At 59.3% G+C, this 99,111-nt stretch carries 76 protein-coding genes, 1 tRNA gene, 1 pseudogene and 1 CRISPR repeat array; of the genes and pseudogenes, 44 read left to right on the top strand and 34 right to left on the bottom strand.

What is annotated here, in order from left to right; all coding sequences use genetic code 11:
• The 15 genes from JN12_RS13230 to JN12_RS13160 all read right to left on the bottom strand — a co-directional run.
• A partial coding sequence (locus JN12_RS13230) for a CxxxxCH/CxxCH domain c-type cytochrome (protein WP_145023486.1) occupies positions 1-1,719 on the bottom strand: 1,719 nt, incomplete at its 3' end.
• Positions 1,720-1,819: 100 nt separating this feature from the next.
• The gene (locus tag JN12_RS13225; protein ID WP_170241921.1) at positions 1,820-7,636 is read right to left on the bottom strand and encodes a CxxxxCH/CxxCH domain c-type cytochrome; all 5,817 of its coding nucleotides are present in this window, start codon (positions 7,634-7,636) and stop codon (positions 1,820-1,822) included.
• A 61-nt stretch (positions 7,637-7,697) separates the two neighbouring features.
• A complete protein-coding gene (locus tag JN12_RS13220; protein WP_145023483.1) occupies positions 7,698-8,207 on the bottom strand; it encodes a hypothetical protein in 510 nt (169 codons plus the stop codon).
• Between the two features lie 16 nt (positions 8,208-8,223).
• On the bottom strand, positions 8,224-10,941 hold the full coding sequence (locus tag JN12_RS13215) for a 6-bladed beta-propeller (protein ID WP_170241920.1): 2,718 nt from the start codon (positions 10,939-10,941) through the stop codon (positions 8,224-8,226).
• Positions 10,942-11,230: 289 nt separating this feature from the next.
• Positions 11,231-12,511, bottom strand: a complete 1,281-nt coding sequence (locus JN12_RS13210; RefSeq protein ID WP_145023478.1) for a CxxxxCH/CxxCH domain c-type cytochrome — start codon at positions 12,509-12,511, stop codon at positions 11,231-11,233.
• Positions 12,512-12,615: 104 nt separating this feature from the next.
• The gene (locus JN12_RS13205) at positions 12,616-13,092 is read right to left on the bottom strand and encodes a cytochrome C (RefSeq protein ID WP_145023476.1); all 477 of its coding nucleotides are present in this window, start codon (positions 13,090-13,092) and stop codon (positions 12,616-12,618) included.
• The gene (locus tag JN12_RS13200; RefSeq protein WP_145023474.1) at positions 13,089-14,411 is read right to left on the bottom strand and encodes a hypothetical protein; all 1,323 of its coding nucleotides are present in this window, start codon (positions 14,409-14,411) and stop codon (positions 13,089-13,091) included. Before JN12_RS13200 ends, JN12_RS13205 begins: the two co-directional genes overlap by 4 nt.
• A gap of 332 nt (positions 14,412-14,743) precedes the next feature.
• On the bottom strand, positions 14,744-15,178 hold the full coding sequence (locus JN12_RS13195; protein ID WP_145023472.1) for a CBS domain-containing protein: 435 nt from the start codon (positions 15,176-15,178) through the stop codon (positions 14,744-14,746).
• 27 nt (positions 15,179-15,205) lie between these two features.
• The gene (locus JN12_RS13190; RefSeq protein ID WP_145023470.1) at positions 15,206-15,910 is read right to left on the bottom strand and encodes an ABC transporter ATP-binding protein; all 705 of its coding nucleotides are present in this window, start codon (positions 15,908-15,910) and stop codon (positions 15,206-15,208) included.
• The gene (locus JN12_RS13185; RefSeq protein ID WP_145023467.1) at positions 15,903-16,622 is read right to left on the bottom strand and encodes an ABC transporter ATP-binding protein; all 720 of its coding nucleotides are present in this window, start codon (positions 16,620-16,622) and stop codon (positions 15,903-15,905) included. Before JN12_RS13185 ends, JN12_RS13190 begins: the two co-directional genes overlap by 8 nt.
• Positions 16,622-17,704, bottom strand: coding sequence for a branched-chain amino acid ABC transporter permease (locus JN12_RS13180; protein ID WP_145023465.1), 1,083 nt, complete (start codon positions 17,702-17,704; stop codon positions 16,622-16,624). Before JN12_RS13180 ends, JN12_RS13185 begins: the two co-directional genes overlap by 1 nt.
• Positions 17,705-17,721: 17 nt before the next feature.
• On the bottom strand, positions 17,722-18,588 hold the full coding sequence (locus JN12_RS13175; protein ID WP_145023463.1) for a branched-chain amino acid ABC transporter permease: 867 nt from the start codon (positions 18,586-18,588) through the stop codon (positions 17,722-17,724).
• 101 nt (positions 18,589-18,689) lie between these two features.
• Positions 18,690-19,850, bottom strand: a complete 1,161-nt coding sequence (locus tag JN12_RS13170; protein WP_145023461.1) for an ABC transporter substrate-binding protein — start codon at positions 19,848-19,850, stop codon at positions 18,690-18,692.
• Positions 19,851-20,115: 265 nt separating this feature from the next.
• A complete protein-coding gene (locus JN12_RS13165) occupies positions 20,116-22,290 on the bottom strand; it encodes a multicopper oxidase family protein (protein WP_145023459.1) in 2,175 nt (724 codons plus the stop codon).
• 51 nt (positions 22,291-22,341) lie between these two features.
• The gene (locus tag JN12_RS13160) at positions 22,342-23,121 is read right to left on the bottom strand and encodes a PEP-CTERM sorting domain-containing protein (RefSeq protein WP_145023457.1); all 780 of its coding nucleotides are present in this window, start codon (positions 23,119-23,121) and stop codon (positions 22,342-22,344) included.
• Between the two features lie 734 nt (positions 23,122-23,855).
• Here JN12_RS13160 and JN12_RS13155 point away from each other — a divergent pair.
• Entirely contained in the window at positions 23,856-25,694 is a 1,839-nt protein-coding gene (locus JN12_RS13155; protein WP_145023492.1) for a UbiD family decarboxylase, read from the top strand.
• 74 nt (positions 25,695-25,768) lie between these two features.
• Here the strand turns inward: JN12_RS13155 and JN12_RS13150 are convergent, their stop codons facing one another.
• Positions 25,769-26,740: an ROK family protein gene (locus JN12_RS13150; RefSeq protein WP_145023455.1), complete on the bottom strand. Its 972-nt coding sequence runs from the start codon at positions 26,738-26,740 to the stop codon at positions 25,769-25,771.
• Entirely contained in the window at positions 26,737-27,237 is a 501-nt protein-coding gene (locus JN12_RS13145) for an HIT family protein (protein ID WP_145023453.1), read from the bottom strand. The genes JN12_RS13150 and JN12_RS13145 overlap by 4 nt, the downstream gene beginning before the upstream one ends.
• Positions 27,238-27,563: 326 nt before the next feature.
• On the opposite strand from JN12_RS13145, the gene JN12_RS13140 reads away from it, so the two are divergent.
• The 11 genes and pseudogenes from JN12_RS13140 to JN12_RS21220 all read left to right on the top strand — a co-directional run bounded on the left by JN12_RS13140 (position 27,564) and on the right by JN12_RS21220 (position 38,960).
• Positions 27,564-29,822: an NADP-dependent malic enzyme gene (locus JN12_RS13140; RefSeq protein WP_145023451.1), complete on the top strand. Its 2,259-nt coding sequence runs from the start codon at positions 27,564-27,566 to the stop codon at positions 29,820-29,822.
• Between the two features lie 133 nt (positions 29,823-29,955).
• Complete coding sequence (locus JN12_RS13135; protein ID WP_145023449.1) at positions 29,956-30,468, top strand: 3'-5' exonuclease; 513 nt, start codon at positions 29,956-29,958, stop codon at positions 30,466-30,468.
• Between the two features lie 266 nt (positions 30,469-30,734).
• Positions 30,735-31,286, top strand: a complete 552-nt coding sequence (locus tag JN12_RS13130; protein ID WP_246125862.1) for a transposase — start codon at positions 30,735-30,737, stop codon at positions 31,284-31,286.
• Entirely contained in the window at positions 31,208-33,889 is a 2,682-nt protein-coding gene (cas3, locus tag JN12_RS13125; protein WP_145023445.1) for a CRISPR-associated helicase Cas3', read from the top strand. Before JN12_RS13130 ends, cas3 begins: the two co-directional genes overlap by 79 nt.
• Positions 33,886-35,274 (top strand): annotated as a pseudogene (casA, locus tag JN12_RS13120) (type I-E CRISPR-associated protein Cse1/CasA); the annotation flags it as partial. The gene cas3 and the pseudogene casA, both read left to right, overlap by 4 nt.
• Positions 35,275-35,411: 137 nt before the next feature.
• A complete protein-coding gene (gene casB / locus JN12_RS13115) occupies positions 35,412-35,933 on the top strand; it encodes a type I-E CRISPR-associated protein Cse2/CasB (RefSeq protein WP_145023441.1) in 522 nt (173 codons plus the stop codon).
• Positions 35,930-36,616, top strand: coding sequence for a type I-E CRISPR-associated protein Cas6/Cse3/CasE (cas6e, locus tag JN12_RS13110; RefSeq protein ID WP_145023438.1), 687 nt, complete (start codon positions 35,930-35,932; stop codon positions 36,614-36,616). The genes casB and cas6e overlap by 4 nt, the downstream gene beginning before the upstream one ends.
• Positions 36,617-36,650: 34 nt before the next feature.
• Positions 36,651-37,874: a type I-E CRISPR-associated protein Cas7/Cse4/CasC gene (gene cas7e, locus JN12_RS13105; protein ID WP_145023436.1), complete on the top strand. Its 1,224-nt coding sequence runs from the start codon at positions 36,651-36,653 to the stop codon at positions 37,872-37,874.
• The gene (gene cas5e / locus JN12_RS13100; RefSeq protein WP_145023434.1) at positions 37,864-38,541 is read left to right on the top strand and encodes a type I-E CRISPR-associated protein Cas5/CasD; all 678 of its coding nucleotides are present in this window, start codon (positions 37,864-37,866) and stop codon (positions 38,539-38,541) included. The genes cas7e and cas5e overlap by 11 nt, the downstream gene beginning before the upstream one ends.
• Positions 38,541-38,900 (top strand): transposase, encoded by a 360-nt coding sequence (locus JN12_RS13095; RefSeq protein ID WP_145023432.1) that lies wholly within the window; start codon positions 38,541-38,543, stop codon positions 38,898-38,900. Before cas5e ends, JN12_RS13095 begins: the two co-directional genes overlap by 1 nt.
• Positions 38,901-38,960, top strand: a complete 60-nt coding sequence (locus JN12_RS21220; protein WP_145023490.1) for a type I-E CRISPR-associated protein Cas6/Cse3/CasE — start codon at positions 38,901-38,903, stop codon at positions 38,958-38,960.
• Positions 38,961-38,989: 29 nt separating this feature from the next.
• On the opposite strand, the gene JN12_RS13085 is transcribed toward JN12_RS21220, so the two are convergent.
• Both JN12_RS13085 and JN12_RS13080 read right to left on the bottom strand, forming a co-directional pair.
• Positions 38,990-39,274, bottom strand: coding sequence for a type II toxin-antitoxin system RelE/ParE family toxin (locus JN12_RS13085; protein WP_145023430.1), 285 nt, complete (start codon positions 39,272-39,274; stop codon positions 38,990-38,992).
• Positions 39,252-39,503 carry a CopG family ribbon-helix-helix protein gene (locus JN12_RS13080; protein ID WP_145023428.1) on the bottom strand — a complete coding sequence of 84 codons (252 nt, stop codon included), beginning with the start codon at positions 39,501-39,503 and terminating at the stop codon, positions 39,252-39,254. Before JN12_RS13080 ends, JN12_RS13085 begins: the two co-directional genes overlap by 23 nt.
• Before the next feature lie 77 nt (positions 39,504-39,580).
• Here JN12_RS13080 and cas1e point away from each other — a divergent pair, with 77 nt between their 5' ends.
• From cas1e to JN12_RS13065, 3 genes are all read left to right on the top strand, one after another.
• Entirely contained in the window at positions 39,581-40,504 is a 924-nt protein-coding gene (cas1e, locus tag JN12_RS13075; protein ID WP_145023425.1) for a type I-E CRISPR-associated endonuclease Cas1e, read from the top strand.
• The gene (cas2e, locus tag JN12_RS13070) at positions 40,485-40,808 is read left to right on the top strand and encodes a type I-E CRISPR-associated endoribonuclease Cas2e (RefSeq protein WP_145023423.1); all 324 of its coding nucleotides are present in this window, start codon (positions 40,485-40,487) and stop codon (positions 40,806-40,808) included. The genes cas1e and cas2e overlap by 20 nt, the downstream gene beginning before the upstream one ends.
• A 66-nt stretch (positions 40,809-40,874) precedes the next feature.
• A CRISPR array of direct repeats spans positions 40,875-42,246; the repeat unit is 29 nt; unit sequence CTGTTCCCCGCATCCGCGGGGATGAACCG.
• A gap of 129 nt (positions 42,247-42,375) precedes the next feature.
• Positions 42,376-43,122, top strand: coding sequence for an energy transducer TonB (locus JN12_RS13065; protein WP_170241919.1), 747 nt, complete (start codon positions 42,376-42,378; stop codon positions 43,120-43,122).
• Here JN12_RS13065 and JN12_RS13060 read toward each other — a convergent pair.
• From JN12_RS13060 to JN12_RS20505, 6 genes are all read right to left on the bottom strand, one after another.
• Positions 43,115-45,088, bottom strand: coding sequence for a tetratricopeptide repeat protein (locus tag JN12_RS13060; RefSeq protein ID WP_145023419.1), 1,974 nt, complete (start codon positions 45,086-45,088; stop codon positions 43,115-43,117). The two genes, JN12_RS13065 and JN12_RS13060, sit on opposite strands and share 8 nt — an antisense overlap.
• A gap of 96 nt (positions 45,089-45,184) precedes the next feature.
• Positions 45,185-45,733 carry a gamma carbonic anhydrase family protein gene (locus JN12_RS13055; protein WP_145023417.1) on the bottom strand — a complete coding sequence of 183 codons (549 nt, stop codon included), beginning with the start codon at positions 45,731-45,733 and terminating at the stop codon, positions 45,185-45,187.
• Between the two features lie 39 nt (positions 45,734-45,772).
• Complete coding sequence (locus JN12_RS13050; RefSeq protein WP_145023415.1) at positions 45,773-47,707, bottom strand: transglutaminase family protein; 1,935 nt, start codon at positions 47,705-47,707, stop codon at positions 45,773-45,775.
• Positions 47,694-48,524: a DUF58 domain-containing protein gene (locus JN12_RS13045; protein ID WP_246125861.1), complete on the bottom strand. Its 831-nt coding sequence runs from the start codon at positions 48,522-48,524 to the stop codon at positions 47,694-47,696. The genes JN12_RS13050 and JN12_RS13045 overlap by 14 nt, the downstream gene beginning before the upstream one ends.
• Before the next feature lie 32 nt (positions 48,525-48,556).
• A complete protein-coding gene (locus tag JN12_RS13040) occupies positions 48,557-49,495 on the bottom strand; it encodes an AAA family ATPase (RefSeq protein ID WP_145023411.1) in 939 nt (312 codons plus the stop codon).
• A gap of 11 nt (positions 49,496-49,506) precedes the next feature.
• Positions 49,507-49,683, bottom strand: coding sequence for a hypothetical protein (locus tag JN12_RS20505; RefSeq protein WP_170241918.1), 177 nt, complete (start codon positions 49,681-49,683; stop codon positions 49,507-49,509).
• A 213-nt stretch (positions 49,684-49,896) separates the two neighbouring features.
• On the opposite strand from JN12_RS20505, the gene JN12_RS13035 reads away from it, so the two are divergent.
• The 9 genes from JN12_RS13035 to JN12_RS12995 all read left to right on the top strand — a co-directional run bounded on the left by JN12_RS13035 (position 49,897) and on the right by JN12_RS12995 (position 59,442).
• Entirely contained in the window at positions 49,897-50,988 is a 1,092-nt protein-coding gene (locus JN12_RS13035) for a 6-phosphofructokinase (protein ID WP_145023409.1), read from the top strand.
• 164 nt (positions 50,989-51,152) lie between these two features.
• Positions 51,153-53,144 (top strand): methyl-accepting chemotaxis protein, encoded by a 1,992-nt coding sequence (locus JN12_RS13030; RefSeq protein ID WP_145023407.1) that lies wholly within the window; start codon positions 51,153-51,155, stop codon positions 53,142-53,144.
• Between the two features lie 240 nt (positions 53,145-53,384).
• The gene (gene panB / locus JN12_RS13025; protein ID WP_145023405.1) at positions 53,385-54,188 is read left to right on the top strand and encodes a 3-methyl-2-oxobutanoate hydroxymethyltransferase; all 804 of its coding nucleotides are present in this window, start codon (positions 53,385-53,387) and stop codon (positions 54,186-54,188) included.
• 12 nt (positions 54,189-54,200) lie between these two features.
• Positions 54,201-55,052 (top strand): pantoate--beta-alanine ligase, encoded by an 852-nt coding sequence (gene panC / locus JN12_RS13020; protein WP_145023403.1) that lies wholly within the window; start codon positions 54,201-54,203, stop codon positions 55,050-55,052.
• Positions 55,053-55,148: 96 nt separating this feature from the next.
• Positions 55,149-56,825: a pyridoxal-dependent aspartate 1-decarboxylase PanP gene (gene panP, locus JN12_RS13015; RefSeq protein ID WP_145023401.1), complete on the top strand. Its 1,677-nt coding sequence runs from the start codon at positions 55,149-55,151 to the stop codon at positions 56,823-56,825.
• 321 nt (positions 56,826-57,146) lie between these two features.
• Entirely contained in the window at positions 57,147-58,385 is a 1,239-nt protein-coding gene (locus JN12_RS13010) for an amidohydrolase family protein (RefSeq protein ID WP_145023399.1), read from the top strand.
• 52 nt (positions 58,386-58,437) lie between these two features.
• The gene (gene smpB, locus JN12_RS13005) at positions 58,438-58,896 is read left to right on the top strand and encodes an SsrA-binding protein SmpB (protein WP_145023397.1); all 459 of its coding nucleotides are present in this window, start codon (positions 58,438-58,440) and stop codon (positions 58,894-58,896) included.
• A 74-nt stretch (positions 58,897-58,970) separates the two neighbouring features.
• Positions 58,971-59,056, top strand: a tRNA-Leu gene (locus JN12_RS13000).
• Between the two features lie 128 nt (positions 59,057-59,184).
• Positions 59,185-59,442: a hypothetical protein gene (locus tag JN12_RS12995; RefSeq protein WP_145023394.1), complete on the top strand. Its 258-nt coding sequence runs from the start codon at positions 59,185-59,187 to the stop codon at positions 59,440-59,442.
• Here the strand turns inward: JN12_RS12995 and JN12_RS12990 are convergent.
• Entirely contained in the window at positions 59,419-60,966 is a 1,548-nt protein-coding gene (locus tag JN12_RS12990) for a sensor histidine kinase (RefSeq protein ID WP_145023392.1), read from the bottom strand. The two genes, JN12_RS12995 and JN12_RS12990, sit on opposite strands and share 24 nt — an antisense overlap.
• 1 nt (position 60,967) lies before the next feature.
• On the bottom strand, positions 60,968-63,430 hold the full coding sequence (locus JN12_RS20645) for a PAS domain-containing protein (RefSeq protein ID WP_211360542.1): 2,463 nt from the start codon (positions 63,428-63,430) through the stop codon (positions 60,968-60,970).
• Positions 63,431-63,576: 146 nt separating this feature from the next.
• On the opposite strand from JN12_RS20645, the gene JN12_RS12970 reads away from it, so the two are divergent.
• From JN12_RS12970 to JN12_RS12960, 3 genes are read left to right on the top strand one after another with little or no spacing between them, the layout of a single operon-like run.
• Positions 63,577-64,383 carry a PP2C family protein-serine/threonine phosphatase gene (locus tag JN12_RS12970; protein ID WP_145023390.1) on the top strand — a complete coding sequence of 269 codons (807 nt, stop codon included), beginning with the start codon at positions 63,577-63,579 and terminating at the stop codon, positions 64,381-64,383.
• Between the two features lie 53 nt (positions 64,384-64,436).
• A complete protein-coding gene (locus JN12_RS12965) occupies positions 64,437-65,360 on the top strand; it encodes an ABC transporter ATP-binding protein (RefSeq protein WP_145023388.1) in 924 nt (307 codons plus the stop codon).
• A gap of 22 nt (positions 65,361-65,382) precedes the next feature.
• A complete protein-coding gene (locus JN12_RS12960; protein ID WP_145023386.1) occupies positions 65,383-66,144 on the top strand; it encodes an ABC transporter permease in 762 nt (253 codons plus the stop codon).
• A 118-nt stretch (positions 66,145-66,262) separates the two neighbouring features.
• Here the strand turns inward: JN12_RS12960 and JN12_RS12955 are convergent, their stop codons facing one another.
• From JN12_RS12955 to JN12_RS12925, 7 genes are all read right to left on the bottom strand, one after another.
• Positions 66,263-67,600 carry a sigma-54-dependent transcriptional regulator gene (locus JN12_RS12955; RefSeq protein ID WP_145023384.1) on the bottom strand — a complete coding sequence of 446 codons (1,338 nt, stop codon included), beginning with the start codon at positions 67,598-67,600 and terminating at the stop codon, positions 66,263-66,265.
• Positions 67,587-69,395, bottom strand: a complete 1,809-nt coding sequence (locus JN12_RS12950) for a sensor histidine kinase (protein WP_211360541.1) — start codon at positions 69,393-69,395, stop codon at positions 67,587-67,589. The genes JN12_RS12955 and JN12_RS12950 overlap by 14 nt, the downstream gene beginning before the upstream one ends.
• A 206-nt stretch (positions 69,396-69,601) precedes the next feature.
• Positions 69,602-70,012 (bottom strand): hypothetical protein, encoded by a 411-nt coding sequence (locus JN12_RS12945; RefSeq protein WP_145023380.1) that lies wholly within the window; start codon positions 70,010-70,012, stop codon positions 69,602-69,604.
• 8 nt (positions 70,013-70,020) lie between these two features.
• Positions 70,021-71,022, bottom strand: coding sequence for a TAXI family TRAP transporter solute-binding subunit (locus JN12_RS12940; RefSeq protein ID WP_145023378.1), 1,002 nt, complete (start codon positions 71,020-71,022; stop codon positions 70,021-70,023).
• 75 nt (positions 71,023-71,097) lie between these two features.
• Positions 71,098-73,251: a TRAP transporter permease gene (locus tag JN12_RS12935; protein ID WP_145023376.1), complete on the bottom strand. Its 2,154-nt coding sequence runs from the start codon at positions 73,249-73,251 to the stop codon at positions 71,098-71,100.
• Positions 73,252-73,355: 104 nt separating this feature from the next.
• Positions 73,356-74,255 (bottom strand): dihydrodipicolinate synthase family protein, encoded by a 900-nt coding sequence (locus tag JN12_RS12930; protein ID WP_145023374.1) that lies wholly within the window; start codon positions 74,253-74,255, stop codon positions 73,356-73,358.
• Positions 74,256-74,668: 413 nt separating this feature from the next.
• The gene (locus JN12_RS12925) at positions 74,669-75,469 is read right to left on the bottom strand and encodes an IclR family transcriptional regulator (RefSeq protein ID WP_145023372.1); all 801 of its coding nucleotides are present in this window, start codon (positions 75,467-75,469) and stop codon (positions 74,669-74,671) included.
• A gap of 367 nt (positions 75,470-75,836) precedes the next feature.
• On the opposite strand from JN12_RS12925, the gene JN12_RS12920 reads away from it, so the two are divergent.
• The 17 genes from JN12_RS12920 to JN12_RS12840 all read left to right on the top strand — a co-directional run.
• The gene (locus JN12_RS12920; protein ID WP_145023370.1) at positions 75,837-77,057 is read left to right on the top strand and encodes a CaiB/BaiF CoA transferase family protein; all 1,221 of its coding nucleotides are present in this window, start codon (positions 75,837-75,839) and stop codon (positions 77,055-77,057) included.
• A 255-nt stretch (positions 77,058-77,312) separates the two neighbouring features.
• Positions 77,313-78,470 (top strand): acyl-CoA dehydrogenase family protein, encoded by a 1,158-nt coding sequence (locus tag JN12_RS12915; protein WP_145023368.1) that lies wholly within the window; start codon positions 77,313-77,315, stop codon positions 78,468-78,470.
• Positions 78,471-78,547: 77 nt separating this feature from the next.
• A complete protein-coding gene (locus tag JN12_RS12910; RefSeq protein ID WP_145023366.1) occupies positions 78,548-80,305 on the top strand; it encodes an acyl-CoA carboxylase subunit beta in 1,758 nt (585 codons plus the stop codon).
• A gap of 91 nt (positions 80,306-80,396) precedes the next feature.
• Positions 80,397-82,475, top strand: a complete 2,079-nt coding sequence (oadA, locus tag JN12_RS12905; protein ID WP_145023364.1) for a sodium-extruding oxaloacetate decarboxylase subunit alpha — start codon at positions 80,397-80,399, stop codon at positions 82,473-82,475.
• A gap of 149 nt (positions 82,476-82,624) precedes the next feature.
• Positions 82,625-84,892 carry an NADP-dependent malic enzyme gene (locus JN12_RS12900; RefSeq protein WP_145023362.1) on the top strand — a complete coding sequence of 756 codons (2,268 nt, stop codon included), beginning with the start codon at positions 82,625-82,627 and terminating at the stop codon, positions 84,890-84,892.
• Between the two features lie 38 nt (positions 84,893-84,930).
• On the top strand, positions 84,931-85,779 hold the full coding sequence (locus JN12_RS12895) for a class I SAM-dependent methyltransferase (RefSeq protein ID WP_145023360.1): 849 nt from the start codon (positions 84,931-84,933) through the stop codon (positions 85,777-85,779).
• Between the two features lie 57 nt (positions 85,780-85,836).
• The gene (locus tag JN12_RS12890; protein ID WP_145023358.1) at positions 85,837-86,673 is read left to right on the top strand and encodes an enoyl-CoA hydratase-related protein; all 837 of its coding nucleotides are present in this window, start codon (positions 85,837-85,839) and stop codon (positions 86,671-86,673) included.
• A gap of 236 nt (positions 86,674-86,909) precedes the next feature.
• On the top strand, positions 86,910-88,085 hold the full coding sequence (locus JN12_RS12885; RefSeq protein WP_145023356.1) for a thiolase family protein: 1,176 nt from the start codon (positions 86,910-86,912) through the stop codon (positions 88,083-88,085).
• Positions 88,086-88,145: 60 nt separating this feature from the next.
• Positions 88,146-88,991, top strand: coding sequence for a 3-hydroxybutyryl-CoA dehydrogenase (locus tag JN12_RS12880; protein WP_145023354.1), 846 nt, complete (start codon positions 88,146-88,148; stop codon positions 88,989-88,991).
• Between the two features lie 83 nt (positions 88,992-89,074).
• The gene (locus tag JN12_RS12875; RefSeq protein WP_145023352.1) at positions 89,075-89,857 is read left to right on the top strand and encodes an enoyl-CoA hydratase/isomerase family protein; all 783 of its coding nucleotides are present in this window, start codon (positions 89,075-89,077) and stop codon (positions 89,855-89,857) included.
• 32 nt (positions 89,858-89,889) lie between these two features.
• A complete protein-coding gene (locus JN12_RS12870; protein WP_145023350.1) occupies positions 89,890-91,878 on the top strand; it encodes a heterodisulfide reductase-related iron-sulfur binding cluster in 1,989 nt (662 codons plus the stop codon).
• Positions 91,879-92,018: 140 nt separating this feature from the next.
• Positions 92,019-93,185, top strand: coding sequence for an ADP-forming succinate--CoA ligase subunit beta (gene sucC, locus JN12_RS12865; RefSeq protein ID WP_145023348.1), 1,167 nt, complete (start codon positions 92,019-92,021; stop codon positions 93,183-93,185).
• Positions 93,186-93,200: 15 nt separating this feature from the next.
• Positions 93,201-94,076, top strand: a complete 876-nt coding sequence (sucD, locus tag JN12_RS12860) for a succinate--CoA ligase subunit alpha (RefSeq protein ID WP_145023346.1) — start codon at positions 93,201-93,203, stop codon at positions 94,074-94,076.
• Positions 94,077-94,328: 252 nt separating this feature from the next.
• Positions 94,329-95,141 carry an electron transfer flavoprotein subunit beta/FixA family protein gene (locus JN12_RS12855; protein ID WP_145023344.1) on the top strand — a complete coding sequence of 271 codons (813 nt, stop codon included), beginning with the start codon at positions 94,329-94,331 and terminating at the stop codon, positions 95,139-95,141.
• A 29-nt stretch (positions 95,142-95,170) separates the two neighbouring features.
• On the top strand, positions 95,171-96,487 hold the full coding sequence (locus JN12_RS12850; protein WP_145023342.1) for an FAD-binding protein: 1,317 nt from the start codon (positions 95,171-95,173) through the stop codon (positions 96,485-96,487).
• A gap of 122 nt (positions 96,488-96,609) precedes the next feature.
• Complete coding sequence (locus JN12_RS12845; RefSeq protein ID WP_145023340.1) at positions 96,610-98,604, top strand: (Fe-S)-binding protein; 1,995 nt, start codon at positions 96,610-96,612, stop codon at positions 98,602-98,604.
• Positions 98,605-98,719: 115 nt separating this feature from the next.
• On the top strand, positions 98,720-99,111 hold a 392-nt coding region (locus JN12_RS12840; protein WP_211360499.1), incomplete at its 3' end, for a sodium/proton-translocating pyrophosphatase.

Below are 99,111 nucleotides of genomic sequence, written 5' to 3'. Positions count from 1 at the left end.
GAACGGTTTGCTCAGATTGACATCGGGGGTGCCGTTCAGATGCAGGCTGCCGGAGGCCGGCAAGGGGCCACCGGGCACGGAAGTCCCGGTGGTCGTGGTCTTGAAGTGGCACTTCACGCAGTCAGCCGAGCCGGTCACATGCTTGGCGTGGCTGTTTTCATAGCCTGGCCCGCTGGTATAGCCGGGTGCGCCGGTGGTGGTGTTGGTGCCATGGCAGCCGTTGCAGCCGATGCTGGCGTTCCCCCATTTTTTCGAGGAGTACGAACGGTAAGCTGCGCCTCGTTTGCCATCGCTGTGACAATACAGGCCGCTGCAGCGGGCAAAGCCGGAGCCGGACGTCTTGCCGTAGTTGGTCGATATGCTGTAGCCGTTGTATTTCGGAACGTTTTCGATAACGCCGACATTCAGCTTGATGTCGACTGACCGGTTCACGTGCAGGGCGTAGCTTTTGAGGACACCCATGCCGATATCTACCGTAGCGTTGTGGCATTTGGTGCAACTGTCCTGGTTGATGATATGCTTGGCGTGCGAGCCGGAAGTGAGCGACGGGTAGGCGTGGCAGCTCGAACAGCCGGTTGTGTCAGTCCAGGCAACGGTGTCGGTCGGCGTGAGCGACTGACCGTTGCCGTGGCAGTAAATGTTGACGCACTGGCTGCCATTCCAGGATGAAGTTGACGTCCGGATGGCTGGGTCAAAGGTGACGTCTTTGGTTTTGTTGACATGCAGGGCGTAGCTCGAAATCGTGCTGCCGTCGTTGGTCGTGTCGTAGTGGCAGTTGCTGCAGCGGAACTGGTATAACGAAGTGCTGACGTGCTTCTGGTGCTTGCCGGAAAGCGAGGTGATGGCTGCCGCGCCGTCGTGACAGGTGGTGCAGGTGGTGGTGCTCCCCCACTGAATGGCGGTGTGGCTGTACGGTCCGGTAGCTGATTGGCCGTTGCTGTGACAGTATGTCCCGCTGCAGGTGCCAAAGCTTTGCGACGCCTGTCTGCTCGGCAGGAAGTTGGCGCCACTGCCGGTGTAGCTGCCGGCAAGGGTGCCGGCAGGATCGCGGGGGGCAACGACGATGTTGCGCAAACTGGTTGCGTGGGCGAACGTGTTGGCCTCAGCGGTGTGGTCAGTGTGGCATTTCACGCACTGATTGGCGCCGGCATAGTAGAGGTTATGCCTGGTATGACTGCCGGCGTTTCCTCCGGTGTATCCCGGGCCGGTGCCGCTGGGTGGCGCTCCGTGGCACTGGCCGCAGTCGGTGGGGGATGCGAAGGTGGTACTGGACCAGACCGGGGTAGTTGTCTCAAAATGGCAGTTGACGTTGGTGCAGGTTCCCAGGATTGGATTGGAGGTCTGGTTGAAGAAGACCCCCTTGGTGCTGTAGACCCCCTTGGCCGGCGAAGGCGAGGCGTTGATGTTGCTCGACATATGGATGAAGCCGTTGCTGTGGTCTGTTTTGAAGGTGGAGCTGCCATTGTGGCACTTCTCGCAGCTTGACTGACCAGTGGTGGCATGGGTCAGGTGGCTCCCCTTGAAGCCGCCGGTGGTGACGTTGCGGTAGGCTGTGTCGATCGGGGGCATGCCGTGACAATCGCTGCAGAGTTGAGGACTGTACTGGTACTTCTGGATAGCATGGCCCACGGGCACGCCAAGAACGAAGAAGCCCGCCAGGAAGATGGTGGACAGTATAAGGGTTCTCGACAGTGCAGAGAGTGATGCTCTCCGGTTCATTTCGCGGATCCTTTCTACCAGACAGTAGCACTCGGAAAATAACGCATATAGGTACTGAAGGGAAGGGGCACAGCATGCTGTGCCCCTTTTTTATATCAGATTATCTGCTGTTGCTCCACCGTTTGGACGGCTTGAAGTGGCAGCTTACGTTGGAGCAGGAGCCGGTCCTGTTGGTGGCCTTGTCGCCGGTCAGCCTGGCGCCGGTGTACCGCTCCTGACCGAGGCTTCTTCTGTAGTCGAACTTCCGGCTGTCCTTCACGTCGATGGTGATGGCGCTGTTCGGCCGTACCGGGGTAACCATCGTGTGAGTGGCCGGATTCATGACGCCGTTGCTGTGGCAGATGGCGCAGGGTGTCCAGCCGTCGGACGCCTTGATTGTCGGGGCCAGGTGCTTGGCGATGACATGGGCGCCGCCGCCACCGGTGTAATCCTGGAACCGGCCGCTGGTGTACTGGCCCTGTTTGCGGAAGTCGACGCCTTTAACCAGATCGCGCCGTATCGGCGGGTAGCCGTGACAGGAGTCGCAGTTGTTGCTCGGCTGGAAGGCGGTCTGGGCGGTCGGACCGTTGTGGCTGTGACAGGTGGTACAGCGGGTGTCGAGATTATGCCCGTCGTTCACGTTGGATGCGGTGTAGTGGCTGAGCGATGCCGAGGTATGGCAGGCATTGCAGAGCTTGGTGCCGGCGCCGGCATAATTGCCACCGGTGGAGAAGCCGGTGAAGCTGACCGGTGCAAAGGTGAGCGGCTTGCCGGTTGTCCGGTCGGAGGTCTTGGCGACCTGATCGTGGATCATGTAGACGTTAGCGTCGCCGTGGGGATCGTGGCAGTCCCAGCAGAAGTAGCCGCCGCCACCACTGGCATGTTTTGCCCCATAGTGGGTGGAGGATATCCTGGTGAAGGCTACGCTCTTGCCCAGGAAACCGGCCGCATTCTTGCCGTGACAGGACAGGCAGGGGGCATTGCGGCCATAGGCTATGGTCGAGTAGTTGGCAAGTCGGAAGAAGTTGTTGGCCGTTGACGAATGGGGAGCCGCACTGTCATGGCAGTAGAGGCATTCATTGGTGGCGTTGGCGATGAAATTGGCGCCCGGCCGGCCAGACGTATAGGCGAAAGCTGAGCCGTGGCCGGTTGCCTTCCACTGGGTGTCGCTGATCAGGGCGAGCGTCCCGCTGTAGCCGGTAAAGTTATCGACATCGGCACCGCTGGTGACGTGGCAGGCGCGGCACCCCGGGCTCGGAGCACCCCAGGCGATGGCGGAGGCATTGTTGTTGTGGCAGGAGATATTGGTGCAGGTGCTGGCCGTGGGCGGTGTGTTGGCAACTGCCGTGAAGGTAACCGAGCCGCCGCTCTGCTGCAGGTTGTAGGCCTGGTTCACGTGGTTGGCAGGGGTGGTAATAGTATTACCCGTGGTGGTGGTGCTGTAGTGGCACTTCTCGCAGGTATACCCCATGACCACCACATGCTTGTTGTGGCTGTTGGCTTTGGGCGAACCACTTGCGTAGCTCGGACCGGTGGCGAGGCCGTCGTGGCAACTGCCGCAGTTGGTGGCCGGACCGGCTGACCAGGTGACGGCCACGTTGGGGGCTCCGAACGGGGCGGTGAAGGCGGTACCGTTACTGTGACAGTAGATGTTGGAACAGGCCGTTGCGCTGTTCACGTAGGCGCCGCCGCCCGCGTTGAGGGTTCCCCATGCCACATCCTTCACCTTGTTCAGGTGCTTGGTGGTGTCGAAGATGGTGGTGCTGTCATGGGTCGTGGCGTAGTGGCACTGGTCGCAGCCATAGGTATAGGTCGAGATATGCTTGGTATGCTTGCCGCTGACCATGGGTGAGCCGCTTGCCTGGGTGTACAGGTGGCAGGTGGAGCAGCGGGTGTTGGTTACCGAGTTTGCATTGGTGCCCCAGTTGACAATCCGGTTGCCGTTGGTTCCGGTACCGTCCGAATGGCAGTAGGTGGTGGTGCAGTTGGTGCCGGCCGTGTAGCTGAGGGTGCCGTCGGCGCCGGCGGACGTCCCGGCGGCGGTGTAGGAGCCGGTCCTGCCGGGGGTGGAATAGCCGAAGTAGACCTGGGCCGCCTGGATGGCGCTGACCGGGCCGGCGGCATGGATGGCCGGACTGCTGTGACAGGAGGAACACTGGAACTGGTATTTGGTCGTATCGCCGGTGGCATTGCCGGGGGGTGCTACATAACTGGTGGCAACCGTGGCGGTTTCCCAGTGGAGCTTATGGGCACCCGGCAGTGTGTTGCTCGCGTTGTGGCAGGAGTTGCACAGGAGCGGAGTACCGCCCCATTGGGGGGTACCGTTGGCATGGCAGTACGTGTTGCCGCAGGTCTTGGTTCCCGCAGTGTAGTGGCCGGTGTAACCGCCATAGACGGCAAAGTTGACGTCACGCTTGTTGTTCAGGTGGAGCGAAGAGTAGTTTTTCAGCTTGTTGACAACCCCCTGGTCGACGGTAAGACGGTGGCAATCGACGCAACCCCTGGTGTTGGTGATGTTGCGACCGGCAACATGCTTCTGGTGGTTGTTGGCCGTTGCGGAACCGGCCCCGCCGCTGACGTAGTTCGGCTCGCCGGCTACGCTGCTGAAGCCACCGAACGGCTTGGCATAGCCGTGGCACCCCTTGCAATCCAATGTTGCGGTTCCCATCCAGATCTTGCTGCCGGTCATGTTCCGATAGACCGGTGTGGCCTGGCCGGAACTGTGGCAGTAAGTGGTGCAACTGCCGCCGCTGTAGCCGGTCTTGTAGGCCCTGGCGCCGGTGAAGTCCTTGAAGCCGTTCACGTGACGGGTCTTGCTGGCAATGGTCCGGTCGGCGCTCACGGTTGCGGCATGGCATTCGACACAGGAGAAGTTCTGGTTGGTGCCGAGGACCGCCACGTTGTTGATGTGGGCCGAGTGCTTGTTGGTGCTGATCGGGTTGGCGCTGGCAGCGTTGTTGCCGTGGCAGAAGGTGCAGTCGGCATTGGCGGTTGCGCCCCACTGCGGATTGTTGACGTTCGTACCGTTGCCGTTACTGTGGCAGTAGCTGGTGTTGCAGGTCTGGGTTGCCGATGTGTAGGTGGCGCCGGCATTGCTGGGAATCGAGGCGTCGAACGCCACTGTACCCGAGCCGTTCAGGTGGGCTCCGGCCGGAAGGAGAACCGTATTGGTGGCATCGGCAACGGTGCTGCTGTGGCACTTGATACAGGAGAAACTGTAGCCGCTGGTGGCATCGGCATGCTTGACGTGGCTGTTGGAACCGGCAATGCCGGCACCGGAGTTGACGTGGTCGGGGAAGGCGTTGCTGGCCGCGTTGGAGGTACCGTGACAGCCGTTGCAGCTGATGCCGGTCGCATTCCAGGCGATGGTCCGGTACTGGCGGCTCCCGGCGAGGGGATTGCCGTCGCTGTGACAGTAGATGTTGGCGCAGGAACCGACCGGTGTATTGTCCGGTTTTATTGCCCCGTTGGCCCCGGTTGTGGAGGAGCCATTATAGGTGGGGCCGTAGCTGTCGAGATTGATGTTGTTGTCGAATTTGATGTTGACGCTGCCGTTGGCATGGTTGGCAGGCGTGGAGATCGTGGCGTCGTTGCTTACTGTTGCGGCGTGACATTCGGCGCAGCCGATCAGCCTTCCAACGGCCGCTGCGTTGTTGATATGGGCGCTATGGGCGTTGGTGGCGATTGGATTGCCACTGGCGGCATTGTTGCCGTGGCAGCCGGTGCAGCCGAGAGAACCGCCCCACTGGGCGCTGCCGCCGAAATGACAGGAGATGCTGGCGCAGCTCTTGGTAGCCGCTGAAAAGGCGAATGACTTGCCATTCCCCTGCATGACATCGATCACGCGGTTGGTATGGCTGCTGATGATCGCTGTGCCGGTGGTTGTGGTGGCACTGTGGCAGTTGACGCAGGATGTCGCCCCGGCAGCTGCATGTTTTTGGTGACTGTTGGCCCGGAGGGTGCCGGCACCGCCATTGGCGTAGTTCGGCTCGCCCGCCTGACTGGTGAAGGCAGGAGCAGGGTCTGAGCCATGGCAGCCATGGCAGTCAAAGGTTGCCGCGCTTTTCCAGTTGGTGACGGTCATATCCTTTTGGGTGCCCTTGCCGTCGGTGTGGCAATAGGTGGCCGAACAGACCCCGGTGGTGGTGCTATAGGTGCCGCTGCCTCCGGCCCTGGCGCCTGAAAAGTCCTTGTAGCCGTTGACGTGATTCGCTTTGTTGGCAATGGTCCTGTCATCGCTGACTGTTTTTGCGTGACAGTCGATGCAGCCGTAATTGATACCGATAACGGCGGAATTGTTCACGTGGGCAGTATGCTTGCCGGTTGCGTTCGGGGAACTGCTGGCCGCATTGCCGCCATGACAGCCAGTGCAGTCGGATGGGAAGGCGGGGCCGAACCATGCAGGCGGGGTGGTCGCAGGGATGCCATTGCCGTTACTATGGCAATAGACATTGGCGCAGGAGGATGCGGCCGTGTTGTAGGATGGCGTCATGCCGGTGGCAGCGAGGGTACCGGCCGGTGACCTGAAGACATCCTGGTAATTGCCATCCATGTGGTTGTTGCCCCGGTGGCACTGGTCGCAGGTGTAGGAATAGTTCGAACCGCCGCCGGCGTGCCGGGCGTGTTTAGACAGTGATTCGTTGCCCGTGTAGCCGGCAGCGTTACCCGAAGGTCCACCCGTTGTGGCCGTCGTCGGCGGGAAACCGTGGCAGGCGGTGCAGCCACCGGAGAACGAGCCGAACTGGCCGTCGTGCTTGTGACAGGTGGCGCAGTCGCGGGCCATGGCGAAGGTGGTGTTGTGCTGTGCCGGGTAGTTGCCGCCGGTCGGGACGATGTGACATGCCTGGCAGACACCGGTTCCCCGGCCGCTGCCGTTCACGAAGACGGTGGACAGGGCAGAGGTTGCCATGGTCAGGACAGGCTGCTTTCTGACTGCGCCGTACGGGGTGGAGATGTTCATGTAGCGGCGGACCAGGAAGCTGTTCGGTTGCGAACCGTCCCCTATGTCCACGTGGGCCGCGTGGCAGTCGGCACACTGCACATCCTGGCCGACCGGCTGCTTGTAGTTGTGACTCTTTTTGCCGGAGTGGCAGTTGGTGCAGATGTTGAGATTATCCGTAGTTCCCCTGGCAACGGCCGGCCCACGCATATCCGTGCGCAGGATGAAACCATTGCTGGAGCTTAAGGAGAGGAAGTTGGCGGCTCCGTCGACGGTGCTGCTGCGGGAATCGGTGTAGTGCACGCCGTGACAGGTGGTGCAGAGAACCTGCCCACCGGAAAGGGCGATGCGGAAGTTCAGGTCTGACGTGCTGTTGGCCGGATTGTTGTTTTCGATCGGATTTTTCAGGTTCGAGTTCGACTTGGCTGCCGAGACGAGATAGTTCACCCGGACCGGGTGGCTGCCTTTGTTTTTGTCCTGCACATCACGCGGCCTGTGGCAGTCCAGGCACATCTGGTCCTGGCTGTTGGCCATGCGGAGAAATGGCTTGCTGGTGGAGTTGTCGTGCTGGTTGTGGCAGCGGACGCAGGCAAGTTCCCCGCCGGTGCGGCCCCTCAGGTTGTGGGTGGTCATGGTCGGATAGACCGGCGGGAGTGCTCCTGCCGCCGGATTGGTGTCGGAGCCGTCCCAGCGGTGAGAGTGCTGGAAGCGTTGCTTAGGCTGAACCGATGAGTGGATGTTGAACGGGTCGGCGGCGTCGGCCGGGGTGAACGGCTTGGTGCCTGCCTTCGGGTCGCTGAGCCGGTGGCAGTTGAGGCAGGTGTTGTTGAACAGTTTCTGGCCGGTTGCTCCCAGGTCCATGTGGGAGGTGTGACACCGGACGCAGGTGTAGCCGCTGGCCGGGTCGTAATGGGGCGGGTCGACGGTTGCAGCGTTAGCCACAAAGGCCGCAATCCCCAAAAGGAAACCAGTTATGAAAATGAAGGCTGGCTTCTTCACGATTTTCCCCATGATATGCCCAAAGTTAGTGGTTCCGACAAGGTCACTCAACAGTTATCAATTACTGTAACGTTATCAACGGCAGCATATTGGGCAATGATCCGAATTGCGACGGACCCTGGACATCGAACAATGTTGGCGCAGACAGCGATAGTTGGGACACTGAAGTGCCGGACTGAAGATTACACACCAACTGGGCAAACTTCCCGAAACCGATACCTGAAACGTTGCCGGAAACATCAACTACAATGATGTCAATCTGGTTCGTACTGGCTGCATACGTACCACTCACCGGCAAGCTGCCGGCATTTTTCAATCCTTTCAGTACCGTGCTGTCAATCTGATTGGAATTGGTTGCAGTTTTTACGGAAAGACCTTGGGGCAGAGTCATCTTTACTTCAATGCCTCTGATGGGTGCAGCATGGCTGGTGCTTAGCACGGCAAAGGTGATGGTTGCCGTTGATGATGGATTTACTGGAGTCAGGCTGTCAGTACCTCCACCGCCGCCACAGCCGAACAGGCCCTGCAATGCGATGAGCGCGGCGCCTATTGTGAATAGATGTTTTTTCATAGGATAATCCAATCCTCTACCAGGGAAGTCCAATAACTTGTTCTATTATTGCGATAACGTCGGAAAGAGTTATTCTCCCGTCGGGTGTTGGCGTGTGGCCTACGACCGGTCCGACGTCAGCGTGAAGCATCTGCTCGAACTTCTTGTCAAAGGGATCGAGACCAAGGGCAATTCTAATAGCTTTCAAGGCATCTGCAATATCTACTTTGCCATCCATGTTAATATCGCCATTCCGTGTGCTAACTTCAGCTTTTGACAGAATATAGATATTGAGGGTTTCCGGGGCGGCAATGCCGGTCAGGTCGATGATGCCGTTGGTCTTGATGGTGCTGGCCAGGTACCTGCCGCTCTGGTCGATGACGTAGGGGGTGCCTCCGCTGTAACTTAGTTGCAGTGGGTTCTGCGAAACGACCGTTATCTTGGGCGGGATCGGGTCGTACACGACGGAACGGATGCTGGTCGCTGCAGTGCCGTTGCTGTCCATGGCGGTTACGGCAATGTTGTAGGTCCCTGGAACCGGGAACTGGGCGTTGACCGTGAACGTTCCATCGATATTCGTGGTAACCGTTGTCGGGACACCGTTCACCGTTGCCGTCAGGGTCGTGTCGGTGCCGACCGTGCCGGTGAAGTACATGTTTCCGTTGATGGTGCCCGTGTCACGCGCCGGAGAAGTAATGGCAATGGTTGGGGCAATGCCGCTGCTGTAGACTACCGTGGTTCCGGCGGTGGCCGTCTGACCGGTCTTTGGGTCGGTGACGGTTGCCACGATCTGGTTGAGGCCGGAGCTCATGGGGAGGGTAGCGGACCAGGTGGCGCCGCTGAGCGTGGCATTGCTGCTGGTGACCGGAATGAGTGCGCCACTGTTCCGGTCGAATCTGTTCACCGCAACCACTACGGTGGTGCCAACTGGGGCGTTACCGCTTACCGTGTAGGACGGTGACGTGACCGTGGTGCCTGTCGGGGTGTTGATACCGAGCGATGGGCTGCCCGGATCAAGGGTTATCGTCCGCGAATTGACGCCGGTCGTATTGCCGGCCTGGTCGGCTGCTACCACGGCGATGGTGTTGATACCGGGATTGAGGCTGGCAACGGTGTTGAAGAGACCGTTCACCACCGGTACGGTAAGATCGGTGCCGTTTACTGTTACGGTGACGGTCGTGGCGTTCGTATCGCTGACAAAGCCGCTGATGGTCTGGATCGGCCGGGTAACGACACTGCCATTGGGGATGCCGGCGATTCCAATGACCGGTGGAATAGTATCCAGGGTTATGTCCACGCTGGTTGCCGTGTCACTGTTCCCGGCGTTTTGGGCCACGATCATGAAGTTGTTGAGACCTTCGCCCAGGGTTACGGTCTGGCTCCAGGCCCCGCCGATCGGAACAGTGATGGCCGTGCCGCCATTGATAGTGATGCTGGCGCCTGCCGGTGCCGAACCGCTGATGGTCTGGAGGGGGACGTTGGTAATGCTCGGGAGCGCATTCACGACCAGCGGGACCGGTGGGGTGGTGCCGGAAGTCGGGATGACGTTGATGGTGACGTTCTGGGTGGAGACTGCACCGGCAACGTCACGGGCAATCACGGTGACGACGTTGACCCCTGTGGACAGGGTCACGGAACTGCTCCAGTTGCTACCGGCAAGGGATGCTGCTACGCCGTTCACGGTGACTCCCGCCACTGCTGCCGGACCATTTGGCTTCACCGTGCCGCCGATGGAGAGGCTGGTCAGGTTCGTGGCCAGCGGAAAGGCGTTGATGGTCAGCAGGGGACCTGAACCGGATGTCTGCGGTGCCGCACTGCCGCCGTCGATGCCGAAAATGGTCACATTGCCGAAGCCGTTGGCAACGACAAGTCGTTTGTTGGCGCTGTCGAAACTGTCGAACAGGGTGTCGGACGGTACCAGCAGACTACCCGCGGTGATGCCGTAATTGCCGACAAAGGAAAGGAACGTGCCGGTATTCGGGTCTATGACCTGGACGTGACTCTGGAAGGAGTCGACCACGTACATCCTGGTCGTGGAACGGTAGTCGCTGCTGTATTCGAACGCGACCGATCTGGGTGAGGTGAACCTGAGAGCTCCCGAACCATAGGAGCCGAGACTCTTTTTGAAGGTGCCGTTCAACTCGAAAAACTGGATACGGCAGTTCAAGGTGTCAACCACGGCCAGCTGATTGCCAACCCGGTCCCAGGCGATGCCGGAAGGCTGCAAAAACTGGCCCTGACCGCTTCCTTGCGTGCCGAACTCGCTGATGAACGTGCCGTTGAGGTCGAATATTTTTACGCAGTTGGCGCCGCTGTCGGTGACGAAGATCCGGTTGGCTGAATCGGCAACGACAATCCCGCTGGCAAAGGTGAACGTGCCGGTGAAATCTGCTTTTGGCGATCCGTCAGCGGCAATTCTGGTGACCGTCGTGCCGCGGCTGACGATGATGTCGCCGGCCGTGGAAATGGCAATTGCCCGGGGATTGGGTATGGTAGTGATCTTTCCGGCGAGCTTGCCGTTACGGTCGTACTTGGCGATTCCACCACTACGGGGATCGGCCACGTAGAGGTATCCATACGGGTCGCTGGTAACCCGGACAGGGGTGCTGATCCCTTGTTTTTCTGCCAGCAAGGTGGGCTTGAGGGAAATCGATGGTGCAACTGATGCCTGAATCGATGCCGGAAACAGCGATAGTGTCATGCCAGCTAAGGCGTAGGTGGTCAACTTTGTAATTTGTGCTCTCAGGCTGCACATTGTCGGTGATCTCGTGAACCTAGTGTTAGTGCTGCTTAATGGTTGTGTTGGCATTTAATTACTATTGGTATCGACTTCTACTATTAATTATAAAGCAAAAAGTTAAGGTCATCTTCAGTTTTTGAATAATGCGGCGTGGGATGATAATGATCCTCCACGTACATTTTTAATGTGCAAAAAATGTACTGAATAACAGTGAGTTGTAAATTATAATTGGTTTGTTAAGAGTGATTAATTAAGCGATAGGTTCTCCCCTCTGCTCCTGGTTTCTGGCAGAGGGGAGAAGGTGTTATGGGGTACCCCAGAATTTGGTAATGTCCGGCGCCGGATGACAGCCAAAGACAAACTGGTTGTCGGGTGGGGGTGCAGAAGGAGCACAGGTGCGGGCAGGAATTGTGTAATTCAGGTACTGCTTCATGGTTAATGACGGGTCGAGATTGAACGTTACCGAACTCAGATTGGAAAAGTGGGACGGTGCACTGCTTCTGAACAGTACTGTTTTATCGTGGCAATCGGTGCAGGCGAGACCGAGTTGCAGGTGTTTGACGTGTTGACCGGAATAGTAGCTGTTGTACTGTGGGGACTGCTTTGCGGAGCCCTGTTCGTGGCATGCCTGGCAGTTATTTTGGCTGGTCGAATCAAAGGTGCTCCCCCAGACAACGGGGGTGCCAACGGGGAGATAGTTTCTTCCACCGTGGCATTTGACGTTTGCGCAAGTCTTGTCGGCGTTGAGCGCTGCCACGCCAGTTTTTGCGTTGTACGCCGCCGAAAACTTCACCCGGGCCGCTCTGACGATGCGGGAAGAGTAGTAATGGAAGATTGTGCCGCTGCCGGCATCCAGGTGACAGGCAGAGCAGGTGACGCCGGGCAGGGCCGTATGCTTGGCATGGGAGCCGGCCATGTTCGGGTGGGCAGAGCCATTTGGCGGATTACCGTGGCAGGAGCCGCAGTTCTGAGACGCGACCGGGATCACGCCGGGCGCCAGATTCACGTGGCAGGTGGAACAGGCAGGACCCGTATCCCCCTGGAAGGTAACCCCATGGCAGAGGCTGCAGGCATTGGCCTGGTTGCCTGCGGAGTCGTGTTTCAACCAGGTCTTCGGGTGCCCCAGGTTTACGGCCTGTTGGCCGTTGTTATGGCACCCTGTGGATTCGCAGCCGTTAGGCATGGTGCTGGTGGGGATATCAAACCGATAGGCGGTGGTGCTGATCTGGCGGCCATGGCAGTCATTGCAGATGGCAAGATCCACTTTTGCCACCGGCCCATGGACGGTGCCGGTGAGGAACGGCATGGCGTGGGCGATCTGCCGGGGTGGGTGTCCATTGGCGTGACAACTTCCGGTGGAACAACCTGTTTTGGTGATCCCTCCCATGAGGTCGGCACCGTGACATTCCTTGCACTGGGCCGGATTGGTCAGGTACGCCTTGCGATGTGCGGTACGCCAATTGGCGGGATGTGTCCCCGAAACGGCGACTGCCGGGGCGTTGTCGTTCCCCTTGCCGCACCCCCAACAGAAAATAGTGATGGCTGCTATGCAGAAAAGCTTGATGTACTGAGACGCGTTACTCATCGAGTACCCCTGAAAGAGCTGGGTTATGAAAAATTTTCATATTGTAGTCAGCAGTTGTGCAAGTTTTGCACGAAAACGGTTTGTATTTTGAGCAGTTTCAAGATTCACCGCCTGTGGCAGGTCATGCACTTTTCGTTATTGGCCCGGCCGTGGCATTTGTAACAGCTGGTCGGGTCGATCTTTCCCTCGATCCGGTGCAGGGTCAGGAAGTCGCCCCGATGCGGCAGTTCCCTGTCGGGCCGGTTCCCCAGCTTGAGCGACGGTTTCAGTTCGGTCTTGCCGGCATGGCAGTCGGCACAGAACGACTGGGCATGGCAGACGCCGCAGACCTGGGCGTCCCGGCCGGCCGCGAAGCGGTGCCCTTTAACGAAGTCGGCAGTGTGGTCGAAAGTGGCGTACGGTTTGAGCGCCCCCCTCACCAGGCTCCCTTCATGGCACTCGGAACAGAAGGGGCGACCCGTGGGAAGTGCTTCCGGGTGGATCGGCGCAAAACTGGATTCCGGGGATAAGATGCTGCAGGCTGTCGTCACGAGGACTGTGGCGAGTGCGGCGGCTATGGTTATGAAAGAGCGCACGGTCATCTGCCAACGCCTCCTGTGGTAGTGGTATAGGCGAAGGTGAGGCGGAACAGCCCCTTGACCTGGTCGCCGTATTGGGGATTGGCCCCCGCACTCAGGTCTCCGGAAAGCAGCAGCCACGGTTTGAGGCGATAGCCGGAGGACGCGATAATTTCATAGGCGATCTTGCTCGTATTCAGATAGGGGAGGGGGTCGTCGTAGCGTTGGGCAATGGCATCCAGGCTGGCATAGTAGCTGCCCGGATCGTAAAGGGCGAAACCGCGGATCTCGTGGTAGGAATTGAGCCCTTTGGCAGCCGTGAGGCGGTGGTAGTCGATGCCGGTCTTGAGTTTCCCTTCCAGCAGAGACAGACGGCCGCCGAGTCCGATCCGTGTCGACGTCCCCTTGGTCTTCCGGTCGTAGTACGTGTAATCGGCTGTCAGTTCGGTGGCCGTGTTGACCGCATAGGAGGCCGATCCGCCGTATGAAGCCTCTTCGTCGGCGTCGTACGGCTTGAAGAGAAACGGGTTGCTGGCCGAGGCAAAGTATCCCTTGAACTGGTGCTGGTTGTAACTCCCCGACAGGGAGAGCCCGGCAACCGGCTTGACCGTGATGACGTAGCTGTGCTCGGCGAACTCCTTGAGCGAAAGGTTGTACAGGGAACGGCCATTCAGCTCCACCAGTCGATTCATGGTATAGAGGACATCGAAGCCGGCCTGTTCCCGGCTGTCCTTGACAAGGGTCGCGCTGTTGGTCGACTTGTCGTATTGATAGGCCGCAGCCCCGTTTTCATGGGTGAGGAAGAGCCCCAGTTCCGTGACCCCGGCGACCCGGTAGCTTAATCGTCCTCCGGCCAGGAGATCCCCCTTGTGGTCATCCACCCGGTCGGTCTTCACCGGCTTGCCGGCAAAGGCCGAGAGGGCAAACCCCTCGTACTGCTGAAACAGGTCGGAACGGGCGCTGATGCCGTCCAACTGCTCCACCACACCCCCCTCGTAGAGGTACTGGCGGCCCACCTTGACATCGGCGTTCCCTTTCGGGGACTGATAGTCCAGATAACCGTACGAGAGGGCGGCATCGGATGAATCGCGGGGAGTGCTCTGGTCTGCCCCGTCCACCCGTCCCCAGCCGTACATGTGAAACGACAGGTGGCCGTCGGCCGCTTTACCCAGATCAACGCCAAGGTACTGGGTTGCGGGCACCATGGTCTTTTTGTCAAATCCCGGCACGCTCCGTTCTTCGTAGCGGACTATGGTGGTGCCGTTCACCCCGAGATCCAGTGCCAGGAGGGGCGATGGAAAAAGCATGATGGCGGGGAGCAGTGGCAGAAGGAGCCTTTTCATGGAGAACTCCAGGTTGTTGTCGATAGTGTGTTCATTCTAAAGCCCCGCGAACCGCTGTCAACTGTGCTGCCAGCGCGGTCGCACCCTCATATCGTGCCCGTGTGGGAAATGCAACAGAAAAAATGTGCTCAGTCCGGAGATCGAGCAGCTTCCCGGCGAAAGGCGTTTCATGAACAATCGGCATGATGTGGCGAAAACAAAAGATAATTTTTTTCAACTGCGGAGTTTTTGGTAATTGAGTGCAATGGGCGTGTTGTGCAACATATCAGCCGGACCGGCAATTCTTTTGAGAACGCATTGCCGGACCGGCGCGTGGTTGTTCGGTGGGAGCTTTACTGCCGGCACACCTCCGGATTTCTGCAGATGGCGATAAGTGCCTCAAGTGCATTGGTCATGGTGAGGATGCCGACAAGGTTGTCATTGTCGTCCACAACCAGGACCCCGTTCAGTTTGTGGTTGTGCAGGAGCTGGGCCGCATCGGTCAGATCGGTATCGGGCCTGACTTTGTAGGGGGTCGGATTCATTGCCTCGGTGACCGGGGTCTTGGAGAGGATGTAGTGGACCTCCCAGGTGTCGAGAGATGTTGCCTTGGAAGGCTTGAAGTCGGCCACCATCTTTTCCGTGAGGATGCCGGCAATCCTACCCTTATCCATGACCGGCAGCCGCCGGATGTTTTTTTCTTTCATGAGATGGATCGCCTCGATGACCGTGGAGCCTTTTTCGATGGTAATGGGATTCCTGGTCATCCATTTTTCGACTTTTGTCATGGTTTCCCTCCGGAATTGGTCATGTTCTCACATTCCCAGAAATGCCTTCTTCACATGCTCGTCGTTCAGCAGCTGCTCGCCCGTGCCGGTGAGTACCACCCTGCCGGTCTCCAGGACGTAGGCCCGGTGGGCAATGCGAAGCGACTGATAGACGTTTTGTTCCACCAGGAGGATGGTGACCCCCTGGCGGTTGATTTCCCGGATGATCTCGAAGATGGTCTTCACAAAGAGCGGCGACAGCCCCAGTGACGGTTCGTCCAGCAGCAGGAGCTTCGGGTTGGCCATGAGGCCGCGGCCGATGGCGAGCATCTGCTGCTCACCGCCGGACATGGTGCCGCCGAGCTGTTTTTCCCGCTCCTTCAGGCGGGGAAACATGGTGAAGACCCGGTCAATATTGGCGTCGCGGTCACTCCGGGCGCTCTTGACATACGACCCCATGCGCAGATTTTCCCGAACGGTCATTTCCGGGAAGATCTTCCGGCCCTCCGGGACCTGGACGATCCCTTGTTCGACCACCTCGTGGGATTCGAGCCCCTGCAGGTCGTTGTCCAGGAAGGTGATGGTGCCGGACGTGGGTCTGACGAGGCGGGAGATGTTCTTCAGGGTCGTCGATTTACCGGCGCCATTGGCGCCAACCACGGTGACGATCTCCCCTTCGTGTACCTCCAGGTCGATGTCCCAGAGGACCTGCATATCTTCGTAACTGAAATTGAGCTTGTGTATCTTAAGCATGAAAATCACCTAAGTATGCGGTTACAACTTCCGGGTTGTTGACTACTTCTTCAGGGCTACCCTCTGCCAGCTTCTCCCCGGAGTTCAGGACCACGATCCGGTCGGAGATCCGCATGATCGCCTTCATGTCGTGCTCGATGACCATCTGGGTGATGCCGCTCTTCTTGATCTCCAGGATCAAGCGGATGATCTCGTCGCTTTCGGCTGGGTTCAGTCCACCCATGACCTCGTCGAGCAGCAGCAGTTCGGGCTTGGTTGCCAGGACCCGTGCCACTTCCAGTTTTTTCCGCTCGCCGATCGGGAGTCCGCCCGCCTTGAAGTTGACCTTGTGCTCCAGTCGGACCACCCGGATCTGCTCCATGGCCATCTCCCGAGCCACTTTCAGGGAGTTGGTCCGGCACAGCGCCCCGACCATGACGTTGTCCACAACCGACATCTTGGCCAGCGGCCTGACCTTCTGCCAGGTTCTGGCCATGCCGAGTTTGCAGACCTTGTCCGGGCTGAGGCCGTTCATCCGCCTCCCCTTGAAGAGGATCTCCCCCCTGGATGGCGGATAGTAGCCGGTAATGCAGTTGAAGAGGGTAGTCTTGCCGGCACCGTTGGGGCCGATGAGCCCCATGATCATTCCTTCCCCCATCTCGAAGGAGACATCGGCGTTGGCGGCCAGCCCACCGAAGAACTTGCTGACGTGCTTGATCTCCAATATGGCCATCAGGCATTCCCCCTGTTCCGCTTGGCAGCAAGGTTGTTGACGAAGCCGAGCACGCCGTCGGGCATATAGAGGATGACGATCACCACCAGGATACCGTAGATCAGGACATGGGCATGGGAGAGGTTCTCGGTGAGAAACGTGCCGAATCCCGACTCCGCTCTGACCAGCCCCGACTTAATGAGAGCTTCGGCAATGACGTTGCTGCGCAGTGCCTCGGAAAGCGGAATCAGCACCAGCGCGCCGATCACCGGTCCGTAGATGGTGCCGATGCCGCCGATGATGCAGATGAGGACGATCTGCACCGACAGGTCGAGGGCCAGGACCGTGGTCGGGTCGATGAAGCCGACGTAAATCGCGTAGAGGCTTCCGGCCAGGGAGGTGAATACCGCCGAAATGGCGAGGGCCGCGTTCTTGTAGGCGGTCAGGTTGATTCCCAGGGAGTGGGCCGCGTCCTGGTCTTCACGGATGGCCTGGAAGTAGTAGCCGAGTTTGGAGTGTTGCACCCCCCGGGAAACGGCGATGATGAGCAGCACGCAGATCAATCCGGCGTAATAGAACGGCACCTTTGAGACGAAATCGGTGAGTACGGTCCCGCCGATCTTGAACGGGGGAAGCTCGGTGGTCAGAATGCCTTCGGCACCGTTGGTGACATCCTTCAGGTTGAGGGTGGTGACCCGGAAGATCTCGGCCACGGCAATGGAGGCGAGAACGAAGTAGGGGCCCCGCAGCCGGAAGCAGATGGTGCCGATGACCAGCGCCGTTGCCAGGGCAGCAAGCATGCCGGCCCACATGCCGTACCAGGGTGGGATCTGCCTGAACTGCAACAGCATCATGGTCGTGTAGGCGCCGACCCCGAAATAGGCGGCGTGTCCCACCGAATACTGCCCCGTATACCCGCCGAGAATATTCCAGCTGGCCCCCATGATGATGCTGATGAAGATGAGGATCATCATGTGGAGGGCATAGGTGCTCTCCACCAGCCGCGGGAAGAGAAAAAGGAGGGCCACCACCGCCAGGGTGAGGACGATCCGGACCAACGAGGCCCCGCTGTTGTTTGCACGTGATTGAGGTAATATGCGCATGGATACGACTCCGCCGGCTATGCGTTGGACTTGCCCATCAGACCGGATGGCTTGAAGAGAAGGACCAGGAGGAAGAGGACGAAGACGATCACCTCTTTCCAGCCCGACCCGAGGTAGACGCCACCGATGGATTCGGCGATGCCGATGAGTATACCCCCCAGTGTCGCCCCGACAATGCTCCCCATGCCGCCCAGGACGGTGATGACGAAGGCCTTCAGGGTGAAGGTACTCCCCACCTGGGGGAAGATGTAGTAGGTGGGGGAGATCAGCGCCCCGGCAGTACCGGCCAGGGAAGCGCCGAGGCCGAAGGCGATGATGGACATCCGGTTCACGTTGATACCCATCAGCTGGGCCGCCTCCCGATCCTGGGCCGTGGCGCGGATGGCCTGGCCGGTGTCGGTCTTGAGCAGGAACCAGTAGAGGAGGGCGGTGATCGCTGCCGTGATGGCGAAGGAGATGGCCAGGGGCTGGGAGACGGAAATCCCCAGGATATCGACGCTGCCGGACGAATAAGAGGTGGTGAGAATCTTGTAGTCCGACGTGAATGCCAGCATCACGGCGTTGCTCATGATCAGCCCGAGACCGATGGTGAGGAGAATCTGGTTCTGGGGCAGGGAGTTCAGAATCCGGTTGATGAAGACCTTTTGCAGAACCCCGCCGTAGAGAAACATGAGCGGTATGGTAAAGACAATGGAAACGAACGGGTCCACACCCAACAGGGTGAACAGGAAGTAGGTGGCATACATGCCGAGCATCAGCAGGTCGCCATGGGCGAAGTTGATCACCCGCATGACGCCGAAGATGATGGTCAGGCCGATGCCGATCAGGGCGTAGACGCCGCCGATCAGGATGCCGCTGATGAGTGATTGGAGGAAGATGGTCATGGAATGGCTCCGATTGGGGTCCCCTTCGAGAAAGGGGGATTCGGGGGGATTTGCCGTGAAGAAATCCCCCCCGTCCCCCTTTTATCAACGTGGGGAGCAGACTACTTCTTCCACCCCGGGAACGGATAGATCGGTTTCTTGGAGGTGTATTTGGTCGGATACACAGTCTCGTGAACACCGTTCTGGACCTGTTCCACCAGCATCTGGTGCTTGTTCTGGTTGGTGTAGCCGTCATAGTCGCGGAAGGTCACCTCTCCCATGATGCCGTTCCAGTGGCCGGTCTTGAGTTCGTTGCGCATCTTCTCCTGATTGCCGGCTTCCTTGGCAGCGGTCTCGGCCATGATGATCATCGAGGCGTAGGCGGTGGATGCGTGATAGGTCGGCTCCTTGCCGAACTTTGCCTTGTAGCGGCTGTTGAACTCCTTGGCACCGGGCCAGTTCACGTCACCGGTCCACTGGGTGCTGGAGAAGACATAGTTGGAGATCTCTTTCTCCTTGGCGAACTGGGCAACGGAGAAGCCGGCACCGGCTCCCAGGAAGGCCTGGGGCGTGATGCCGATCTCACGGGACTGGCGCATCAGCAGGATGGCATCGGCCACGTAGGAGATCATGAAGACCAGGTCCGGTTTCTTGGATTTGATCTTGGAAAGGGTCGAGCGATAGTCGGGCGAACCCGGGGAATAAGCCTCCTCGGCCACGACGCTGATCCCTCTCTTTGTGGCAAAGGCCTTGGCAGACCTGGCTCCGGAGGTGCCGAAGTCGGTATTTTCATTGATGATGGCGATGGTCTTGGGTTTGCCGAGAGAGGTGGCCATGTCGAGCAGGATGTTGGCGTAGTCGTTGGTGGTGGCGCTTAAGCGGAAGGTCCACTTCAGGTTCTGGCGGGTGATCTCCTCTTTTGAGGCCACCGGGATGAGCAGCGGAGTCTTGTACTTTTCGGCCAGTTTGGCAACGGCGTTGGCGCATTTGGAGCTGTACGGGCCGACCACGCCGGCCACCTTGTCGCGAGTGGCCATTTTTTCAAAAGCGGCCATCGATTTTTCCGGCTTGCCGGTGTCGTCCTCCTTCACCAACTCCACGTCGATCCCCCTCTTTTTCAGATCTTCAAGGGCCAGCGTGACGCCGTTTGTCAGGTTCTCGCCGATCGGTGCCTCCGGGCCGGTTATGGAGTTAACGAAGCCTAATTTCACCTTTGCCGCCTGTGCCAATCCCGGAGTTGCGACGCATAACGACAATGCCAGTGCTGTCAACCTGTTCTTCATCGGTGTGGATCTCCTTTGTGTGGTGGTTTATTGGCTGAGGTTAATAGTAAGGTTACGATATATTATGCGAAATGCAACGGAGATGCCACTTTTAATTAAGTGTAAAACCATGTTTTTAAAATGGGTGAGGAGTGGTCATGATAAGCGGTGGCCGAAAATGATCGGATCGGTGGGGTAGGGAGAGAGGCGATAGGTATGGAAACGAAACGGGCTCCCCCGTTAGCGTCGGAGGAGCCCGTTTCAGTAACCTCAGCCGGTCGGAGACTCAGGTAATGACCATTGGCCGCATCATGTCATGCTCCTCGTGCTCCAGGATGTGGCAGTGCCAGACGTACTCTTTCCCTGGCGTTCCCAACATGGGATTGAGACTGTTCGGGACGGCAAACGGCGTTGTGGGAAGGTCGAACCTCATCAGTATCCTGGTCACTGTTCCCGGATGCATGCGGGCTGTCTCCTTCCACCCCGATTCGTTCGGGTCCGGGGGGATGGCCGGCCCGGTGAAGACGGTGGTTCCGGCCATGTACTGAGCCGCGTCGAACGGTTGGCGGTTGAGGATCTGGAAGTTCACCAGGTGCAGGTGTATCGGGTGGGTGTCGCCGGTGAGGTTGTAGATCTCCCACACCTCGGTGGTGCCTGCTGCCGGGTTCTCCGTGGAGGGATCCATGTACGCCATGCCGGCCCCGCGCACGGCGAGGGCATCGGTACCGAGCCGCTGTTGGAGGCGGCCCCAGGCATCGAAGTTCTCGTTCAGGGTCAGGCGCCGCGGCGTACCTCCCGGAGGTGTCAGGAACGGATCGATACCGAGCGACAGGTCGGTGTCTTTGGTGATCGTCAGGGGCAGGTCAGAGCCGGTCGCTGCAACAACTTTGAAGCGCATGAGTATCCTGGTGTTGGGGCCAAACCCCGGGGTCGTCAGTCCGTTGACCGGGTTTGCTGTCGTATTCCACTTCGGGAAGTAGTCGTTGCGCGGATCGCCCATAGGGAACGGAGCCGGGGCGTCCGAGTAGAGAATGATGTTTTTTCCCGAATACTTGCCGAAGTCGAGAATCAGATCGGCCCGTTCGGCCGGCGCCAGGAAGAGGCTCCCCATGGCGAGGCCGGTGACCGGATTGACGGCGAACGGAGCGTTGGTGGGGACCAGCGCCGGCTTCGGCAGGAAGCCACCTTCAGCCCCGATCTGGAGAACGGCCGGCTGGTTCTGGGCTGCATCGACAAACGGGGCGTTTGTCGGGTTGCCGAAGTTCGGGCTGAGGGGGTTTGTTTCCAGGGTGATCCCGTCCGGGCTGCCGTCGTCCACGTAGAGCTGCAGGTTCATGAATCTGGCTTGGCAGGCGTTGAGTATCCGCAGCCGGTAGCGGCGAGCTTCGACGGTTGTCTCCGGAAAGACCGTGCCGTTGACCAGCATGGTGTCGCCGAACATCTCGGGGATGCAGCTGGGGTTGGGGGGGGTGAGGCCGGTGCTGCGGCGCCACCGGTTCCGCTCGTAGAGGTGCGGGTACCAAAGGCTGCCGGGGGTCGTCGCGGACGGGTCGACGATCGATTTCCAGGTCGGGTCGAAGGTGTTGATGTTTGCCCCGACAAAGATCTTGTCCTGGAATATCAGGGGTAGTTCCTGGACCAGCTTCCCTCCCAGGACCGAGTCCTCGATGAACGGGGGCAGTCCCATGTTCCGGAGGTTTCCCTCGAAGTCGTCCCGGAGAACATAGGCAGTGGCGATCCCGGCATAGGCGTTGGTGCGGGTGATGTCGTGGGCATGGTCGTGGTACCACATCAACCGGGCGCTCTGCTGGTTGGGATAATACACCTCTCCTTGGCCCGACAGGAGCCCGGGATTCAGAATTTTGTAGAAGTTGGTACTGCCAGAGGCGATTGACGGTCCGTAGTTACCGTTCGGATCGAAGAAGGCCATGGGGCCGCCATCGCTGATCCACGGCACGAACCCACCGTGCAGGTGGGTGGATGTGCGGTTCACGCTTATCTGGGCATCGGGGAAGTAGTTGCTCTTGTCGACCGGAATGATCGGATTCGCCGGGAGTCTGTTGGTGAAGGTGATCTGAACCGGCGACCCTTTCTTTGCCACGATGATTCCGCCAAGGTGCTTCTGTGGCTGACTACCGCCGCCAAGAGGGGTGACCGGGTTGTATCCCCACAGGCTGGTCGGGCCGAGGGTCGGGCAGACGCCGCTGTCCTGGAACTGCTTGATGTCGATCGAGTAATGGGCCGCACCTGTCGCTGTTACCCCGTCCGATGCTGCCACCGGTATTTGCCCGGGGCCTACACCGCGCAGGGTGGTCTTGAAGAGGGGAATCTTGTTGGCCGGGCTCTGATAGAAGGCAAAGGCATCGTTGCGTCCGAGCCACTTCACCGGAAGTGGCAGCATGGATGCCCCCGCTGCCAGGCCGCTGATCTGCAGGAATTTACGTCTGCTTATCTTTTTCATGTCGATTCACTCCTTTCTCGAAATTATACTGATTGTTCCGACAGGCTCAGTTCATGCTTGGATTTTCTCACTGTTCCGGCGACGGTATAAAGCGCATCCCGCCAGACCGACCCCGACGAGCAGAAAGGTTCCCGGTTCCGGAACGACGTCGGTGCTGGCATAGGCGTAGACATAACCTTGATCGCCATTGGCAAAACCGGGGAGATACAGTGATTTTACAAAGTCGCCACCGGCCCGACCAGACGAGAACGCGTTGATGAAGTAGTCTTCGCTGTCCGAGGCTGAGGTTGAAAGACCTGTCCTCGTGTTGCCCAGCGTGAAGAGGACATTCCATCGTGCATGGATCGGCTCGTTTGCTCCGGTCAGGTCTTGGATGTCTTTCAGTACCGAGTACCACCCGTCGTATTGAACGGTGCCAGCGCCGTTTATGGTGAAAAACTGCTTGTACGATGCCGCAGCGTTGCCAAAAACGTTTCCGTCAGTGCCGATGAGTGTCAGGTCGGCGTTTGGGTTGGTGTTCATAACCTGGCCGATGGCATCGAATTGGTGGTTAAGGTCGTATACCGATGCCTGGGCATAGGCGAGGTTCGGAGCTGTCTGGGCGTCGATGCTGAAGGCGGTACCGTACGGGGAACTGAGGGAAGCCGAGGCGGTGGACGAGAAATTGTTGGGGTCGAGAACGACGGTGCCGGTCGTCACGGAGAGGGCGGTACCCAGATCGGCTATACTGTTGGCCTGGGTGTTGAGGTTCAGGTAGAAGGCCGAAGCCAATGACGTTTGTACCAGCAGCGCGATCCCGACCAGTACGGTTAGAATGATTTTTCTTTTCATCTTTGTATCCCCCTTTTCTGTGTTGGTTCAGCAACTTACTGGAAAATAAACATAAGTTTCTTCTGGTTTGATGCGTAACTGTTGCATGGTGCTACGTATGAGTAGTCAATTGATTTGTATTTTAGGCATAATGTGTGCCAAACTGAATGTTAAACAAATACAGCATGTTGTGTTGGTGTGGTGGTTTGGTGTAAAAGCTGTCGACATTACAATATGCTGTTTTTTATAGGTTTTGGGACAACTAGATGTATGTCTGTTAATGATGGGGCTCTGCTTCAAGCATATAGCGTGCCATTATTGTTGAGATGGCGTTGAGTGGAAATATGCGAATGATTACGAACTGAATTGTTGGTTGCTCGGAACGTGGTGGAATTCTGACGTTAAACAGGGGATGTAAAGAAAATTTACACACTGTAAATATATGTTACTGATCATTTTGGGGCAGATGGACGGACAAGGGGCGGTTTGTTTGGAGGCGATAGTGTAAAGATTTTTGAACGATATAGAAAAAATAATGTCAAATTGTGATTGCTGAGAGGTTGGTTAGCTTTTAATTGGCTGAAATGTTTATGTAAATGTCTGGTTTATTGTTTTTTTTACGCGGCGCCATGTGTAAAGAATCTCGACACTCAACAACGACTATTTAATCTTCCTGGCAGACCCTAAATATTGACGACGGCGCAAGAGTGCATTACATAATGTGCTGTCTCGATTCTGCCGGATAAAGGATGGCTATGGGGTATCGCAATCTGCGGGAATGTGTCGTTGACCTGGAACGACATGGCATGTTGACGAGGATAGAGGTTGAGGTCGACCCGAACCTGGAGGCTGGTGCGCTCCAGCGGCGGGTCTACGCGGCAGGGGGGCCGGCACTCCTTTTCACCAACGTCAAGGGGAGCAGCTTCCCGCTGCTGGGCAACCTGTTCGGCACCCTGGAGCGGACCCGCTTTCTGTTTCGCGATACCCTGGCCACCATCGATCGACTGGTGGCGCTGAAGATCAACCCGGCCGAGGCGCTGCGGCATCCTCTGCGCTACGTCTCGACCCTCCCCGCAGCCCTCTCTCTGCTGCCGAAAGCGGTGGGGCGCGGACCTATCCTGTCACACCGGACCACCATCGATCAGCTGCCGCAGGTGAAGTCGTGGCCCGATGACGGCGGTGCCTTCATCACCCTGCCGCAGGTCTATTCCGAGAGCCCGCTTGCGCCCGGTTTCCGCCGGTCGAACCTGGGGATGTACCGGGTCCAGCTCTCCGGCAACCGCTACGAGCAGGACCGGGAGATCGGCATTCACTACCAGATCCACCGCGGTATCGGTGTCCACCACGCCGAGGCCCTGGAGCGGGAGGCGCCGCTCAAGGTCGGCATCTTTGTCGGCGGACCACCGGCCATGAGCGTCGCAGCGGTTATGCCGCTGCCGGAAGGGATGCCGGAACTCTCGTTCGCCGGGCTCCTGGCCGGCCATCGCCTCCCCATGGTCTGCCGGCCAGGGGAACTCCCCATGCCGGCCGAGGCCGATTTCGTCATCACCGGCACCATCGACCTTGACAAGACCCTGCCGGAAGGGCCATTCGGCGACCACCTGGGGTACTACAGCCTGGTGCACGACTTCCCGGTGCTGCGGGTCGAGAATGTCTATCACCGGGAGGGCGCCATCTGGCCCTTCACCACCGTCGGCCGGCCGCCCCAGGAGGATACCTCGTTCGGTGCCTTCATTCATGAACTGACCGGCGGCCTTATCCCCACACTCCTTCCGGGGGTGAGAGGAGTGCACGCCGTGGATGCTGCCGGCGTCCATCCGCTGCTCCTGGCCGTCGGCAGCGAGCGGTACGTGCCGTATGCCGCGGAGCGGGAGCCGCTGGAACTGCTCACCATCGCCAACGCCATCCTGGGGCAGGGGCAGCTCTCCCTGGCCAAATACCTCCTCATCGCGGCCCACGAGGACAATCCGCCCGATCTTCACGATATCGCGGCCTTTTTCCGGCATATGCTGGAGAGGGTCGACTGGCAACGGGACCTGCACTTCCAGACCAGCACCACCATCGACACCCTGGACTACTCGGGGAGCGGTCTGAACCGCGGCTCCAAGGTGGTCATTGCCGCTGTCGGCCCGGCTCGTCGGAAGCTTGCTGCGGAACTGCCGTCGGATCTCCGGCTGCCGGAAGGCTTCGGCGCGCCGCGGGTGGTCCTTCCCGGCATCCTGGCCGTGAACGGTTCGGCCAACAGCGCAGACAGGAATGCCGCTGATCCTTTGGTGGAGGAGTTCTGCACCGTTCTTGCCGGGCAGGGGGGGCTGGCTGGATTTCCCCTGTTGCTGCTCGTGGACGATAGCGAGTTCGTTGCCAGGAGTCTCAACAACTTTCTTTGGACGGTCTTTACCCGCTCCAATCCCGCATCGGATATCTATGGGGTCAAGGCCGCCACGATGTGCAAGCACTGGGGGTGCGCCGGGCCGCTGCTGATAGACGCCCGCTGTAAACCGCACCACGCTCCGCCGCTCATCGATGATCCGGCGGTAGAAAGACGGGTTGATGCTCTGGGTGCGCCCGGTGGGCCGTTGCACGGGCTTGTTTGACGACGGGGACCGAAAAATGTCCCTTTGTTGGCCTCCTCGAACCGGCGATCTTCGCTGATCACGATTGTCTCCCTTCACAGCCCCTTTTCCCATGCCAGTGCCGCCATCCCCAGAAGTCCGGCGTCGTCCCCCAGCGTACCGGGCAGTACCCGTACCCGCTTCGTTGCCGCCGGAAAGGCGCGGGCCTTGAGTTCCGCTGCCATGGCCGGAGCGATGAAGGGGAAGCTCGCGGCCATGCCGCCGGTCAGGATAAAGGCCTCCAGGTTGAGGAGATTGACTGCCGTGGCCGCGGCCTGTCCCAGGTAGCGCCCGGCGCGGGCCAGGAGCTGCCTGGCGAGCGGGTCCCCCTGGACAGCTGCCTGGCCGACGGTTTCAGCGGTGAGCATCTCCCGGTCGGTTTCGGCGAGCATGCTTGTGGTGCCGGCATCCAGCTGCTGTCGCGCCTCGGTCAGCAAGGCACTGGCCGAGGCATACTGCTCAAGGCACCCCCGGTTGCCGCAGGGGCAGGCGATCCCCGCCGGCTCCACCGTGGTATGGCCGAATTCGCTGGCAATGCCGTCGTGTCCGGTCCAGAGAGCGCCATTCAGGATCAGGCCGCTGCCAACCCCGGTCCCCAGGGTGAACAGGAGAAATGACGAGAACGGTTGTCCGGCTCCGAAGCGGAGTTCTCCTACGGCAGCGGCATTGGCATCATTGGCGGCAACGGCCGGCAGCCCGGTGGTGGCCAGCAGCAGGTCATTGATGTTGAGACCGTCCAGAAAAGGGAGATTGACCGCCTTGTGGAGCAGTCCTGCTCCATTCACCAGTCCCGGAACCCCGGCTCCGATGGCCACAATGGCCCTGTGCCGGTGGAGCGCCTCGGTGCGCAGCTCCTCAATGGCCGATCCAAGACCATCGACGAACGCGGACAGGCCGCCTGTTACGCAGGTGGGGCGGCGTAACCGCGCAATGATCGATCCATCCCTGCTGATCAGGGCCAGTCTGAGGTTGGTTCCTCCCAGGTCGATGGCCAGTGTGACGTCTCTGGTGTCCCTGGTGGCTGTCACGGTTCAGGCCGGCGGGCCGCGGTCTGAAAGGCCGGCAGGAGGCGCTCAAAGGTGACGGTGAGGTTTTCTGGCATGATCCGTACGTCGGGGATGACGGACATGAAGTTGGTATCGCCACCCCACCGGGGCACGATGTGCAGGTGGAGATGGTCCTCGACCCCTGCCCCGGCGGCACGGCCGAGATTGATGCCGACATTGAATCCGTCGGGCCGTGCCGTTTCCTGCAGCATCCGTTTGCACAGCCCGAGGGTCCGGAAGAGATCGAGCATTTCTTCGCTCGTGAGCCCTTCGATTTCGGCGGTGTGGCGGTTGGGTGCTATCAGCAGGTGACCGTTGGTGTAAGGGTACCGGTTCAGCATCACCAGCGAGAGTCCGGTACGGTACAGGAGCAACCGTTCCGGGTCGCATTCCAGGTCGGGCGGGAGGCAGAAGATGCAGTCGGCTGACTTGTTGTTCAGGATGTATTCCATCCTCCAGGGTGCCCACAGGCGTTCCATAGGTGCAATTTCCTTTTTGGCTGGTAGACTAAAAACTTTGAATGAAAATTTGCTTAGTGATTAATGTGCCGGACCGATAACCAATTGCCGGATGGCTAAATATGAGCCGTGTCATTTTCTATTAACACATCGACCGGTCTTGACAAGCGTTTTACGAATCTATTCCAATAAAATAGGTTTATATTTTATTATCAATAAACCCTTGACAGGGTGGAAGAAATGGGCATATCTTAGCCAACTTCTGCTAATGGTTGTGTTATTTGGGTAATATTGTTGGTGGGGTAGAAAGTTATTTTACTAATACTAAAAACAGGGGAGGACTATGCATGACCAAGAAAACTGATGCGCTAGAATACCATTCCATGGGGCGTAAAGGCAAGATCGAGGTTGTTGCGACCAAACCGTGCCTTACTTCCCGGGACCTCGCTTTGGCATATACGCCGGGTGTTGCCGAGCCCTGCCTGGAGATCGAGAAGAATCCCGAAGATGTCTACAAGTATACGGCCAAGGGGAACCTGGTGGCCGTTGTCTCCAATGGCACTGCCGTGCTGGGTCTCGGCAACCTGGGCGCCCTGGCCGGCAAACCGGTCATGGAAGGGAAAGGGGTTCTCTTCAAGCGCTTTGCCGACATTGACGTCTTCGACATCGAACTCGACACCGAGAACCCCGACGAGATCATCCGGGCCTGTCAGCTCCTGCAGCCGACCTTCGGTGGTATCAACCTGGAGGACATCAAGGCACCGGAGTGTTTCTACATTGAGGAAGAGCTCAAGAAGACCATGAACATTCCGGTCTTTCACGACGATCAGCACGGCACGGCCATCATCTCCTCGGCTGCCCTCATCAACGCATTGGAGCTGATCGGCAAGAAGATCGAAGAGATACGGATCGTGGTGAACGGTGCCGGGGCCGCGGCCATTGCCTGCGCCAACCTGGCCATTTCCCTCGGGGTGAAGAAGGAACATCTGGTCATGTGTGACACCAAGGGGGTCATCTACCAGGGGCGCAGCGAGGGGATGAACAAGTACAAGGAGCGCTTTGCCGTCGATACCAAGTTTCGCACCCTCGAAGAGGTAGCAGAAGGGGCGGATGTCCTGTTCGGGCTCTCCTCCAAGGGGGCATTCACTCCGGAGATGGTGCGCACAATGGCCGTGAACCCGATCATCTTCGCCATGGCCAACCCCGATCCGGAGATCACCCCGGAAGAGGCCAGGGCGGTCAGGGGCGACGTTCTTGTCGCCACCGGTCGTTCCGACTATCCCAACCAGGTGAACAACGTCCTCGGTTTTCCCTTCATCTTCCGTGGTGCCCTTGATGTTCGGGCCACCTCCATCAACGAGGAGATGAAAAAGGCAGCGGTCTATGCCCTGGCCGAACTGGCCCGGGATGAGTGTCCGGATTCGGTCTGCCGCGCCTATGGCAATGTCAAATTCTCATTCGGCCGTGACTATATCATCCCCAAGCCGTTCGATCCCCGCGCCCTGCTCAGAGTGGCCCCTGCCGTTGCCAAGGCGGCGATGGAGACCGGGGTGGCCCGCCAACCGATCGAGGACATGGACAAGTATGTCGAGCACCTGGAGGCATTGCAGGGAAAGGCCAAGGAAACCCTGCGGCTCTTGATCAACAAGGCCAAGTGCGATCCGAAGCGGATCGTCTTTCCGGAAGGGGACAACGAAAAGATCCTGAGGGCGGTGCATGTTCTCATGGAAGAAGGGATCGCCCAGCCGATCCTCATCGGGAACCAGGAGAAGATCTCGGCCAAGATGGAGGAGCTGGGACTCGACTTCAACGGCAACGTACCGATCATCGATCCGGCTACCTATGAGAAGTCCGACGCATACGCCGACGAACTCTTCCGGCTGCGGCAGCGCAAAGGGCTTACCCAATCGGAGGCCAGGCGGTTGATGACCCGCAAGTCCCGTACCCATTTCGGCTGCATGATGGTGCGCCAGGGTGATGCTGATGCGCTGCTCGCCGGTATTGACACCCACTACCCCGAGACCATCCGCCCGGCCCTTGAGGTGATCGGCAAACAGTGCGGACTCTCCGGCGTGCACGGCCTCTACATGATGGTCTTCAAGAAGGGGATCTACTTCCTGGGCGACACTACGGTCAGCATCGACCCGACCGCCGAGGAACTGGCCGAAACCGCCATCCTTGCTGCGGAAAAGGCGAGGTTGCTGGACATCGAACCAACGGTTGCCATGCTTTCCTTCTCGAACTTCGGTTCGGCCAACCATCCGCTGGCCAAGAAGGTGAGGCGGGCCGTGGAGATCGTCAAGGAAAAGGCTCCGGGCCTGATCGTTGACGGGGAGATGCAGTCGGACACCGCCGTGGTTACGGAGATCCTGCAGAAGAGCTTCCCGTTCGCGTCACTGAAAGAGGCTGCCAATGTCCTCATCTTCCCTGACCTGAACTCCGGCAACATCTGCTACAAGCTCCTGCACCACCTGGGTGGCGCCGAGGCGATCGGTCCGATCCTGATGGGTATGAACAAGCCGGTGCACGTCCTGCAGCGGGGCGACGATGTGAGTGATATTGTCAACATGGCGGCCATCGCCGTGGTGGATGCCCAGAATTCGTGAGCAATTCTTTGCAGTAACGTTACCTGAACGAGGGGGCCTGTCCGGCCCCCTTTTTTTGTATCCTGTCTGATACGATAGGGTGTGTGCGGTCGCCCCGGTTGCGCTCGGCAAGACGGGAGAGAAGGAGCAGCAAATGGAGCGTATCGTGGTGGTGGACGTGGAGACTACCGGTCTGTCGATGAGGCGAGGGGGGCGGGTCATAGAGGTCGGCGCCGTAGTCATCGAAGACGGCACTATCGTGGCCGAACTGGCCACCCTGATCAGCACCGGCGCGCCGATAAGCTACGGTGCATTCCGGGTGCACGGCATTTCGGAAGAGATGCTTATCGGCAAACCCGGCCCGGAAGAGGTCTGGCCCGAGTTTCTTGCGTTCGTCGGGAGTGCGGCCCTGGTGGCCCACAATGCCAGCTTCGACAGTGCCTTTGTCCGCCACGAACTTCACCTTCTCGGACATCGGCTCCCCAACTGCTGGCACTGCACCGTGCGCCTTGCCCGTAAAAAACTCCCCCATATCCCCAATCACCGGCTGGATACGGTCTACCGCCACCTGTTCGGCCAGTTTCCGGCGGGGACACAGAGGCACAGGGCGCTGGACGACGCCCGGATGACGGCGCAGGTGTGGCTGGAGTTGACCAATAGGGCGTAGGGGTGGGGCTACCCCGCCCCGCATCCGGATTGTGATTGTTAAATTAAGTGTGACTTATTTTGTCGCTGGTTTGTGGTAGTCTATCCGGCAATGGTTTGTGGGGGGAGGGAAGGGGATGTCTTGATGGCTCCCTCCTTTGTGAAAGCCGGATGGAGGGGGGGCGGTGTTGGGAGAAGGGGGAACGGAATGAACTATGCCCTGACGTTCATCACCGTCGGTCGATCCGGCTGCAGGATTATGATTATTCTGCGGGCGGTGCTTATTTCGTGACGGTCTGCGTGCAGGGGCGGGAATGCCTGTTCGGGGCCGTGGTTGATGGGATGATGTGCTTGAATCCGGCGGGGGCTGTCGTTCGGGCTGTGTGGGAAAAGCTGCCGGAACGTTTTCCGAATGTGGCATTGGATGGATACGTGGTCATGGCGAACCATTTTCACGGGATCATCATGCTGATTGGTTGTAGGGGCGATCCTTGTGATCGCCCATGCTTTTCGGACGAATGCACGGTTCGCAAGACGGGCGAACACAAGGTTCGCCCCTACGGTACGGCGACGGGGTCTGTAGGACGTATCGTCCAGGCATTCAAATCCATGACCACAAACGCCTACGTGCATGGGGTGAACGAATATGGTTGGCCGTTGTTTTCGGGCCGGTTGTGGCAGCGCAATTATTATGAACGGGTCATCCGCGACGACGGTGAATTGGCGGGTATCCGGGAATATATTGCCGATAACCCTGCCAAGTGGGCCGACGACGAGGAAAACCCGGATGTTGTGTCGGGACGCTGCTTGCCGCGCCCGCACTTTGTCATTGGCTTGTGATACTGTCTCGCAACGGTTTGTGGGGGATGGGTGGAGGGGAGATGATGACTCACTTTTGGGCGAAGACCATTACAGACGGGAAGCCGGGCATCTCCGTCTACGACCACATGATAAATGTCGGCTGCGTGGCACAATGTATCGCGGAATCGTCGCCGGAACTTCTCGAACGTTTAAACCTGTTGGCTTCGATGGTTGGCGCTCTAGCCGCTCTCCATGATCTCGGCAAGATCTCACCAGGCTTCCAGCGCAAATGTGAGGCTTGGCTTGCAGAAAACGGTCTGGCGACTATTGCCCGTAACGGCTGTTGGGACACAGGGACAGAACCTGATCACGGCAAGGTTTCACACTCAGCGGTACAGGAGTTTCTGGTTCAGAAGGGCGTCGCCAGAGGCATCGCAAAGTATGTGGCCGCAGCGCTTGGTGCCCATCATGGTCGGCTGAAATATCTCCCCACTGATCGCGGCATAAGGCCGGACAAACAGATCACCGACACCCGCAGTGGTATTGATTGGAACGTCGAACGCTTCCAGAATGCCCAAAGAATTTGGGACTACTTCAAGGCGACGGACCGCTTTGAAGCCTTAAGCGGTGAATCGCCAGCAATCTGGTGGCTTGCCGGTCTTACGTCCGTTGCCGATTGGATCGGCTCTGACGAACGATTCTTTTCCCCTGATCCCAGGACTGCGGATGAAGATATTGCCACTATTGCCCGTCATGCCCTTGACAGCATAGGCCTTATCGCTCCGGTGCTGAAAACGGGGCTGTCGTTCAAGGAAATATTCGGCTTCTTGCCGAACGATATGCAGGCAAGGACGCTGGCAACGATTACCGGCCCAGGTGTCTATGTGATCGAGGCGCCGATGGGGATGGGCAAGACCGAGGCTGCGCTTGGCGCTGCCTATCAATTGATGGCAGACGGAAAAGCACGCGGTATCTACTTTGCCTTGCCGACGCAGGCGACCAGTAACCGGATACATCTGCGTATGAACGAATTCCTTGAACGCATTGCCCCCGAATCGGGCCGGAGTCGGCTTATTCACGGCAATTCGTGGCTGTTGCAGCATGACCAGGATTTCAGCCCGGCATCAAACGGCAGGCAGGAAAAATCGACGGATGACGCACGGAACGGGAGAGACTGGTTTGCATCGGCCAAACGGGCGTTTCTTGCTGCCTTTGGTGTCGGAACCGTTGATCAGGCCCTGCTCGGCGTTGTTGCGGCCAAGCATTTCTTCGTTCGGCACTTCGCCCTTGCCGGTAAGGTGGTGATTCTCGACGAGGTTCATTCCTATGACATCTACACCGGAACCCTCATCGACAAGCTCATTTCCACCCTCGAAGGGCTCGGTTGTACCGTAATCATCCTCTCAGCCACACTCACAGGCAAGCGGCGCGGGCAGATTGTCTCAACTCACGCCAACGAGATTGAAAACGCGGATCAACCATATCCGCTTATCTCGGGCCGAACAGAAGGAGCGTCTCTCGATCCGGTTGAGGCAACTCCGCCAGTTTCGCGGAAAATACAGGTGGCTTTCACAACTGCCGAAAACGCCGTCGAAGAGGCGATAGCGATAGCCCGCAAGGGTGGGGCCGTGCTCTGGATCTGCAACACTGTCGGCGCGGCCCAGAAGCAGTTCCAACAGCTTAAGAAGTTGGTTGCCGGTGAATTCCCCCTTGGGTTGCTGCATTCGCGATTTCCCTATTGGCGGCGGGAGTCGCTTGAAAAGGAATGGATGGAGCGTTTCGGCAAAGATGGGGAGACCAGATGCGGTTCCATCCTCGTATCCACTCAGGTGGTGGAGCAAAGCGTTGATCTCGATGCCGATCTCCTGATTACCGAACTGGCACCAACCGATATGCTGCTGCAACGACTCGGGCGGCTTTGGCGGCATGAGCGGGGAAACAGACCGGCAAATGCACCGCGTATCTGCATCATCGAGGAAGAGAAGCCTCTTGATGAACTGCGCCGGATGCCGCCAAAAGCGATTATCGAGGCATTTGGCGGCAAGGCAAAAGTGTACGCCCCATTTGTTCTGCTCCGCTCTCTTGAAGTCTGGCAGGCGCAGACAGAAGGGGTAACGATCCCGTCCCGGATACGGCAGTTGATCGAACTGACGTACGAGGATCGAGATGATGAACCGGATGCATGGTTCCAACTATACAACGAGTGGTACGGCACGGATTCGGCGAAGAGGATGAAAGCTCAGATGAGCAGCAATATCTGGCAACCCCCTCTTGATGATCAGGAAGGCGTTCAGACCCGTCTGAATGAGCTGCAGACGGTGTCGATGGTGCTTTGTCGCAGCATGACCAAGCAGGATGCATTCTTTGTTGACGCTACTCAGGCGGAACTTGGCGGCGATACGTTCCGGTTTGCCACGGCCAAGGCTGTCCACAGAAATCTGGTAAAGGTTCCGGCGCACCATTTCGAGCGGGTGGAGCCGTGTCCGGAGTTTACGGAATACATCTACGAGAGCCACTGCGTCGGTATTGTCGGCGATGATGGGCGCGTAGCGGCCAAAGGGCTGAAGGATGGAATCAGGCTGTTTTATTCGGATGAGATGGGGCTTTTTGTCGAGAAGACTTCAGGAAAGGAGGGGGTATGAATGTTGCCTTTGACCCGTGGATACCGGTTGTAAGCTCCTCGGGCAGACGAGAACTGGCAAGTTTGTGCAGCGTGCTTGCCGAAGGGGAGAAATACGCCGATCTGGCGGTACGCCCGCACGAGCGGGTCGCCTTGATGCGACTGTTTCTCTGCGTTGCCCATGCCGCGCTGGATGGACCGAAGAATTATGACGAATGGTGCGAGGTGCCGAAGCGTTTGCCGGAAGCGGCGCGAACGTACTTGACGGAGTGGAAGGATTCGTTTGAGTTGTTCCACCCGACGAAGCCGTGGTTGCAGGTGGCGAATTTGAAACCTGCCAAGGAGAATGATGAAAAGTCGTTTACACCTCTCGCAAAGCTCGATTTTTCATTGGCGAGCGGCTCAAACTCTACTCTCTTTGATCATGAGGGGGCTAATAACTCAGATAGGTTATTTGATTTGACTCAGTTGGTGCTTGGGCTGATCTCGATTCAGAATTTTTCAACCTGCGGGTTGCTATCTCGGCCTTTGTGGAATGGAGTTGCCACCCCGGATTCTGCCAAAGATGCACCTTGCATAACCTCTTCGATGTATCACGTATTTCTTGTCGGAAAAGATGTTGCGGAAACGGTTTGTATAAACCTATGTGATTTTGAAGAGTTGTCTTTTTTTATGAGCGGATCGCCCGGCGAAAATTGGCTCGGTCGCCCTGTGTGGGAACAAATGCCGATGAACGTAACAGATGCAAAGTCTGGCGAAACATTTTTGGGACGGTTGACACCCCTCTCAAGAGCAATTCGTTTTTTAGAGGGTGGCACTAAAATGCTGTACGGAGAGGCGCTTCGATATGCCACATATCCCGACTTCCCACAGGAATTCAATACGTCGGTAGCGATCAGGAAAATGAAGAATAAACAAGAACGGTTTTTGGTTGGGGCAAGGCTGAATATTCGCCCTTGGCGGCAATTGGATGCGATTTTACAGTACAACCTTTCGGGCGGAACCATTTCACATGCCCTGAACTTGAACCATCTGGAAGGAGAGGCCATCGACATATGGGTCGGAGCATTGGTCAGAAACCCTGGTAAGCAGGATATTCTGGACTCTGTTGAGTCGAGGTTTCACATCTCAAGACAATTCCGCACTGAGACTGGATGTGCGACCTACGCCAGTGAGGTGCAAACGGCACAAAGCGTGGCGAATCTGTTGGATACGGCGGTATATCTTTATCGGCTGGAACTTGATCCAAGCGATGGTAAGGGGCTTGGTTCGACGGCTACAAGCCATTATTGGACAACGGTCGAAAGTAATCTCCAACTTCTCATGAATCATATCGAAGCCATTGGTTCCAATGATGCTATCCCAACAAAGCAAATGTGGCGGAGCAAACTCTATGCTGCTGCTCGCGAAGCCTATCGCATAGCCTGCGGACAGGAAACGCCACGGCAGATGAAAGCGTTCGCCAAGGGGTGGCAGAAACTGACTTCTGCGAAGGATGAACCGGAATCGGAGAGTAATGACAATGAAACCAGGGAGGAGAACCCATGAGCAGCCTTCTCGAACGACTCCGCAAGAACAAGGATGACCGGGGCATGATGGCCAATCTCCGGTGCATTCTTGTGGAGAACAAGAAGCATCGTGCATGGCCGGTGCTGAATCGCCTCGGAGTGCCTATCACAGAGGATGTCCCGGCTTTTGTTGCCGGTCTTTTTGCCACTCATCCCGAGGGCGATTCGGAAACTGTCAAGAATTTTGGCGATACCTGCAAGCAGATTGAGCGGGCGCGAGGCGAGGAAGTATCGGAGCTCAGTGGCAATGCCGACAGCTCCAAGAAAAAGAATCTAACGCCGACCGAACGGCGATTTCAGTATCTGCTCGCGGCAGACAAGAGCGAAGTCCCGGAACGGGTCATGAGAATGGTGCTCATGGCAAAATCTCAGGGAGTGTCGGTCAATTACGAAAAGTTGTTGCATGATCTGAAGTATTGGGGTGAGCGGACTAAAACCGAGTGGGCCGCCTCATTCTGGACACCGGGAAACGAGCCTGTTGACGGGGAGGCCGTATGAACTGGCTGGCGCGATTGGATGTGGAGGCGGAAACTGCCCGCGCTGAGGGGATCTTCGACAGTTACGCCTGGCACAAGAAGCTCTGGGACTGTTTCCCGAATGCCCCTGATGCGCAGCGGGATTTTCTGACCAGGATTGATCCGTTGGAGGGAGCGTTCAGGTTGTGGGTCTTGTCCGGGACAAAACCGGTTTGTCCCCGGTGGTGCTCCACTGACGGCTTTGATCTCAAACAGATTGCCGAAACGTTTCTGTCACATCGGTTTTATGCCTTCGACGTGCGGGCGAATCCGGTAAGGGCGCTTGTACAGCGGGATGAAAGTGGTCAGCCGCTGCTGGGGGAAAACGGCAGGCGGAAACGCGGCAAGCGTGTGCCATTGGTTAAGTCGGACGAATTGCGGGCATGGCTTGTTCGTAAGGGAGAGGTCCGCTGTCGGGATAATGAGACCGGAGATGATGTGCCCGGAGGATTTCGTATCGTGGAAGAAAAGCCGCTTGAAATCAGCCCGATGGTGGAAAGTCATTTCCGCAAAAAGGGAGAGAGTGCATATCACGGCGGTGTCCAGTTTCGCGGGACTCTGGAAATCACCGATAGAGCACGATTTATAGAAACCTATCAGTCAGGCATCGGCAGCGCCAAGGGATTTGGTTTCGGCCTGCTGCTGCTTGCTCCAATCAACCTATAAGTGAATCAACATATACCAAGAGGAGATACGACCAATGAAACATCTGGAACTGCACATCATTCAATCCGTACCCGTTGCTTGTCTTAACCGTGACGATCTCAATTCCCCCAAGACCGCTATATTTGGCGGCGTCCAGCGGGCGCGAGTATCTAGTCAGTCGTGGAAGCGGGCGATCCGGGAGATGGCGAAGGAGATTGCTAATGAAGAAAAGTCAGACTTGTTTAGCGGTGATCGTACTCGCCGGATGGTTTACACGTTATCGACACGTCTCGTAGAAAGAGGAATCTTTTCAAAGGTTGCTACCGCAATCGCTGAACAGGTGGCGGATGTTATTGAAACCTTGGATTCAAAAGTTGACTCCGAAGGTTACAAGAAAATCAAGACCATTATGTTCTTCTCAAAAGCTGAATACGACGCGATTGCTGACGCAATAGCAACCTCTGATGAAGTTAAGAATTCTGTCGAAGCTCTGGAAAAGGCTGCTACCGACGGGAATGACAAGGACAAAGAGAAGGTTTTGAAAGCGATGGGGAAAATTTTGGAAAAAGGTGCAATTTCCAAAGTGATCAAGTCGGCGCAGTTGAAAGATGCGGCAGATATAGCGCTTTTCGGGAGAATGGTTGCCAATGACCCATCATTGAAGGTTGACGGCGCAGCTATGTTTGCGCACATCCTTTCAACGCACAAGGCTGATAACGAGATTGATTTTTTTGCCGCTGTAGATGATCTGAATAAAGATGAAGCTGGTGCGGGGATGACCAGCACGTTGGAGTTTAATTCTGCCACGTACTATCGATTTGCCGCTCTAAATCTTGATGAGCTGGCAAAAGACGACCACTTGGGAGATGTCGTGGAAGATGGGAAAACTGTACGTTCCACCGAGACTCGAAAGCAGGTTGTAAAGACATTCTTAAAGGCGACTATTCAAGCAATTCCAAGTGCACGAAAAACGACCATGAATGGTAACACGCTTCCGGTGTATGTGCTTGGTATTGTACGGGAGAAAGGACATCCTATCCAATTGGTCAATGCATTTGAAAGTCCTGTACGACCTTCAATGAAGGGGTTTGCGGTTGAATCGATAAATCGGATGAATCTTGAATATGCTGATCTTAAGGAAACTTGGGGAATTGATTCTGCTTTTGCTAAAGCTGTTGTGAAAAGTGGCCTGAAGGAACAGGTAAAAGAAAACCTTGGGAAGATAGAGACTTGTTCATTTGATGTACTGATAGACGGGATGGTGGCCCATGTCATCTGACAAATCCTTTCTGGCCCTGCGGCTGGAAGGGCCGCTCCAGTCGTGGGGATTCGACAGCCAATACAACCGCCGCAACACCGGTCTCATGCCGACCAAGAGCGCCATTGCCGGTATGTGCTGCGCCGCGCTCGGCCTGTCGCGCGGCAGTGCCGGTGAGCAGGAGTTTCTGGCCTCTTTTGTCAAGATGAGCATGACCGCAATCGCCATCCCCAGAAATGGTGTGAAAAAGGAATTGCCGGTCAGACGGTTGCAGGACTATCACACCGTTCAGAACACGAGGACTGCCGAGGGAAAAAACAAAGATTGCCACATCACCCATCGTCAGTATCTGACGGATGCTTCCTTTGGCGTTTTGCTTGAGGGTGATGCATCGTTGCTTAAGCAGGTTGCCGATGCCCTGGAAAATCCGGTGTGGGGCGTCTGGTTGGGACGAAAGACCTGTATCCCTACAGCCCCGGTCCTAGCCGGTTTACGGGATAGTCGTGAAGAAGCGTTGCGACTTCTCATCGGGGGAAGAGCGCTCGAAACCTTTACCAGGCAGGAGGAGGTGGAAAGCTTTGCCGATGGCCGGGATAGTCTCCCCGATATGCCGGTGTCGTTTGCCACGGAGCGGCGATCATTTTCACCGAGAAGGGTGCGAACGAGGCAGGCGGGGGAGATAGGTTGATGCTGGTGCGTCGGGTGTACGTTCACGGGATCATCGTTGTTACGGACCGTAGGGGCGAACCTTGTGTTCGCCATGAAACGATTGTCATTGAGAAGCCGGGCGATCACAAGGATCGCCCCTACGGGACATGTGACAATTCATTGGGGCGGATTGTCCAGGCCTTTAAGTCATTGACCACTGTCGAATATGCTCATGGCGTTACGGATCACAATTGGCCACCGTTCCCCGGCCGGCTGTGGCAGCGTAACTATTACGAGCGGGTCATCCGCGACGAGGCGGAACTCTCCGCCGTTCGGGACTACATTCATTCCAATCCTGCGAATTGGGCGGATGATGAGGAACATCCCGATCATGCGTGAATCGGCATCGGCCCGGCCAAGGCATTCGGTTGCGGGTTGTTGTCGTTGGCGCGGGGGTGAGAACCAGCCGGGCGCAGCAAGCGGCGCCCCTACAGCCTATTGGGCCATTTGCGGGATGTGTGGTAAACGCGAAGGATAATGATGGTTGAGCCGGTGACTCGATACGGAACGATAAAAGGAAGGCCGGGAATGACAAGCTCCCGCGTGTCTGGAACCCTGCCCGGCCGTCCCATGTCGGTGAACCCGGAAAGTGATTCGACAGCCGCGATGATCTTTAATACCGTTTCAGCAGCTGCGGTGGGGTTGTCCTGCGAGATGTACGCCTCAACGCTGTAGAGGTCACGACGCGCCCTACTTGTCCATTTGACGTGCAAGGCGGGTTTCCCATTCCAGCTTGATATCTTCGTGGGCGATCAGGTTGCCGGAATCAACCTCGTGAATGGCATCTTTGATTCCCTGGATTTGCCACTCTTCGACGGAGAGCATCTCCTCGACAGCGGCTGATACGAGAGATGATCTGCTCCGGTGGGTGGCTTTGGCGAGACGGTCCAGGCGGATTTTAACCGGCTCCGGCAGCTTGACGGTAACTGAAGCGCTTTTCATCGTCATCTCCTTTGGTGGTAAAACTATAACAGAAATGAACTGTCCAGGTACTAATTTCTTAGCGGGAGACAATTGTCATGACCGAACCGATCCTCCCTCCCTTGAAGCCGCTCCCGATCAAGGACCGCATCTCCGTGGTCTATGTGGAGCGTGGCAATCTGGATGTCATCGACGGCTCTTTTGTGGTCGTTGACAAAAACGGCGTCCGCACCCACATCCCCATCGGCTCGGTGGCCTGCCTGATGCTGGAGCCGGGGGCGCGGGTTTCCCACTCTGCCGTGGTGCTGGCGGCTCGGGTCGGGTGTCTGCTGGTCTGGATCGGGGAGGCCGGGGTGCGGCTCTATGCCGCCGGTCAGCCGGGCGGGGCACGGTCCGACCGGCTCCTCTACCAGGCAAAGCTGGCGCTTGACGATACCGCAAGGTTGAAGGTAGTGCGGAAGATGTATGCGCTCCGTTTCAGGGAAGAGCCGCCGGAACGGCGCAGCGTGGAGCAGTTGCGCGGTATCGAGGGGGTACGGGTGCGCAAGATGTACGAACTGCTGGCCCGGCAATACGGTGTCGAATGGAAACGCCGCAACTACGACCATACCGAATGGGAGAGCGGCGATATTCCCAACCGTTGTCTTTCCTCGGCTACCGCCTGCATTTACGGTATCTGCGAGGCGGCGATCCTTGCTGCCGGCTACGCTCCGGCGGTGGGGTTCATCCATACCGGCAAGCCCCAGTCGTTCGTCTACGACATTGCCGATATCTTCAAGTTCGAGACGGTGGTACCGGTGGCTTTCAAAATTGCGGCCAGGAAACCGGGCAATCCGGAGCGGGAAGTCAGGCTTGCCTGCCGGGATGCCTTTCGGCAAAGCAAGCTGCTGGACAAGATCATACCGACAATAGAAGAAGTGCTTGCCGCCGGAGGAGTGGAGAGGCTCGAGGCCCATGAGGAAGCAGTGGAGATAGCCATACCGAACAAGGAGGGGATTGGCGATGTTGGTCATCGTGGTTGAGAACGTGCCGCCTCGTCTGCGTGGGCGTCTTGGGTTGTGGTTGGTGGAGGTGCGGGCCGGGGTGTATGTGGGGGATGTCTCGCGGCGGGTGCGGGAGATGATCTGGGACAATCTGGAAAAGGGGATAGATGACGGTAATGCGGTCATGGCCTGGACGTCGAATAACGAGTCGGGGTTCGATTTTCTTACCTTGGGGCAAAACCGGAGGATTCCGGTTGAGATGGACGGGATAAAGCTGGTATCGTTCCTGCCGGAAAACGGCAAATGTGTGGATGATGACGTGCCGGTAAGCGGTACGAAATAAGGGTGAAAATTCGGTAGAATTTGGGACTTTGAAAATTGAATGAATTTTCAAAGAGATAGAAGAAGTCTGTTCCCCGCATCCGCGGGGATGAACCGAAGGAGGCCGTCGCAGAAAAGGACGAAAGCCCCTGTTCCCCGCATCCGCGGGGATGAACCGTCGAATACAAGAGCTACGTCAGCGGGGAAAACCTGTTCCCCGCATCCGCGGGGATGAACCGTTGGCGCGGTAAAGTAGCTACGTGGGCGGTCCCTGTTCCCCGCATCCGCGGGGATGAACCGTCGCCAGCTTGGAGGAGCGGAAAACCCCTACCCTGTTCCCCGCATCCGCGGGGATGAACCTTATCCACAGGCAATCCGGCCGGCTTAGAGCCTCTGTTCCCCGCATCCGCGGGGATGAACCGCAGCTTGGCATTCCGGTGGCGGCGGTCGATGCCTGTTCCCCGCATCCGCGGGGATGAACCGTCGTCGGACCTGATCGGCATTACGCCCGTGATCTGTTCCCCGCATCCGCGGGGATGAACCTTGCTTGCCCGCCCCGTTGTATCTCGCCACCGCCTGTTCCCCGCATCCGCGGGGATGAACCGACCCGTGGGGCGTGGCATGACTTTTTCTGGAACTGTTCCCCGCATCCGCGGGGATGAACCGTGGCCGAAGACAAGGATATACGTTTGAGTGGTCTGTTCCCCGCATCCGCGGGGATGAACCGTGTCAGCAGGGTTGACCGTTGATAGCCGCTCCCTGTTCCCCGCATCCGCGGGGATGAACCGTAGCCGGTCCGATCCCACTTGTCACGGTAGAGCTGTTCCCCGCATCCGCGGGGATGAACCGTAACTGGAATCGTTACTTCTTGGAAGTAATAACTGTTCCCCGCATCCGCGGGGATGAACCGTCGGCGCGGTAAAGTATGCCCGCGGGCGGTCCCTGTTCCCCGCATCCGCGGGGATGAACCGAAACATGTGCAAAATGCGAAGATTGAATTTAACTGTTCCCCGCATCCGCGGGGATGAACCGCATTATCAATTGGAGTATGCAGCCGATGAGATCTGTTCCCCGCATCCGCGGGGATGAACCGTGGTAACGGTGCTCCGCTGATGGAGAAGGCTGCTGTTCCCCGCATCCGCGGGGATGAACCGACACCAGCGAGATGCCGCATATCGAGTATCCGCTGTTCCCCGCATCCGCGGGGATGAACCGGTGTCAGCCTGTTTCTTGAGGAATTTATCAACCTGTTCCCCGCATCCGCGGGGATGAACCGGAGCATGTGAGTGTGCTGGACGGGCGTGGGAAACTGTTCCCCGTATCCGCGGGGATGAACCGATTACGGTATGGCGGACGAGCGATATTGAGGCCTGTTCCCCGCATCCGCGGGGATGAACCGGGCAGGGAACGCTTGCCGGTGCGAAAGAGCGACTGTTCCCCGCATCCGCGGGGATGAACCGGCGTTGAAGTCGTCCAGCCTTGCGCCGTTGATCTGTTCCCCGCATCTGTGGGGCAATTTGCCTGCAGGAGGCTGGTGGTTTGCCTCTCAATGATTGCAAATTCCACCTCCTTGGTCCACAATGCACCCCATGCTAGAACTCCAACTCACCGACAAACCTTCCGAAATCCGTCCTGCCCCTACCCGTGAACGCCTTGCCAGGATGCTCGTCATCTCCCTTGCCGTGCACCTGGCAGTCTTTTCTGTTGTACTTCTGGCCCCGCAAGGGGGCGGCGATGGCCGTACCGTGGCCTTTGTCGATCTGACCATGCCGGAAGCCACCCCCGGGGCCGCTCCCACTGCTCCGCCACAACCGGTGCCGACGCCGCAGCCCTTGGCTGAACTCGGAGAGAAACCTGCGCCGGATGCCGACGAGCCTTCGGCCAAGAAGGCGGAAGCGGTCACCGAGCCGGCAAAGGCACAGCCTGTTGCCACCGGTGGTACCTCAATCAGCCTTGGGATCGGGAGGGGATACTTCGGGAGTCTTGGAGAGGGTGAAACCCTTCGGGATGAGATCCGCGAATACTACTTCGAGATGGTGAAGCAGATCAACGACAGGTGGTGGCAGCGCCCGGAAGCCGACGACAGCAGGGTGGGGATGGTGATGGTGATGATCGTAGTGGCCCGTGATGGCAAGGTGGTCAACTGCCAGCTGATGCGCGGCTCCGGCAGGCAGCAGTATGATCAGGCGGTGCTGGCCGCGGTTCAGGCGTCATCGCCCCTGCCCCCGCTGCCGGCCGCGTTCGCCGGTGATTTTTTCCAGGCACCTTTGCGGGTAATACCGCCTCTGAGCCTGATGCGTATTGGCGAAGGATTAAAAGGGGTGGGATTCAGGTAAGATCGTCGTCGAGATCGTCGAGAGAGAGGGTGACGTACCCTTCATTGCCTCTGGTCCCGCCCAGTGCGGCAAGCTTTTGCGCGGTTTGCCGGAAGCGGCTGTTGACGACGGCAATCTCTTTGAAGAGAGTCACGGCCTCATCACTGTTGCCGCTCCCTTCATACAGCAGGGCAAGTTCGTATTTGAGGGTGAGCAGTTCGTCGCGGCTCAGTCCCCGGATTCCCATGCCGGTTTTGAGCACGGCCATGGCCTTGTCGGTATCGCCCTTTTCCCGGTAACAGAGACCCTGCAGGACCAGTGAATCCACCTTGCGCTCCGTCGACTTGGAGGCCACCCTGAACTCGGCGATTGCCTCGTCGAAAAGCCCCATCTCCTTGAAAGCGATCCCCAGGTTGTAATGGGATTCAGCGTCATCCTGTCCCAACTGTTCGTCCACGCCCCGCCTGATGGCCGAGATCTCACCCTCGGCTTCGGCCGACTCTCCGAAATCGAACGATAGATCTTCGAGTTCGCCTGCCAGCGCTTCGCCAAGATCAGCTGCGAAATCTTCCTCTGCCCGTGGTACGTCCCGTTGCAATTGGAGCTGGGCTTCCGACTCATCCCATGGGGCATCGTCGGGTAGTTCGCCAAGTTCAACCTCTACTTCTACCAGGGTGTCTGCGGAGCCCAGCAACGGCGCTTCGGCTTCGCCGGACGTTTCCAACCACTCAGTTGGCTGCTGTTCCTGATCTGCCGAAAGCGACGGTTCTTCTCCGGCGAGGGGGGACAGGTCGAGTTCGACCTCCCAATCGGCAGCGGGTGTCTCTTCGGATGCTGCTACCGGTTCCGCCAGGACCTCGGGTTCCGTGGGACAAAGGGGTTCCGATTCTGTGAAGCCAGCGGAAGGCCCGCCGGTCGCCGCTGCGAGCTCCTCCCTTTCCGCTGCACGTTGTCTGGTGCTTTCCGCCAGATCGGGAAATCCACATGCCTCCACTGCCCGGGTGAATTCGGCAAGGAGTGCGGGGTCGGATGGTATCTTGGCAAAAAGCGCTTCTACCAAGCCGGCAAGAGCTTCAGTCGCTTCCGCTGCACGCAACGTCGGGCCATGTTCTGCCAACAGAGCGCAGGCGCTTTCCCAGGAGCCGTCATCGATGGCGGCCCGGATCAGCCGTTCGCGCGGGGCCGGCAAGGACGGCAGGGCGTCGATGCATTCACGGCAGGACTGCAGATAGGGCGTTCGGTCACTTCCTTGGCCAAGGATCTCCAGGAGAAGGAGCCACGCCTCCTGGTTGCCCGGTTCGCGGGCAAGGAGATCCCGGAGGATGGCTGCCCCGCCCCGGTCATCTCCTGCTTCCCGTTGGCGTCCGGCAACGTTCAACAGGAGGTCAGGCTGGTTCGGGAAAAGGGTGCGGGCCCGCTCCCGCACCGAGCCGAGGGCCACCGTATCGTTTCGCTTGCACAGCGTAAGGGCCAGGGTCGAGAAATTTTCATACGCCACCTCGGATTTCCCGGCCCGGAAGGCAGCCTCGCAATACTTGAGCAGAATCTGTGGATTTCGGGGGTCGACGACCAGCATCGCCTCCAGCACACCGAGGGCTCTGCCGGCTTCGCCGGCCTTCTCGAAAAGCTTCAGGGCCGAGGCATATTCGGCAATGGCATTGCCGGTCAGCCCCTGTTTTTCGTTCAGTGAGCCGAGGTTGAGGGCTATGTCGGGATTGTCGGGGGTGAGTTTCTGAATCTGCTTGTAGACGGCAATGGCCTTCAGGTAGTGGGCACCGTTGGCATAATTCCTGGCAACGGTCGTGTATTCTTCGATAGCCTGCTCTTTCCGATTGGAGCGGATCAGAAGGTCGGCAATGCGCTGCCGGATGCCAAGATTGGCCGGTTCGAGCGAGAGGAGCTGTTCATACTCCTTGATAGCCCGGTCGAACTGTCCCTTGGCGATAAATCTTTGAGCGCTCTCCTGGAGTTTGTCTTTTTGGGTCACGGACAGGCTCGTACGGAGGGGGATTTGATATGCCGGAATCCCCGAACTGGTTGGGAATGATTTGCGTGTGTAACGTAATGGAAAGACGGCAGGCTGTCAAGGGATTCGGGTCGGTTCCCCGTCCTCCAGGAACTCCCGTGAATACGCGACGTAGTTGCCGGCCGAGCGCTCCAGCCAGGCCCGTTCATCCGGATTCAGGTCCCGCTTGTATTGAGCCGGTGCCCCGACCCAGAGGGTGTGCGGAGGAATGACCGTCCCCTCGGTTACCAGTGCCCGTGCCCCCACCAGTGCCCCGGTGCCGACGACTACCTTGTCCATGACGATGGCCTGCATGCCGATAAAGGCGCCGTCCTCGATGGTGCAGCCGTGCAGGGTGACACTGTGGCCAACGGTTACGTTGTTGCCGATGACGAGGGGCGCCCCCGGATCGTCGGCATGTTTCCGGTGGGTCACGTGCAGCATGGTCAGGTCCTGGATGTTGGTCCTGCTGCCGATTCTGATATGATTGACATCCCCCCGGACCACGACGTTATACCAGATGCTGCTTTCGGGGCCGATGGTGACGTCGCCGATGATGACGGCCGTTTCGGCAATGAATGCGGTCGGGTCGATGGCTGGCGCGATACCCTTGAATCGCTTGATCATGGGGTTCTCCTTCGACGTGAATGGTGGTAACAGCCACCATTAATCACACTCCTCGTTACTCTGCAACCCCTTTTTTCGTCTGCCGATCTGTCGGCAGAGCTGTCGCAGGCGTGATGCTTCCCGGCGGTTTAACCGGCGGCCCTGGAAGACGATGGCGCCGTAGCGCTCCACCAGTTCGCACAGGGCCGGGTCGTTGAACTCTCCGGCTAGGGCATGGAGCCCGGTGTCCGGGGTCGGGACGATACCGTAGACCCGCCGGACCCGGGCTAGGACCTTGCGCACCAGGCGTTCCTCGCGGCTGGTCCGGTACTGCCTCGTGAGAAACGGCATCAGGAGCAGTGTCGCTCCTGACAAAAGCACCGGCCAGATCCATCTGCCCGGACCGGTGAGACGAAGGCCACGCGACATGGTGACCAGACGGTTGGCCGTGGAGAATTGCCGCTCCAGGTCGTAGTTGATGACCGTCACGTTCCAGTAGTAGCTGCCGGTGTCCAGGATCAGGGCGATCCGTTTCAGGAACCCCGGGGGAGGAGCGATCCGTGCCTGGGTGAAGTTGACCGCCCAGCGGCTCGGGTCAACGGTCACCCAGCCGCGTCCCTCGATGAACAGCTCCACCCAGACGTGCGCCCGGTCCTCGGTTACCACGTAGTATTGGCCGAGGTCGTTGTAGGTGCCTCCCAGATAACCGCCCACCAGCCGGGCCGGTACCCCTGCCTGCCGCAGGAGCAGGGCGCAGGAGGTGGCAAAGAACTCGCAGTGCCCCGTTCGCTTTTCAAAGAGGAAGAGATCCAGGGCAGTCGGCCCGGTGGGGAGTCCGGTGGTGCCGTAGCTGATCTTTTGCTGCCTGAAGAACTGCTCCACCAGTGCCAGGGCGTGCTCGTCCCCGGTTGCCTCACGAGCGATCCGCCTGCCGGTTTCTTTGAGCCGTGGGGGCAGGGCAGGGGGGAGCTGGCGATAGAACGTCCGGTCGATGCCCCGGGGCACCGCAACCGCATCCAGCAGGACCGACGTGACGCTGTAGCGGAGTGTTCCCCGGCCGGCTGCGGCGGGGCGGAAGACCAGGTCCGGCGAGGCCTGCACCCGCATGCCGGTCAGTTGCCGTGGGATATTCAGGGTCGGCAGGACCGGGGAGCGTATCCCTTCGAGGTAGATCTCCTGGGTAATGCTTCCCGGTGCCGGGATGGCCGGCATTTCCGGTGGCGGGGACTTGCGTACCCAGGCGGTGCCGTCGAAGCTGTTCAGTACGATGCCGCGCCAGTAGAGCCGTTCGGGGTCCTGTGCCGGCATGGCGGCCCGGAAGGCGACTACCCGGTTTTCGGCGATGGTGGCGCTCGAACCGGGGGCGATATGCTCGCTGAGCCCCGTGGTCGCTCCGGCTGATGCGCCGGCCAGGGCGTTCCAGAGCGGGAACTGGGTCCTGGGGAGGATGAGGAAGAACAGGGCCATGAGCGGTGCCGTGGCCAGGGGCAGTACCAGGGCCGAGGCAATGAGGGTGCGGAGCTGACCGGGGCCGAACGCGGTATCGGATGCCGTGTCGGCCACGGTCAGGAACACCAGGGAGACGGCTGCCAGGATCAGCTGGAGCACCAGGCAGACCAGGAATGTGGCATCGAGGCTGAAGAGGGAGGAGGCGGCCAGACAGAAGATGGCCAGGGCAATGATCTGCAGATGGTGCCGCGCCGATCGCGGGGTGGCCAGGCGTACGGCCAGGAGCAGTGCCAGCAGGTTGGCGGCCGGTGCCACCAGGTTGGTCGGGCTCACCCTGATTGCATAGAGGAAAAAGATGATGATGGCGAGCGGGGTTGCCATGCGGCCGGGAATGGGCTTTCCCCATCGGTGCGCATAGAGTCCCCAGACAAGGGCGAAGGGGACGAGAACCATGGGCAGGCGATCGAGCCACGGCGCGAGCGGGATGAAGCCCAGGAGGGCGACACCGGCAATCAGGAACTGGAGGATGGTCTCAATCCGTACCATAGAGCGCCAGCTCCCGTAGTAGCCGTAAACGATGGGCCTGGTCCGCTGCCGGTGGGATCACCCTGTGGGGCAGCGTCAGGCCGATGGGGCGGTGTGCCCGTATCAGTCGATTCACCAGGTAGACGGCTCGGCCGAGGATCTCCTCCCTGGTTTCGACCGGGAGTTGTTTCAGATCGAGCGTGAGCGGATCGGCGCCGGTGGCGGCGAATTCCTTCACCTTCAGGCTCCCGTGACGGGCGGAAAGGCGCCAGTGGATCAGCTTGAGCGGTTCCCGGCCGCTGTAGTCGCCGATCCGCTCAAGGTCGCCGTTTGAGCCGCGGCTGGCGGTCCGGTGCTCGCCGCGGTACCCCTGTTCGTCGCCGCTGCTCGGGAGTGGGTACTTGATTGGTGCGGGAAAGACCAGGTACGGGGTCATGAGTGGGACCGGCCGGGAACGGACAAAGAAGCCGACCGGGAAGCGAGAAGCCAACTGCAGGTGGTCGATGCTCCCCTTGCCGCGTGCCGGAAAGACGAGCGGGATGGCGAGCCGGGACGTAGCGTGCCGGGGAAGGGCCAGCAGGGTCCCGGTGCCGGACATGACCGATACCCTGAGGATAAACGAGGGGAGGAGCAGGCGTCGGCTGGTCAGGTCCAGGGTGGCGGTACAGGGGGTGGCGCAATAGATCTCCCGGGGGAGCGTGAGGCGTGCCTCGATGCCGCGGATGTTCAGCCATCCCAGAACGCCGCTGGTGGCCATGAAGCCGAGCATGGCGGAGACGATCAGAAAGAGGAGGTTGTTGCCGGTATTGACGGCGGCAAACCCCAGCAGTAAGGTCATTGCGACGAAAAAACCGCCCGCACGGGTTATGGCTATGACCGGGGAACCGGTATGGTGGCGACGATTGCGCGTAGTAACTGCTCCTTGTCAGGGTTTTCCAGCTCTCCCCCGAGTACCAGGCGGTGGGCCGAAACCGGCACCACCATCTCCTGCACGTCTTCCGGGATGACGAACTCCCTTCCCGCCAGGTAGGCCCGGACCTTGGCCGCTTCGGCCAGGTTGATGGCGCCGCGGGTGGAGATGCCGGTCTGCACCTGCGGGTGCTCGCGGGTGGCGGCAACGACACGGTAAATGTAGTCTACCACGGTTGGGGCAATGGTGATGCCGGCCACGGCTGCCCGGGCTGCCAGGATCTCGGCGGCCGTGACCATGGTGGGGATGTGGCGCAGGGTTTCCCTGATGCTGCCGGATTGAATGATCTCCTTTTCCACGTCCGGCGGGGGGTACCCCATGCCGGTTCTCACCAGGAACCGGTCCATCTGGGATTCGGGCAGCGGATAGGTGCCGACCTGTTCGGTCGGATTCTGGGTGGCAATGACCAGGAACGGTTCGGGCAGGGGGTAGGTGGTCCCTTCCACGGTTACCTGCCGTTCCTCCATCGCCTCCAGGAGGGCACTCTGGGTCTTGGGCATGGCCCGGTTCACCTCGTCGATCAAAAGGATATGGCTGAAGATCGGACCTCTGACAAAGGTGAACGCGCTGGTTTCCCGGTTGAACACCGACAGGCCGGTGATATCGGAGGGGAGGAGGTCGCTGGTGCACTGAATCCTGCCAAAGGTGAGCCCCAGGGCGTTGGCCAGGGCCAGAGCCATGGTGGTCTTGCCGAGGCCGGGGATATCTTCCAACAGGATATGACCGCCGCTCAGGAGTGCCACCATGGCGAGGCGCAAGGGCCGCTCCTTGCCATGGAGGTGCTTCCGGGTCAGCTGCTGAATGGCCTGCAGGAGTTCATGTCGTCCGGAGAGGGGCATTGGTACCTCGTTTACGCTTCCGTCTTGAAGCGGGCAAGCTTCTGCCGGAGTAATTCGGCTTCGGCGTCGAGCCGTTCCATGGTCGAATCCGGATCTGTGGTATCGGTGATGGCGGCAATGGAGCTCGATATCTGCTGCGTGGCGGCCGATGCGATCAGGGCAACAACTTTGTGATGACTGCCGGTCACGTTCCTTACCCCAGTGAGGTGATTAAACATTTTAAACATACCCGAGACCTTGCCGGATCGCAAGTAACGGGCGTTGCAGATCAGGTCATAGGCGTTATAGTAAATCGGTCGATCCGCGTGTGGATTCTAAAGTTTGAAAGGGGGATGGTCGACAGGTGAATAGACGGTCTCGGCAATGTGTGATGAGCGTTAATGGAATATTCCGGAGGGGATATGGGCAAGAGGATTGGCATACTGACGGGCGGGGGGGATTGCCCCGGTCTCAATGCCGTCATCAGGGCGGTGGTCAAGGGGGCGACCATCCGTTACGGCTGGGAGGTGGTCGGGATCGAGGACGGTTTTGACGGTCTGCTCAGTCCTGCCGAAAAGTGTCGTCCCCTTTGTCCGGAAACGGTCAGGGGAATCCTCCCCCGGGGGGGGACGATTCTCGGTTCCACGAACCGGGGTAACCCCTTTTCCCACCCGGTGGAACGGAATGGCAGGACAGAGGTGGTGGACATCTCCGACCGGGTGGTGGAAAATATCCGTTTGCTGGGTATCGACGCCCTGGTAGTGGTTGGCGGCGACGGCTCACTCAATATCGGCCTGCAACTGGCCAGGAAAGGGGTGAAGATAGTCGCCGTTCCCAAGACAATCGATAACGATCTGATGGAGACCGACGTTACCTTCGGCTACAATACCGCCCTGGAGACGGCAACGGATGCCCTGGACAAGCTCCATTCCACGGCGGAAAGCCATCATCGGGTAATGATTCTGGAGGTGATGGGACGCTATGCCGGTTGGATTGCGCTGGAGTCCGGGATTTCCGGTGGCGCGGATGTCATTTTGATTCCCGAGATACCGTTCCGTATACCTGACATCTGCCGCTCAATTGATGAACGACGACAGCGGGGGAGCCGTTTCAGCATTGTGGTGGCTGCGGAAGGGGCGTATCCGAAAAAGGGGTCGCGGGTAGTGAAGGTCCCCGGCAGAGAAGGGGGAGCGGTGGAACGCCTCGGCGGAATCGGCGATTACGTGGCCCGAGAGATCGCTTCCTGCCTGGAGATGGATACCAGGGTGACAGTTTTGGGCCACCTGCAGCGGGGGGGCTCACCCTCGACCTTTGATCGTTGTCTCGGCAGCATGTTCGGCGTCAAGGCCGTCGAACTGATCGCTCAAGGTGACTTCGGCCAAATGGCCTGTCTCAAAGGGCGGGAAATCCGCTCGGTTGCCATTGAAAAGGCTGTCCGCCGGCTCAAGCTGGTCAATCCGCACGGGCAGATGGTGCGCTACGCCGAGCAGTTGGGGATCATGTTGGGGCGTTAGTGGTACTGATTTTTGATGCGGGTCGGAATTGTAACCGGCTGATTGACAAGATCTACCGGCTGACATAGAGTACATCAATTGGGTTTTTTTCATAACCGGCCAGATGGCCGGGTGTGAGGCGGCAGAGACGCTGGCAGCCGTTCAAAAAAGCGGAGGGTGTTCCTTTGAAGAGCGATTCGGTTAGTGTAAATCATAAGTTCCTCTATGCCATCCTGGGGATCGTCCTTGGAGTCGGCGCGCCGGTGGCATGGACGGTAATCCGTTTGATCTTCTTCTATGATTCGTCCCTGCCTATTTATGGGCAGATTATTTCCGATTTTACGAAGAACGCTTACAACGTTGTCCTGTATAGCTACATGGGGGTCGGGACCGCTGTCGTGATGGGGGTCTTGGGGTATTTTATCGGTAAGGCGAGCGACGAACTGACGATCAGGGCCAGCGAGCTGGACACTCTTCACCGCGAGGTCGCGACCCAGAAGGAACTGTTCGAAAACCGCTACCGGGTGCTCGACAATAACATTAAAAACTTTCACCTGATCAGCAGCAAGATCCAGAAATCGGTTGACCTTGACGAGGTGCTGTATCTCTGCGCCGAGGGACTGCATGACGTCCTTGGCTATGAACGGGTGAATATCTTCATGGCGGACAAGGAGCGGTCATCACTCTCCTTTGTCACGGCCACCGGGAGTGATGACTTCGACATCCGGGGGGTGAGCATCCCGCTGGATGCACGCAGCGGCGTGCTTTTCAAGTGCTTCCAGGACAAACGAATCTATCTGGTGGACGATATAGCGACAATGTCGGAAGAGTTTCAGATGCAGCCTCCATGCCGTGACATAGCGCCGCTTCGCTCGTCGAGTTTTGTCGTCTGTCCAATAGTCGTGAAAGGGGAGTCGGTTGGTATCTTCGGCATAGACAACAAGTTCAGCCATCGCCGTTTGAATGACACCGACGTTGACACAATCAAGCTTTTTGCCGATCAGGTGGCTTCGGCCATCAATAAGATCAACCTCCTCATGGCCATCGACACCCTTATTCGTGAACTGGACCGCTCTTTTTCGGAAATCCTCAAGACCCAGCCCGACTGCATCCGCCATATCTTCAACATGAAAGCTGCGGTCGATTCGGTTAACGAGAATTCGTCCCATATAGCAGAGGCTGCAGAGGGAGTCATGCGTTCGGTTGAGGAGACCAGCACCGCGACCGGAGAAATCTACCAGGCCATCGAGCAGGTGACCCATAATCTCGATGGCCTGACGGAAACGTCATACAAGGCTGCGGCAGCCATGGAGGAGATCAACGCATCTCTCAAGAATGTCGAGCAGAATACAGCTGTTTCCCATCATCTCTCCCGCCAGGTCAAGGAGCGGGCAGACGAAGGGCGGAGGGTCGTTGATGAGACGGTAAAGGCCCTGGCCGATATACAGCATGCCGTCGACCTCTCCTATAACGGGATCAAGCGGCTGAGCGAAAACAGCAGCCGGATCGAGAGCATAGTCAACGTCATCAACGATATTACCAAGCGGACCAACCTCCTGGCACTGAATGCGTCCATAATTGCTGCCCAGGCCGGTGAGTACGGCAAGAGCTTCGGTGTCGTGGCGGATGAAATCCGCAACCTCTCCCTCCAAACCGGCCTGTCGACCGGTGAAATCACCGACATCATCGACGAGATCATGACCGAATCCAAGAATGCCTCCAGTAACATCACACTGACCAAGGATCTGGTACAAAAAGGGGTTCATCACGGCAGCGAAACCGGAGCAGCCCTGCAGGCCATCATCGACAGTGCCTCAGAGGCGATGGAGATGACCGAAGAGATCAAGATGGCAACCGAGGAGCAGGCGACGAGCGTGCAGTTGGTCACCCAGTCCATGGAAGACGTGAGTTCCATGACCTCGCAACTGTTCAACGTCTCCAAGGAACAGGCGAACTCCGCCAGAAACATCGCCCTGGCCGTGGATAACATCAAGTTGATGGTTCAGGGGGTGGTGGCTGCCACTGCCCGCCAGGTGGAAAGTGGTACCGAGAGCAAGCGGACCGTGGACGCGGTGGGGGGCGTGGTGGATAATATCTTTACCAGCCTGGAGAAGCGCCAGCAGGAAGGGGCCACGGTGGTGAAGGAACTGGAGATGATCCGGAAGGTTTCCGTGTAGAATAAAAGTGTAGACAACCGTTGTTTTATCGTGATAGTTAATGTCCATCGCGTGACAGGGCCTGCTACGTAAGAGTGGAGCCACAACTGCACGGATGGACATACACTACATACCGCCTGGATTTCGTGATGAAGCCGGGACGGAAAAGTCACCACGACAACTTCGCGGGTTACCCGTGTCAGGTCATAAGGCGTCTTTCCGTTCGGGAAGGCGCCTATACCATTTTGGGGAGCAGGTAACGTGAATAAACGAACGACGGTTCTTGATATTCAGAAGATGAAGGCGGACGGCGAGAAGATCTCCGTCCTCACCTGCTATGACTACCCAACGGCCCGGATCATGGATCACTGCGGCATCGACGTGATGCTGATCGGTGATTCATTGGGCGTCGTAGTATCGGGTTACGAGAATACCCTGCCGGTCACCATGGAGGAGATGATCTACCATACGCGGGCCGTGGTACGGGCTGAACCGAAGGCCCTGGTGGTTGCCGATATGCCGTTTCTTTCCTATCAGACCGACCTGCGCGAGGCCCGCATCAATGCCGGTCGCCTGATCAAGGACGGCGGGGCCGCAGCGGTCAAGATCGAGGGGGGCGCCAATATGGCCGAGACCATCCGGGCCATCGTGGCCATGGATATTCCGGTCATGGCCCACATCGGACTTACCCCGCAGTCGATTCACCGGATGGGCGGCTATCGGGTCCAGGGTAAAAAAGAGGAGCAGGCCAGCCGGCTCCTGGAGGATGCCGTGGCGGTTCAGGAGGCCGGTGCCTTTGCCGTGGTTCTGGAGGGGATACCCCAGAAACTCGGCCAGCGCATCACCAACGAGCTCACCATCCCCACCATCGGCATCGGTGCCGGTCCCCACTGTGACGGCCAGGTGCTGGTCATCCACGATATTCTGGGGCTCTGCGAGAAATATTCCCCCAAGTTCGTCAAACGGTACGCCGATGCCCAGGCCCTGATAGCCGGCGCGGTTCAGAACTACATCGCCGAGGTGAAGGGTGGGACGTTCCCCGGCGAAGAACATTCATTCAACTGAGAAACCTGAGTTATGCAGATCATCGAATCAGTCGGTCAGATGCAGGAGATGGCCCTGGCGGTACGGCGGGCAGGAGAAGAGATCGCCCTGGTGCCGACCATGGGGTATCTCCATGATGGCCATGCCTCCCTGATGCGGGCCGGGCGGGGCAAGGGAGAACTGCTGGTTGCCAGCATCTTCGTCAACCCGACCCAGTTCGGTCGCGGCGAGGATCTTTCCACCTATCCCCGGGACCTGGCGCGTGACACCAGGATCGCCGAGGCCGCCGGAGTGGACCTCCTCTTTCTCCCTTCGGCCGAGGATATCTACCCGCCGGGATTCCAGACCTACGTGAACGTGGAAGAGATCAGTCTTCCCCTCTGTGGCGCCAGCCGGCCCGGACATTTTCGGGGAGTGACCACCGTGGTCTGCAAGCTGTTCAACATCGTCCAGCCGACGGTCGCGTTTTTCGGCAAAAAGGATTTCCAGCAACTGGCGGTGATCAGGCAGATGGTCATCGATCTGAACATGCCGGTGACAATTGTCGGGATGCCGATTATCCGGGAGCCGGACGGTCTGGCAATGAGTTCCCGGAACGCCTACCTCTCACCCGACGAGCGGCTAAAGGCCCTCTGCCTCAGCAGGGGGCTGGGCGCGGTCCGCACGGCCTATCGGGCCGGCGAAAGGAACGTGGCCACGTTGCGGCAACTGGTCATCGCAGCCATTGAGGCCGAGCAGACCCCGGTGATCGATTATGTGGAATTTCGCCATGGGACAACCCTGCAGGAGGTCGCCATTGCCGATGATCAGACCCTGCTGGCCCTGGCGGTGAAGATAGGAACCACCAGACTGATCGACAACTGCGTGCTTGGCGAGGATGACTGATTTTTCAGAAAGGTTCGTCCCCGAGATCCGTGCTTTCTTACGTATACGTCCGCCAGTCGGTCACTCGACGACCACTAACCCGAAGGTTAAACGACCATGCCAAAAAATCGTGACGTAGCCCGCGCCAATCTGGAAAACCTTTACCGGATCTTTACCGTGCCGGAAGCGCCCGACTCGACCCTCGGCGCTATCGACCAGGCGATTACCGGCGATGTCACCGGCTTTTTGCAGACCCATATCGTTGCCATTGAACGCAACCTCGAAGAGATCGAAGCAGATTTCTCCTCCTTCACCATCCCTGAAGAACCGACCTACGTCTCCGAATATACCGAATTCGTCAAGGAGAACCTCGTCGCCCAGTCGGTCCATACCGCTGCCCCCGGCTTTGTCGGTCACATGACCTCGGCGCTCCCCTACTTCATGCTTCCCATGGCGCGCCTCATGACCGCTCTCAACCAGAATGTGGTCAAGGTGGAGACCTCCAAGGCCTTTACGCCGATGGAGCGGCAGGTTCTTGCCATGCTCCATCACCTGGTCTATCGCCGCGACGACGACTTCTATCCCCCATGGATTCACAACAGCCAGCATGCCCTGGGGGCCTTCTGCTCCGGCGGCACCATCGCCAATACCACGGCGCTGTGGGTGGCGCGAAACCGCCTCTTCGCGCCGGATGGCGCTTTCCGTGGCATTGCCCAGGAGGGGTTGGCCAGTGCTCTGAAACATCGCGGAGCTGACGGGATTGCCTTCCTCGTCTCCGAGCGCGGACACTATTCTTTCGGCAAGGTCGCCGACCTCCTCGGTCTCGGCCGGGACAACCTGCTCAAGGTGAAGACCGATGCACATAACCGCATCGATATGAAGCTCTTGAGAGAAGAATGCCGGCGCTTGCAGGACCGGAACATTCTCCCGCTGGCACTGGTCGGCATCGCCGGGACGACCGAAACCGGCAACGTCGACCCGCTGGAGGCGATGGCCGATTTCGCCCAGGAGCTCGGCTGCCATTTTCATGTCGATGCTGCCTGGGGAGGGCCGACCCTCTTTTCCGACCGTTACCGTTCCCTGCTCGCCGGTATCGAGCGGGCCGATTCGGTTACCATCGATGGGCACAAGCAGCTGTATGTGCCGATGGGGGCGGGGATGGTCGTCTTTAAAGATCCCACCGCCCTGTCGGCGATTGAACATCACGCCAATTATATTCTCCGTCTTGGTTCCAAGGACCTCGGCAGCCATACCCTTGAAGGGTCGCGACCGGGGATGTCAATGCTGGTTCATGCCGGGTTTTCGATCATCGGTCGCAAAGGGTATGAGCTCCTCATCGATATGGGGATCGAGCGGGCGCGAACCTTTGCCGACATGATCCGGCAACATCCCGATTTCGAACTGACCAGCGAACCGGAGCTGAATATCCTCACCTACCGCTACTGTCCGCTCAAAGTGCAGCAGTCCTTGGCCGGAGCAACTGCTGCGCAGCGCGCCGACATCAATGCTCTCCTTGACCAGGTCAGCCAGCTCTTGCAGAAATATCAGCGGGAAGCGGGGAAATCCTTTGTCTCCCGGACGAGGCTGGCTATGGCGCACTATGGTGAGGAACTCACCGTTCTGCGCGTCGTGCTGGCCAACCCGCTGACGACCAATGAGATTTTGGCGGCGGTCCTGGCTGAACAGTGCGAGATCGTGCAACAGCCGGAGATACAAACCTTGCTGCAGCAGGTTGAGGAACTCTGTGCCGGAATAGAGGAAGCTGTCCCTTGTCGACCAGCAGCGTCTGCGTAAGCTCTTGCCTACGTCCCTTCGGACCCAAAAGGCCTAAAGGACAGAATGCCGGTAGCCGGGGAATTTATTCCCCGGTCATCTTGGCAAAATGCCACGCTCGTCACGTACGTGACGCAGAGATATATTTGCAACAGATCCGGGGGATGAATCCCCCGGCTACCGGCGAGCGCCCCTAACGGGGCTTCAAAGCTGTGCAGCAATTTCCTGACCGGACAGCACTAATTCTTATGAAGGGCAAAGGCCGTGCGGCTTTTGCCCTTTTCTTATTGCCTGCTACAATGGAGCGAGGTGCTGATTCGAAACCAGTGAACGAGGCCAACGATGCAGATTTTTGCCGCTTCCTGCCTTCTCTCTGTTGCCAGCCCCCCGATGACCGGGGGGGCAATGGTCGTGGAAAACGGCCGCATTGCCGCTGTCGGCCCCCTTGCCGAACTGCGCAGGACCTGGCCGGGGCCGGTGCGGGATTTCCCCGGCGGGGTCATCATGCCGGGGCTGGTGAATGCCCACACCCATCTGGAACTGACCCACTTCCCTGCCTGGAAGATCCGCAAAGGGCTGCACTACATGCCGCGGACCTATGCCGACTGGATCATGCAGGTCATCAAGATCCGGCGGGGGCTGACGGCAACCGAGCTCGCCCATTCGGTTGCCGAAGGGATTGCCAAGTGTCTGGAAACCGGCACCACGACCGTGGGGGAGATCCTCTCGGAACGCTCCCTGCTGCCCCACTACACGACATCTGCCCTGGGGGGGCGGATTTTCTTCGAGGCGCTCGGTATGGAGCCGGCACGCTGTGCCCGTCTGGCCGCCGATCTGTACGAGGCGTTGACGAGTTTCCCGTCTGGCCGTCTGCTGCCGGGGATTTCTCCCCACGCCCCCCATACTGTCGTGGGGCCGTTTTTCAGCCGCTTAGCCGCTATGGGGAAGGAGTTGGGCGTCCCCCTCATGACCCACCTGGCCGAATCCCAGGAAGAGCTCCGGTTCTTTCATGATACGACCGGTGACCTGGCCGAGCAGATCTACCCCTTTGCCGGTTGGGAGGACTATCTGCCTGCCCCCCGGCATACAACGCCAACAGCGTTCCTCGATGCCCTCGAACTGCTTGATGCCAACATGACGGCAGTGCACGCGGTGCAAATCACTCCGTCAGATGCGGATATCCTTGCCCGGCGCGGAGTTGCGGTAGTTCTCTGCCCGAGGAGCAACGAGCGCCTGGCTGTCGGTACGGCGCCGGCAGCCCTGTTGAAAAAGGCCGGGATTCCCCTGGCACTTGGCACCGACTCACTGGCCAGCAACGACTCTCTCTCCCTGTGGGATGAAATGCGCTTTCTTCTCGACCGGCAGCCGCTGTTTTCACCTGCCGAGGTCCTGGCCATGGCGACGCTTGGCGGCGCCCACGCACTGAGACTGGCGCATGAAGTCGGATCGATCGAGATCGGCAAGCGGGCCGACTTCCTGGTGGTGACCGCTCCCCCGGCCGTTACCGCCGATAGCCTCTACACCGGCATCATCGGCCAGAGTCAGCTCGAACATGTGTTCTGCGCCGGGGAGGAACTTTGAGCCATCAGTAAAACGGTTGCCATTTCTTTTGCCCCTCTGCTAGTATGCGCCCATGGGCGAAAAGCTGATCTGTACAAACAAAAAGGCCTTCCACGAATATTTCATCGAAGAACGGGCCGAGGCCGGCATTGTCCTGCAGGGGACCGAGGTCAAGTCGCTGCGCATGGGAAAGGCAAACCTCGGCGATGCCTTTGCCATGGTGCGGGACGGTGAGGCCTACCTGCACAACCTGCACATCTCTCCCTACGACTTCGGCAACCGGGAGAACCACGATCCCGACCGGATGCGCAAGCTTTTGCTGCACAAGAAGGAAATCATCCGCCTCTTCAGCCAAATTCGTGAGCAGGGGTACACCCTGATTCCGCTTCGCCTCTACTTCAAGGATGGCAAGGTCAAAGTCGAGCTGGGACTGGCGAAAGGTAAGAAACTCCACGACAAGCGGGAGGATCTGAAGAAGAAGGAGCAGAAGCGTGAGGTTGCCCAGGCCTTGAAGGAGCGACACCGGGGGTAGCACTTCGTCACGGGTGGCTCTTTGGCCCTTGTCTCCACGGGCAGCGCATGCTATAAAATCCCTCCAGACGATTTGCGGGCGTGCCGGAATTGGTAGACGGACCAGACTTAGGATCTGGCGTGTCACGCACGTGGGAGTTCGAGTCTCCCCGCCCGCACCAGTAGATAAATAAAGGCTTCACGGGTTTTCCGTGGGGCCTTTTTGTTGTTCTTGGGCACAAGTCAACCCACATTTCGCGCTTGCAAAAATCTGCGGTCGATAGATAATTGTCACTTTCGGAGGTTGCGAGTGGCCAGGCGAGGTAAAAAACCCGAAGATTACGGACAGCTCGCTCTTTTCGAAGAGAAAGAGCCTGACTGGCTGAAGCCGGTCAACCAACTGGGCTACTCCATTTCCACTCAGGAGGAGGGGGTAGGTGATGCTGATGCTGCCGATTTCATCCTCGACAGGCAGGGGAATGACCTGGGTCGGCTGACAGCTCCTGATGAAGATAGTGATGACCTGGTACAGTTTGCAGAGTGGTTAGCGAGAAAGAGCGTGAGCTGACTGGTTGCTCATCCCCAGGGTGAAATAGATGGTTGCCCCGCTGCCGGGAACTCCCTCGGCCCAAACCCGACCGTTGTGGCGTTTGATGATCTGTGCCACTGTGGCCAGACCGATGCCGTGGCCTTCGAACTCTTCTGCCGAGTGCAGCCTCTGGAAGGGGGCAAACAGCATGTCCACCTTGGCCATGTCGAAACCGGCGCCGTTATCACGAACGAAATAGGCTGGCTCTCCCTGGACGACGAGCGCGCCGAATTCAATGATGGCCTTCTCGTTCCGGCCCGTGTATTTCCAGGCATTGCCCAGCAGATTTGCCAGTACGACCCTCAGCAGGGCATAGTCACCATTGCAGCAGATACCATCCTGCAGCACGAAGGTGACCACCCGTTCGGGCATTTTCCGTTTCAAGTCTTCCGCAACCGCCTTGGCCAGATTGCTGAGGTCTATCTCGGAACATTCCAGATTCTGGCGGCCCAGCCGGGAAAATTCAAGCAGCGAGCGGATGAGCTTGTTCATCTGCTGTACTTCATCGGCAATCGTCTGCAGATATCCTGCCCCCTCCTGGTCCAGTCTGTCGCCATACCGTTCGCGCAGTAACTGATTATAGCCGTTGATCACCGTCAATGGTGTGCGCAGGTCGTGGGAAACGGTGTAGTTGAACGCCTCCAGCGCCCCGTTGAGGGCCTCCAGTTCCGCGGCCCGCTCGGCAAGGCGGACGTTCAGGGATTCGATCTCTTCCTCGGCCACCTTCCGCCGGGTGATGTCTTCCTTTTCGATAACGAAATTGGTGATGGCGCCCTGTTCGTCAGCTATCGAGGTGATTGCCACCGACTCCCAGTAGCGCTCCCCCCCCTTGGTGCGGTTCTGCAGCTCGCCCCGCCACTCCTTGCCACTGCAGATGGTCTTCCAGAGCTCTTCCGCAACGTCGGGAGCCACGTTGTCGGCAAGCAGCGACCGCAGATTCTTGCCAACGATATCACTGACGGCATAACCGGTTATCTCGGTAAACCGGGGAGTTACATACTCGACGGCGCCGTTACACGCGGTGATCATGACCATGCTCGGGCTTCTCTCCACGGCCCGTGACAATGTGCGGATGAATTTCTCCTGTTCCCTGACCTGCTGTTCAAGACGGATTCTGGCAAGGCATTGATCAATGCTGGCAAAGAGTTTGTGCCGGTTGATCGGTTTCAGAACGTAATGGGTGATTCCCGCTTCAATGGCATGCAGCAGATAGTGGGTATCGTTGTACGCTGTCAGGACGATGATGTGCGTTTCCTGATGCAGTTCCCTGATTGCCCCGGCCATGCTGAGTCCATCCATGAGCGGCATGTTGATGTCGGTGATGACCAGGTCCGGCCGGTGCTCCTGGTAGAGCTCCAGGCCGTTCTTGCCGTTTTCGGCACACAAGAGCCGGATTTCGGGCAGTTTGATGGTGAGCATCCTGCTCAGGATCTCCCTGGTCTCGGCTTCGTCTTCCACCAGGAGGATTGAGATGGGTACCGTAGTGGCGGATGATGGTTTCATGTCAGATCTCGATCCTGAATTCGGCGCCGTGGTCGATGTTACGTGCCCGGAGCGTGCCGTGCATATTGCTCTCAATAATGGTCTTTGACATGAAGAGGCCGACGCCGGTCCCCTTGTCAGGTCCCTTGGTGGTGAAATACGGATCAAAAATCCGGTCCATGATCTCCTCGGAGATGCCGCCGGCGTTGTCGGTAATGGTTATCACGGCCCTGCCGTGCTCCCGGAAGAGCGCTGCCTGAACCCGGGGGGTGACGACGTTCCGTTCGATGAAGGCATCCCTGGCGTTGAGCAGGATGTTGAGGAGCACTTGGGAAAACTCGTTCGGGAACCCCTCGATCATGAGCTCTTCACTAGTGACGATGTCACATTGTATCCCGAATTCCCGGAAGCTTCCCGTGAGAAGATTGAGGGTATTTGTCAACTCCGCGCTGACGGAGAAGAGCCGCTTTTCCTTGTCCGGCCGGAAGAAGTTCCTGAAGCCGTCGATGGTCTGGGACATGTGGTAGATCATCTGCATCGCCCGGTTGACGCTCTGTTCCAGATACTCCCCGCTGAACTCCCCGGCGGCATAGCTGATAGGGAGTTCCTGAATGAGCAGTCCCAGATTGTTGAGTGGCTGCAGCCACTGGTGGGCGATGTTCCCGATCATCTCTCCCAGGGCTGCCTGGCGGCCTTGCTGCATGAGCATCCGGTCCTTTTCCCGCAGCAGCTCCATTGCCCGCAGGCGTTCCTCGGTCTCCACGCGCAGTGCCTGCTCCGCCTTTTCCCGCTCTACAGCTTCTTCCATCAGGGCGTTGACCGTGCTGGCCAGCTCCGAGGTGCGCTCGGCAACCCGTTTTTCCAGCTCGTCATAGGCCTTTTGCAGCGACCGCTCGGCACGTCGCAGCTGGGTAATGTCATGGCCGACAGCAACGGCACCGATGACCTGCCCGTAGGTATCGCGCAGCGGCGCAGCGCTGAAGATGGCGACAAACTCCCGGCCGTCGGCGGCACGCTGGATCAGTTCCACGTCCTTGACCTCCGTACCGGTCAGGGCGGCCTTTTGCAGCGGCAGTTCATCTGCCGGGAACAAGCTGCCATCCGGCCGGTAGAGCTGGTAGTAATCGGCATGGTCGGCCACTGCCAGGTCAGCGTTGAGCGGGCGTTCGATCAGCCTCTGATAGGCCGGGTTGATATAGGTGACGCAGCCGCTGGCGTCGCAGATGGTTACCGGATCGAGCAGGTTGTTGACCGTGGTCTGCCAGCGGGACTTTTCCAGGGCAAGCTCCCGCAGCAGCGACTCTCTCTCCTGTTCGCCGATATGGCGCTCCATGGCAAGGGCTACCTGGTCGGCCACGGTTTTCATCAGTTCCAGTTCATTATCGGTAAAGCTGGTTTTGGAGCGGCTGCCAAAGGAGAGGGTTCCGATGACCCGCTGTTTGGAGACGAGGGGGTGGCACGCGTATGCCTGGATGCCAAAAGACCGTACCAACTCTGTTCGCGGGTCGTTCGATCCGGAGATGTTCTCGGTCACGATCCGGCAGCCGTCCCTGGCCACGCAACCACAGACCGCTGTCCCGATGTCGAGCCACCTGATACCGTCTGCCTCCGTCTCGGAGATCCCGGCGCAGGCATTCAGGTGAAGCCGGTTGGCATTCTCGTCAACAAGGAAATTGAAAAACAGCTGGCAGTCGAGAAACGCCATTACCTTTCGGCAGAGATTGTCGACTACGTCCTGGGGGGAGCCGGACGCAAGGAGCAGGTTTGCCGTTTCGACGATGAGTTTCAGCCGCTGGCTTGTTTCGCGCAGTGACTGTTCCGTATCTTTCAGTCGGCTGATGTCGAGGTTGATGCCGGCCCAGCAGAGAATCTCCCCCTGTTCGTCCCTGACCGGTACGCCGCGGGCGAGCACATGATGCCAGATCCCGTCGACTCCCCTGAAGCGGTGTTCGATGTCCCATGCCCCACCGCTGGCGACACACTCCTTCCATTTGGAGATGGTCTGCTCGGCGTCGTCGGGGTGCAGTACATCGCCCCAGCCGAAATCCGAGCACTGCTGCCGGGTGATGCCGACCATCTTAAGAAAACTGTCACTGGCATAGATGTTCCGGCCATCCGGGGCGCAGACCCATACCCCGTACTCGATGCTTTCACCAATGGCCCGGTAGAGGGCCTCGCTCTTGCGTAATGCATCCTCAACACGCTTCCGTTCGGCAATCTCGGTCTGCAGTGCCTCATTTGCCCTGACAAGCTCGGCGGTCCGTTCCCGCACCTTGAGTTCCAGTTCATCGTTGGCTTTCTGCAGAGCGTCTTCGGTTGTCGACTCCACCTGGATACGGTCTGATGGAGCAACATCCTTCCGGATGCCGGCCAGGCTGATCCTGGAGTCAATGGCCGGTTCGGCGATTTTCCCGCTCCTAAGCGCTCGGATGATCTCTTCCGCTTCCTGGAGTCGTCTGCGGAGTTCTCGCATTTCCTGGTGCATTATCGCATCGTCCTTATTCATGCGCACAGATTATCAAAAATGGCTGGATATGCAACGGGTTAGCTTGAACCCTTCCTGCAACATGCTAGAGTATACCAATAGTAGAGGCAGGCGCGGCCGCTCTGCCTCTACAGGAGGAGAGAATCATGGCAGAACCGGACGACAAGGCGAAAATTGCCGCAGACCCCTGCATAGACGGCGAACTGGCGCTGGCGCACAAGATCGAGGACCTGCTCTTTCCGAAAAGCTCGCCACTTTGCACCTGGTGCTGCATCGGCGTCAGGAACCAGATGGCCGACGAACTGGGAGGGGACTACTTCGATTTCATTACCATGCCGGACGGCTGCCAGACCCTGTTCATCGGCGATGTGACCGGCCACGGCCTGCACGCCTCGATCGTCATGTCCCTTGTCTATGGCTACCTCCACCGCGCCACCCAGGGGGAGTGCGATCCGGTGAGCCTGGTCTCCCAGGTGAACCGGTTCCTGACCTCCTTTGCCCGGCGCAGCCAGGCCCTGGACCACTTCTTTTCGTCGACCCTCTTCTTCGGCATCATCGACCCCGCGACCCAGGAGATGGTCTATGTCAACGCCGGTCACGTGCCGCCACTGGTGCGGCGGGGGGCGGAGATCATCCCGCTCGATACCACCGCTCAGCCGGTCGGCTTCTTCGAAGACCTGGAGATCAACAGCGGCCGTTTCCGTTTTGCCGCCGGGGACCGGCTGCTCCTCTATACCGACGGTATCGTGGAGTGCGCCAATGGCGCGGGAGAGCTGTTCGGCAGCGACCGGCTGGGAGAAACGCTCCGCAGCGCAAGCGGTGACGACGCCGAATTCCTCGATACCCTCTTCAACCGCCTGCAGGGATTCGGCGGGGGCGAGCGGCCAGATGACGACTGCACCGCCATTGTCGTGGATTTCAATACTTTCAGGCCGGCACCCGCAGCGCGGTGAGATTGTCAGGCGCACCGGTTCACATTAACCAACAGCCTGTTATACTTCCTCCCATGCCTTCTGCCATCGTCACCCGCGCACTCACCAAACAATACGGCTCTCTGGTCGCGCTGAATGCGTTCGACATCACGGTCCCCCAAGGTTCCATCTTCGGCCTGCTCGGTCCCAACGGCGCCGGGAAGACCACCCTCATCCGGATACTCACCACCCTGATGCGCCAGGACTCGGGTGAGGCGTTCGTGGAGGGGTTCGACACCCGCAGCCAGGGGAAAGAGATCCGCCGGCTGATCGGTGTGGTGCCCCAGGAGAACAGCCTGGACCGGTACCTGACGGCCCGGGAGAACCTGGAGCTGCATGCGCGGCTGCACGGCATGCCGGCCCAGCGGTACCGGCAACGGATCGACGAAATCCTTACCCTTATGGGGCTGGCGGAGCGGCAGAACGACTTTCCCGACACTTACTCCGGGGGGATGCTGCGGCGGCTGGTGGTTGCCCGGGCGCTTTTGCACGAGCCGAAGCTCCTCTTTCTCGACGAGCCGACCACCGGCCTGGACCCCCAGTCGCGGCGGGCGGTCTGGGACTACGTGCGGTCGGTGGCCGGCTCCATGACCATCATCCTCACCACCCACTACCTGGAGGAGGCGGAGCAGCTCTGTGACCGGATCGCCATCATCGACCACGGCCGGCTGATCGCGTTGGGAAGCCCGCAGGAGCTGAAGGCGCGGCTCACCGGCGGGGCGGTCTACGAGATCGAGTTCGGCCGGGATGGGGAGCAGTTTGCCACCGCGCTGCGTAATCTGGCCTGCATCGGCACCTTGCAGGTGGAAGGCCGGACCGTCATCGTCGAACTGGAGAGGTGGGAGTGTCTCTCCGAGGTGATCGCGGCCCTGAACGGGGCCGAGGTACGGCGGATCACTCTGCGGGACCGGACCCTGGAGGAGATCTTCATCTCCCTGACCGGCGAGGGGCTCAGGTGAGTCGGAATGCGGCGGAGCTAATATGATGACCTTCCAGGGCACAGTGGCCATCTGGCGGCGCGACATGCTGGTACTCCGCCGCAGCATCCTGCCGGAGCTGGTGGCGGTGGTCGCCTATCCGCTCACCATCTACCTGGCCTTCGGCATCGGCATGAAAGGGTACATCGGCCAGGTGGAAGGGGTGCCGTACAGCCTGTTCATCGCTCCCGGCCTGATCACCATGACCGCGGTGAACGCCGCCTTCAGCGAAAGCGTCTGGAGCCTCTGGTTCCACCGACGGGTACAGTTCACCATCGAATCGTACCGGGTGACGCCGATCACCGCATCCGAGATCGTCATCGCCAAGATACTCTCCGGCTTCACCCATGGTCTGGTCAAGGGGCTGGCCGTGGCGTTGGTGATCTTCGCCATCACCCCGTTTCGCTTCACCCCGGCCCACCTGTTAAGCTATCTCGTCTTCCTGGTCCCCGGGTCGGCACTCTTCTCCTGTGCCGGCATCATCTGCGGCACCCTCATGGACAAGCCCGAGACCATCGGCCGGGTGGAGGCGGTGTTCATCATGCCGCTCATGTTCATGTCCGGCATGTTCTTTCCCCTGTCGTCCTATCCCGCCGCCATTCTGCCGGTTATACGGCTGCTTCCCACCACGGCGCTGTTCGAAGGGGCGCGCCTGGCACTGGTTTCCGGCCGCTTCACGGCAGTCTACGCCGCGCTTCTGTATGTCACTGCCGCCGTACTCTTTACCCTGGCGGTAGGGATCTTCCGTCACCGCATGTCAGAGTAGCCATTCTGGGAGCCTGTCGGACTTAACCCGACCAGCTCAGTTTTGCAATGACTTCACTATGATGAGTGACGGGTCAAGTGCTATCTGGTTGCTCCTTTCACCGGTATGAGGCATGATGTCAACGAAAATGCTCCGGTTCCAGCCCATAACGGTTCAGCTTGTCATAGAGCGTCTTCTTCGGTATTTGCAACAAGTGGGCGGCGTCTGCCACCACCCCCTTCACACTTCGTAACGCTTCGCGGATCAAGCCCCGTTCATAGGTGTCCACCTGGGCCGCCAGCGAGGCCGCCGTTGTCCGGCCCGGCTCCAGACCATCGCCGACGCCGAGGCAGAGGCGCTCGGCAACCGCCTTCAGCTCCCGCACGTTGCCGGGCCAGTCGTGCTGCTGCCAGCGGATCAGGTCCTGCCCGTTCCAGGCCGGCGCCTCCCGGTTGAACCGGCTGGCCGCCTGGGAGAGGAAGTAGGCCATGAGCGGCGCGATGTCCCCTGGTCGCTGCCTGAGAGGCGGCAGTTCGATGGTCACCACATTCAGCCGGTAGTAGAGGTCGGCACGGAATGCCCCCTTGTCCGACAGCTGTTTCATGTTGGTTTTGGTCGCCGCCACGAGCCGGCAGTCAACCGGAATGGAACTGTTGCTGCCGAGGCGCTCGATACGGCGCTCCTGCAGCACCCGCAGGAGTTTGACCTGGAGCGCCAGCGGCATCGATTCGATCTCGTCGAGGAAAAGCGTGCCAGCGTTGGCGTACTCGATCTTGCCGATGCGCCGCCGATCAGCGCCGGTAAACGCCCCTGCCTCGTGCCCGAACATCTCGCTCTCGAAGATCGTCTCCGGCAGTGCCCCGCAGTTCAGCGCCACGAAAGGTCCCTTGCGCCCGCTCTGGGCGTGGAGGGCATGGGCCACCACCTCCTTGCCGGTCCCGGTTTCGCCGAGGATGAGCACGTCCACGTCGGTGGGGGCCAGGGCGGCAATGGAGCGGCGTACCTTCAGCATCGCTTCCGACTGTCCGATCAGCGGCATTGCCCCCACGTCGACCAGTTGTTCGTGCAGCCTCCGGATCTCCAGCAGCAGGCGGCGCTTCTCCAGTCCCCGGCGGATGACGTCGACCAGCCGTTCCGAGTGAAACGGCTTTTCGATGAAATCATAGGCATTGGCCCGCATGGCCTGTACCGCCATCGACACATCGCCATGGCCGGTTATCAGGATGACCGGGAGGTCGCGGTCGCGTTTCTGCAGTTCGTCCAGCAGCTCCAGCCCGGACATCTTCTGGAGCCGCACGTCGCTGACTACGACGGCCGGGGGGTCGTCCTCCAGAGCGGCAAGGGCGCTCTCGGCATTCCGGAAGGCGCGCACCGACAGGTCGGCCAGGTGGATCGCCTGCTGACAGCCGTGCAGCACCGCTTCGTCGTCTTCGACGAGGTAAACCAGTAGGTTGTCCGGTGAGTTATGTCGGGTCATGCAATGCTTCCTCCAGCAGTATGGTGAACTCCGCTCCGCCATTGTCACTGTTTCGGGCAGTGAGGCTGCCACCCAGCTCCGTGATGATCATGCGGGATATGGCCAACCCCAGCCCCAGCCCTTGCCCTGCGGATTTGTTCGTCAGGAACGGCTCGAACAGCCTCGGCATGATCTCCGGTGCGATGCCGGGGCCGTTGTCGCGGATGGCGATCATGACGTCGGGCGCTTCATGCCGGACCGCAACGGTCACCTGTCCGTCCGGCAGCTCCGCGACCGCGTCCAGGGCGTTCCTGAGGAGATTCACCAGCACCTGCTCCAGGCGGACGGAATCGGCCAGCACCTGCAGCTCCTGCGGGAACGGCGGTACCTCGATACGGGCGTCGATCTGACGCCGGCGTGACTCGACCAGCATGACGGCCTGTCCGATCGCATCGGCGATCCGTATTGGCTGCAGTTCGGCAGGGGCCTTGCGGGCAAAGGTCTTTATTTCGGCCACGATCCGGCCCATCCGGTCGGCCATCTGCCGGACGAGCCCGAGGTTTTCGCGCACCTCCTGCAGCCGGCCGCGTTCCAGCAGGCTGACGGCATTGTCGGTCAGGGTGTGCAGGGCGGTGAGCGGTTGGTTGATCTCGTGGCTGATGCCGGCGGACATCTGACCGAGCACGGCCAGCTTGCCGGCCTGCACGGCGTTGTCACGGGTTTCGCGCAGGATGCTCTCCGTCGTCTTCAGCGCCTCGATCTTTTCCTCCAGCGACAGGTTGGTGGCCACCAGGTCGCTGGTCCGTTCCGCGATCCGCTGTTCGAGCTCCTGATATGCCCGTCTCAGTGCCGCTTTTGCCTGGCGCCGTTCCTGGTACCGCTTGGCGTTCAACTGGAAATGGATGACGATGAAGAACAGGAATGCGGTGGCAAAGCTGGCGGCAACGCCGGCCAAGAGGGCACTCTGGCGTTCCTGGTCCGTGTTTGCCAGCAAGATCATCCTCCAGCCAAGGGGTCCGACCATTCTCGACTGGACGAGATAATCGCGGGGCTCGTCATGGGGCAGGATGATCCGCGCCATGAGGCTACCTTCCTGCAGATTGAGACTTGTCTCCAAAGGGACCAGGCTGAGGTTGTTGTAGGCCCGGGTGGTACGGAGCTGTTCAAAGGCATTCTTGCCGAGCTGCGTCAGGGTCCGGTAGCGCCATTCCTTTACCGACGTAAGAAAAATGACTCCGGAGTCATCGGCCAGGAGGACATTCTCCCCGCTCTTGAGAAGCGCCGATTCGAAACTGTCCAGGTTCACCTTGATGGCGGAAACCCCGAGCCGCTTGCCATACACCTCGACCGGTGCGGCGAGGAAGTAGCCGGGCAGTCCGGTTGTCATGCCTATGCCGAAAAAGCGACCGAGCCCCCCCTGTATGGCATCGCGGAAATAGGGACGGAAGGCATAGTTCTCACCCACATACGATGTCGGCTGGTTGAAATTGCTGGCCGCAAGGGTCAGGCCGTCCGCATCCATCAGATAGGCGGCGGCAATATCCGAAACCCCCTGGATATTCCGAAGGTAGTCGTTGGCGGCCTTCTTCAGGGTGGAGTCGTCAGGATGGAGCAGGAGCCTGCCGAGCTTTTCCTCGTGGGCGACAAGCCGGGGTAGCGATTCATTGCGGGTCAGTACTGACTCCAGGCTCAGACGGTAGAACTCCATGTGCTGACTGGTAATTATCCGCAGAGCTTCAAGGTTCCGTGTCAGCAGTATCTGCTCGGTCACCCAGCCGACCAGCAGGCAGACCAGAATCGTTGATCCGGCTTTCATGGCAAGTCTGATGAGAGTAAGACGGAGCTGCCCGGGGCCGGTGTGTGATGTCATAGGTTGAGCCGTCTGTTGCCTGTCGTGTAGGTCGGTCGGGATGAAGAGTGACGACGATAGTAATACAGTATCCGGCGCAGTTCAAAACTTTACTACGAAGGGGGTGTTGTTCCGGGGGGGGACAGAATGGAGCGATCCGTCTGACCGCACTTTCAGGGCGGCCAGACGAGTGAAACGTTGATGCAGCCCCCCTGTTCGTGGAAGAGATATTCCCCCAGAGTGACGTTAATGCCGACCTCGGAGCAGTAGCTGAGCGTTCCCGGTTGTTCTTTGGCGAGTTGATCGTTCCATGAGTATCCGCCCGCTGTGTAATATTCCTCGGTTCCGGGGTCCGTGCGGACTGAAAAGCCGGAGAATCGCCACGGCACGCCAAAACTGATGTCAACCGGCAGGTGGGTGACCGAGTTGATGAACTCTATGCGCCCTTTCTGCCAGGCCCAGAGCCAGATGGTGCTGGAACCGCGATCCCCGGAGACCCTGACCGGACGGACAACTCCTGCCGCCAGCAGCAGCGGGATCAGGATAATCAGGGGGGCTATGCGGCACCATCTGGCTCTGGACACGGCATCGATCATTTCACGAGCCCTTTTTCCTTGTAGTAGCGGAGTGCACCCGGGTCGTAGGGAATGGTGCCGTGGATGAATTTCACCGCGTTCGCCGGGGTGTTGTCCTTGGCCGCCTTGACAGCCTTCTGCAGCTGGTCCTGGTGTTCAAACAGGGCCTTGGTGATGGCGTAGGAGTATTTCTCGGGCAGGTTCTTCGGCCCCACGAAGAGGTTCCAGAAGGCCAGGGTCCGGGTGTCCTTGGCCGTTCCGTAGACATCCTTGGGGATCACCCCTGTCTCCATCACGCCGGGGTACTTTTTGAGCAGTTTCTTGACCAGTTCCCCCTTCGGATCAAGGTCCACCATTTCCAGCTTGTTCCCCTGGCGGGACATGGAGGTTGCCAGCTCGGTCACGGAGCTGGTCGGAAGTCCGCCGGACCAGAAGTAGGCATCCAGGGTGCCGTGGGACATGGATTCCCCCGATTCCCCCGCACCCAGCCGCTCCTGCTTTGCCAGGTCGGAGGTCTTGACCCCGGCTGCATCCAGCACCATGAACGCCTCCAGTTCGGTGCCGGAACCGGGCGCTGCGGTTGAGACCCGTTTCCCTTTCAGGTCGGCCACGGTCTTGATGTGCGATCCCGGCGCGGCCACGATATGAAGGATATTGGGATAGGCGGCCCACAGTACCCTGACGTCCTTGGCCGGCTTGTCCTTGAACTTTTCGATGGCGCCGGTGTAGGCCTGGTAGGCCGAATCCGGCAGCACGATACCCATATAATAGGTGTTTTTCTTCGGATCGCTGCGGCGCTGTATCAGCAGCAGGTTGTCCACCGACGCGGCGGTCTGGATGGCGGTTGCCTCCACCCCGGCATATTTCGTGAGGATTTCAGCCAACGCGGTGCCGTAGTAATAATAGACGCCGCCAATGCCGCCGGTGGCGATCAGGATTTTCGGTTTCTGCTCCGCCGCCGCGGCCAGGGAACCGAACCCCAGCAAGACTGCTACCAATAGTCCGACGATCTTCTTCATGTATTCCTCCTTGTGGTGTAGTTCCACTGTTAACTTTGTTGTGGGCATCGCGTAACCCCTCCTCCCCTTAGCCCCTCACGAACCGGCCTCAGGCTTAGAAACCGCACACGCATCCGCTCCCCCGAGATCTTCCACCACGGCTCCTTCCTTCTTCCTCCCCAGGAAGAACCAGAGCGAGGCGGCAATCACTGCCAGGTTGATCCAGAGGAAGGGGACGAACAGGCCGAGGGACAGGATGCCGAGTACCCAGCATTCCCACCTGTGCAGCGGCCGCCGGGTGTATCCCACCGTGGCCGCCGCCATCAGGATCGCACCGATAGACACCATGGCCAGGCGGACGAGGAAGCCGGTGATCGTGTCGAACATGGAGGTGGTGCGCCACATCGGGATAATCAGCAAGGCCGTTCCCTGATAGCCCAGGATGAAGGAGAAGCCCAGCAGGTACTTGGGGAGCGCCACTTTGGCCGCATAGATCCCCGTCTTGAGTGGGTCGGTGTGGAACACCGACGACGCGGCATAGGCGGAAAGGGCCACGGGCGGCGTGACGTCGGCCAGTACGGCATAGTACATCAGGAACATGTGGGTCGAGAGCAGCGCCGCCTCCTGCGGGATGCCGTTGGCCATGGCTACCTGCAGGATGGCCGGGGCGGTCAGTGACGAGGCAACCACGTACGTTGCCGTCGGCGGAATCCCCATCCCCAGGAGCAGTGCGAACCCGGCGGCGAGGAAGGTGGCCGTCATCAGGCTCTGACCGGAAACCATGGTCAGGAACTGTGAGAACTTGTTCGGCAGGCCGGTCATGACCATCAGGGTCAGGATCAGGTTGGCGCAGACCACTGCCGTGCCGATCGGGATCAGTGAGGAGAAGCCGTTTGCCAGCCCCTTGATCAGGACCATCGGGCTGGCGGGACGCAGCGTCGGGTCCAGATAGCTCAGTATGACGAAGAGGGCTATGGAGCAGACCACGGCCAGGCTGACCGAATACCCGAAGTAGATGAACCCTACGATCAAGAGGATCGGCAGGAAGATGAAGCTGTAGCGGAGGAAATAGGTCTTGCCGTACCGTACCCCGTCCTCCACTGGCTTTATCCCCTTCATTTTGACGTACAGGTAGTTGTAGGAAACGATGGCGACGATGTAGAGCAGCATCGGTCCCAGGGCCATGATGCAGACCCAGGAGTAGGGGATGCTGAGGATCTCCACCATGACGAATGCCATGGAGCCGAGCACGGGGGGGGTGATCATGGCGATGGTGCCCGAGGTGGCCGCGATGCCGGCGGCCTCGTACTTGCCGTAGCCACCCTTTTCGAACATCGGCTTGGAGATGGTGGAGACGAACTGGGTGTCTGCCGCGCCGGAGCCGCTGAACATACCCATGAAGACGGAGGCGATCACCGTCACGATCCCGGGGCCGTCGGGCCTGCCGCAGGCGGCCAGTGACGCAATGTTACCGATGATGCGGCCCAGGTTCAGGGCGCCGATGATGCCGCCCAGGATGGTGAAGTAGACCAGATATTTTACTGAGACCCCGGTTATCATGCCGAACAGGCCGGCCTCGGTCTCGCTGAAAAGCTTTGCCAGCAGCAGGTCGAAGTCGAACGAGGCGTGGGCGAAGATGCCGGTGAACAGGTTGCCGTACAGGTTGTAGAGAAGGAAGGTGAAGACCAGGCAGGGGAGGATCGCCCCGGTGTAGCGGTACACCTGGCCGAGGAGGAGCAGGGTCAGGCCGAACGCCATGACCAGGTCCCACGGCTCGGGGACCATGGCCCGATCGATGATCTCCTTGAACTGGGTGACCTGATACACGTAGGGGATGATCACCAGGAGTGCTCCCAGTTTATCCATCCACTTGCCCGAGCTCGGATACACGGCCGGCAGGACGGCGGTCAGCCAGAACAGCGAGGCGATGATCTTGAACTTCAGGGCCAGGTCGATCTGCCAGAAGGCGTACAGGGGAAAGGCGGCCATGAGGGCGAAGATGTATGCCCCAACCCCGGCCTTGCCGCCGCTTCGGCGCGAGGAGAGCAGGTACCCCGCTACCAGGAGGAAAAAGACGTGGGTTGCCCGCTGCACCTGGGTGAGGTCCAGGATGGAGAGCGAGGCCTTCGCAAACGGCGTGTACGGGTGGATCACCAGATAGAGGCTGTACAGGCTGGCGATGACCAGGAACGGGGTGATCACGAAGCGGTTGAGTCTGCCGGTATCCGGGGTTTCAGAGTGCATTTCCATGGTGCGGTTTCCTTTCCTTTGTGTGTAGCCGGAACCAAACAAGAAAAATCGAAAGCAATTAAACACGGATCAACGCTGATTTATACGGATTGGCGCTGATAACCCTAAACAGAAATCAATCTTTCAGGCGGGCAGTAGGCGAGGAGCTGGGCCAGTTCGCGCTTCAGCTCGGCATCGATCTGCGCCCCGGGATGGCGGACGTGAGCGGTGCGGATCGCGCCGCGCTGCCGGTATATTTCCTTGTGCAGTGCCAGGCCGATTCCGGGCTGGAACTCGTAGCGCAGGAGCGGACAGGCACTGTAGAAGATACGCTGAGCCTCGGCGAGGTCGTTCCGGATAAAGGAGCGATAGATGGCCTTCAGCAGCTCAGGGTAGGAAAAGCCGGTCATGATGCCGTCAGCGCCGCGCTGCAGTTCATCGAGGAAATACATGCCGCCCAGCCCGCCGAGGATGCTCAGTTCCGGGCAGAGCCTGCGGAGCTGGGTGATCTTCGGCCCGGTGGGGGGCTCTTCCAGTTTGATCACCTTGACCTGTTCGATCTCGCCGAACATCCGGGCGACCAGCTCTGCGTCCAGCAGGATGCCGGTGGTAGCCGGGTAGTCGTGGCGAATCAGCGGGGCCTGTACGGCCTCGCCGATTCGCCGGTAGTAGTCGAAGATCACGCCGTTCTTCTGGACCGGTGGCGGCGCGACCAGCAGACCCGCTGCGCCGCCGCGCATGGCGGCGATCCCTTTGGCAATGGCCAGATCGGTGCCGGCGGCGCCGGCACCGGCGAAGACCGGTATCCTCCCGGCTGCCGCCTGCACGGCAATGCGGAGCACCTCGGCCTGTTCCGTCTCTCCGAGCTTGGGCGCCTCGCCCATCACTCCGAGCACCACCACCCCGTCGACTCCCAGCCGCACCAGAAAATCGATCAGCTGAAAGAGGCTTTCTCCGTCCAGTTCCCCCTGCTCATCAAACGGGGTGGGCACGATAGTGTGGACGCCCTTCAGTCGTTCGCTCATTGTCCGCTTCCTCCTGGCCCTCACCGGGCCATATAGTAAATAGGAACAGTATTTGTGTGCAGTCGGAACGTCGGGTCTGAAAGCTTGCTTTGTTCGACGGTCAATAGGGCCTCAGTGACAACGTCAGCAACTCTCAGTTCGTTGTATCTGAGCATTGAAGAGCAAGTCGCGTGCCGGTATGCCTGGTGCCGGTAAATTTAAATACGCTGTTATATTGTACTGTTATGGCGCCGTGCTGCGGCAGGGGAGGAGCAGGGTGTGCGGATTTTCGGAATGTGGTGTAAGGGTTGTGCGGTCGGCCGCACGGAGAGCCGGGTGTCTCTTGTCTGCATGGGGACGTGGCAACGCCAAACGGAAAGGCCCCGGGCATCATGCCCGGGGCCATAATTTGGTAACGTATCTTGTGGAAGGGATCAGTTCTTTACAAACGAGAGAGCGGTGCGCACGTTGCCAACCAGGTTGATGAGCCGCGGGCCGATATCTGTTTCGATCAGCTGTCTCGACAGTTGAAAGGATGCACCGCTGCAGCTGAACACCATGATGGTCCCGTCATCGAGTGTGAGCGGCACTGCGGCGGCATGGACTTCGGTTCGCCAGGTGCCGAGGCTCGTGCAGTAGCCGAACTCACGGTAGTCCGCCATCGCCTTGTCAATGCCATCCTTGATGAGCGGCCAGTTCTGTGCCTCGTTGGCACGGATCTGTTCCATCAGTTCGGTCCTCTTGTCCTCGGGAAGGGCGCACAGATACGCTTTCCCCATGGAGGTCGTCGCGATGGGGATCTGCGAGCCCACATCGAGCTGGACTGCGAGTGTGGATGTGTTCCGATAGGTGTCTATATAGATCATGTTCAGTTGGTCACGAATGCCCAGATTGACCGATGCCTGTGTGTGTTCGGCCAGGGCCTGCATAAGTGGCCGCGAAATGCGGCGGATATCCATCTGGGCCAGTTTGGCGTAGCCGAGACCGATCACGGCATTACCCAGGCAGTACTTGTTGTGCGTGGTGGAGTAATTGAGGTAGCCGAGTTCTGCGAGGGTGAAGGTCAGCCGCGAAACGGTTGACTTGGGCAGTCGTGTCCGTTTCGAGATTTCCTGGTTCCCCAGGTAGTGGTCGCTGGGATGAAAGCAGCTTAAAACCTCCAGCCCTCTTGCCAGCGCCTCGACAAATTTTCGCGCATCTTCTGGGGTTCTGTCGGTTCTGCGATCCTTTGTCATGCCTCTTGTCTCCCCTGAAAGGTCCCTCTGGATGGTGGTTCTTTTTCAAACACAGGTTTGCATAAAGGCAAATTCATGTCAACAGCATTTAAGCGAATTTTGGGCACTATGTTCCGTGCTGCGGTACGGTATGGAAGCCGATAGTGAGGGTGATTCGTATCGTTTTGCTGTTTGTTGCTTAAAAATGACGTGTATTTACTGATGAGTGACCGGCGGTGTAATTGTGTCGCAATGTAATAAATTTTGTTTGAAATCTTTTTTGTTTATAGTATCATCAATTGCAGAACATTTGTACCGCATAGTGGAACTATGTATTTGAAGGTTTGGTTTGGTCGTGATTGTCAATTAAACAAGGGAGAGTGCGCAATTGGACGGTCCTCTGAAGCATGTGCGGGTGTTGGATTTGAGTCGGGTGCTGGCCGGTCCGTGGGCTGGGCAGACCTTGGCCGATCTGGGTGCAGAGGTTATCAAGGTTGAACGCCCGGGTGTCGGTGACGATACCCGTGGCTGGGGCCCGCCGTTTCTGGCCGACAGGGAGGGGACGCCGACCCGCGACGCCGCCTATTTCCTTTCCGCCAACCGGGGGAAAAAATCGGTCACCATCGATTTTACCCGTCCCGAAGGACAGGATCTGGTGCGGAGGCTTGCGGCCAGTTGCGACATCGTGCTGGAGAATTTCAAGGTGGGGGGGCTGGCCCAGTACGGTCTCGACTATCCTTCCCTGAAAGAGGTAAATCCCGGCATCATCTACTGTTCCATCACCGGCTTCGGCCAGACCGGACCCTATCGTCAGCGGGCCGGTTATGATTTCCTGATCCAGGGGATGGGCGGCTTGATGAGTGTAACCGGGGAGCCCGGTGGCGAGGCGGGTGGACCGATGAAGGTCGGTGTTGCAATCGTCGATATCTTCACCGGCATGTACGCCACGACGGCGGTCCTGGCCGCACTGGCCTGCCGTGAGCGGACCGGCATCGGCCAGCATGTCGACCTGGCCCTGCTTGATGTCCAGGTGGCAACCCTGGCCAACCAGGCGACCAACTACCTGGTCTCGGGCCGTTCTCCGGAGCGTCTCGGCAATGCACATCCGAACATCGTGCCGTACCAGGCCTTTGCCACCAGTGACAGCCATATCATCCTGGCAGTGGGGAACGACGAGCAGTATCGCCGATTCTGCGCCGTGGCCGGCGCTCCGCATCTGGCAACGGACGAGCGGTTCGCCACCAATGCCGACCGGGTGCGCAACCGCGACAGTCTCATTCCGCTGCTCCGCGATATATTCGGGCTCCGGACCAAGTCCTGGTGGATTGCCGAACTGGAAAAGGCCGGTGTTCCGTGCGGGCCGATCAATACCATCGAGGAGGTCTTTGCCGACCCTCAGGTCCGGGCCCGCTCGATGTGTGTCACGGTTGAGCACGCTAGCGCCGGAGAGATACCGCTGGTCGGCACGCCGATGAAATTCTCCCAAACCCCTGCGGGGGCGTTGCAGCCGCCGCCGCTCTTGGGTGAGCACACAGTGCAGGTGCTGGAGCAGCTGCTCGGTGTCGACGGTAACACAATAACCTCGCTGCGCGAAACCGGCGTTATATAACTCGCGGCGCCACATGCTGACCGCACCCGCAGCGTCATGATAACATCTTCATTTTTCGGTATCGTAGCCCGTTTCAGAAAAATTATTTTAAGCATAATTCCTTGACAAAAAATTATGTATTGTGGTACTCGATTACTATAATAACCTGTAAAACAGTTTATCGGTTCCGCTCTGCGGTACGGACGGCAATATAAGGGAAAATATCGGCTGTTTCTTAGGCGACACGCAACTAACCAGATCAACGAGGAGGACACCATGTATTTCGGACTCACTGATGAACAGAAGATGATGCAGGACGTGGCCAGGGATTTTGCACAGAAGGAGATCCTTCCGACACTCAAGGAGGACGAGGCAAATCATACGTTCCGTCCCGAACTGGTCAAGAAGATGGCCGATCTCGGCTTTTTCGGTTGCGCCCTGCCGGAGGAGTACGGCGGCAACGGCTGCGGCTTTCTGGAGTCGGTCATTATCGCCGAACAGCTGGCCATGGTCAGCGGTTCCTCGCGTCTGCCGCTGAACATGCAGAACATCGGTCCTGCCATAACCGTCAACAAGTTCGGCACCACGGCGCAGAAAGAGCGCTTCATCCCCGACTGGGTCAGCGGTGCGTCGTTCGGCTTCTTCGCCATTACCGAGCCCAACTCCGGTTCCGACGTTGTCAGCATGGGGACCACTGCCACCGATCGCGGCGATCACTGGGAGCTGAACGGCCAGAAGATGTGGATCTCCAATGCCCATCTGGGCGACTGGGGTCTGGTGTACGCCATGACGGACAAGAGCAAGAAATACCAGGGGATGACCTGCTTCGTCGTCAACCTGAAGGGGAACGAGGGGATCATTACCGCCCCGATCGAGACCAAGCTCGGTCTGCACTGTGCCCCCACCGGCGAGATCTCCTTCAGCCAGGCCAAAATCCCCAAGGACTCGGTCCTGGGTGAGGTGGGCCAGGGTTTCCAGATCTGCATGTTCCAGTTGAACAATACCCGGATCAGCTGCGCAGCCGGTGCACTGGGGATCGGTGGCAGCGCTGTTGAGGCGGCTATCGGCTACGCCAACGAGCGGACCCAGTTCGGCAAGAAGATCGGTTCCTACCAGATGATCCAGGCCCAGATCGCCGAGATGGTTGCCGAGCATGAGGCGGCCAAGCTGCTCGTCTACCAGGCAGCCTGGCTCAAGGATCAGGGGATGCCCAACCAGTACCAGACCTCCATGGCCAAACTGTTTGCCTCAGAAGCAGCGGTAAAGGCGGCCTGCGATACGATGAAAATCTTCGGCAGCTACGGCTTCTCCACCGAATATCCGGCAGAACGCATCCTGCGCGATTCCATGTCACTGCGTACGGTCGAGGGGACGAGCAACATCCAGAAGACCATCATCGCCGGCATTGCCCTCGGGGATGTGACCAACCGCTAGTGCCGCCGGTTGTGCAGATGCAGTTATTTCGACTATATGCTGTTCAATTTCAATAGATAGAGGGAAAGGGGCCTGGTATGTCGCGAAAACAAACGCCGTTGCGTCCGTATTTCGAAAAAATGGCCGATATCGGTAAGGCGCTCAATGAAGGAGAAGTCAAACGCGCTCAGGAAAATATCGAGCTCGTCCGGGAGCAGGAGCGGATTCTCGCCCGGGAGACGGAGAGGGTGAAGAATGCGGGTATCCCCGCCAAGAAGATCCATGAACGGGGCGGGATGACCATCTACGACCGTCTCGACTACCTGGTGGACCCGGGAACCTGGTCTCCCCTGCACACCCTCTATAACCCCCGGGACAATGAAGAAGGATGCACCGGGGTCGTGAACGGCATCGGCAAGATCGAAGGGAAATGGGCGGTCATCATCGGCTTTGACAACAAGGTCATGGCCGGCGCCTGGATCGCCGGACAGTCCGAGAACATCCTCATGGTCACCGACATGGCCAAGCGGCTCAACGTGCCGCTGGTCTGGCTGACCAACTGCAGCGGCGTCAAGCTGATGGAGCAGGAGACTGTCTATGCCGGCCGCCGCTCCAGCGGGGCCCCCTTCTACCGCCATGCCGACCTGAACCATCTGGGGATTCCGATCCTGAACGCCATCTACGGCACCAACCCGGCCGGTGGCGGTTATCAGGGGATCAGCCCCACCATCCTGCTGGCCCACGAAGGGGCAAACATCGCCGTCGGCGGCGCCGGCATCGTCGGCGGGATGAACCCCAAGGGGTATATCGATGCCGAAGCGGCCCGGGCGCTCATCGATGGCACCAAGAGCTTCAAGGCCAAGGATCCGGGTCGGGTGGAGACCCACTTCGATCACACCGCCTATTTCCGTGAGGTGCATGACACCGAGAAAGGCGTACTGGACGGCATCAAGGATTATATGCGGATGATGCCCGCGTACGATCCGACCATGTTCCGGGTCGCTGCTCCTGCCGCACCCAAGTTCCCGGTGGAGGATCTCAACATGATCCTTCCCGCGAACCAGAAGCGTCCCTACGATGCCATCCAGATCCTGGCCCGCCTCACCGACAGCAGCGAGTTCATGGAATACCGTCCCGACTACGGCCGCGAGGTTTTTACCGGCATCGCCAAGATCGACGGCTTCCCGGTCGCCTTCATCGGCAACCGCCAGGGGGTCTTCCCCGGCTATCCCGAATATGCCAATGGCGCCTATCCGGCGGTTGGCGGCAAGCATTACCGTCAGGGGCTTATCAAGCAGGCCGAGTTCGTCACCCTCTGCGGCCGTGACAACCTGCCGATCGTCTGGCTGCAGGACACTACCGGCATCGATGTCGGCGATCTGGCCGAGGAAGCCGAACTGCTCGCCCTGGGCCAGTCCCTGGTCTACTCCATCGAACAGACCGATCTCTCCATGATGTGCGTGGTGCTCAGAAAGGGTACCGCTGCGGCCCACTACATCATGTGCGGGCCCCAGGCCAACAACAACAACGCCTTCACCCTGGGCACGCCGCTGACCGAAATCTACGTCATGCACGGTGAAACCGCTGCTGCCGCCTCCTACGCCCGGCGGCTGGTCAAGGAGGACGAGGCGGGCAACGACCTCACCCCGGTCCTGGACAAGATGAACCAGATGATCCAGGACTACCAGGACAAGTCACGGCCGGCCTACTGCGCCATGACCGGTTTTGTCGACGAAATCGTGTCCTTGCCCGATCTGCGCAAGTACATCCAGGCCTTTACCGGTGCCAACTACCAGAATCCAAAGTCGATCACGCCGGTTCATCAAATGCTTCTGCCACGCATCATCAAGGGATAGGGGGCTCAAGTCCCCCTTTAAGAAAGGGGGGCAACTTCCTGCGGAAAATCGAATCGGATCGCTATTTGAAGATACACGAAAGGAGTTGCACATGAGCAAAGGAAAGAAGCCTCTTGGTATAACCGAAGTCGTACTGCGTGACGCCCATCAGTCCCTCTTCGCCACCCGTCTCCGTCTGGACGACATGCTTCCCATCGCGGACAAACTGGACCAGGTGGGGTACTGGTCCATCGAGATGTGGGGCGGAGCAACCTTTGACTCCTGTATCCGTTTCCTCGGTGAGGATCCCTGGGAGCGTCTCCGGGAACTGAAGAAGGCCATGCCGAAGACCCAGCAGCAGATGCTGTTCCGGGGGCAGAACATCCTCGGCTACCGACACTATGCCGACGATGTGGTGGAGAAATTCGTGGAGCGGGCGGCGTTCAACGGCATCGACGTCTTCCGGGTGTTCGACGCCATGAACGACCCGCGCAACCTGGATACCGCCATCAAGGCGGTCATCAAGCAGGGAAGGCACGCCCAGGGGACCATGTCCTACACGGTCAGCCCGGTTGACACCATTCCGAAGTGGGTCGATCTGGGCAAGCGGATCGAAGATATGGGTTCCCATTCCCTCTGTATCAAGGATATGGCCGGCCTGCTTTCTCCCTACACCGCCTATGAGCTGGTCAAGAAGCTGAAGAAGTCGATCAGCATCCCGATCCACATGCAGTGCCATGCCACCACCGGCATGTCCACTGCCACCTATGTCAAGGCCGTTGAAGCCGGCGTTGAAAATGTCGATACCTCCATCTCCTCCATGAGTATGACCTACGGCCACTCGGCCACCGAGGCTCTGGTGGCCATCATGTCCGAGACGGATCAGGCAACCGGACTCGATATGGTGCTGCTGCAGGAGATTGCCGATTACTTTACGGTAGTGCGCAAGAAATATGCAAAGTTCGAAGGTTCCCTGAAGGGTATTGATGCCCGGATCATCATGGCGCAGGTTCCTGGCGGCATGCTGACCAACATGGAGAGCCAGCTGAAGGAGCAGGGTGCCGGGCACAAGATGGATGAAGTGCTGGCTGAAATTCCCAAGGTGCGCGAGGACCTGGGCATGATCCCGCTGGTTACCCCGACCTCGCAGATCGTCGGGACCCAGGCGGTCATCAACGTCCTGACCGGCGAGCGGTACAAGTCCATGACCAAGGAGACCGCCGCCGTTCTCAAGGGGGAATACGGCGCCACCTCGGCACCGGTGAACAAGGAGCTGCAGAAGAAGGTCCTGGCCGGGGCCGAGCCGATCACCTGCCGTCCCGCAGACCTGCTTGACCACGAGATGGACAAGCTCACCGCCGAGCTGCGCGGCCTGGCAACCGAGAAAAACCTCAAGTTCGGGGATCACGAGGTGGAGGATGTGCTCACCTACGCCCTCTTCCAGCAGGTCGGGCTCAAGTTCCTCGAGCATCGTGACAATCCGGCCATGTTCGAGCCGGTTCCCACCGGCGAGGAGACTGCCCCTGCTCCCAAGGCCGCTGCTGCGCCCGCAGTTGCCGGCGGAGAACTGTTCACCGTTACCGGTGGTGGCCAGACGTTTGTGGTACAGGTCGCCAAGGCGACCGGTGCCGCCGCTGCCGCAGCCGCAGCTGCCGCCAATGCCGCCGGGGCTTCTGCCGCTGCACCGGCCGCTGCGGCCTCTGCCGGGGCCGATATCGTCTCGCCCCTTGCCGGCAATGTCTGGAAGATCGAGGTTGATCCGGGTCAGGAAGTCAAGGAAGGGGACCTCCTCCTGATCCTCGAGGCGATGAAGATGGAGAACGAGATCTTTGCCGACCGGGACGGCATCGTCGGTACCATCCACATCCAGGAGGGGAATGCCGTCGACATCGGCCAGCCGCTCGTCACCCTGATCAGCGACGCTGCGCCCGTCGCAGCTGCCGGTACTCCGGCTGCCGCCAGCGCTGCCGCTTCCCCCAAGAACGGGGTTGCCGCACCGCTTGCCGGCAATGTCTGGAAGATCGAGGTAACCCAGGGTCAGAAGGTGCAGGAAGGTGATCTCCTCCTGATCCTCGAGGCGATGAAGATGGAGAACGAGATCTTTGCCGACAAGGACGGAATTGTCAGCCAGATCCACATCCAGGAGGGGAATGCCGTCGACATCGGCCAGATTCTCCTTACCCTGGACTAAGTTACGATATATCGAGTTGTTTCTTTATTATCACTGAGCGTTCAAGCCGACATCCTTTCCCCGTCCCTCCTGTTTCAGGTGGGACGGGGGAGGGTGCCGACTTGAGTGCACTTATATACAGGTAGCCGCAAGGGCGGAGGGATATAGATATGAGTAAGAAAACTGCTGCACTGGAATATCACTCAACCGGCCGCAAAGGAAAGATCGAGGTCATTGCGACCAAACCCTGCCAGACCGCGCAGGACCTTTCTCTGGCCTATTCTCCCGGAGTTGCCGAACCCTGCCTGGCTATCGAGCAGACCCCGGAAGATGCCTATCAGTATACTGCCAAAGGTAACCTGGTGGCCGTTGTCTCCAACGGCACCGCGGTGCTGGGCCTCGGCAACATCGGTGCCCTGGCCGGCAAGCCGGTCATGGAGGGGAAAGGGGTCCTCTTCAAGCGCTTTGCCGACGTCGACGTGTTCGACATCGAGCTGAACAGCGAGGACCCGGATGAGATCATCCGTGCCGTCCAGCTTCTGGAGCCGACCTTCGGCGGCATCAACCTGGAGGATATCAAGGCCCCGGAGTGCTTCTACATAGAAGAGGAACTGAAGAAGACCATGAATATTCCGGTCTTCCACGATGACCAGCACGGCACTGCCATCATCTCGGCAGCCGGTCTCATCAACGCCCTGGAACTGGTGGGGAAGAAGATCGAAGAGGTCCGCCTGGTGGTCAACGGCGCCGGTGCCGCCGCCATTGCCTGCGCCAATCTGGTCGTCTCCCTGGGGCTCAAGCGGGAAAACCTGATCATGTGCGACACCAAGGGGATCATCTACCAGGGGCGTACCGAAGGGATGAACAAGTACAAGGAGCGCTTTGCCGTTGATACGCCGATGCGCACCCTGGAAGAGGCGGCAGTGGGATGCGATGTCATGTTCGGACTCTCCTCCAAGGGGGCCTTTACCCCGGAGATGGTCCGTACCATGGCGGTCAATCCGATCATCTTTGCCATGGCGAACCCCGACCCGGAGATCACCCCGGAGGAGGCCCGCAAGGTGCGCGGCGACGTGCTGGTCGCCACCGGCCGCTCCGATTACCCGAACCAGGTCAACAACGTGCTCGGGTTCCCGTTCATCTTCCGTGGCGCACTGGATGTCCGGGCCACCACCATCAACGAGGAGATGAAAATAGCGGCGGTCTTCGCCCTGGCGGAACTGGCCCGCGAAGAGTGCCCCGACTCGGTCTGTCGCGCCTACGGCAACGTCAAGTTCACCTTCGGCCGCGATTACATCATTCCGAAGCCGTTCGACCCCCGGGCACTGCTGCGGGTCGCCCCGGCCATTGCCAAGGCGGCCATGGATTCAGGGGTGGCGAGGCAGCCGATCGCCGACATGGACAAGTACGTGGAGGCGCTGGAGTCGCTCCAGGGCAAGGCCAAAGAAACCTTGCGGATGATCATCAACAAGGCGAAGTGCGACCCGAAGAGCATCGTCTTCCCCGAGGGGGAGAACGAAAAGATCCTGCGCGCCGCCCAGGTACTGGTGGAGCAGGAGATCGCCCGGCCGATCCTCTTGGGGAACGAGGCGAAGATCCGCTGTACCCTGGAGCAACTCGGCATTGACCTGAACGGTGGGGTGACAATCATCGATCCGGCCAATTCAGAGAAGTCCGAGGCGTACGCGGCTGAACTCTTTCAGCTGAGGCAGCGCAAGGGTCTCACTCTTTCCGAGGCGAAGCGGCTGATCACCCGGAAGTCCCGTACCCATTTCGGCTGCATGATGGTGCGTCAGGGGGACGCTGACACCCTGCTCGCGGGGATCGACAGCAACTATGCCGAGACCATCCGGCCTGCCCTGCAGGTGATTGGCAAGCAGGAGGGGCTCTCCAGTGTCCACGGCCTCTACATGATGGTCTTCAAAAACGGGATCTACTTCCTGGCGGACACCACGGTCCGTATCGATCCCTCTTCCGAGGAACTTGCCGAGACCGCGATCCTGACCGCGGAAAAGGCGAGGATGCTGGAGATCGAGCCGAGCGTCGCCATGCTTTCCATCTCCAATTTCGGCTCTGTCCGCCATCCGCAGGCTGACCGGGTACGGAGGGCGGTGGAGATCGTCAAACAGAGGGAACCTGGATTGGCGATCGATGGTGAGATGCAGGCCGATACCGCCGTGGCTGCCGAGATACTCAAGGCGAGCTTTCCGTTCACCTCTCTCAAGCAGACGGCCAATATCCTGATTTTCCCTGACCTTACCTCCGGCAACATCTGCTACAAGCTGCTGAACAAGCTGGGAGGGGCGGAGGCCATCGGCCCGATCCTGATGGGGATGAACAAGCCGGTGCATATTCTGCAGCAGGGCGATGATGTTATGGATGTGGTCAACATGGCCGCCATTGCCGTGGTGGATGCCCAGAACTGCAGCAGTCCTTAGGGGGGAATCCCGCAACGCAGGTCAGAGAGTGCCAAGCCATGCATGCAACCGACACAGCGTTCCATAGAGTAGATGCCCATTACGCGCACCGGGACCTGGAAGCCACGATCCTCAACGCTCTGGTTGCGTCCGGTAAGGACCCGGAGGCCCTCAAGGCCGATGACCTGGCGGCTATCGACGAGTTTCATGTGCGCGGCCGCAAGGCGACCTGCGATCTTGCCCGGGATATCGGGCTTGAGCGACAGATGCAGGTCCTGGATGTGGGGAGCGGTCTCGGCGGGGCCTCGCGCTATCTCGCCCAGGAGTTCGGGTGCCGCGTCACCGGCCTCGACCTGAGTGCCGAGTACTGTCGGGTCGCTGCCGGCCTCACCCGGCGCCTCGGACTGGATGGCCAGGTTTCCTTTCAACAGGGGAACGCCATTGACATCCCCTTTCCGGACGCATCGTTCGATATCGTCTGGACCCAGCACGCGGCGATGAATATCCCCGACAAATCGAGGTTGTATAGCGAAATGTGGCGCGTCTTGCGGCCGGGGGGAAGGCTTGCCATCTACGATGTTCTTGCGGGACCGGGGGGGGATGTCTACTTCCCCGTTCCCTGGGCACGGGAGCCTTCGATCAGCTTTCTGCTCACCTCCCGGCAACTGCTGGACACCCTGGCCGGTGTCGGTTTTGAGATCCAGATCTGGCGCGACGTTACGGAAGCGGGCCGTTCCTGGTTCCGGCAGATGCAGGAGAAAATGCGCAAAAATTGTTCGCCTTCGCTCGGTCTCCAACTGCTGCTGGGACCGGAATTCCGCCAGATGGCGCACAATCAGTTTCTTAACCTGGAAGAAGACCGTATCGCCCTGATCGAAGCCGTTGTGAGACGCCCCGTCAATTGCTGACACACGCCGGGGGGCGTGCTATCATCCCTGGCAACGATTGCAGCACAAGGGGGTTGTATGGACAGACCAGCACAGCATGACATGGTGATACCCGAACTCAAGGATTCGTCCCTGGAGGTGGCTAATCGGATAGCCGTTCTCACCCTGCGGCGCAACGATGTGCGCAATGCCCTGACCGGAACGGCACTCATCGACGATATCGTCCGGACGGTGCAGTGGGTCAACAACGAGCAGGCGGTTTCGGTGTTGATCATCACCGGCGACGGGGCCGCCTTTTCCGCCGGTGGCAATATCAAAGAGATGCAAGCACAGAGCGGCAGTTTCGCCGGGTCGTCGGTGGAGATCCAGGATCACTACCGGCGGGGGATACAGCAGATTCCGCTGGCCCTGCATACAGCGGAGATTCCGGTCATTGCCGCCGTTAATGGCCCGGCCATCGGGGCCGGCTTCGACCTCGCCTGCATGTGTGACATCCGCATCGCCTCGACCAGGGCAAAAGTCGGTGAAACCTTCATCAATCTCGGCATCACTCCGGGGGACGGCGGTGCCTGGTTCATGCAGCGCCTGCTCGGTTACCAGCGGGCCGCGGAGTTGACGTTTACCGGCAGGGTCCTGGAGGCTGACGAGGCACAGCGAATCGGGCTGTTTCTCGAAGTGGTGGAACCGGACGCACTCATGCCGCGCGCCAGGGAGCTGGCCGGTCAGATTGCCGCCAAACCGCCCGTTACGCTACGGCTGACCAAGCGGATGATGAAACTGGCCCAGCGGAGCGAACTTCCGGATTTCCTCGATCTGTGTGCCTGCTTCCAGGCCATGGCGCATCACACGAACGACCATCTGGAAGCGGTCAACGCCTTCCTGGAAAAGAGAACTCCGTCCTTCAGGGGTGACTAACGGCGATGCCGGATAGGCAGGGTAGGGCAGTGACGACGTGTTGCACAGTTGCGATTCAAAACACGTTATAGCGCAGACTCTTTTGTCTTGACAGGTAATTCGGTATTGTGGTACTTGAATGCTAAATGTTGTGTATACAGAATCTGGAACAATGTTGCAACGGGTGTTGAGGAGTGGTTTCGTGTTGATGGGGAAGCGGTACCGTGAACGTTATCTATATGCCGAGGAGGGCTGATATGAAAGATGTCTTTGTGGTCGAATCACTGCGCACGCCGCTGGGGTCCTTTGGGGGCGCGCTCGCCGACGTGGAAGCTCCACGCCTGGGGGCAACCGTGATCAAGGGGTTACTGGAGAAGACCGGCCTTCCGGCAGATGCCATCGACGAGGTGATCGTCGGCCAGGTGCTCAGTGGCGGTGCTGGCCAGGCCCCGGCACGGCAGGCGATGCGTTATGCGGAGCTGCCCGACTCCATTCCGGCCATGACCATCAACAAGGTCTGCGGCAGCGGCCTTAAGGCTCTCATGCTCGGGGCCGGCTCGATCCGCCTCGGGGATGCCGAGGTGGTCATTGCCGGCGGCATGGAAAACATGTCCCTGGCACCGTATGCGCTCAGCAAGGGACGGTACGGGTACCGGATGGGGAACGGGGAACTGCTCGACCTCATGGTTCACGACGGTCTGCAGGATCCGTACAGCGGCAAGCACATGGGGGTGATCGCCGAGGCGACCACCGAGAAATACAGTCTGAGCCGCGAAGCGCAGGACGCGTTCGCCATCGATTCCTATCGCAAAGCCCAGGCCGCCCTCAAGGAAGGCACCTTTAACGCGGAGATTGTACCGGTTGTAAAGAAGGGGCGGCAGGGGGATGTGGTGGTGAGCGAGGACGAAGAACCGCTCAAGGTCTCCTTTGACAAGCTTACCGGCTTGCGGGCCGCCTTCAAGAAGGACGGAACGATCACCGCCGGCAACGCCTCGACCATCAACGACGGTGCGGGGATGACCCTTCTGGCCAGCGCCGAGGCGGTGCAAAAATACGGGTTGAAGCCCAAGGCGCGGCTGGTTGCCTACGCCTCCAACAGCCTCCATCCCGACCAGTTTACCGAGGCTCCGGTCGGGGCGATCGAAAAGGCGTGTGCCAAGGCCGGCCTCAAGATCAGCGACATCGACCTGTTCGAGATCAACGAAGCCTTTGCCGCAGTGACCATGATCGCCATCAAGACCCTGGGGATTGATCCCGGCAAGGTCAACGTCAATGGCGGAGCCGTTGCCATCGGCCATCCGCTGGGGGCGAGCGGTGCCCGTCTGACCGCCACCCTGGTGCGCGAATTGGGTAAACGTCAGGCCCGCTATGGACTTGCCACTCTCTGTATCGGCGGTGGCGAGGCAGTGGCCGTGATATTAGAGAGAGTCTAGGCGCAAGGCGCGTATCCTGTCATTCATATGTAGTTAAGATACTTGGCTCAGGAGGAAGGTATGATCAAGCAAGTCGGAGTCCTTGGTGCCGGTCAGATGGGAAGCGGCATTGCCCATGTGCTGGCCGTTCGCGAGATTGAGGTGGTGCTTTTCGACATCGCCGAGGAGCAGCTGACCAAGGCCATTGCCGGGATCGAGAAAAACCTGGAGCGTCAGGCAAAAAAGGGCGAGCTCGACAGTGCCGCCATTCCGGCCATCGTCAAGAGGATCCGCACCACCAAGGTAATGGAAGACCTTGCCGATTGCGACATGGCCATCGAAGCGGTCACCGAAAGGGAAGCGCTGAAGCTGGACATCTTCAGGAAGCTCGACGGGATCGTGAAGAAAGGGGCCATCCTCGCCTCCAATACCTCGTCAATACCGATCACCCGCATCGCGGCGGTCACCGGCCGGCAGGACAAGGTCATCGGCATGCACTTCATGAACCCGGTACCGGTCATGAAGCTGGTGGAGGTCATCCGCGGACTTGCCACGAGCGATGAGACGTTCAATGCCACTGCTGCCCTTGTCGAAAAGCTCGGCAAGGAGATGGCGGTCTCTGCCGACTACCCCGGTTTCATCGTCAACCGCATCCTCATTCCGATGATCAACGAGGCCGCCTATGCCCTTTTTGAGGGGATTGCCACGGCCGAGGACATCGACAAGGGGATGAAGCTCGGGACCAACCAGCCGATGGGACCGCTCACCCTGGCGGATTTCATCGGCCTCGACACATGTCTGGCAATCATGAACGTCCTGTACGAAGGGTTCAAGGATACGAAGTATCGCCCCTGTCCGCTGCTGGTCAAGATGGTGGAGGCCGGTTTCCTCGGTAAGAAGACGGGTAGAGGGTTCTATACGTATTGATTTCGGATTGCTGTAGGGGCGAATCTTGTATTCGCCCGCTGCGTGGGCGATCACAAGGATCGCCCCTACGGGAGGATTTGTATATGGAATACACGAACCTGCTCATCGAAAAAAGTGCCGGCGTCGCCACCCTGACGATCAACCGCCCCAAGGCTCTGAACAGCCTCAACAGCTCGGTACTCGACGAACTGCTCGATGCCTTCACCGCGCTGGGGCAGGATGGCGACGTCAAGGCGATAGTCCTTACCGGCAGCGGCGAAAAGGCCTTTGTTGCCGGGGCCGACATCGCCGAGATGGCGGAAATGACCGTCCAGCAGGCAAAGGAGTTCTCCCGCAAGGGGCAGCGTCTGGTCAACCTGATCGGGCAGCTGTCCAAGCCGGTCATTGCCGCTGTCAACGGCTTTGCCCTGGGAGGCGGGCTGGAAATGGCCCTGGCCTGCGACTTCGCGTATGCATCGGAAAACGCGAAGGTTGGTCTCCCCGAGGTGACCCTCGGCATCCTGCCCGGGTTCGGCGGCACCCAGAAGCTCGGCCGGCTCATCGGCCGCAGCCGTGCCAACGAACTGATCTTTACCGGCAAGATGCTCAACGCTGCCGAGGCCAGGGAGTGGGGGATCGTCAACGCCGTATTTCCGTTGCCAGAACTGCTTGACAAGGCTCTGGAAACTGCCGGCAAGATCGCCGGCAACGGTCAGCTCGGCGTTGCCCATGCCAAGGATGCCGTCAGGAGCGGTCTCGACATGTGCGAAGCGGACGGGATGAACTACGAATCGCTCCATTTCGGTGCGCTCTTCGCTTCGGCAGACCAGAAGGAAGGGATGCGGGCGTTTCTTGACAAGAGGAAGCCGGCGTTTACCGGTAACTGAGCATAACAGACTGAGATTCGTCGGAGAAAGCCATGGAAACGACACGCGAACTATATTGGAATATCGGTCATGGGGCAACGGTACTGCTGCCGATGTACCTCTTCACCTTTGCCGCCCTGGGGTTCCTGGTCAAAAGCGGCCTGCAGCGGCTGAACATCTACCGGCAGGGGAAACCGCTCAACCGGACCGATCAGCGGGCCGTGCGGATCGGCGCGCTGGTGAAGAACGTCCTGTTGCAGAGCCGGGTGCTCCTGGTCAAGGGGCCGGGCTATGCCCACGGGCTGTTCTTCTGGGGCTTTGGTCTGCTGTTCATCGGCACCTGCTTCGTGGCAGCCCAGGCCGACTTCACCGACCTCCTGTTCCACTACCGTTTCCTTAACGGCGACTTCTACAAATACTTCTCCCTGGTGTTGGACCTGGCCGGCCTGGCCGCCTTTGCCATGCTGCTGGGGCTCCTGGTGCGCCGTTACCTGGTGCGTCCCGCCGGGCTCGAATCCACCCTGGACGACACCATCATGCATGGCTTGTTGTTCGCCATCCTCATCACCGGCTTTGTGATCGAAGGTGCCCGGATGGCGGTCACCGAACTGCCGAGCCGGCCGGACCTGGTGGTCTGGTCGCCGGTCGGCCTGCTGTTTGCCAAGGCGCTGGCCGGAGCAGGGGAAGGGACCCTGCGTACCCTGCACCAAACCCTGTGGTGGATACACTTCTTCCTGGTGATAGGCTTCATCTGCGCCATCCCGTACACCAAATTCCGGCATATCTTCACCACCGCCGCCAACTACTTCTTTGTCGACCTCGGCCCCAAGGGCGCCCTGGTCACCGTCGACATGGAGGGTGATGCGGAGAGCTTCGGCACCGCCCAGCTCAAGGACCTGACCTGGAAGGACATCTTCGACACCGACGCCTGCACCAAGTGCAAGCGGTGCCAGGACCGCTGTCCGGCCCACAACACCGACAAACCGCTCTCCCCCATGAAGGTGATCAACCAACTGGGCGAAGTAGCCTGCAGCAACCCGGAAGCCAACCTGATTGAAACCGTCAGCAAGGACGCCCTCTGGTCCTGCACCACCTGCCGGGCCTGTCAGGAGATCTGTCCGGCATCCATCGAGCATGTTAACAAGATCGTCGACATGCGCCGCAACCTGGTGCTCATGGAAGGCGAATTCCCGGGCGAAGAGGTCATGGTCGCCATGGACAACACCGAAGTCAACGGCAACCCCCTGGGGATGGCCTACGCCTCCCGGGGCGACTGGGCAAAGGAGCTGCCGGTCAGCGTCATGGCCGACAACGCCGACGTCGACATCCTCTACTTCGTCGGCTGCTACGCCTCCTTTGACAAGAGGAACATCAAGGTCGCCACCAGCTTCGTCCAGCTCTGCGCCGCTGCCGGCGTCAAAGTCGGCATCCTGGGCAAGGAAGAGAAATGCTGCGGCGAACCGATGCGCAAACTGGGGAACGAATACCTGTACCAGTCCATGGCCAGCGAGAACATCGAAACCATCAAGGGGTACGGGGTCAAAAAGGTGGTCACCGCCTGTCCGCACTGCTTCAACACCCTGGCCAAAGACTACCGCGATCTCGGCTTCGACATCGACGTCGAGCACTACACCGTCTACCTGAACCGTCTGCAGCAGGAAGGGAAGCTCAAGCTCAAGGCCGACGGTTTTGACTGTACCTACCATGACTCCTGCTACATCGGCCGCTACAACGACCTGTACGACGAGCCCAGGGCACTGCTTGCCGCCGCCGGCGGGAGCATCCGGGAAATGGACCGGAACCAGGCACAAAGCTTCTGCTGCGGCGCCGGCGGTGGCCGGATCATGGCCGAGGAAAAGCTCGGCAGCCGGATCAGCGAGAGCCGGGCCAAGATGGCCGCTGCCACCGGCTCAGGCACACTCGTCTCCAACTGCCCCTTCTGTCTCACCATGTTCGAGGACGGTATCAAGGGAGCCGAGCTGGAAGGGCAGCTGGTACCGAGGGATATCGCCGAAATTCTGGTGGAAAGGTTGTCGATCTAGTCTCGCTATCTCGCCAAATGGCTCTACGGCCATTTGGCGAGAAAATGTGTATATTGGTAAAATAATAATGGTAATACGGTACTGAAATATATACATTAAGCCGGCGCCCAGACGGAAAAAGTGGGCAGAGAGGAGTCAAGGTGAATATACACGAGTATCAGGCTAAGGCGATTCTGAGGGAGTTCGGTGTACCGGTTCCGGATGGGCATGTCTGCTACAACGGGGCCAGTGCCAGGGAATGGGCAAAGCGTATCGGCGACGGTCCGTGGGTAGTGAAGGCACAGATCCATGCCGGCGGGCGTGGCAAGGGAGGCGGGGTCAAGCTGGCCCGCACCTCCGAAGAAGTGCGCAATACTGCACGGGATATGCTCGGCATGACGCTCCGCACCCATCAGACCGGCCCCGAGGGGAAGGTGGTCACCCGGGTCCTGGTGGAAAACGGCTGCAACATCGACCGGGAGCTGTACGTCAGCCTGCTGGTCGACCGGGGAACCTCCAAGGTAACGGTGATGGCCTCCACCGAAGGGGGGATGGACATCGAAGAGGTGGCAGCCACGACTCCTGAGAAGATCTTCAAGGAGGCGATTGATCCGCTGGTGGGACTTACTCCGTTTCAGGGCCGCAACCTCGCCTTCTGCCTGGGGCTGACCGGCAAGTTGACCAATAAGGCGGTCAGCCTGCTGCAGGGGCTCTACGACACGTTCATCGGCTGCGACTGCGCACTGTTGGAGATCAACCCGCTGGTGGTGACCAAAGAGGGGGATCTCCTGGCCCTGGACGCCAAATTCGGTTTCGACGACAACGCCGTGTTCCGGCATCCCCGGATCGGCGACATGCGGGACTATGACGAAGAGGACCCCAACGAGGTGGAAGCGTCCCAGCACGACCTCTCCTACGTATCGCTGGACGGCAACATCGGCTGCCTGGTCAACGGTGCCGGTCTGGCCATGGCCACCATGGACATCATCAAGCACTCGGGCGGCAATCCTGCCAACTTCCTGGACGTAGGGGGCGGGGCGACCATCGAGCGCGTCACCGAGGCGTTCAAGCTCATCCTCTCCGACAAGAACGTCAAAGGCATCCTGGTCAACATCTTCGGCGGCATCATGAAATGCGACGTCATCGCCACCGGGGTCATCGAGGCCGCCAAGCAGGTCTCCCTCAAGGTACCGCTGGTGGTGCGGCTGGAAGGGACCAACGTTGACAAGGGCAAGCAGCTTCTGGCCGAGAGCGGTCTGAATATTGTTGCCGCCGATGGCATGGCCGACGCAGCGCAGAAAATCGTCCAGGCCGTGGCCGCCTGCTAAAGGAGAGAATATACAATGAGCATCCTTATCGATAAGAACACCAAGGTCATCACCCAGGGGCTCGGCGCCACCGGCCTCTTTCATGCCAATGGCGCCCGTGAGTACGGCACGCAGATGGTTGGCGGGGTAACCCCCGGCAAGGGTGGCACGTCCATCGAAGGATTTCCCGTCTTTGACACGGTCAAAGATGCCGTGTACAAGACCGGCGCCACCGCCTCGGTCATCTACGTCCCGCCGCCGTTTGCCGCCGATGCCATCATGGAGGCGGTGGATGCGGGCATAGAACTGGCGATCTGCATCACCGAAGGGATTCCGGTCCTGGACATGGTCAAGGTCAAGCAGTACATGCAGGGGAAAAAGACCCGCCTGGTCGGTCCCAACTGCCCCGGTGTCATCACCCCCGGCCAGTGCAAGATCGGCATCATGCCCGGCTACATCCACAAACCGGGCAAGATCGGCGTTGTCTCCCGCTCCGGCACCCTCACCTACGAAGCGGTCTGGCAGTTGACCAACGTGGGACTGGGGCAGTCCACCTGCGTCGGCATCGGTGGCGATCCGGTGAACGGCACGAACCATACCGATGTCCTCAGAATGTTCGAAGAAGATCCGGATACCGAAGCGGTGATCATGATCGGCGAGATCGGCGGCACCTCGGAAGAAGAGGGGGCCTACTTCGTCAAGGAGCACATGACCAAGCCGGTAGCGGCGTACATCGCCGGGGTCACCGCCCCTCCGGGCAAGCGGATGGGACATGCCGGGGCGATCATCTCCGGCGGCAAGGGTACGGCCGAGGAAAAGGTGGCCGTGCTCAAGGAGTGTGGCATCAGTGTGGCAGCAAGTCCGGCGGAAATGGCCAAGGCACTGCTGGCAGTGTACAAGCCCCGGTTGTAGGTGATTGGTTCGGGCACCCCGCAAGGGGTGCCTTTACTGGGCAGGCGCAATACCTGCTCTTGGTAGTATGTGTAACCGTCGGAGCTCTAAACCCATCGTAACTGTTTCACCAGCTCTTTTCCGTTTTGCCGATTGTTCTGCTGTGAAAACTCCTTTCTGTCTGGTGTGAGGGCCGGTCGACGGACCGGCCCCCGTTTTTTTCCGGCTGAGGAAGGGTCCGCGGCAGGAAACGAACCCGCGAGGTGTACTGATATGCTGATAGTCGTCTGTATCAAACAGGTACCGGATACCACCCAGGTCCAGATCGACCCGGTGACCAATACCCTGGTCAGGGAGGGTATCCCGTTCATCGCCAACCCCTACGACACCCATGCCCTGGAAGAGGCGCTCCGGATGAAGGATCGGTTCGGGGTACGGGTGGCAGCCATCTCCATGGGGCCGCCGAATGCCGAAGCCACCCTCAGGAAGGCGCTGGCCGTCGGGGTGGACGAAGCGATCCTGCTCTCGGACCGGGCCTTTGGCGGTGCCGATACCCTGGCCACCAGCAACGTCCTCTCGGCGGCGATCAAAAAGCTGAACGAGACGGAAGAGGTGGGTCTGGTCCTGTGCGGCAAACAGACGATTGACGGCGATACGGCCCAGGTGGGGCCGGGAATCGCCACGCGGAACCGGTACAGCCAGCTCACCCTGGTGGACCGGGTGGAGGAGATGGACCTGGCCAGCAGGAAGATCCGGGTGAGAAGGAAGCTGGAAGGGCGGCACGAGATCGTGGAATCGCCCATGCCGGCCATGCTGACCGTGGTGCGGGAGCTGAACCGGCCCCGGTACCCGACCGTTCCTCTCCTGCTGGAATCCCAGGAGCTGGAGGTCAAGGTCTGGGACAACGAAGTGCTCAAACTGGACGTGAACAGCATCGGCCTCAAAGGCTCGCCCACCTGGGTAAGCCGGATCTTCTCGCCGCAGCGGGAAAAGGGTGAGATCGTTGGCGACGGCCTGCGTGACCCGCAGGGGACCTCTAAGCTGCTCCTGGAAAAACTGCTGAGTAAAGACCTGCTGCCGGTTTGAAGATAAAGATTTTGCACGAGGAGTCGACCATGACTGAGGCAAAAAAACCGATCAAGAAACCAAGGGGCAAGGCGGTTCTGCTGGAAGGGAAATGCATCGCCTGCGGAGCCCGCTGCGAAAGCTCCTGCCCCATAAACATAATAGCCATGAACGACGCAGGCGAACCGGTCATCAACACCGAGAAATGCATCGGCTGCGTCAAGTGCGTCAAGGTCTGCCCGGCCCAGGCCATCGACCTGTTCTTCACCCCGGAAGAACAGAAGATCCTCGATGAACTGATGAACAGTGCCGGCGGCGAACCGGAGGATGACGATCCCGAGGCAGCGGCCCTGGCAGCTAAGCTGGCCGCCTACCGGGGTGTCTGGGTCTTCATCGAGCAGACCGAAGGGGAGCCGGCCCGTGTGTCGTGGGAACTCCTGGGTAAAGGCCGGGAACTGGCCGATGCCATCGATGCCGAACTGACCGCCATCGTGCTTGGCGAAAACGTCGAACCGCTCTGCCATGAGTCCTTTGCCTACGGCGCGGACAAGGCGATCCTGGTGGATGCCCCGGTGTTCAAGCACTACCGCACCGAGGCCTATCTGAAGGCGCTCTGCTTTCTCATCGACAGCCGTAAGCCCGAAATCATCCTCATGGGGGCCACCGGCCTTGGCCGCGACCTGGCCGGCGCCGTTGCCACCGTCGTCGGCACCGGCCTCACCGCCGACTGCACGGGACTGGCCGTCGACGACAAGCGGAACCTCATGCAGACCCGGCCGGCCTTTGGCGGCAACATCATGGCCACCATCATGTGCGACAAATTCCGGCCCCAGATGGCCACGGTCCGACCGCACGTCATGCCGCTGCCGGAGAAGCGGCCAGGCGCCACCGGCGAGATCGTCCGGATCTCCTGCCCGGTGGAGGAGAAAGACATCCTCACCAAGGTCCTCGAAGTTATCAACGACAAAAAGGGGAAAGACCACGTGGACGTGGCCGGCGCCGAATTCATCATCTCCGGCGGCCGGGGCCTGATGGGTCCGGACAACTTTGCCCTTCTGAAGGAGTTGGCCGACGAACTGGGCGGTGTGGTCGGCGCCTCCAGGAGCGCCGTCGATGCCGGCTGGATGCCCCACGACCGCCAGGTCGGGCAGACCGGCAAGACCGTCCGGCCAAAGATCTACATCGCCTGCGGGATCTCCGGTGCTATTCAGCATCTGGTGGGGATGCAGGACTCAGACCTCATCATCGCCATCAATCGTGACAAGGAAGCGCCCATCTTTGAAGTGGCTCACTACGGCATCGTCGGCGACCTGTTCCAGGTGGTGCCCGAACTCACCCGGGGGATACGGGAACTGAAACAGCAGTAACCGTCAGGATCGGCGGGCAACCGCAGAGGACGCGGAGAACGCGCAGGAAACCGTAAACATTGCATTGATTTGATTCTCCAACCCGGCAGCTTTTGAGGGTTGGACATTGCGAGGCAACAGTTATGACACCCAATGTGACCATCTACGCACCACTTTTGATCGCCTCCCTGCTATTCTTCAGCTGGAGCTGCTACAAAAGGATCTCCCTCGTTACCGTCGGCAAAGCTGAAGACCGCTTTCAGGAGCCGGGCCGCAGGGTTCTGGACGTGCTCCTCTACGCCTTTGGCCAGAAGCGGGTCATGGCCCGGCCGTTCGGCCTGAACCACGCCGTCATCTTCTGGGCCTTTGTCGTCCTCCTGATCGCCAATGGTGAATTTCTCATTGCCGGCCTTATCCCCGGTGTCAGCCTCGCTGTCCTGCCAGAGCCGCTGCACCACGTCCTCCTGCTCGCCTTTGATGCAGTCTCGCTCCTGGCGCTGGCGGCCGTAGTGTTGGCTGCAGCAAGACGTCTCTTTTTCGCCCCGGACTACATGGCCACCTCCTACACCTCCCCCCGCAGCCCGGAAGCGTTCCTGATCCTCGGCAGCATAGCACTCCTCATGCTTGCCTACTTCGGCCTCCACGGCGCCCTGATTGCCATGGGCAAAGAACCGGCCGCAGCCTGGATGCCGGTCTCCTCCGTGGCAGGCACCATCCTGGGAGCTTTCCCGGCAGAGAGCCTGCAGTCGCTTACCGCTGTTTTCTGGTGGATTCACGCCATTGTCCTGTTGCTGTTCATGAACTACCTGCCGCACAGCAAGCATATGCACATTCTCACCGCCATCCCCAACTGCTTCTTTGCGAGCCTGGACAAACCGAACACCCAGCCCAGGGAGGAATTCGTCAAAGGGGCCAGTTTCGGCGCCGGCAGTGTCGACCAGCTTTCCTGGAAAGACCTGTTCGACGGTTTCTCCTGCACCGAATGCGGCCGCTGCCAGAGCGTCTGTCCGGCAGTCGCCACCGGCAAACCGCTCAACCCGCGGCAGGTCGTGCACGACATCAAGATCAACCTGCTGAACGGACAGGTCGACCAGGAGAAATTCCAGGCCGGTCAGCCGTTGATCGGCGCCGGAAACGGGGAGGGGAGCATCCCAGAAGACGCCATCTGGTCGTGCACCACCTGCGGCGCCTGCATGGCCGCCTGCCCGGTCTTCATCGAACAGATGCCCAAGATTGTCAAGATGCGCCGCCACCTGGTGCAGATGAAGGCGAGCTTCCCGGAAGAACTGCTGAACCTGTTCGAGAACATGGAAGGACGGTCCAACCCCTGGGGGATCGCCCCCACGGACCGGACCAAATGGTACTCCACCCTCGAGGTCAAACCGTACGAGGCCAACCAGACCGAATACCTCCTCTACGTCGGCTGCGCCGGCTCCTTCGACTCGCGGCAGAAGCATGTCACCGTGGCCCTGGCCACCATCCTGAACGAGGCCGGCGTCTCCTGGGGGATACTGGGCAAGGAAGAACTCTGCTGCGGCGACAGCTTGCGCCGGCTCGGCAACGAATTCGTCTTTGACCGGATGGCGAAGCAGAACGTCCAGCTGTTCAAGGACAAGGGGATCAAAAAGGTCATCACCCAGTGTCCCCACTGCTTCACCACCCTGAAGAACGACTACCGGCAGTACGGACTGGAGCTGGAGGTCATCCACCACAGTGAACTGATCGACTCCCTCCTGAAAAGCGGCAAACTGAAACTGGACCACCAGGTAACCGACCTGGGAAAAATCGCCTTCCACGACTCCTGCTACCTCGGCCGGCATAACGACGTCTACCAGCCCCCCCGCCAGGTCATCGCCGCTGCTACCGGCGCGGCGCCGGTGGAGATGGAGCGAAACCTGGAGAACTCCTTCTGCTGCGGCGCCGGGGGCGGCCGGATGTGGATGGAAGAGCACGAGGGGACCAGGATCAACCTGAACCGGATCGAAGAGGCGCTGAAGGAGAAGCCGGACACGCTGTGCGTCAGTTGCCCCTACTGCCTGACCATGTTCGCCGACGGTCTCAAGGACCTGCAGGCCGACCAGACCCAGGTCAAGGACATTGCCGAGGTGGTGGCCGAGGGGCTCAGGCCGAGGACTTGATGTAGACAATGCACTACGAAACCTGAATCCGTGGGCGGGCGAGTTCGATGCAGAGCCCCATGCCTCACGGATTCAGGTTTTTGTGAATACAAGAAGAATTTCAGGAGGGATGGTAATGGAACAGTATGCAGTCTACTTTGCCCTGGCATGTGCCGTGGCAGCGATCGCCTACGGCCTGGTCTCGGCCCAGTGGATACTCGGGCTTCCCCAGGGCAACGAGCGGATGAAACAGATCGCCGCCGCCATCCAGGAGGGTGCCAGCGCCTACATGAAGCGCCAGTACACCATCATTGCCGTGGTCGGCGTGGTCATGTTCGTGTTGCTCTTTGCCACCCTCGGCGCCAAGACCGCTGTCGGCTTTGCCGTCGGCGCCCTGTTCTCCGGCCTCACCGGCTTCATCGGCATGTTCGTCTCGGTCCGGGCCAACATCCGCACCACCGAGGCAGCGAAATCCGGCATCCACAAGGCCCTTAACGTCGCCTTCAAGGGTGGCGCCATCACCGGCAT

Origin of the sequence: Geobacter argillaceus, assembly GCF_007830735.1 — a bacterium.
GTDB lineage: Bacteria > Desulfobacterota > Desulfuromonadia > Geobacterales > DSM-12255 > Geomobilibacter > Geomobilibacter argillaceus.
Note: the sequence above shows the minus strand (reverse complement) of the source record. Positions and strands in the feature narration are given on the sequence as shown.

Excerpts from the sequence above, each read along its gene's own strand:
- JN12_RS12850 (WP_145023342.1), top strand. The coding sequence starts at position 95,171 with ATGACTGAGGCAAAAAAACCGATCAAGAAACCAAGGGGCAAGGCGGTT.
- JN12_RS12885 (WP_145023356.1), top strand. The coding sequence starts at position 86,910 with ATGAAAGATGTCTTTGTGGTCGAATCACTGCGCACGCCGCTGGGGTCC.
- casB (WP_145023441.1), top strand. The coding sequence starts at position 35,412 with ATGAGCAGCCTTCTCGAACGACTCCGCAAGAACAAGGATGACCGGGGC.
- JN12_RS13145 (WP_145023453.1), bottom strand. The coding sequence starts at position 27,237 with ATGGAACGCCTGTGGGCACCCTGGAGGATGGAATACATCCTGAACAAC.
- JN12_RS12890 (WP_145023358.1), top strand. The coding sequence starts at position 85,837 with ATGGACAGACCAGCACAGCATGACATGGTGATACCCGAACTCAAGGAT.
- JN12_RS12900 (WP_145023362.1), top strand. The coding sequence starts at position 82,625 with ATGAGTAAGAAAACTGCTGCACTGGAATATCACTCAACCGGCCGCAAA.
- JN12_RS13095 (WP_145023432.1), top strand. The coding sequence starts at position 38,541 with ATGCTGGTGCGTCGGGTGTACGTTCACGGGATCATCGTTGTTACGGAC.
- JN12_RS20645 (WP_211360542.1), bottom strand. The coding sequence starts at position 63,430 with ATGCACCAGGAAATGCGAGAACTCCGCAGACGACTCCAGGAAGCGGAA.
- JN12_RS13215 (WP_170241920.1), bottom strand. The coding sequence starts at position 10,941 with ATGTGCAGCCTGAGAGCACAAATTACAAAGTTGACCACCTACGCCTTA.
- JN12_RS13195 (WP_145023472.1), bottom strand. The coding sequence starts at position 15,178 with ATGACAAAAGTCGAAAAATGGATGACCAGGAATCCCATTACCATCGAA.
- panP (WP_145023401.1), top strand. The coding sequence starts at position 55,149 with ATGCCAAAAAATCGTGACGTAGCCCGCGCCAATCTGGAAAACCTTTAC.
- JN12_RS13040 (WP_145023411.1), bottom strand. The coding sequence starts at position 49,495 with ATGCCCCTCTCCGGACGACATGAACTCCTGCAGGCCATTCAGCAGCTG.
- smpB (WP_145023397.1), top strand. The coding sequence starts at position 58,438 with ATGGGCGAAAAGCTGATCTGTACAAACAAAAAGGCCTTCCACGAATAT.
- JN12_RS13140 (WP_145023451.1), top strand. The coding sequence starts at position 27,564 with ATGACCAAGAAAACTGATGCGCTAGAATACCATTCCATGGGGCGTAAA.
- JN12_RS12935 (WP_145023376.1), bottom strand. The coding sequence starts at position 73,251 with ATGGAAATGCACTCTGAAACCCCGGATACCGGCAGACTCAACCGCTTC.
- JN12_RS12910 (WP_145023366.1), top strand. The coding sequence starts at position 78,548 with ATGTCGCGAAAACAAACGCCGTTGCGTCCGTATTTCGAAAAAATGGCC.
- JN12_RS13190 (WP_145023470.1), bottom strand. The coding sequence starts at position 15,910 with ATGCTTAAGATACACAAGCTCAATTTCAGTTACGAAGATATGCAGGTC.
- JN12_RS12930 (WP_145023374.1), bottom strand. The coding sequence starts at position 74,255 with ATGAGCGAACGACTGAAGGGCGTCCACACTATCGTGCCCACCCCGTTT.
- JN12_RS12990 (WP_145023392.1), bottom strand. The coding sequence starts at position 60,966 with ATGAAACCATCATCCGCCACTACGGTACCCATCTCAATCCTCCTGGTG.
- JN12_RS13185 (WP_145023467.1), bottom strand. The coding sequence starts at position 16,622 with ATGGCCATATTGGAGATCAAGCACGTCAGCAAGTTCTTCGGTGGGCTG.
- JN12_RS12970 (WP_145023390.1), top strand. The coding sequence starts at position 63,577 with ATGGCAGAACCGGACGACAAGGCGAAAATTGCCGCAGACCCCTGCATA.
- JN12_RS12950 (WP_211360541.1), bottom strand. The coding sequence starts at position 69,395 with ATGAAAGCCGGATCAACGATTCTGGTCTGCCTGCTGGTCGGCTGGGTG.
- panC (WP_145023403.1), top strand. The coding sequence starts at position 54,201 with ATGCAGATCATCGAATCAGTCGGTCAGATGCAGGAGATGGCCCTGGCG.
- JN12_RS13220 (WP_145023483.1), bottom strand. The coding sequence starts at position 8,207 with ATGAAAAAACATCTATTCACAATAGGCGCCGCGCTCATCGCATTGCAG.
- sucD (WP_145023346.1), top strand. The coding sequence starts at position 93,201 with ATGAGCATCCTTATCGATAAGAACACCAAGGTCATCACCCAGGGGCTC.
- JN12_RS13205 (WP_145023476.1), bottom strand. The coding sequence starts at position 13,092 with ATGACCGTGCGCTCTTTCATAACCATAGCCGCCGCACTCGCCACAGTC.
- cas5e (WP_145023434.1), top strand. The coding sequence starts at position 37,864 with ATGTCATCTGACAAATCCTTTCTGGCCCTGCGGCTGGAAGGGCCGCTC.
- JN12_RS13045 (WP_246125861.1), bottom strand. The coding sequence starts at position 48,524 with ATGACCTTACTGCTGGGGTTTGCCGCCGTCAATACCGGCAACAACCTC.
- JN12_RS13165 (WP_145023459.1), bottom strand. The coding sequence starts at position 22,290 with ATGAAAAAGATAAGCAGACGTAAATTCCTGCAGATCAGCGGCCTGGCA.
- JN12_RS12895 (WP_145023360.1), top strand. The coding sequence starts at position 84,931 with ATGCATGCAACCGACACAGCGTTCCATAGAGTAGATGCCCATTACGCG.
- JN12_RS12855 (WP_145023344.1), top strand. The coding sequence starts at position 94,329 with ATGCTGATAGTCGTCTGTATCAAACAGGTACCGGATACCACCCAGGTC.
- JN12_RS13080 (WP_145023428.1), bottom strand. The coding sequence starts at position 39,503 with ATGAAAAGCGCTTCAGTTACCGTCAAGCTGCCGGAGCCGGTTAAAATC.
- JN12_RS12875 (WP_145023352.1), top strand. The coding sequence starts at position 89,075 with ATGGAATACACGAACCTGCTCATCGAAAAAAGTGCCGGCGTCGCCACC.
- cas6e (WP_145023438.1), top strand. The coding sequence starts at position 35,930 with ATGAACTGGCTGGCGCGATTGGATGTGGAGGCGGAAACTGCCCGCGCT.
- cas2e (WP_145023423.1), top strand. The coding sequence starts at position 40,485 with ATGTTGGTCATCGTGGTTGAGAACGTGCCGCCTCGTCTGCGTGGGCGT.
- oadA (WP_145023364.1), top strand. The coding sequence starts at position 80,397 with ATGAGCAAAGGAAAGAAGCCTCTTGGTATAACCGAAGTCGTACTGCGT.
- JN12_RS12940 (WP_145023378.1), bottom strand. The coding sequence starts at position 71,022 with ATGAAGAAGATCGTCGGACTATTGGTAGCAGTCTTGCTGGGGTTCGGT.
- JN12_RS13160 (WP_145023457.1), bottom strand. The coding sequence starts at position 23,121 with ATGAAAAGAAAAATCATTCTAACCGTACTGGTCGGGATCGCGCTGCTG.
- JN12_RS12955 (WP_145023384.1), bottom strand. The coding sequence starts at position 67,600 with ATGACCCGACATAACTCACCGGACAACCTACTGGTTTACCTCGTCGAA.
- cas7e (WP_145023436.1), top strand. The coding sequence starts at position 36,651 with ATGAAACATCTGGAACTGCACATCATTCAATCCGTACCCGTTGCTTGT.
- JN12_RS12880 (WP_145023354.1), top strand. The coding sequence starts at position 88,146 with ATGATCAAGCAAGTCGGAGTCCTTGGTGCCGGTCAGATGGGAAGCGGC.
- JN12_RS13055 (WP_145023417.1), bottom strand. The coding sequence starts at position 45,733 with ATGATCAAGCGATTCAAGGGTATCGCGCCAGCCATCGACCCGACCGCA.
- JN12_RS12960 (WP_145023386.1), top strand. The coding sequence starts at position 65,383 with ATGATGACCTTCCAGGGCACAGTGGCCATCTGGCGGCGCGACATGCTG.
- JN12_RS12870 (WP_145023350.1), top strand. The coding sequence starts at position 89,890 with ATGGAAACGACACGCGAACTATATTGGAATATCGGTCATGGGGCAACG.
- JN12_RS12965 (WP_145023388.1), top strand. The coding sequence starts at position 64,437 with ATGCCTTCTGCCATCGTCACCCGCGCACTCACCAAACAATACGGCTCT.
- JN12_RS12925 (WP_145023372.1), bottom strand. The coding sequence starts at position 75,469 with ATGACAAAGGATCGCAGAACCGACAGAACCCCAGAAGATGCGCGAAAA.
- JN12_RS13050 (WP_145023415.1), bottom strand. The coding sequence starts at position 47,707 with ATGGTACGGATTGAGACCATCCTCCAGTTCCTGATTGCCGGTGTCGCC.
- JN12_RS13035 (WP_145023409.1), top strand. The coding sequence starts at position 49,897 with ATGGGCAAGAGGATTGGCATACTGACGGGCGGGGGGGATTGCCCCGGT.
- JN12_RS13175 (WP_145023463.1), bottom strand. The coding sequence starts at position 18,588 with ATGACCATCTTCCTCCAATCACTCATCAGCGGCATCCTGATCGGCGGC.
- JN12_RS13065 (WP_170241919.1), top strand. The coding sequence starts at position 42,376 with ATGCTAGAACTCCAACTCACCGACAAACCTTCCGAAATCCGTCCTGCC.
- JN12_RS13135 (WP_145023449.1), top strand. The coding sequence starts at position 29,956 with ATGGAGCGTATCGTGGTGGTGGACGTGGAGACTACCGGTCTGTCGATG.
- JN12_RS13155 (WP_145023492.1), top strand. The coding sequence starts at position 23,856 with ATGGGGTATCGCAATCTGCGGGAATGTGTCGTTGACCTGGAACGACAT.
- JN12_RS12845 (WP_145023340.1), top strand. The coding sequence starts at position 96,610 with ATGACACCCAATGTGACCATCTACGCACCACTTTTGATCGCCTCCCTG.
- JN12_RS13010 (WP_145023399.1), top strand. The coding sequence starts at position 57,147 with ATGCAGATTTTTGCCGCTTCCTGCCTTCTCTCTGTTGCCAGCCCCCCG.
- cas1e (WP_145023425.1), top strand. The coding sequence starts at position 39,581 with ATGACCGAACCGATCCTCCCTCCCTTGAAGCCGCTCCCGATCAAGGAC.
- JN12_RS12915 (WP_145023368.1), top strand. The coding sequence starts at position 77,313 with ATGTATTTCGGACTCACTGATGAACAGAAGATGATGCAGGACGTGGCC.
- JN12_RS13210 (WP_145023478.1), bottom strand. The coding sequence starts at position 12,511 with ATGAGTAACGCGTCTCAGTACATCAAGCTTTTCTGCATAGCAGCCATC.
- JN12_RS13180 (WP_145023465.1), bottom strand. The coding sequence starts at position 17,704 with ATGCGCATATTACCTCAATCACGTGCAAACAACAGCGGGGCCTCGTTG.
- JN12_RS13170 (WP_145023461.1), bottom strand. The coding sequence starts at position 19,850 with ATGAAGAACAGGTTGACAGCACTGGCATTGTCGTTATGCGTCGCAACT.
- JN12_RS13200 (WP_145023474.1), bottom strand. The coding sequence starts at position 14,411 with ATGAAAAGGCTCCTTCTGCCACTGCTCCCCGCCATCATGCTTTTTCCA.